We start from the raw sequence: 111711 nt of genomic DNA, 5'->3' as shown, positions 1-111711 counted from the left end.
CTGACGGCAATCTCGCTGGCCGGCTGCGCCACGGGCAAGGGCGACGAGTCCACCGGTGGCGGTGGCGACGCAGGTGGCGACAAGCAGCTGACCATCGACCTCGTCTCGAAGGGCTTCCAGCACCAGTTCTGGCAGGCCGTGAAGACCGGTGCTGAGCAGAAGGGCGAAGAGCTCGGCGTCACGATCAACTTCGAGGGTCCTGGCTCGGAGACCGAGATCGAGAAGCAGCTGCAGATGCTGCAGTCGTCGATCGCCCGTCAGCCCGACGCCATCGCCTACGCGGCCCTCGACCCCGAGGCGTGCATCCCGGCCCTGGACTCGGCCGACGCGGCCGGCATCCCGGTGGCGTACTTCGACGCCCCCTGCAACAGCGAGGTCGGCAAGACGCTCGCCGCCACCGACAGCAAGGTCGCCGGCGCCCTCGCCGCCGACCACATGGCCGAGCTGATCGGCGGCGCCGGCAAGGTCGGCATCGTCGCGCACTCGCAGATCAACTCGACGGGTGTCGAGCGTCGCGACGGATTCGTCGAGAAGATCGAGGCCGACTACCCCGACATCGAGATCGTCGACATCCAGTACGGCGACGGCGACCACCTGAAGTCGGCCGACATCACCAAGTCGATGCTCAACGCACACCCCGACATGAAGGGCATCTACGCCACCAACGAGGGTTCGGCCGTGGGCGTCGCCAACGCGCTGACCGAGCTCGGCAAGGACAGCAGCGACATCGTCGCGATCGGCTTCGACTCGGGCGCCGCGCAGATCGACGCGATCAAGGACGGCGTGCTGGCCGGCGCGATCACGCAGGACCCGATCGGCATCGGCTCGACCGTCGTGCAGGCGGCGTACGATCTGGCCAACGGCGAGGAGGTCGAGGAGTTCTACGACACCGGCTCGTACTGGTACGACGCGAACAACCTCGAAGACCCCGAGATCGCCGCGGTGCTCTACGAGTGATCTGATCCCCACTCCGTCGAGGCCCCCTCGCAGAGTCGACGCCCCCTCCCAGACACGCGTCTGGGAGGGGGCGTCGACGTTCAGAGGGGGCCTCGACGGGAAGATCAGAGCGTCAGGAACCGCGCGGGATTGGTGACCAGCATCCGGTCGAGCGCGGGGGCGCCGATCAGGGCGCGCAGCCGGGGGAGGTAGCGCTCGCCCAGGTAGGCGAGCCCGGGCATCCCGCCATAGGCGATGTAGCGCGTGCTGCGGGCGACGTCGCCCCCGAGCAGCACCCGGTCGCCCCCGCCGCCGGCGACGACCGCCTCGGTGAGGGTCAGCAGTTCAGCATCCGAGCGCGTGCGCGGCCTCGCGAAGCCGTCGTAGCCGAGGTGGGCACCGCGTTCGGCGAGCGAGAGGTGGAGCCCTGCGTCCGGGTCGCGGTCGGCGTGCGCGAGCACGACGCGGTCGGATGCCACGCCTTCGCCATCCAGCAGATCGAGCACCTCGTGCGCTCCGGTGCAGAACTCCAGGTGCACCATGATCGGCGCTCCGGTGGCGCGGTGCGCAGCGCCGAGTGCCTCCAGGGTGGTCCGCTCGAACGGACTGATCCTCCAGTAGTCGATGCCGCCCTTCAGCATCCCGGCGCGCACCGGCCGGCCGGACGGCCCGAGCGCACGGGGACCGTCGGGATCAGCATCCGACGCCGCCATCCCGTCGCGCACCTCGGCGGTGAACAGGGCGGCTAGCCGGTCGGCACCCCACGCCCTCGTCGGGTGGTCGGCGCCGTAGTGCGCCTCGCGATGACGGCCGGTGGTGGCCACGACGCCGAGCCCGGTCGTGGCGCTGATCCGCGCCAGGGCCGCGGGATCGCGTCCGAGGCCGAAGGGCGTGGCATCCACCATCGTCTCGAAACCGCTCTGCTTCAACAGCCCGGCCTCGGCGGACGACGCCGCTTCGTCGTCGAGTTCGTCGCCGGGCAGCAGGGGAGAGACCTGGAAGAGGTGCTCGTGGTAGTTGACCCGACCCAGTGCGTCGGTCGGGACGTCGCCGAGCACCGTCCGCACAGTACCTTCCACCGTGCCGGCGGTCGACATCAGCGTACCGACTCGGCCGCGGCGGCGAGCCGCTCGACGATGTCGGGGGTGAGCGTGATCTCGAAGACGTCGGCGACGACCTGCGACCAGCCGTGGATGAAGTAGCGCCAGCCGTCGACGACGTGCAGCGAACGCTCCTGCTGCTGGGCGAGCGCCTGGTGCATGAACTCCAGCGAGCCGCGGTAGTTGAACTCCCACACCCACGCGTCCTCGGGGAACACCACCGCATCGCCCAGCGGCGAGCCGGGGCGGTCCTTTCCGAGACCGGTCGCGTTGGCGATGACCGATCCTGCAGGGGCCGCGGCGACGATGGCATCCGCGTCCGCCGCATCGGGCGTGACGACGTAGCGGATGAGTCCTTCTGCGGTCCCGTGCTGACGGTGCACTTCGCGCAGGTGATCGAGCTTGTCCTGGGTGCGGGCGGTGACCGTCACCCGCGCAGGCGCGTCGGCGCGCTCGGCGAGCGCCCAGCTGAGCGCCGTGCCCGAGCCGCCGGCGCCGAGGATGATGACCTCGGCGCCCGTGCGGGCGAAGTGGTCGGCGGGCAGGAAGTCGTTCAGCGCCAGATCGACCGTGATCGGGTCCTTCGCGCGTCCGATGAGCGCGTCGCCGCGCTTGGAGATGCTCGAGATCTCGGAACACGAGGCCGCGAACGGATCGAGTTCGTCGAAGAGATCGGATGCTGCCGCGAACACGTTCATCTTGTGGGTGGTGACCAGAGCGCCGCGGTGGTGCTCGTCGTCGCGGATCCGCTCGACCATCGACCGGTACACGGCCGGATCGGTGTCCATCGGCAGGTCGTGCCCGATCAGGGTGCGGGTCGGCAGGCCGAGGATGTCGGCCCACAGCGGGAACACCTTCATGATCGACGACGACCCGGTGGTCACGCCGACGAAGCCCATGTAGTCGTCGGCGGGGGAGGTGGTGGTCACGAGGATCTCCTAGCGGGTGACGGGGTGTGTCGGTTCGTCGCCGCGCAGCACGGCGATCACGTCGTCGAGCGACATGCGGCCCATGTTGTCGACGGCCTGCGTGGTCTGGGCGGCGAGGTGCGGGGTGACGATCACCCGGGCGGCGAGCTCGGCGTCCAGCAGAGGACTCGCGCTGGCGGCCGTGTCGCCGTCGAGGGTGTCCGCGGCGTAACCGGTGAGCGTGCCGTCGCGCAGCGCGGCCGCCAGAGCCGCCTCGTCGACGAGGTCGGGGCGGGCGGTGTTCACCAGCAGCGTGCCGGGGCGGATGCCCGTGAGTCGCTCCTCGTCGACCAGGCGCTGCCCGCCCGGAGCGTGCAGCGTGATCACGTCGGCGAGGCGGAACAGGTCGTCGAGGTCGGTCGGCTCGGCTCCGGCATCCCGCACCGCCTGCTCTGCGACGAAGGGGTCGGATGCCAGTACACGCGCTCCGAACCCGCTCAGGCGCCGGGCGACGCCGTGGCCGATGCGTCCGAAGCCGACGATCCCGACCGTGGCAGCCCCCAGCTCGCGGCCGCGGCGGACGCTCCAGTCGCCCTCGCGCACGCGGCGGTCGCCGTCGGGGATGGTGCGCAGGGCTGCGAGCATGAGGCCGATCGTGTGATCCGCGACGGCGTCGGCGTTCGCGCCGGGGGTGTTGGTGACGCGGATGCCGCGAGTGGCCGCCGCGGTCAGGTCGACCGACTCGTAGCCGACGCCGTAGCGGGCGATGACCTTCAGCTTCGGGGCGGCGGCCAGGTGCTCGGCGGTGACCGGTCCGGTGCCGGCGATCCAGGCGTCGGTGCCGTGCAGCAGCGGGCGCAGCTCGGCGAGGTCGTGGTGGGCGGGGCCGCGCATGATGCGGTGTCCGGCCGCGGCGGCGCGCTCGACCAGGTCGAGGTCGCCGTCCGAGAACGAGCGGCTGGTGACGAGGATCACGGCCATCAGCGGGAGCCCTTCTTCTGCGCGGGTGCGCCGGCGTCAGGGGCTGCCGCGAACCACGGCGCGAGCGCGGTGTAGGCGTCGGCGAACCGGGCGTGCCGCTCGGCGTAGACCGTGTGCCTGCCGGCATCCGGGGTGAACTCCGCGGTCACCTCGCTGAGCGCGCGGGCCGCCGAGAACTCGGCAAGGCCGAGCCCGACCGCCGCCGTCACGGCGGCGCCGAGGCTGTTCGCCTCCTCGACGATCGTGCGACGCCGCACCGGCACTCCCCACACATCGGCGAGCACCGAGAGATAGGCGTCGCTCTGCGCGCCGCCGCCGACCGCGTCGATGCGGTCGATCGCGGCACCCGATGAGCGGAACGCCTGGATGCACGTGAGCAGGTTGAACGCGGTGCCCTCGAGCACGGACCGCACGAGGTGCGCGCGGGTGTGGTGGCGGCCCAGGCCGATGAACGCGCCGCGGGCATGTGGATCCCAGATGGGCGAGCGCTCACCGAGAAGATACGGCAGGAAGTACAGGTCGTCGGTGTCGATGCCCTCTGCGGCCTCGGCGGTCAGCCTGCCGGTCTCGGGGTGTGCCGGGTCGGGCGAGAGGGCCTCGGCGATCCACTGCACCGAGGCACCGCCGGCCTGCATGGTGGCCGTGGGCACGAAGCTTTTCGGCACGACGTTGTCGAAGGTGAAGGTGCGCATCGCGGGGTCGAGCAGCGGGGCATCCGCCGCGAATGAGATCCACGAGCTGGTGCCGAGGCACACGTACGCGCCGTCTTCGGGGGCGACGATCCCAGAGCCCACGGCCGCCATCGGGCCGTCACCGCCGCCCATCACCACCTGCACGCCGGTGTGCAGGCCGAGCTCTGCCGCGGCCTCGGCGGTGAGCGTGCCGGCGACGTCGGTCGACTCGAGGATCTCGGGGAACAGCGCGGGGTCGAGGCGCGCGGCAGTGAGCACCTCGTCCGACCAGGTGCCGCTCTGCTGGTCGTAGGCGTTGGTGCCCGAGGCGTCGGAGCGGTCGGTGGCCAGGCGGCCGGTGAGGCGCAGCACGATGAAGTCCTTCGCGACGCACGTGCGCCGCACCTGCGACCAGACGTCGGGTTCGTTGTCGCGCACCCACATGATCTTCGAGACCGAGTAGGTGGGGTTCAGGCGGTGGCCGAGCAGGCGGTACGCGTGCTCGGCGCCGAGTGCCGCCTCGAGTTCGCGCTGCTGCGCGCCTGCGCGGGTGTCGGCCCAGATGATGGCGGGGCGCACGGGGCGTCCGTCGGCGTCGAGCAGCACGGCGCCCATCATCTGCCCGCTGACGACGAGCCCGGCGACCTCGGCCGGTGCGGTGCCGGTGCGGTCGAGCAGCTCACGGGTGGCGGCCACCGTGGCATCCCACCAGTCCTGCGGGTTCTGCTCGGCGATGCCTCCGGCGGCGAAGTGGGCGGGGTACCCGACGGTGACCGACGCCACCAGTCGGCCGTCGTCGTGGTGCAGGGAGGCCTTGTCACCGGTGGTGCCGAGGTCGTGCGCGATGATCACGGTTCGTCCTGTCTTGCTGGTGAAAGGGGGATGCCGAATTCCGATTCCGGAGTAGTTGGAGTATACCTGTAATTACAAGTTTCTGTAATGACAAGTGAGCAAGAGGTCACCGTGAGCGTCCACCCCGCCGTCGATTTCCCCGTCCCACTCGACATCTCGCCCTCCGGCGGCGTTGAAGGGCGCTCGCGCCGCTACGAGAAGTTCCTCGGCGACATGGCCGGGGTCTACCGCGACGAGGCCGCGTGGCAGACATCCGTCGACGAGCGCGGGGCCGACGAGCTCATCTACTGGGTCGACGACCACCGCTACCAGGAGGGACCCGGCGCGCTGATCGTCGGCACCAGCACGCTGCTGCCGGGCCGCGTCGGCGACGAGTTCGCCGTCACACGTGGACACCTGCATGCGATCGCCGACCGGGCCGAGCTGTACCACTGCCTGAGCGGGCACGGCGTCATGCTGCTGGAGACGGTCGACGGACAGTCCACGGCGATCGAGCTCACCCCTGGCAAGGCCGTGAACGTGCCCGGCCACTGGATCCACCGCAGCGTGAACGTCGGCGACGAGCCGTTCGTCACTCTGTTCTGCTACGCGGCGGACGCCGGACAGGACTATGAGCTCATCGCGGAGGCCGGCGGCATGAAGAGCCTCGTCGTCGCCGACGGGCAGGGGTGGAAGCTCGTGCCGAACCCGGATCACACCGGGTACCGGAGCCGCTGACTCACCGCCGACCAGACCGGGATCACGGTCTGCGGATCAGCTGCGCCTCGGCGTCGGCGGGGAACGGCTCGGACAGCGACCAGCGGAAGACCAGGCGCGCCGCGTCGACGGTGAGTGCGACGTGGTCGTCATGCACGGTCAGGTCGCGCACCTCGATGGGCGGGATGGCTGCCGGCGCCAGACCCGTCCACCAGATCAGGAGTACGTCGGCGGGCAGAGACCCGAGGCGCACGGCCGGGCAGAGCAGCACGTCGTCGCCGTCGACGACACGGTCGGCGATGCCCTCGCTCTGCAGTGACAGCGGCTCCGGCGCGTCGGCAGGCAGCGCGGACCACCCGCCGACGAGGTGCACCGAACTCGTGAGCCCGCCGGCCCGCACGGCCGAGCTGTGCGGGCCCGCATCGGTCACCGGCTCTTCCGCTGAGGTCACCAGCGCCGACCCGCTCACCCGCCCGGGCAACCCGACACCCCCGGTGAGTCGCGCGACGTGCAGCGTCGCCGGTCCGATGATCTTCGACGACACGAGCGACGAGATGTGCCGCCCACCGGCATCCAGCGCCCTCGTCACCGCGCCCCCACGCGCGCCGACCGTGGCACGGATGGCGGGGCGGTGCACGGCGCCTTCGATCGTCAGATCGCTGTCGCGCACGACGCCACCCGACACCGGACGCGTCGCCGAGGTGAACATCAGCCGCCGGTACAGCGGGTCGTCCTTGGTGGGATGCCCGTCGCTGCCGAAATTGTGGAGCCGCACGATGCCGTCGTCCGCCCGGCCGTCGACGAGCCAGCGCGGCCCGGCGAGCACGCGCCGCACATCCCGCTGCTCGATCTCGGTGGGCGTCTCGACCTGCGTCCACACCGGGTCGGATGCCGGCAGTGCGAGCCCCAGAAAGCCCTTCGCTGCCCAGTAGGGGGAGCCGGCACCGCTGTACGACTGCACCATGCTCGGGTTCGGCGTGCGCTGCCAGCCGAGCGACAGCACGCCGGTGTCGAGGCTGCCGCCGTCGACGAAGTGCTTCAGGATGCCGGCGGTCAACCTCCGGGTGCGCGATAGGGTCAGCGCCTCGACCCCTTCCATCCGCGCCATCCAGAACGGTGCGGCCACCGCCCACCGGTAGATCAGCGAGCGTCCCTGGAACACCGGCGCGCAGCGGGCGTCGAACAGGTGCTGGTAGCCGTCGAGGAACGCGGCGAGCCGTTCGCGGTGCACGGTGCGGCGGTCGTCGAGATCTGGGCCCATCATCCGGTCGATGAAGAACGGGTACCAGTGGAATGCGTAGGCGTTGTAATGGTCGAAGCGGCGCCCGTCACCGTCGGTGTACCAGCCGTCGCCCCGATACCAGTCATCCATCCGGTCCAGCGCGTTCTCGACCGTGTCTCGCCCGTCGGCGTGTCCGTGGGCGTGGTTGAACGCCGCCAACGTCGCCCCCAGCAGCACATGGTTGTTGTCGGCGCACCAGGTGCCGCGGGCCTGGGCGAACCAGGTGTGCACGCCGCGGCGCGTGTCGTCGTCGAGCGCCGCCCACACCGTGTCACGGGTGAGGTGCAGCCCGATCGCGACGGAGGCCGCCTCTACGGTGGCCTGGCTGTGATCGGTCAGGGCGGGCCAGATGCCGCGCGCCACCGCATGGCCGAACGCGGTCGCATACCGCTCGATGAGGTGCCGGGTGCCCTCCGGGTCGCCGGCGATGCGCAGCGCGGCGAGCAGGAACGTGCGCGCGAACCCCTCGAGGCGGTCCATCCGCGAGGCGTCGGCGGCGTAGGTGACCATCGCCCCGTGCTCGTCGGCGCGTGCCCAGGCGGCGTCGAGGATGCGGTCCGCGGCGGCGGTCCAGTGAGCCCGGGTGTACCCGGTGTGCGGGGCCGAGACGGTGTCGGCGGGTGGCATCCACGAAGGGGTGATCAGAGGCATGCTCCTGATGCTTCCCGGTGTGCGGGGGATGATTCAAGACGAAAGGAGGAAAGGGTGTTGAATCCTCCTGCCGACGGTGGATTGACTGGCCGCGACCCTGAATCAGCGACCCGAATCCAGGAGGCCGCGATGTCGCACCGCCCGAACATCCTCGTCGTGATGGCCGATCAGTTCCGCGCCGCCTCGCTCGGCATCCTGGGCGAGGACCCTGTGAGCACATCGCACCTCGATCGGCTCGCCGCGGACGGATGCCTGGTGCGGCAGGCGGTCAGTTCCTATCCGGTGTGCAGCCCGCACCGGGCGATGTTCCTCACGGGCATGCGGCCCGACGTCAACGGCGTCACGCTCAACGTGAACTCCGAGACGGCCGAGGATGGCGTGGGACTGCGCGACGGTCTGCCCACCTGGGCCAGCGCACTGCGCGATCACGGCTGGCGCACCGGCTACATCGGCAAGTGGCATCTCGAGCCGCCCGTCCCCGACGATGAGCAGTTCGGTGAGGGACGCCGCGAAGACGGCAAGGTGTGGGATGCCTGGTCACCGCCCAGTCGCCGGTTCGGCTTCGAGTTCTGGTACTCCTACGGGGCCGCCGACCGCCACCTGGCCCCGCACTACTGGACGACGGATGCGGGCCGCGACGAACGCGTCGACGTGGCCCAGTGGTCGGCCGAGCACGAGACCGACGTCGCGATCGGCTTCATGCAGGATGCCGGCGACGAGCCGTTCGCCCTGATGCTGTCACTGAACCCGCCGCATCAGCCCTTCGACCAGGTGCCCGACCGCTATCGGGCACAGTACGCCGACCTCGACGAGCGGATGCTGCTGAACCGGCCGAACGTGCCGCACGACACCGACGTCGCCGCCGAGGCGGGCGCGATCGCCAGGGACTACTTCGCCGCTATCACCGGGATCGACGAGCAGATCGGCAGGCTGACCGCGGCGGTCGAGCAGCTGGACGGCGACCGGCCGACGGTGGTCCTGTTCACGAGCGATCACGGCATGCAGCTGGGCAGTCATGGCCTGCTGTACAAGAACGTGGCCTACGAGGAGTCGATGCGCCTGCCGCTGATCGTGCACGCACCCGGCCGCGTACCCGCCGGCGCGAGCGACGTCGTGATCGACTCGCTCGACTTCGCCCCGACCATCCTCGGGCTCGCGGGGATTCAGCAGACCGACGATCGGATCGCGGGACGCGACCGCTCAGGTGTGCTGAGAGGAGCCGAGGCCGATGAGGCGGCGCAGGATGACGCGACGCTGTACTGGCGATACGCCTCACGCTCGGATCCGAGCAGCGTACGCGGCCTGCGCACGGTCACCGAGAAGATCGTCGCGACCTGGCATCCGGCATCCGGTCTGGAGATGCGCTTCTCCGATCTCGTGACGGATCCGTTCGAGCTGACCAGCAGACCGTCCGACCCGCGGGCAGCGCAGCTGGTCGCGCGCCTGCTGCGCGAACTCGACGACGCCGCTGACGACTGGGAGGGCGCGGCCGCGCTCGAGGCCCGCTATCCGTCGCAGTTCAGCTGAGCGCAGGGCCGGCGGGCAGCCCGACCTCATCCCGCCACCGGAAATGGGCTCGGGTCAGCTGTTCGACCAGTCGCGGGCGGCGCGCGGCGAGATTGTCGCGCTCGCCGGGGTCGCCGGCGAGGTCGGTGAGGATCATGCCGTCACCGGTCGCCGTGTGCTCCACGTCGCGCACGTAGGCCGCCGTGGGATCGTCGCCGTCGACGCAGAGAAGCTTCCAGTCGCCGCGGCGCACCGCCCACTGCCACCCACAGTCCCAATGGAGCTCGCGGGGTGCGTGCGACGTGCGTTCGGCCGACACCGTCGCCTCACTACTGAGCAGTTCGCGCAGGTCGATGCCGTCGTGCGCGGCGTCCGGGACCTCTGCGACGGCCGCGAAGGTGGTGGCGAGGTCGAGCGCGCTGACCGGCTCCGCGATAGTGCTGCCGGCGGTCGTCACGCCCGGCCAGCGCACCAGGAAGGGCACCCGGATGCCTCCCTCCCACAGCGTGTACTTGGTGCCGCGCAGAGCGCCGTTGTCGCCGTAGTTGCACTGCGAGCCGCCGTTGTCCGTGAGGTAGACGACGATCGTGTCGGATGCTGCGCCGCCGGCCTCCACCGTGTCGAGCAGGCGGCCGATCGCGCGGTCCATCAGCTCGAGTTGGGCCAGGTAATACGCGCGCCCGTCGGGCAGGTTCGGACTGATCGCGCCGTCGTACCAGTCGAGGTACTCCGACGCGCCCGGATGCCAGTCCTCGAACGACGGCAGACCCCGGGCCTCGCGTTCATCGTCCGGCAGCTGCCAGGCGAAGTTGTGCACGGCGTTGAAGGCGACCATCGCGAAGAAGGGCTGCTCGCCCTGCTTCTCGGCGACGTCGTGCCGCCGCATGAAGTCGATCGCACGGTCGGCGATCTCGTCGGTGGTGAAGCCGTCGAACTCGGCCGGCTCCTCGCCGTCCCAGAACGGCTGCACGCCCATCGCCTCGGCGGCATCGCCGTACTCGGCGACGGCATCCGACGTGTGGTGCAGGTAGTGCAGCCGTCCCATCGACTGCCCGGCCAGGCCGTAGAACGACTCCTCGAACCCGTGATGCGGCGGGGCGCCGCGGTCGGCGGAGGTCTCGTCGCCGTAGTGCACCTTGCCGAAGTATCCGGTGGCGTAGCCGGCCTCGCGCAGCTGCTCGGCGATCGTCGGCGCGGTGCCGATTTGCGCCGAGTCGAACCACAGCCCGCCCCAGCGCTGCTGGTACTGCCCGGTGATGAGGCCCGCACGCGAGGGCGAGCAGATCGGTGCGGTCACGTATGCGTCGGTGCACGTGGCGCCCTCGGCGGCGAGACGGTCGAGAGCCGGTGTGCGCACGTCGGCGGTGCCCAGGGCCGACCTGTCGGCGTAACCGTGGTCGTCCGAGACGATGAGCAGGATGTTGGGGCGGTTCATGGCAGCTCCAGGGTCAAGGCAGGGAAGAGGTGGACGCGCCGTCCCAGACGGGCGCGCCGAAGGCGCCGAGCGGATCGCCGGCGAGCGGGCGGATCTGTCCTGAGCCTTTGACCGGAAGGGCCGCGCCGTCGGCACCCGGTCGGGCATGTTCGGCGAACCACTCGGTCAGCATCCGCCGCATGCGCGCCACCTCGTCGGCGCGGGAGGGATCGTCGATGAGGTTCGTCCGCTCCCGCGGGTCGGCGGCGAGATCGTAGAGCTCGTGCGGCCCGTACGGGAAACGGTGCACGTACTTGCGGTCGGCGGTGCGGATCATCCGCACCGGGCCGTACTCGCTGTGCACCACGACGGCGCGGTCGGCGGGTTCCGTCCCGGCCGGGGCGTCGCCGCGCAGCATGCCGGCGAAGCTGCGGCCGGGGCCGGTCTCGAATCCCTCGTGCGGGAGTCTGAGCAGCTCGAGGAGAGTGGCGGGCAGGTCGTAGGCGCTGAGCAGCTCGTCGCGCACCTCACCAGCCGGCAGCATCCGCGGCGCTGACACGATGAACGGCACCATCACCGACTCGTCGTACATGTTCATCGGGAAGGTGCCGTTGCCCTTTCCCCAGAACCCGTGCTGACCGCAGCTGAAGCCGTTGTCGCTGAGGAACACCACGATGGTGTTGTCCTCGATGCCGTGCACGCGGAGCCGGTCGAGCACGCGGCCGATCGCGGCATCCATCGCGGTCACGGCGGCGAAATAGCCGATGAGCGCCTCGCGGGTGTCGGCCTCGCCGCCGATCGGGGCGGCGTCGAGTGTCTGCAGCCACGGGTGCGCCTGCTCCTGCGGGCACGTCTCGAAGGCGCAGTCCCGGTACAGCGCGGTGTACTCCTCGGGATGCTGGCCGGCGAACGGCTTGTGCGGGGCCGTGAAGTTCAGCGCGAGGAAGAACGGCGCCTCGTGCTGCTGCTCGGCGTCGATGAACGAGATCGCATCGTCTGCGATGACGTCTGTGAGGTAATCGGTCACGTGCTCCGGGGCACCCCCGCGGTACATCACAGCATCCCGATACGGACTGCCGCCGCCCTCCAGTGCGTACCAGTGCACGAAGCCGGGGCGCGGCACGTCGCTGGCGCCGAGGTGCCACTTGCCCGACAGGCCGAGCCGATAGCCGGCATCCGCCAGCGCATCGGTCAGCGTCGGCTGATCGGCCAGATGATCGCGACTGGCTGTGCCGACGTGCGCGCCGTCGAGGTAGTCGTGCACGCCGTGCGAGGAGGGGATCCGGCCGGTCAGCATGCTCGCGCGGGCGGGCGAGCACACCGGGGAGGCGCAGAAGAAGCGCTCGAGCCGCACACCGCGAGCGGCGAGATCGTCGAGCACCGGTGTGCGGATCTCATGATTGCCCGCCGCGCCCAGCGCCCAGGGGCCCTGATCGTCGCTGACGATGAGCACGACATTCGGCCGGCGGGTCATGCGATCGCATCCGCGTGCGCATGCGCATGCGCGTTCGCCAGCGACACGGCACCGCCCTCCGCCGCGGAGCGGTACGCGGCGTGCACTAGCTCGACGACGTGGCGGGCATGCGCGAGCGGCACGGTGGGCTCGGCGCCGCCGACGACAGCGGCGAAGTCGGCCAGCTGCGCCGTGAACGCGCGCTGGATGTCATCGGCTCGCGTCCTGTGCACGAGTCGCGAACGCCCATCGGCATGCACGGTCGTCCCATGACGAGGGTCGACCTCGATCACCCCGCCGTCGCAGACGACGGTCATCTGGTCTGCGCGCGTGGCCGGATCGCTGACCACGGCGATGCTCACGCCCGCACCGCTGTCGAGGCGCAGGAGCATCGCCCCGTCGGTCTCGACGGCCGAGCCGAACCGGTTCACGGTCGTCGCGAGCATCTCGACGGCCCGGCCGCCGCCGAACCAGAGCGATCGGTCCAGACAGTGCCCGCCGATGTTCATCAGCGCGCCCCCGCCGGCGATCGCGGGGGAGAAGAACCAGGGCGAGCGCGTTCCCGGTCGGTAGTCGGTGCTGCGGTTGTCGCGGATCATCTGCACCGCTCCGAGCTCTCCGCCGGCCAGCACCTGCTGCGCGGCGATCTTCTCGGGCAGGTAGTGCTGAATGTGCCCCACGGCCAGCGCGACGCCGCCTTCGCGGCATGCGGCGATGAGCCGGTCGCAGTCCTCGGGACTGTTGGCCATCGGCTTCTCCACGAGCACATGGACCCCGGCAGAGGCGGCGTCGGTCCCGATCGGCAGGTGAGTGGAATGGGGCGTGTTCACGATGACGGCATCCACGATTCCGGCATCCAGCATCGCGCGGTGATCGGTGAAGACGGCGGGATTCCCGCCCTGCGCCGCTGCGCGGGCGCCCGCGTCCGCATCGGTGTCGCAGACGGCTGTGAGATGCAGGCCTTCGTTCTCGGCAGCCGCCGCGATGTGGAACGGCGCGACGGCGCCCGCTCCGATCAATCCGATGCGCACGTGTTCTCCTCTTCGACGGATGCTGGTGGTGAGTGCTCGCAGGCGTCTGCGCCTACGGCCGGCGTCTCATGCCGGTTCGAACGCTGTCGCTCCGCACGAGCGGCGAACCACGATGCGCGGGCGCAGCCGGATCTGATGCAGAGGACACTCATCGCCTTCGATCAGTCGGCGGAGCATGACATCGGCCGCCATCCGGCCGATCCGGTACTTCGGGGGTGCGACCGCCGTGAGGGGCACCTCTGCGAGATCGGCGAACTCGTCGTCGTACGAGACCAGTGCGATGTCATCCGGCACGCGGACGCCATTGCGTCGGGCAGCGCCCTCGAGCATCGCCGCCTCGCGGTCACCGAAGACCAGCGCCGCAGTCGCCTGGAAGTCGCGGAGCCGCCGGTAGGCCGATTCGGCCGAATCGGCCTCCCACTCGCTCTTGGCCTGCGAGAACCGCAGATCGTCGGGCAGACCGAGATCGGCGACCGCCTGCTGGTAACCGTGCACGACGCCGTACTCGGTGACCGTGCGGGAGCGGGTCAGCAGCGCGATGCGGCGATGCCCGAGACGGGCGAGGTGCGCGACCGCGTCGTAGGCGCCGCCGGCGTGGTCGGAGCAGACGTGTTCGGTGACGTCGGCCGGGCCCGTGCCGTGCAGGCTGCGCTCTACGAGGACGACGGGGACGGGCAGTGCCATCAGCTGCTGCACACGAGCGGTCGGATCGGCGACGCCGGTGAGCGTGGGAGCGAGCAGAAGTCCATCGACGCCGGCGTCGAGAAGCGATGCGATCGCCTCGTCCTCGCGTTCGGGCTGATACCTGTACGTGGCTAGCTGCAGCGAAGCGCCGGCCGCTGAGAGCGACTCGTCGATCCCCTGCAGCACGCGCGGGTAGTACAGCTGGGTGTCGGGGAGCAGGACGCCGATGCGACGTCGCGCGCGCTCCTCGCGGGGACGGTCGTGTGCGACGAAGCTGCCTGCGCCCTGCCGCCGCACGACGATGCGCTCGGCGACGAGTTCGTCGAACGCGCGGCGCACCGTGGTCAGCGATAGGCCGGTCTCCTTCGACAGCTCCTGTTCGGTGGGCAGCTTCTGCCCTGCGGTCCAGGTGCCGGCCAGAATGCCCCTGCGCAGCTGATCCGCCAGGACCTCGAACTTCAGTCCGCGTGCCTCCGCATCGCGCACGGCTGCGCTGCGCTGTGACGCCATGACCCACCTCCGTCGTACTTCCTTTGATTCTGCTGTCTTGAAAGAGAGGAATAAAGACGTATTCGTCGATTCATCTCCTGGAATTGCCAAAGTTATCTCTTCATGTCCTCGACGCGGGAACTCGAAGAGGTAACGAATTTAGGATTACTCCTTGAATGCTCTGGTCGCTGGGGGTGAGAGTCGTCCGACGAAGGCGAAGACGCCTCACAGATGGAAGGAAATCCCGATGGCGAAGATCCGCACCCTGTCCGCCGCCGCACTCGTCGGCGCGCTCGCTCTCACCGGCTGTGCGTCGGCATCGGGCGATGCCGGCGACTCGAAGGAGCTCACGTACTGGTCGATGTGGAAGGAGGGCGAGGCGCAGCAGAAGGTCGTCGCTGACGCCATCGCAGACTTCGAGGAGCAGACCGGCATCGAGGTGAACGTGCAGTGGCAGGGCCGCGACAACATCAAGAAGACGGTCCCCACGCTGAACACCAACAAGGTGCCCGACATCGTCGACGGCTCCTTCGCCAAGCTCGCGCCGATCCTCGCCGAGACCGGCCAGGCGAAGCCGCTCGCCGAGGCCTACGCCGCGGACGTCGCCGGAGAGAAGGTGTCGTCGCTCGTCCCGGAGGCCTATCTGCGCGACGACGTGCTCACCGTCGAGGGCGACGATGCGCCGTGGATGCTGCCGTACTCGCTCACCGGCGATGCGGTCTGGTTCAACGCCGCCGAGCATCCCGAGCTCGTCGAGAGCCCACCGCAGGACTGGGATCAGTTCCTCGCGGCCATGGATGAGATGAAGGCCGCCGGTGACACGCCCATCGCGATCGACGGCGATGTCGCCGGATACAACGCGTACTGGTACACCTCGGCGATGGTGGGTCTGGCGGGACCCGGCTCGCTGCGCGAGATGGCCGCGGACAAGTCCGGCGAGGCCTGGGATGGGCCCGAGGCGCTCGAGGCCGCGCAGATGATCGAGGAACTCGTCGAGGGCGACTACTTCATCGACGGCTACAACGCCAGCAAGTGGCCGGCGCAGCAGCAGGCGTGGGCCGACAACCAGGCGGTGATGCTGTTCAACGGCACCTGGATCCCGACCGAGACCGGGCCGTACGCCGCCGACGGGTTCGAGTACTCGTCCTTCCCGCTCCCGGGGCTCGGCGACAGCGCTCGCGCCGACTTCGTCGGGTTCGCGGTCCCCGCCCGCGCGAAGAACTCCGACAACGCGCAGAAGTTCGCCTCGTTCTTCCTGGAGAAGGAGTACCAGGACGCGCTCGGCACCGAGGCGAAGATCATCCCCATCCGCGCCGATGCCGCCGTCAGCGAGGAGATGTCGACGATCAAGGATGCACTGGACGCCGCTGACTCCTACTACATGCAGAACGACGGCATCAGCTTCCCCGGGTACAACGAGAAGCTGCTCTGGCCCTCGCTCAGCGACCTGGTGCTCGGCAAGACCGACGCGCAGACCTTCGTCGACACGATGAAGTCGGGACAGATCGACTACTGGGAGCAGAACTCGTGACCGACGTCGCCCTGGCGCCCGCCTCGTCCCGCCCCGCCGCCGCTCGTCGGCGGCGGGGCGGGGGCAGCACGATCGATCGGGCGCGTCGCCGCCTGTTCGTGCCATTCGTCGGACCGGCGTTCGTGCTGTACTCGATCCTGTTCGTCGTGCCGTCGGTCTACGCCATCTGGATCAGCTTCAACAAGTGGGCCGGCGCCGGCCCGATGGAGTTCGTCGGCTTCGGGAACTACGTACGACTGTTCTCCGACAAGCTGTTCCTGCGCTCGTTCGGCAACACCCTGCTGCTGCTGTTCGTCGTGGGGCTGGCGATCTTCGTGATCGCGTTCGCGCTGACTCTGGTGCTGCGCGACATGGCCGGAAAGAAGATCGCCCGCTCGGTGATCTTCTTCCCCCACCTGGTGAATGCCATGATCTTCGGCGTCCTCGCCGGTTTCATCTTCAACCCGGGCGGCCTCGTCAACACGCTGCTCGGCGCATTCGGCGTCACCGATCCGCCCGCCTGGCTCGCTCAGGACAACCTGTTTCCGCTGATCATGGTCATGATGACCTGGATCACCACCGGGTACTTCACCACCATCCTCATGGCCGGCGTCGACCGCATCCCGCCGTACTACTACGAGGACTGCGCGCTCGCCGGCGCGAACGCCTGGCAGCGCCTGCGCTACGTCATCCTTCCACTCACCTGGGACGTGTTCGGCACGTGCGCGGTGCTGTGGACCATCTCGTCGGTGAAGATCTTCGAGATCATCTGGATCTTCGGCGGGTCGAGCGGCGCGGGGATGCCGCCCACGCAGACCTGGACCACCGCGGTGTACACCTACGTCACCGCGTTCTCGGGCGAATCCGTGCCGGCTTATGGCGCAGCGTCCGCATCCGCCGTGCTGTCGCTCGCACTCGTCTCCGTGCTGGTGCTGCTGCCGCGCCGCGTGATGAAGCGCGAAGCGATCGAGTTCTAGGAGAAGACCGTGACCATGACCGATCTGCCACCCGTCACCGACGTCACCACCCGCACGATGGTCGTCCCGCCCCAGCGGCGCCCGCGCCCTCGCCGGGCGGCGATCGGTCGCGACCGCAGCGTCGTCCGCGGCATCGGCCTCGTGCTGCTGTGGGCGTTCGTCGTGCTCAACGTGGCGTGGATGGTGTGGATGGTCATCCAGGCCTTCCGCGACACCCGCTCGATCCTCGCCGACCCGTGGGGGCTGCCGACCTCGCTCGACCCGGTCAACTTCGTCACGGCGTGGACCGTCGGCGATTTCGCGACCGCGACGATGAACAGCGTCGTCACCACCGTGGTGTCGTCCTTCCTCACCGTGGCGCTCGCAGCGCCGGCGGCGTACTACCTCAGTCGTGTGGAGAACCGTCTGACGAGCTCGCTGACGATGTACTTCGTGCTCGGCCTCGGCATACCGGCGCAGGTGATCGTCATCCCGCTGTTCGTGATGCTCAACGAGGTGTACCTCACCGACAGCCTGATCGGACTGAACCTCGTGTACATCGGCGTCTCCATGCCGTTCACGGTGTTCCTGCTGACGGCGTTCTTCCGGTCCCTGCCGCTGGAGATGGAAGAGGCGGCTGCGCTCGACGGCACGACCGCATTCGGGACTTTCTGGCGCATCACCCTTCCGCTGGCCAAGGGCGGCATTCTCACCGCGTTCGTGCTCCAGGTCATCTCGCACTGGAACGAGACACTGCTCGCGCTGACGCTTCTGCAGTCCACCGAGAAGTACACCCTTCCTGTCGCGCTGATCTCGTTCATCCAGCAGCAGACCTACTCGGGAGCCGATTGGGGCGGTCTGTTCGCCGGCCTGTGCATCGTGGTGCTGCCGATGCTCGCAATCTATCTGTGGCTGGGACGCCGCCTCACCGAGGGGCTCACGCTGGGGATGGGCAAGTAGTGCCGGGCGCGGGGGAGCAACCCAACCTGCTCGTGGTGATGGCCGATCAACTCGGCGCGCACGTCATCGATCGCGACGAGGACTGGGTCGAGACCCCGCACCTCGACAGGCTGCGTCGCGAAGGCGCCGAGTTCGCCCGCGCGTACGTCACATTTCCGCTGTGCGTGCCCTCGCGCGCCTCGATGCTGACCGGGCGGATGCCCCACGAGGTCGGCATCGGCGGCAACCGACCCGGCGGGGCCGCGTTGCCCGAACCGGGAACCAGAGCCGACAGCCTCGGCCACCTGCTGACTACGGCCGGCTACGACTGCGCGTACGCCGGCAAGTGGCATGCCACACAGGCGAGCGCACCCCCGGATGCCGGGTTCGACGTGCTGCGTCCGTTCGGCGATCGAGGGCTCGCCGATGCCTGTGCCGAGTGGCTGCACGCACGCACGGCCGCGGATCGGCCGTTCCTGCTGGTGGCCTCGTTCGACGACCCGCACACCATCTGCGAGTATGCGCGCCGTCAGCCGATGCCGTACGGAGACGTCGACCCCGGTGACCCGCGTGACGCTCCACCGCTGCCGGCGAACTTCGAGCCTGCGCCATTCGAGGCCGAGGCGGTGCGGTTCGAGAAGCACGCCGCGCAGCAGGTGTACGGCACTGCGGAGTACACCGCCGACGACTGGCGCTCGTATCGTGCCGCCTATCGTCGGCTGGTCGACCGCGCGGACGCCTACCTCGGGCGGCTTCTGGACGCTCTCGACGAGGCGGGCCTGACGGAATCGACGCTCGTGGTCTTCACCAGCGATCACGGCGACGGGGACACCGCCCACCGATGGAACCAGAAGACCGCGCTGTTCGAGGAGTGCGTGCGCGTGCCGTTGATCGCCCGGGGGCCGGGAGTGGTCCCCGGTGCACGTCATGAACTGGCATCCATCGGCCTCGACCTGCTCCCCACCCTGTTGGCCGCCGCCGGCGCACCCACACCGGACGATCTCCGAGGGGCACGCCTGCCTCTGGGCACCGGTGAGTCATCGGCGTCCGACCGCGTGATCGCCGTCGAGACCCGCTTCGAGCGCGCCGACCCGCCCCTCACACGCGGCCGCGCCCTGTACCGCGGCCGGTACAAGTACACCGTGTACAGCTGGGGTCGCCACCGTGAGCAGCTGCACGACCTGCAGGCTGATCCGGGCGAGCAGCGCAATCTCGCCGTCGAGTCGGCCTTCGACGGCGTGCGCGACGAGATGCGCGCCGCGCTGCTGCGCTGGTGTCGCGACACCGACGATCACGACTTCCTCAAGCTCGTGCCGTTGCCGGCAGGTACGCCGATGGCGGTGCACGACGAGATCTTCGCCGTCCCGTACTGACATCGCCGTGTCGTGCCGAGATCGCAGTGGCTCTTGCCCTCGGCCGGTTCGGGGCGCAGACTTGCCGCGTCGGCGCGAGAGAGGACACGACATGGCACACGGCGACATCACGCACATCGACATCCCGGTGGGCGACATGCAGCGGGCGACCGGATTCTACAGCACGCTGTTCGGCTGGCAGATCGCGGAGATGCCCGGTTTCGAGGGCTACCCGATGTGGCAGGCGCCCAACGGCATCTCCGGAGGCGGGCTCGCTCCGCGGGGCGACGGCTTCACTCAGCCGCGCTCGTACGTCGAGGTCGACTCGATCGACGACACCATCGCCGCGGCGAAGGCGGCCGGTGGCTCGGTGGCGATGGAGCGCTCACCGATCACCGATACCAGCGCCTGGGCTGTCATCGTCGATCCCGACGGCAACCACATCGGCCTGTTCGAGGGCGTCGTCGGCTGACAGCATCCGATGCACTTCGGGGTGTCAGAGCGCGCGTCGTGCGCGTGTGATCCCCTGCAGATCGGTTGGCACGTCATCGAGGAGAGTGGCCCAAATGACGTCCCAGTCGATGCTGTCGCCGTACAAGTGCCCGACCTTGTCGCGCGTGCGCGTGAGGGCACGCCAGCCGACCTCGGGGTGCGCAGTGCGGAATTGCTCAGGCAGATCCTTCGCCGCGTTGCCGATCTGGATGAGCGCCGCGTATGCGGCATAGCGATTCACGAAGTCGGTACCGAAGAATGCTGCTTCTCCACGCCCCGCGAGGTCGGCGCAATCCCGTAGCCGTGCTTCGATGACGGCGAGGTTCCGCGGGATTCGCGCTTCGCGTTCTGCGGCACGTGAATCCGCCTCGTCCGTCACGCGGCCCTCGTCGGCATCGGCAGGTCGAATGCGGTGCGGATCATCTCTGGCGCAGCCGTTCGAGCGGAGACGACCTCGACGTCAACGCCCAGAAGCGCGGCGAGTTCGTCTTCCATCGCGACGAGGGTGGACAGCGGTGTTCGTGGCGCGAGGTCGACCATCAGATCGAGGTCGGATCCAGCACGGTCGCGCCCCTTGGCGGTGGATCCGAAGACCCGCACCCGCGAGCCACCATAGGCTGCCACGATGCGCGCGACTTCGGACTCATTGCCGGCGAGCGCCTGCGAGGGTCGGGGCTGCATGGCCACGACCAACCGCTCACGCAGCGCCGGGGACGGTGACTTGGCGCCTGACTCGTAGGCGGCTATGTTCGGGCGCGCCGTCCCGGCGCGGTCGGCGAGCTCCGACTGCGTCAGCCCGGCGGCGATCCGCATCGCTCGAAGATCACTCATGTATATCAATATACACTGCGGGTCCTGGTCGCGGACAGAGCCCAGAAGGTGTCAGACCGACGCGGTTGCGCGCTCACGGTGAGTTAGGCGCGCGTGGTGGGCACCGATCACGACGCCTCCCGTGCCTGCCGCGCGCGATACGCCGCGACGGCGTTGCGGTTGGCGCAGGCCGTCGAGCAGTACTTCTTCGAGCGGTTGCGGGAGAGATCGAGCGCGATCGCCTGGCATTCCGCATCGGCGCAGGCACTGAGGCGACTGCCCTCGTCGGCGCGGATGACGTCGATGAGGGCCATCGCGGTCTCGACCAGGATGCGCTCGGCGAGGGGTCTGTCGTCGGCCACGGCATGCAGGTGCCAGTCGGCGCCGTCGTGCCGGGCGAGGCGCGGCGCGAGTGAGACGTCGGCGAGTGCGTCATTGACCCGCGCAGCCATCTCGTCGCGGGGAGCGAGCAGCATCGCGCGCAGACGCGGACGCAGCGCGCGGAGATCGCCCAGTTCGGCGTCGTCGCGGTCGATGCGCCCGGTGTATGGATGCTCGGCCAGAAACGCCTCCAGATCGAGCGACTCCGGCGGCTCGGCGGAGTTCACCAGGGTGACGGCGGCGCGCAGCGCCTCGTCCGCGTCATCGGTGAACCTCATGTTGACATCTTACAACGCGAGGCGTAGCGTCACTTGCCATGACAGCTTTGACCCATGACATGCGTCGTTCGGGTGTGCGCACCGGACTGCTCGTCGCCGTCGGCGCGGCGCTGGCGTTTGGCATGTCGGGAGCATGGGCGCGCGGGCTGATCGATGCCGGATGGACGCCGGGTGCCGCGGTCACCGCGCGCATCTGGGTGGCCGCTCTCGTGCTGCTCGTGCCGACGATCCTGGCGCTGCGCGGTCGGTGGGGTCTGGTCAGGAAGAACGCCGGCATGATCCTCGCCTACGGCCTGCTCGCGGTCACCGCCACGCAGCTGTTCTACTTCCAGGCCGTCGCGGTGATGGATGTCGGCATCGCCCTGCTGATCGAGTACACCGCGCCGGTCGCCGTCGTGCTGTGGTTCTGGGTGCGCCGGGGCGAACGGCCCAGCCGTCGCAGCATCCTCGGTGCCGTCGTGGCGTTCGTGGGTCTCGTGCTCATGCTCGACGTCCTCACCGGCGCGCGCATCGATGGCGGCGGGATCCTCTGGGCGCTGGGAGCCATGGTGGGAGCTGCGACCTACTTCGTGCTCTCGGGTCGGAGCGACACGGGCCTGCCGCCCATCGCCCTCGCCGGGCTCGGTCTGCTCCTCGGTGCCGTAGGCCTGAGTATTGCGGGCCTGATCGGTGTGCTGCCGATGACATGGAACACCGACGACGTCGCCTACCGGTTCGGCAGCGTGCCGTGGTTCGTGCCGGTGCTGGCGATCGGCGTGCTCGCGACCGCGCTCGCGTACGTGCTCGGCATCGCCTCGACGCGGATGCTCGGCTCACGCCTGGCGTCGTTCGTCGCGCTCGCCGAGGTCGTCGCCGCGCTGCTGTTCGGGTGGATGCTGCTGGGCCAGCTTCCGGGAGCAGTGCAGCTCATCGGGGGAGTGCTCGTGCTCGCCGGCGTGGTACTGGTCAAGCTCGGCGAACCGGCTACCCAGGAGCTCGTCGAGCCGCTTCCCGAGCCGGTCACCTGAGCTGACCGCCTGAGCCGTTCGTGTCTGCCCGCGAGTCACGCCACAATGGCGTGATGAGCAATCCGGTTCATGACCTCCGCAAGGGGCGCGTCGCGCGGCGGGCGCGATGCAGAGCGATCATGATGGTCGCTGCCGCGCTCGTGCTCCCACTCGGGCTCAGCGCCTGCACCCCGCCCGTGGTCGCCTGTCCCGCGATCGGGTGGATCAACGAACTGGCGATCGCGCTCGAAGGGGATGTCTCCGACGTCGCGGACGTGCTGCTGTGCGTCGACGGCATCTGCGTGCCCGCAGACGACGGAGTCGTGCCGGATGAGCTGGCGCAGGTCGCACCGATGTCGCAGAGCAGCACCGGGAACAGGTGGGTCTTCAGCACAGGCATGAGCACCCCGGATGCGTTCACGGTGCGTGTGCTGTCGACGGACGGGGCGATCCGGACCGAGGTCGAGGCTGCACCGGACTGGGCCCGCGTCGGCGGGAGCGAGCAGTGCGGTGGTCCGGGCGAGGCGACCGTGATCGTCCAGGTGTGACCGTTGCATCACCCCGCCGTGGCGCGTCACCCGATCCGGCGGCGGTAGACGCGCATCGCGAGCAGATACGCGATGACGAGGATGCCGACGCACCAGGCCAGCGCGACCCAGATCTCGCTGCCGACGGGCTGCCCGGCGAACAGTGCCTGGATCGAGTTCACGATCGACGTGACGGGCTGATTGTCGGCGAACCAGCGCACGGGTCCGGGCATCGTCTCGGTCGGCACGAACGCCGAGCTGATGAACGGCAGGAAGATCAGCGGGTACGAGAACGCCGTCGCCCCGTCGACGCTCTTGCCCGACAGGCCCGCGATGGCCGCGAGCCACGTGAGCGCGAGGGTGAACAGCGTCAGGATGCCGATCACCGCGAGCCAGGCCAGTGGGCCCGCCCCGGTGCGGAAGCCCATCGCGAACCCGACGGCGAAGATGATCGCCACTGTCAGGCCGTTCGCGACCAGCGACGTCAGCACGTGCGCCCACAGCACGCTCGACCGTGTGATCGGCATGGAGTGGAAGCGCTCGAAGATGCCGCCCTGCAGGTCGGTGAAGAGGCGCAGGGCCGTGTACGCGGTGCCCGACGCGATCGCGATGAGCAGGATGCCCGGAAGCAGGTAGTTCACGTAGTTCTCGGTGCCGATGCTCTGGCGCAGCGCCCCGCCGAAGACGAAGACGAACAGCAGCAGCAGCGCGATCGGCGTGATCGCCGTCGTGATGATCGTGTCCGCGCTGCGGAAGACGTGCCGCAGCGACCGCCCGGTCAGCGTGGCGGTGTCCGCCACCAGATGCGTGCTCATGCCGCTTCCTCTCTGGTGATGGCGAGGAAGATCTCCTCGAGGGTCGGCTGCTTCTCGACGTACTCGACGGTCGCCGCCGGCAGCAGGCGCTTCAGCTCGGCGAGCGTGCCGTTCGCGATGATGCGTCCCTGGTGGAGGATGGCGATGCGATCGGCCAGCTGCTCGGCCTCCTCCAGATACTGCGTCGTGAGCAGCACGGTGGTGCCGCCCGCGACGAGCCCTTTCACGACCTCCCACACTTCGATGCGCGCCTCGGGATCGAGGCCCGTGGTGGGCTCGTCGAGATAGATCACGTCGGGGTCGCCGACCAGGCTCATCGCGATGTCGAGCCGCCGCCTCATCCCGCCCGAGTAGGTGCCGGTCGTGCGCCCGCCGGCCTCGGTGAGGCGGAAGCGCGACAGCAGGTCGTCGGCCACGCGGCCGGGTTCGGCAAGGTGTCGCAGCTTCGCGACGAGCATGAGGTTCTCGCGACCCGTGAGCACCTCATCCACTGCGGCGAACTGCCCGGTCAGGCTGATCGATTCGCGCACTCTCACGGCGTCGGATGCCACGTCGAAGCCGTTCACGGCGGCCATGCCGGCATCCGCTTTCAGCAGTGTCGCGAGAATCCGCACCATCGTCGTCTTGCCGGCGCCGTTCGAGCCGAGCAGGGCGAAGACGCTGCCGCGTTCGACATCGAAGTCGACACCGGAGAGCACCTCGATGTTCTTGAACGACTTGCGGATGCCGCGCACGCTGACGGCAGGAGCGGTGGTGGTCATGATCCCTGCTCCTCACCGTGTTCCGCGGCGTCGATGGCGCGGGTGAATCGTGCGCGCTCCTTGTCGAGCCATTCGCGTCCGGCGTACGCCTTGGCGAAGGTCTCGGCGAAGTCGACGGGATCGGCGCCGACGATCTCTCGCACGGCGGTGCGGTCGATGGATGCCTGCTCCCACAGGTCGACCATGTCGGTGAACATCCGCATCAGGGTGTCGCCGTCGGTGATGCCGCCCGCGTACATCAGGTAGCGGTGCATCGCCTTGGCCGAGGTGACGTACGGCTCGGGCAGCGCCTCCATGCGGGCCTTGTCGTGCTTGTACTGCTTCTTCTGCTCGAGCGGTCCGGTGAGCATCTCGATCCATTTCGCGGCCATGTCAGTGTCCTCTCTTGCGGAGCTCTTCGATCCGATCGGAGATGAAACCCCAAGTGGTCCAGAATTCGTCCAGTTCTGCGGTGCCCCTCGTGTTCAGGGTGAACACCTTGCGTGGCGGGCCCTTCTCGCTCGGCACCTTCTCGACATCGACGAGCCCCTTCTGCTCGATGCGCACGAGCAGGGCGTACACGGTGCCCTCGGCGATGTCGGTGAAACCGCGCTCGCGCAGCTCGGCGGTGATCTCGTAGCCGTAGGCGGGGCGGCGCGTCAGCAGCGCCAGCACGATGCCCTCGAGCGTGCCCTTGAGCATCTCCGTCATCTGTCGGCGCATGGGCCCTCCTGAGCTACTCAGTGTTGCTGACTACTGCTACATGGTAGCACTGAGTACCGCGAGCGCAAGCCTGGGTTGAGATAGTCGGGTTGTATACGCAAGTTGCAGTGTCGATGAGATCGGATGCCCTTGGCGCGGCTTTATGTATACACTGAGGTCATGTCCGTCGCCGTCGAACGCATCCGCGCCAGCGATCGCGCCTACGCGATCCTGCTCGACGAGATCCAAGAGGGCACGCTCGCGCCCGGAACCGTGCTCGGCGAGGTCGAGCAGGCGGCCCGACTGGGAGTCAGTCGCACTCCGCTGCGCGAGGCGCTCCGCCGGCTCGGCGCCGACGGGCTGGTCGCCCAGGCCTCGCCGCGCGTCACGGTCGTGACGGCCATCGAAGCCGACGACATCCGCGCACTGTTCGAGATCCGCCGTGCGCTCGAGGAGACCTCCGCCCGCCTCGCGGCCGTGCGCGGTGATGCCGCGCTGTTCCAGGAGCTCGCCGACCAGTTCGCGCACGTGGATCTCGACCGCGATGAGGGACGGGACGCCTACTACCGGCTGATCGCGCGCCTGGATGCCGCCATCGACACCGCGGTCGCCAACGACTACATCACCTCGGCGCTGCGCACCGTGCGCACCCACCTCGTGCGCGTGCGTCGCATGGCGAGGGACAAGCCCGAGCGCCTGGCGGCATCCGCCGCCGAACACCACCTGATCGCCCGCGCCCTGGCATCCCACGACGCTGACCTGGCCGCCCACGCCACGCACGTGCACCTGCACAACGCCCTCGACAGCATCCTCGAATCCCTGGAAGGAACACCATGACCGTCAACCACCCCGTTCGCGTCTACCGCTCCGAGGAAGACCTGCCCCGCGAGGAGCAGCTGGCCTGGAAGATCGCCGAGGTCGCCACCGACGCTGTCGAGGTCGACGCCGAGGTCGTCGACATGATCATCAACCGCATCATCGACAATGCTTCGGTGGCTGCGGCATCACTCACCCGTGCGCCCATCAACGCCGCCCGTGCCCAGGCCTTCGCCCACCCCGTCCCAACCGGTGGAAAGGGCGCCACCGTCTTCGGCGCCGAGCTCGACCACCGCACCAGCCCCGAGTGGGCGGCGTGGGCCAACGGCGTCGCCGTGCGCGAGCTCGACTACCACGACACCTTCCTCGCCGCCGATTACTCGCACCCTGGCGACAACATCCCGCCGATCCTCGCGGTCGCCCAGCACGTCGGCGCAGACGGCATGGCACTGGTGCGCGGCATCGCCACCGGGTACGAGATCCAGGTCGACCTGGTGAAGGCGATCTGCCTGCACAAGCACAAGATCGACCACGTCGCCCACCTCGGCCCGTCGGCCGCCGCCGGCATCGGCACCCTGCTCGGCCTCGACGCCGAGACCATCTACCAGGCCGTTTCGCAGGCCCTGCACACCACGACCGCCACCCGTCAGAGCCGCAAGGGCGAGATCTCGACGTGGAAGGCACACGCCCCCGCGTTCGCCGGCAAGATGGCCGTCGAGGCCGTCGACCGCGCCATGCGCGGCCAGACCTCGCCGTCGCCCATCTACGAAGGCGAGGACGGCGTCATCGCGTGGATGCTGGACGGCCCCGACGCTGCGTACGAGGTGCCGCTGCCGGCGGCCGGCGAGGCCAAGCGGGCCATCCTCGACACCTACACCAAGGAGCACTCGGCCGAGTACCAGGCGCAGGCGTGGATCGACCTGGCGCGCAAGCTGCACGGCGAGCGCCCCGAGCTGGGCGACCCGGCGAAGATCGAGAGCATTGTGCTGCACACCTCGCACCACACGCACTACGTGATCGGCTCCGGCGCGAACGACCCGCAGAAGTACGACCCGACCGCTTCGCGGGAGACGCTCGACCACTCGATCCCGTACATCTTCGCGGTCGCCCTGCAGGACGGCACCTGGCACCACGTCGACTCGTACGCCCCCGAGCGTGCCGCCCGCGAGGACACCGTCGCGCTGTGGCACAAGATCACCACGCTCGAGGACGCCGAGTGGACTCGCCGCTACCACTCCCTCGACATCAGCGAGAAGGCCTTCGGCGGTCGTGTGGAGATCACGCTGACCGACGGCACGAAGGTGATCGACGAGATCGCCGTCGCCGACGCCCACCCGCTGGGGGCGCGCCCGTTCGCCCGCGAGAACTACATCAACAAGTTCCGCATCCTCGCCGAGCCCGTCCTGGAGCCGGCCGAGATCGACCGCTTCCTCGAGCTGGTGCAGCGCCTGCCGGAGCTGACCGCCGACGAGGTCGCCGAGCTGTCGATCATCGCGAAGCCCGGCCTGCTGGCATCCGCCCCCGCCCCGAAGGGACTGTTCTGATGCTGTACTCCACCGTCCCCGCCTACGAGAAGCGCCGCACGTTCCGCGAGCGGCTGCGCAGCGGCGAGCTGCTGCGCTTCCCCGGTGCGTTCAACCCGCTCTCCGCCCGCCTCATCGAGCAGAAGGGCTTCGAGGGCGTCTACATCTCGGGTGCCGTGCTCTCGGCCGATCTCGGACTGCCCGACATCGGCCTGACCACGCTCACCGAGGTGGCAACGCGCGGTCAGCAGATCGCCCGCATGACCGACCTGCCCGCGATCATCGACGCCGACACCGGCTTCGGTGAGCCGATGAACGTCGCGCGCACGATCCAGACGCTCGAGGATGCCGGTCTCGCCGGCGCCCACATCGAGGACCAGATCAACCCGAAGCGGTGCGGTCATCTCGACGGCAAGGCCGTCGTCGACTCCGGAACGGCGGTCAAGCGCATCCGTGCCGCCGTCGATGCGCGACGTGACGAGAACTTCCTGATCATGGCGCGCACTGACATCGCCGCCGTGGACGGTCTCGAGGCAGCCAAGGACCGCGCGAAGGCACTGGTGGATGCCGGTGCCGATGCGATCTTCCCGGAGGCGATGCGGTCGCTGGAGGAGTTCGCGGCGATCCGCGAGGCGGTCGACGTGCCGATCCTCGCCAACATGACCGAGTTCGGAAAGAGCGACCTGTTCTCGGTGGATGAGCTTCGCGGCGTCGGAGTGAACATCGTCATCTGGCCGGTGTCGCTCTTGCGTCTGGCGATGGGCGCTGCAGGGCGCGCACTGGATACGCTGAGCGACGAGGGGCACCTCACGAGCAGGCTCGGCGAGATGCAGCACCGCGCCGACCTCTACGAACTGATCGACTACGAGTCGTACAACCACTTCGACTCGGGCGTCTTCAACTTCACCGTCGCCCGCTGACCCACCGGCCGCCGAGCGCATTGCAAAGGAGCACAGCATGACCGAAGAGATCAAGAAGGGCCTGGCCGGGGTCGTCGCCGATGTGACGGCGATCAGCAAGGTCAACCCCGAGACGAACAGTCTGCTCTACCGCGGGTATCCCGTGCAGGAGCTGGCGGCCACTCAGTCGTTCGAGGCCGTCGCCTACCTGCTGTGGCACGGCGAGCTGCCCACCGCCGCCGAGCTGGCCGAGTTCCGCGCGACCGAGCGCGCGAACCGCGCCATGGCGCCCGAGGTCAAGGCGGCGATCGACGCGCTGCCGCTGGACTCGCACCCGATGGACGAGGTGCGCACGGCCGTCAGCGTGATCGGCGCGATCGAGACGGCCGGCACCGGCAACGTGCTGGATGCCGTCGGGACGCCCGAGCAGAACCTCGAGCGCAGCCTGAAGCTGTTCGCGGTGCTGCCGGCGATCGTCTCATACGGTCAGCGCCGCCGGCGGGGACAGGCGCTGGTCGAGTCGCGTGACGACCTCGACTACGCCGCGAACTTCCTCTGGCTCACGTTCGGCGAGGAGCCGTCTGCGGTGGTCGTCGATGCGTTCAACCGCTCGATGATCCTGTACGCGGAGCACTCGTTCAATGCATCCACGTTCACCGCTCGCGTGATCACCTCCACGCTTTCGGATCTCTACTCAGCGGTGGTCGGCGCGATCGGCGCACTGAAGGGGCCGCTGCACGGCGGCGCCAACGAGGCCGTCATGCACATCTTCGACGAGATCGGCTCGGCCGACCGCGTCGTGCCGTGGCTCGATGAGGCGCTCGCCGAGAAGCGCAAGATCATGGGCTTCGGCCACCGGGTCTACAAGCGCGGCGACTCGCGCGTGCCGACCATGAAGGCGGCTCTCGACACGCTGGTCGAGCACTACGATCGCCCCGACGTCGCTGAGCTGTACGCGACGCTGGAGCGCGAGTTCGTCGAGCGCAAGGGCATCTACCCGAACCTCGACTACCCCTCGGGCCCGGCGTACAACCTCATCGGGTACGACACGCTCACCTTCACCCCGCTGTTCATCGCCTCGCGCATCACCGGGTGGACCGCCCACGTCCTCGAGCAGCAGGCGTCCAACGCGCTGATCCGCCCGCTGTCGGCATACAACGGCGTCGATGAGCGGCACATCGAGGAGTACGAGCCCGACACCGCGGCGATCGAAGTGCAGGAGCGTCCGGAGGAGGCGGCGGGATGATGACTTCGGCGGCCGGCTCGCGCGAAAAGGTCGCGATCGTCTCCGGAGCCCGCACCCCGATCGGACGCTTCGGCGGAGGCTTCAAGGACACCGACGCGTACGAGCTCGGTGCCGTCGCCGTCACCGAGGCCCTGCGGCGCTCCGGCGTCGCACCCGAGCGTGTCGGTGAGGTCGTCATCGGCACGATCGGCCAGGTCGCGGGCGACGCGTACATCTCGCGCCGCATCGCGCTCGCCGCGGGACTGGACGTGAACACCCCCGCGTTCACCGTCAACCGGCTGTGCGGCTCTGGTCTGCAGGCGATCTGGTCGGGCGCACAGGAGCTGCTCTGGGGCAGCACCGACGTCGTCGTCGCCGGCGGCGCCGAGAGCATGACTCGGATGCCCTTCTACGACTTCAACGCGCGGTACAACGACCGGCTCGGGCACCGACAGCTGCTCGACGGCACGATCGCGATGCTCACCGATCCGTTCACGAACAAGCACATGGGCACCACCGCGGAGAACGTCGCGGAGCGCTTCGGCGTGACCCGCGAGGACCAGGATGCCTTCGCCCTCGAGTCGCAGCGCCGCGCCGCGACGGACGAGGCACAGGCCGCCTTTGCCGAGGAGATCGTCGCCGTCACGACCTCGGGCCGCAAGCCCATCGAGGTGGCTCGCGACGAGCATCCGCGCCCCGACACCACGCTGGAGGGTCTGGCGTCGCTGCGCGCCGCCTTCGCCAAGGACGGCACCGTCACGGCCGGCAACGCCTCGGGCATCAACGATGGCGGGGCCGCGACCGTGCTGATGCGGGAGTCGGATGCCCGCGCCGAGGGCGCTCCGGTGCTCGCGACTCTCGAGGCCGTCACCACGGCTGCGCTCGAGCCGGAGATCATGGGCTACGCCCCGACGCTGGCGCTGAAGAAGCTGTTCGTGCAGACCGGGCTCACGCCGGACGACGTGTCGACGGTCGAGCTGAACGAGGCCTTCGCCTCGCAGGCACTGGCCGTGATCCGCGACGCGGAGCTCGATCCCGTTCGCACGAACCCGTACGGCGGGGCGATCGCCCTCGGGCATCCCGTCGGAGCGACCGGTGCGATCCTCACCGTACGCGCGGCGCTGACGCTGCAGCGGACCGGCGGAGAGTACGCGATCGTCACGATGTGCATCGGCGGCGGGCAGGCGCTCGCGGCACTGCTGAAGCGGGGCTGAACGGCCGCGCTCCGCCGACACCCCTACCTGCCGCCGACACCCCCACGTGTGGAACTCCACACGTGGGGGGTGTCGGTGAGAACTGGGGGTCTCGGCGCCGTTTCGCGACGCCGAGACCCTGGCGATCAGGTCGCGTCGACGACCCCGCGGCGGCGGGTGGCGAACAGCAGCACGCCGGCCGCGATCAGCGTCGCGGCGCCCAGGGCGATGCCCCACGGCAGCTCCGACCCGGTGAGCGCCAGCGCGCCCGGTTCGACGACGGTCACGGCCACCTCGATCGGCTCGAGATCACCCGAGGTGATGACGAGCCGGTGAGCACCGAGCTCGAGGTCCGCGGGGATCGCGACTGTGAAGCTGACCGTGCCGTCAGCATCCGCCGCGGGGATTCCCTGCACGATGATCGGGTCACTGTGCAGCGTCGCCGCGATCTGCTGGCCGGGCTCGAGGCCCCGCACCGTGACCTCGAGCGTCCCGCCCTGCTCGACGCGCGACGAGCCGAGTTCGACCGTCGCCCAGTCGCCACCCGTGCCGGGCTGCTCCTCCCCGGAGCCGTCGCCATCGCCGGAGCCGTCACCATCACCGGGTCCCGACCCGTCCGCGACGATCGCACGTCCCATCTCGGAGGGCGCGACCGGGCTGTTCGCGGCGAAGTACGCGACGGTCGCCGTGAGGTCAACCTGACCGGTGTCGGTGCTGTTGACCCCCTCGGTGAACACGCTGAACGCGTCGCCGCCGGCGGCGAGGAACGAGTTCGTCGCAACCGTGTACACATCCTCCGGCTGCACAGGTGCACCCTGGAAGCTCATCGACACGATGCGCTCATCCTGCGCGGCGGCGGGGTCGTACTCGTACGAGAAGCCCTCCGACACACCCAGGTGCAGCTTCGTCGTGGACTCTCCGTCCAGCCGCCACTGCTGCTCCAATAGCGTCTTCAGCTGAGCCCCGGTGAGGTCGACCGTGACGAGTGTGTTGGCGAACGGCTGCACGTTCGCGACGTCCCGGTAGGTCAACGAGCCGTCCTCGCCGTACAGCAGGTCGGTGCGCAGACCGCCGGGATTCATGACCGCGATGTCGGCCGGCGTGCCCGCGTAGTCCTCGTTCGAGGTCGTCCACAGGTACACGTCCGCGATCGTGTTGCCCAGCGTCGACTCCACGCCGCGGTCCGATCCCGCCGGCGTGCCGCCGCGAAGGATGTCGGCAGTGATCGATCCGACGTTCACCGAGCCCTTCTCGTCGGCGACATCGACAGCATCCGCCACGATCTGGGCGACGGCAGGGTCGGCGGGGAACGCCGCGGCGCCGTCGACGACGAGCGGCACGAGCTCGCTCGAGATCGAGCGCAGCTGCTTCGTCTCCGCGTCGACCGAGATATCGATCTTGCCGAGCGTCGTGCCGTACTGGTGCGCCTGCACGACAGGACGCTCTACGCCCGTGGGACCTTCGATCATGCACGCGTACGACTGGTGCGTGTGCGCCGAGACGATGGCGTCGATCTCTTCGGATGCCCGGGAGACCAGCGCACCGAAGCTGCTCTCATCAGCCTGCACGGCCTCACAGCCCGACTGCGCGGTGCCGGAGTGGGTGAGCAGAACGATCACATCGGCAGCATCCGACTCGGTCAGCTCGGTCGCGACGCGGTTCGCCGCCTGCAGCTGGTCACCGAAGTCGAGGTCGGCGATGCCGGTCGGGGTGACCATGCTGGCGGTGTCGGGCGTGACGACGCCGATGAAACCGACCCGCACGCCGTCGACCGTCGTGATCGCGTACTCGTCGAGCGCCGGTGTCTGCGAGCCCTTCTCGTAGACGTTCGCCCCGAGGCCGAACTCCGGGCCTCCGAAGCGGGGAAGCACCCGGTCGGTGAGGTCGGCGAAGCCCTGGTCGAACTCGTGGTTGCCGACCGCACTCACATCGAGTCCGGCCGCGACGAGCGCGTCGATCGTCGGGTTGTCGTCATCGATGAACGACGTGAAGATCGAGGCGCCGATGTTGTCGCCGGCCGAGACCAGCAGCGTGTTCGGGTTCTCCGCCTCGAAGGCGTCGACGGCCCCCGCGAGTACAGCCGCTCCCGCGACACCGCCCCGCAGGTCCTGCTCGATGCGCCCGTGGAAGTCGTTGATGGTGAGCACCTGGATATCGGTGGTCTCCTCGGCCGCTCCGGTTCCGATCTCGAACAGCGTCGTCGTTCCCGACACCTCGTTCGCGACGGCGAGCAGCGGCTCGCCGGTGGCCGATTCGGATGCCGGGATGAACGTCAGGCCCTCCGGGCCCAGGTCCCCGGCCGCGGAGAGCACGCTCGCCGGGTCATCCGCCTCTTCCACCGAGACCGCGAAGTCGCGGTTGTTGATGTAGCTGACATAGGAGGCGGATGCCGGATCGGTGATGTCGAACACCATCACGCCGCCGACACGCTCGAAGCCGATGAAGGCGTAGGTCTGTCCGTCGATCTCGCCGATCGTGAGACTCTCGGGCTCGGGGCCCTTGTCGTCGCTGCGGCCCTCGAGGTTCGACTCGCTGTGGTTGGAGTTGAAGAACTCCGGCGCGGCCTCCGCCGTGATCTGCTCGAACGCGTCGCCCGAGTCGAACACCTGCGCGCCGTCGGTCGTCCAGATCGAGAACGAGCGGGCGCCGAAGGCGTACAGCTCGTCGTAGCATCCGGCGTCGGCGTCGAAGCCGTTCTCGATCGAGACGTTCAGGCGGCCGAGCTGCGCATCGCCGGTCAGGTCGGCGAGGTTCTCGCAGACGGGCCCGTAGCCGTCCTCAGCGAGGTTCTTGACCCGGCTCGCCTCGACATAGTCGCCCCACTCGCGGGCATCGCCCTCGTTGGCCGTGACCAGGTAGGTGCGATCCCCGGCGGAGTACGAGGTGATGCCGTCGGGCATGTAGACGCCCTTGAGGCCCTCAACGGTGCGGATGTCGATGCCGCCGTCGCGGTCGCTGGGATCGAGGCCGTTGCCCTCGGTCGAGTGGTCCTTGAAGCCGAGCGCCCAGATGTCGGTGACGGATGCCGACGCCAGGTCGACCACGGCGACGGCGTTGGCCTCTTGCAGAGCCGCGTACGCTGTACCGCCGTCGATGGCGATGTACTCCGGCTCGAGGTTGCGGCTGACAGGCAGGTCATCGCCGTGCGGCGTCGGTCCGAAGATGCGCACGTCGGCAGGAAGGGTCTTGCCGCCGCCGACCTCGAAGGCGTTGAAGCCCGCAGTGCGCACAGCATCCTGCGCCGGAGCCGCGACGCCGCCGGGCAGAGCGACGACACCCACCGATCCCTCAGGGTCGGTGCTGAAGTCGTCGGCGGGCTCGCCCTCGTTCGCGACGACGGCGTAGCGGCCGTCCTCAGAGATCGTCACCATGTCGGGCAGGGCGCCGACGGTGACCTGACCGAGCACGGCGGATGCCGCATCCTCGGCGTTCGCGTCGAAGAACAGCAGGTGTCCGGGGCCGGTCTTCACCGGTGCCTCGAAGGCGATCACGCCGAGCCCGTCGGGGCGGATGGCGACCGAATTGGCGATGCCCTCCGACGCGATGGCGAACAGCGGGGCGATCGCGGTCGGGTCGGAGTAGTCGAGCACGTCGACCGAGCCGGCCTGCGCGTTCACGACGAACAGCCGGTCACCGTGCGCGTGCACGATCTCGGCCGCAGACGCGTCGAACACGCCGGTCTCGTACGAGCCCAGCGGGCTGAGGGTGAGCGGGGCGTCTGCCGCGGCGTGGCGGATCGGCTCGTCGACGAGCGCCGCCTGCGCGGACGAGACGGCGATGAGCGGTGTCAGCGCGAGTGCGCAGGTGAGGGTGGTGGCGGAAGCAGCGCGGAATGTGCGCCGGCGTCGATGGGTGGGCATCTGATTCCTCGGGATCGAGTCTGATTGAGGGGCGGCGGTGCGCTCCGCGAAGGACTCTCCAGAACTATCGAGTGCTGGTGGCGAACAGGTGAACGCGCAGGGAACATCACCAGCGACACGGTCTGGCTAGACTGCCGCCCATGCGATTCGGTCTCTTCATTCCCCAGGGTTGGCGTTTCGATCTGGTGGGCATCGAGCCCGCCGAGCACTGGCAGGTGATGAGCGGGCTGGCCCAGGCGGCGGATGCCGGGCCGTGGGAGTCGCTGTGGGTCTACGACCACTTCCACACCACCCCGGTGCACAGTGACGAAGCCACCCACGAGGCGTGGACGCTGATGTCGGCGTTCGCCGCGTCGACCAGCCGCATCCGCCTCGGGCAGATGTGCACCTGCATGGGCTACCGCAACCCGGCGTACCTGGCGAAGGTCGCCGCGACGGTCGACATCGTCTCGGGCGGACGCACCGAGATGGGCATCGGCGGCGGCTGGTACGAGCACGAGTGGCGCGCGTACGGGTACGGCTTCCCCGCGGCCGGGGACCGGCTTCGGATGCTGGATGAGGGCGTGCAGATCATGCGGCAGGCCTGGAGCACCGGCCACGCGACCCTCGACGGGCGGTACTACCAGGTGGATGACGCGATCGTGCAGCCGACGCCGCTGCAGCACGGCGGCATCCCGCTGTGGATCGCCGGCGGCGGCGAGAAGGTCACGCTGAAGATCGCCGCGAAGTACGCCCGGTACACCAACTACGCCGGCGGCAACCCCGAGGAGTTCACGCACAAGAGCGAGATCCTGCGTGCACACGCCGAGAAGGTCGGCACCGAATTCGACGCGATCGTGCGCTCCACGAACTTCAACACCGTCATCGGCGCCACCGAGGATGAGGTCGAAGAGCGCCTCGCCGTGATCGAGCAGCGTCTGGCACCGCACCTCGGCGACCGACTCGAAGGCGTGATGGCCAACTACCGTGGTCCGAAGGCCTACGGCGTCGGAACACCCGAGCAGATCATCGAGCGGCTGCGCGAGCTGCAGGGCCGGGGCCTCGGCTATGCGATCCACTACTTCCCGGAGGCGGCCTACGACCGCTCCGGCATCGACCTGTTCGAGCGCGAGGTCATCCCCGCGCTCAGCTGAGATCTTCGCATCCCGTAAGAAGGACGAATCCTTCTGGATCATTTGGTCATAAGGGGGTTTGTTCCTTCCATAACGTGAGAGCGTGACCCTTCCCGCTCCCGTGACCTCTGCGTCCACCCGCGCCGCGTACTTCGTGTCCGACAGCACGGGGGTCACCGCCGAAACGCTGGGAAACGCGCTGCTGGCGAACTTTCCTGGCATCCGATTCCTGAAGCACACGATCCCGTTCGTGATCACCGACACCGAGGCGCAGTCGGTCGTCGCGAGCATCGACGCGGATGCTGAAGCAGGACGCGATCCGCTCCTGTTCATCACCGTCAAGAACGCCGCGCTGCGCGGCATCCTCAGCGCCTCCCGCGCGACCGTCATCGACCTGCTCGCCGGCCACCTCACCGAGCTCGAGAGGGCGCTCGGCGTCACAGCATCCGAACAGCTCGGCAACTACCACGGCCTCGGCGACACCGACCGCTACTTCGCGCGCATGCGCGCCGTGGAATACGCCATCGAGCATGACGACGGGCAGAGCTCGCGCGCCCTCGACCAGGCCGACGTCGTGATCATCGCGCCGTCGCGCTGCGGCAAGACGCCGACGACGATGTACCTCGCGCTGCAGCACGGACTCCGGGTCGCGAACTACCCGCTCACCGACGACGACTTCCCGACCGAGGCGCTGCCGCGCTCGGTCGCGAAGTACGGCGCACGCTGCTTCGGGCTGACCACGACGCCGCTGCGCCTGAGTCAGGTGCGCCATGAGCGCCGGCCGAGCTCGCGCTACTCCAGCCTCGAGCAGTGCACGATCGAGCTGCGCCGCGCCGAAGACCTCTACCGACGAAACCGTGTCCCGTTCCTGAACTCCTCGACCAAGAGCGTCGAGGAGATGTCCGCGGTCATCATGCAGACCATGAACCTGCGTGCCTGACCGACCTTTCCCCACCCCAGCGAAAGAAGCAGCGCAATGAGCAACGTCCTCTGGTTCCACGAGGTCGGAATCGCCGACCTTCCGCAGGTCGGCGGCAAGAACGCCTCCCTCGGTGAGATGGTCTCCAACCTCGCCGACCTCGGCGTGCGCGTCCCCGGCGGATTCGCCACTACCGCCGACGCGTATCGCGCCTTCCTCGCCGCCGATGGCCTCGACACCCGCATCCGAGAAGCCGTCGAGGCGATCGACGTCGACGACGTCACCCAGCTCTCCCGCGTCGGCGCGGCGGTGCGCGAGTGGATCGAGCAGCAGCCGCTCCCGGCAGACATCGAAAACGACATCCGGGCCGCGTACGCGCACCTCGTCGAGAACGACCCGACCCCGGATGCCGTCTCGTGGGCCGTCCGATCGTCGGCGACCGCCGAGGACCTGCCGGACGCCTCATTCGCCGGTCAGCAGGAGACGTTCCTGAACATCTCCGGCATCGAGAACATCCTGCAGGCGGTCAAGCAGGTCTTCTCCTCCCTCTACAACGATCGCGCGATCGCCTACCGGGTGCACAACGGCTTCGACCACCACGACGTCGCCCTCTCGGTCGGCGTGCAGCGCATGGTGCGCTCCGACATCGGGGCATCCGGGGTCATGTTCACCGTCGACACCGAGTCGGGCTTCGAGGACGCCGTCTTCATCACCAGCTCGTACGGGCTCGGCGAGGCGGTCGTGCAGGGTGCCGTGAACCCCGACGAGTTCTATGTCTACAAGCCCGCGCTCGCCGCGTCCCGGCCCGCGATCCTGAAGCGGTCGGTGGGCGAGAAGGCGATCGCGATGCGTTACACGGCCAGTCGGCAGGTCGGCGGGACGACGGTCTTCGAAGACGTGCCGGCCGAGGACCGCCGGCTGTTCAGCATCTCGGATGCCGAGGTGGAGGAGCTCGCCCGCCACGCGGTCACGATCGAGCGGCACTACGGCCGTCCGATGGACATCGAGTGGGCGCGTGACGGCGTCGACGGAAAGCTGTACATCCTGCAGGCCCGCCCCGAGACGGTCGTCTCCCGCGCGGATGCCAACGTCATGCGGCGCTTCGTGCTCGCCGAGCGCAGTGACGTGCTCGCCACCGGTCGCGCCATCGGGCAGAAGATCGGCTCGGGTGCGGTCAGCGTGCTGCGCTCCATCGACGACATGGCGCGCTTCCGCGCGGGCGACGTGCTGGTGGCCGACATGACCGACCCCGACTGGGAGCCGATCATGAAGAAGGCCTCGGCGATCGTCACCAACCGCGGCGGGCGCACCTGCCACGCGGCGATCATCGCCCGCGAGCTCGGCATCCCCGCGGTCGTCGGCACGGGGGACGCGACCCGCGTGCTGCCCGACGGCCTCGATGTGACCGTCTCGTGCGCCGAGGGCGACGACGGCTTCGTCTACCAGGGGCTGCTCGAGTACCGCGAAGAGGAGACGCACCTCGATCGGATGCCCGAGGTGCCGGTCAAGATCATGATGAACGTCGGCACCCCCGACCAGGCCTTCTCCTTCTCGCGGCTGCCCAACCGCGGCGTCGGTCTCGCCAGGCTGGAGTTCATCATCAACCGGCAGATCGGCATCCACCCGCGGGCGCTGCTCGAGCTCGATCAGCTGCCCGCCGAGATGCGCAGCGAGATCGACGAGCGCATCGCCGCGTACCCGTCGCCGCGTGAGTTCTTCGTGCAGCGGGTCGCCGAGGGCATCGGGATGCTGGCGGCGGCGTTCGCGCCCGAGCCGGTGATCGTGCGGATGAGCGACTTCAAGTCGAACGAGTACGCCAACCTGCTCGGCGGCGACCGGTACGAGCCGCACGAGGAGAACCCGATGATCGGGTACCGCGGCGCGTCGCGCTACATCTCGGCGGAGTTCCGCGAGTGCTTCGACATGGAGTGCGAAGCGATTCGCCGTGTGCGGGATGACATGGGACTGACCAACGTGAAGATCATGATCCCGTTCGTGCGCACGGTTGCCGAGGGTGCAGCCGTGGTCGAGCTGCTCGCCGAGAACAGGCTGCGCCGGGGTGAGAACGGGCTCGAGGTGGTGATGATGTGCGAGGTGCCCTCGAACGCGCTGCTGGCCGACGAGTTCCTGGAACACTTCGACGGGTTCTCGATCGGCTCGAACGACATGACCCAGCTCACGCTCGGCCTCGACCGCGACTCGGCGCTCGTCGCATCGACCTTCGACGAGCGCGATCCGGCGGTGAAGAAGATGCTCGCGATGGCCATCGAGGCGTGCCTGCGCCGCGGCAAGTACGTCGGCATCTGCGGGCAGGGTCCATCGGATCACCCCGATCTCGCCGACTGGCTGCTCGATCAGGGCATCGAGTCGATTTCGCTGAACCCCGACACGGTCGTGGAGACGTGGATGCGGCTGGCGGAGCGGACGGCGGTGGCAGTGCCCCTGCCCGCTTAGGCCCTCGTCAACTCCGGACCCCGAGCGCTTCCGCCAGAGCCCCCAGGGTCCGATCGGACGATCCGCCGGTCGTCGCAGTCGTCATGTCAGCGTCCGATGACCTTGTCGATCGACATCACCAGGATGACGCGCTTGTCAGCATCCGCCGGCGCCGCCGGGTCGGCCTGGCCGTAGCGACGCGCGAGACGCTGGTAGAAGCCCCCGGTCGGATCGGGAGTGGCCTCGACGAGCCGGCCGCGCACCTCGATGTAGCGGTACGGGTTCTCGGGGTCGTAGACCGCCAGGCTCATCGACGGGTTGCGCAGCAGATTGCGGTACTTCGCGCGGGTGTTCGTGTGCGTGAAGCGGATCGTGCCGTCCACCAGCTCGAACCACATCGGGCTGACCTGGGCGGTGTCGTCGCGCCCCACGGTGGCCAGCGCGCCGTACACGGGGCGCTCGAGAAGGTCGATCAGCTCGGTCGGGATCTCTGTGGTGCTCATGCGACCGAGCCTACCCAGGCGCTTGTGCCCGGGGGTGAAGCCTCCACGGACGCCGGCGCCCAGAGGTGGCGACGCAGGACGGGGCCCCGCCGGCGCCCCCGGTCGCGTCAGGGCATCCGCTCCCGCCACTGCGTCACGATCTCCGGCATCGTTTTGCGGTCGGTCACCGGCGCAGCGTGCGCGCCCCACGTCGGCCGCGAACCGGTCAGCACCCACGCCGCCTGCGCTGCCGCACCGAGCGCGACGTACTCCCGCGGCTCGGGCACGCTGACGGGCACATCGAACACCTCCGCCGCGATCGCGCGCACGGCGGGACTCTGCGCGGCACCACCGATCAGCAGCACCCGCGTGGCCTCGACACCCTGCGCCCGGATCGCATCCAGACCGAAAGCCAGTCCGCAGAGCACGCCCTCGATCGCGGCACGGGCGAGGTTCTCGCGCGTGGTGCCGGCCAGGGTCATGCCGAACAGGGTCGCGGTGGCATCCGGGCGGTTCGGGGTGCGCTCACCCTCGAACCACGGCTGCAGCACGAGCCCGCCCGCGCCGGGTGCGGCGGCCAGCGCGAGCGCGCTCAAGCCCTCGTGGTCGACGCCGAGCAGGTCCGCGGTGGCATCCAGCACCCGCGCGGCGTTGAGCGTCGCGATCAGCGGCAGCCAGCCGCCCGCCGCGTCGGCGAAGCCGGCCACCGTGCCGCTGGCGTCGCGCACCGGGGCATCCGTCACCGCGAACACCGTGCCGGACGTGCCGATCGACACCACCGCATCGCCGATGCGGGCACCGAGCCCGAGCGCCGCGCCGGCATTGTCGCCGGCCCCCGGCGCGACGCGCCGGACCACAGCGCCCGACCCCACAGCATCCGACGCCGCAGCGCCCGACGCCGCAGCATCCGAGACGTGCTCGTGCGGCGACAGCACGCGCGGCAGCACCACATCCGCCGCGTCGCGGCGCAGCGCACGCGAGAGGATCTTGCGGTCGTAGCCGGTCGCTCCCCAGTAGCCGGTGCCGCTGGCATCCGATCGATCCGTCACCAGCTCATCGAGCCGCGGCCGATCCGGTCCGTACCCGCGCAGCCGCCACGTCAGCCAGTCGTGCGGCAGCGCGACGGCGGCCACGCGTGCGGCGTTCACCGGCTCGTGGTCGGCGAGCCAACGCAGCTTCGTGACGGTGAAGGATGCCACCGGCACCAACCCGGTGCGCTCGGCCAGCGCGGATGCGCCGAGCTCCGCGGTCAGATCGGCGGCGGCCTCGGCCGACCGCGTGTCATTCCACAGCAGCGCGTCGCGCACCACGCGCCCGGCGTCGTCGAGCGCGACCATCCCGTGCTGCTGGCCCGCGATCGACCAGGCCTCCACATCGGCCAGACCACCGGCATCCGCTATCGCCGCCCGCAGGGCATCCCACCACGCTGACGGATCAACCTCGGTGCCGTCGGGGTGGGCGGCGCGTCCCGTGCGCACCACCTCACCCGTTGCAGCGTCGGCGATGACGACCTTGCAGGACTGCGTCGACGAGTCGACGCCCATCACGAGTGCCATATCGGCATCCTTCCTCACAGTGACACTGCCGCGCCGCCCCCGCTGGTCGTCCTCGCCCCGTCGCATTTACGCAGCTGAACAGGGGCGGCGACGATGAACAGGGGCGGCGACGATGAACAGGGGCGGCGGTGGCCTCAGCGCGCACCCATCAGGTGCTCGGTGGCCAGCTGCTGCAACCGCACGAAGCCGAAGCCGTGGCCGCCGAGGTAGGCGGCGGCGTCGAAGTCCTCGAATGCGCTGCGGTCGGCCAGCAGATCGTCATAGCTCTCGCCCTCGCCGAGTGTGGGCTGTGACAGCTCCGCCACGCGAGCGGCCGCCAGTGCCTCCTGCACCTCGGGATCGGCGCGGAACGCCTCGGCGCGCTCCTTCAGCAGCAGGTACACGAGATCGACGACCGGCTCGACGCCCTCGAGAGGCGCCTCGCACCGCACCTGGGCGACCGTCTCAAGGGCGTGATGGCGAACTATCGCGGTCCGCATGCTTATGGCGTGGGCACCGTGGCGCAGATCATCCACCGGCTGACGGACATGCGCGAGCGCGGGCTCGGCTATGCGATCAACTACTTCCCCGAGGCGGCCTACGACCGCTCCGGCATCGAGCTCTTCCAGCGTGAGGTCATCCCGGCGCTGAGCTGAGATCTTCACATTCCACACTGTGAGAGGTGACCCACCCCGCTCTCGCGGTGAAGTGCGCGCCCATCTCCTCAGCAACACGGCAGGCAGTGAAAGCGCTTGCGTAACGGCGGCATCGCGCAATCTCGGGCTCACGCGAGTTTGCGGATTATCACGGATCAAGTCCTGTAAGCGCTTGCAGATGTTCCGCGAATCCTGCTAGCTTCTCACGCACAGCCCGGGCACCCAGCGGTGCCCGCCGTCCCCGATGGAGCCCCCGTGTCGAAGAAGACCGTCCTGTCGAACGCCCGCGCACCTCGCCGCACCCGTCACCTCGCGCTGCTCACTGCAGGCATCGTGGTGGTGTCCGGCTTCTCGGCGCTGGGGGCGTTAGCAGCCCCCGCCATCGCAGCCGAACGCACGGTGGCGCTGGTCGGTGATCTGCAGTCCGAACTCGGCTGCGCTGCCGACTGGGCACCGGACTGCGGCGCCACCGAGCTCGCACCGACGGGGGCTGAGGGCATCTACTCGGCCGAGTTCGAGGTGCCGGCCGGCAGCTACGAGTACAAGGTCGCCCTCGATGACGGCTGGGATGAGGCGTACGGGCTCGACGGCGGAGGCGACAACATCCCACTGACGGTCGAGGGGCCGAGCACACTGCGCTTCACGTTCGATGACGTGCTGAAGCGCGTCGGTGTCGAGGTCGCCGATCTGCGGGGGAGCTACGCGGCCGCTGATGACGCACTGATCGCAGAGCCGGTGCGCCAGGCCGGAGCCGACGAACAGTTCTACTTCGTGATGACAGACCGGTTCGCCAACGGCGATACATCGAATGACACCGGCGGCCTCACCGGCGACCGACTGGCCACAGGCTTCGACCCGAGTGACAAGGGGTTCTACCAGGGCGGTGACCTCGCGGGTCTGCACGAGCGGCTCGACTACATCGAGGGCCTGGGTACGACGGCCATCTGGCTGACACCCAGCTTCGCCAACAAGCCGGTGCAGGGCGAGGGGGCGAACGCGAGCGCCGGCTACCACGGCTACTGGGTCACCGACTTCACCCGCATCGACCCGCACTTGGGCACCAACGCCGAGCTGGAGGCGCTGATCGATGACGCACACCAGCGCGGGATCAGGGTGTACTTCGACATCATCACCAACCACACCGCCGACGTCATCGACTACACCGAGAAGCAGTATTCGTACATCGACCAGCAGACCAGCCCGTACACCGACGCCGACGGCACAGCCTTCGACCCCGCCGACTACGCGGGCACCGATCGGTTCCCCGCGCTCGATCCCACCACGAGCTTTCCGTACACGCCGGCCATCGCCGAATCCGAGAAGAACGTCAAGACGCCCGACTGGCTGAACGACCCCACGCTTTACCACAACCGCGGCAACTCGACGTGGACGGGCGAGTCGGTCACCTACGGTGACTTCGACGGACTCGATGACCTGATGACCGAGAACCCCACCGTCGTGGACGGCTTCGTGAAGGTCTACCAGGACTGGATCGACCTCGGCATCGATGGGTTCCGCATCGACACGGTCAAGCACGTGAACTTCGAGTTCTGGCAGCAGTGGACCACTGATGTGCTCGACTACGCGCACGCCAACGGCAAGGACGACTTCTTCATGTTCGGCGAGGTGTACGACGCCGACCCGGCCAAGCTCGCGCCGTACGTGCGCGACACCGACATGAACTCGGTGCTCGACTTCACCTTCCAGTCCTCGGCCATCAGCTTCGCCTCCGGCAACTCGGCCAAGGGCCTGCAGTCGCTGTTCGCGGGTGATGACCGCTACACCACATCTCACTCGTCGGCATCGGCCCTGCCCACCTTCCTCGGCAACCACGACATGGGTCGCGTCGGCTCCTTTCTGCAGCGCACCGACGCTCCGCTGCAGCGCGTCGAACTCGCCAACGAGCTGATGTTCCTCACTCGCGGGCAGCCCGTCGTCTACTACGGCGATGAGCAGGGCTTCGCCGGCGCCGGCGGTGACAAGGACGCCCGCCAGACGCTGTTCGCGACCCAGGTCGACGAGTACGCCGACCAGCAGCTGGTCACCGGCGAGCGGGCCGGATCGGTCGACAGGTACAGCACCGAAGTGCCGTTGTACGAGCAGATCTCCGCACTGTCGGCACTGCGCCGCGACAACGCCGCTCTGCGCGACGGCGCCCAGATCGAGCGGTACACGGCGTCCGGTCCCGGCATCTACGCCTTCTCGCGGGTCGACGCCGATGAGCGCGTCGAACACCTCGTCGCGGTCAACAACGACACCCGTGCGCAGACGGTGGAACTGACCACACTCACCTCAGATGCCACTTACCGGGTGCTGCACGGCGATGCCGAGCAGATCTCGACCGACTCAGGAGCATCGACGACGATCACCGTGCCTGCGCTGTCCGCCGTCGTCTGGAAGGCGGATGCCACCGTCACCGCTCCGGCAGAACCGGCGCCCCTGACAGTCACCGTCCCCGCCGCCGGTGCGGGAATCACCGGTGAGACCGCGGTGCAGGCCGACATAGCCGACCAGTGGGCGCAGACCAGCTTCTCGTGGCGGGTCGTCGGCTCTGACGACTGGCACGCGCTGGGCACCGCAGAAGACACCGAACCGCGCGTCTTCCATGACGTCCGCGGACTGAAGAACGGCACGCTCATCGAGTACCGCGCGGTGACCACGGACGCCGCGGGGCGTCATGCCGCAGCATCCACCTACGCGTCCGTCGGCAACGGCGTCTCGCTGGCACCCGACGAGGAGCAGCCGCCCGCGGCGGCGGAGATGGTCACCGTGCCGGGCAGCCTGAACTCGGAGATGGGCTGTGCGGCCGACTGGGATCCGGCGTGCGAGAAGGCAGGGCTCACGCTGCGTCCAGACGGCGTATGGGCGGGCACGTTCGATCTGCCGGCAGGTGACTACGAGTACAAAGCGGCCATAGACGGCAGCTGGACGGTCAACTACGGCGCGAACGGCGTGCCGGACGGTTCGAACATCGTCATCACGCACGCCGGCGGGCCGGTCACGTTCTACTTCGACCCGCGCAGCAACATCATCCAGTCCACTGCCGAGGGCCCGATCGTCACCCTGCCCGGATCGCTGCAGGACGAGCTCGGCTGCTCTGCCGACTGGATGCCGGACTGCCTGGCCACTCTCATGGCCGACGGAGATCGCGACGGTGTGTACGAGTTCTCGACCTCGCAGCTGCCCACAGGTGCGTATGAGCTCAAGGCCGTGCACGGTCTCAGCTGGGATGAGAACTACGGCGCAGACGGCGTGCGTGACGGTGCGAACATCTCGTTCAGCGCCACCGATGGCAAGGTCACGACCTTCCGCTACACGCTCGCCACGCACGTGCTCGAGATCGCCAGCGACGACCCGCCGCTGCCGGGCACCGGTGAACAGCGCGCGCAGTGGATCGACAAGCGCACCATCGCGTGGCCGGCCGCACTCGGCGAGCCGAGCCGTGCCGCATACCGCCTGCTGTCAGCATCCGACGCCTCACTGGCTGCGACCGACGACGAAGCCGGCGCCGACGATCTGATCGAGCTCGCCGTCGTCGACGGCGGCCTCACCGACGCGCAGAAGCAGCGCTTCCCCGCGCTGGCCGGCTACCTCGCGCTGCAGGTGCCGGCCGATGCCGACGTGCCGACGCTGCTGCGCACCCAGCTCGCCGTTGCCCAGAGCGACACCGCCGGTGCCGTCACGGCGTTCACCGGGGTGCAGATCCCTGGCGTGCTCGACGACCTGTATGCGGCACAGCTGTCGGATGCTGATCTCGGCGTCACTTTCCGAGGAGGGTCCCCGACGTTCCGCCTGTGGGCGCCGACAGCGCAGCAGGCGACCCTGCTCACCTGGGATCCGCAATCGGCCGGCGCCGAGGAGCCCACCCGATACGAGGCCGCGTACGACGAGGCCTCGGGGGTGTGGAGCGTGAAGGGTGCGAAGGCACTGAACGGTGACGAGTACCTGTGGGAGGTCAGCGTCTACGCTCCCACCACCGGTCGGATCGAGACCAACCGTGTCACCGACCCGTATTCGGTCGCTCTCACGGTCAACTCCACCCGCTCGGTTGCTGTCGACCTCGCCGACAGGGCCCTCCAGCCAGAGCAGTGGGTGAGTGCAGACAGTCCTGTGATCGGCAAACCCGTCGATCGTGCGATCTACGAGCTGCACATCCGCGACTTCTCGATCGGCGACGAGACCGTCCCCGAGGCGGAGCGCGGCACCTACCTGGCCTTCACCCGCGACAGCGCGGGCACCGACCAGCTGCGTCAGCTCGCCGATGCCGGCATCAACACCGTGCATCTGCTGCCCTCGTTCGACATCGCCACCATCGAAGAGGATCGCGATGCGCAGGCCGTGCCGGAGTGCGACCTGGCCTCGTACGGTGCGGCCGGCACCGAGCAGCAGGCGTGCATCGCGGCGATCGCCGATGAAGACGGCTTCAACTGGGGTTACGACCCGTACCACTACACGACCCCTGAGGGCTCGTACGCAGTGAACCCCGACGGCGGCGACCGCATCGCAGAGTTCCGCTCGATGGTCGGTGCACTGCACGACATGGGCCTGCAGGTCGTACTCGACCAGGTGTTCAACCACACCGCGGCCTCGGGTCAGGCAGAGCGCAGCGTGCTCGATCGAGTCGTGCCCGGCTACTACCACCGCCTCAACGCGGCCGGCGCCGTCGAGACCTCGACGTGCTGTCAGAACGTGGCCACCGAGCACCAGGTGGCGCAGAAGCTGATGGTCGACTCGGTGGTCACCTGGGCTCGTGCGTACAAGGTCGACGGGTTCCGCTTCGATCTGATGGGACACCACTCTGCCGAGAACCTGAAGCAGGTGCGCAAGGCGCTCGACCAGCTGACGCTTCAGAAGGACGGCGTCGACGGCAAGGCTATCTACCTGTACGGCGAGGGCTGGAACTTCGGCGAGGTCGCCGACAACGCGCTGTTCGAACAGGCCGTGCAGGGCCAGCTCGGCGGCACCGGCATCGGCACCTTCAACGACCGGCTGCGCGACGCTGTGCACGGCGGCAGCCCGGTAGATGGCTCATCGACGTTCCGGCAGGGATTCGGCACCGGCTTGGGCACCGACCCCAACGGCGATCCGATCAACGGCAGCACAGAGCAGGCCCTCGCCGATCTCGGCCACGAGACCGACCTGGTCAAGCTGGGCCTGGCGGGCAACCTGCGCGACTACACCTTCACGACAAGCGACGGTGAGCTCACCGCTGGTGAGGACATCGACTACCGCGGCGCGAAGGCCGGCTATGCCGATCAGCCCGACGAGGTGATCAACTACGTCGACGCGCACGACAACGAGACGCTGTACGACCTGTCGGTGCTCAAGCTGCCGGTGGACACGTCGATGGCTGATCGGGTGCGCATGAACACGCTCGAGCTGGCCACGGTCACGTTCTCGCAGTCGCCGTCGTTCTGGCACGCCGGCACCGAGCTGCTGCGTTCGAAGTCGCTGGATCGCAACAGCTACAACTCCGGCGACTGGTTCAACCGCATCGATTGGACCGGTCAGGAGTCGACCTTCGGCTCTGGTCTGCCGATGGCGGCCGACAACGAGGGCAAGTGGGCGCTGATGGCGCCGCTGCTCTCGAATCCCGAGCTCAAGCCCACGGCCGCCGATATCGCCGCGGCCGAGGCGTCTGCGCTCGATCTGCTGCGCGTGCGCAGTGAGGTCGGACTGCTGCGGCTGGGGTCGGCGCAGGCGATCACGCAGAAACTCACCTTCCCGAATGGGGGTGCTGACGCCGCCCCCGGCGTGATCGTGATGCAGATCGACGACACCGTCGGCACCGATCTCGACCCCGAGCTCGATCGCGCGCTGGTCGTGTTCAACGCGTCGCCCGAGGTCGTCACGCAGACCGTCGACGCCCTCGCCGGCCACGACCTGGCACTGACGCCGGCGCAGGCGAAGGGGGCGGATGCCGTCGTGCAGACCACCACGTGGGAATCGGCGACCGGCACGGTCACCGTCCCCGCGCGCACCGTCGCGGTGCTGGTGGAAGCGCAGGAGGGCACCGGACCCGGCGGCGGAGAGGGCGAGCCCGGTGGCACTGAAGAGCCCGAGCCCGGCCAGGCAGAGATCGCGCTTTCGGCCGACACGGTCGAGCAGGGCGGCACGGTGACGGTGACGGTGCGCGGACTGCAGGCCGGTGAGAAGCTCACGGCTGCAGTGCACAGCGACCCGATGGTCGTGACGGGTGTTCCCGCGGCAGATCGCGATGGCATCGTGCGCTTCGAGGTCACGATACCTGTCGACTTCGCCATCGGCACGCACACCGTGGTAGTGCTCAGCGATGCACGCGCGCCGCTGCGTGCCTCGCTGACCGTGGTGGCAGAGGGCGACCTCGCGACGACGGGTGCGACAGTGCCGTGGGGTCTGCTGCTCGGTGCCGCGCTGCTGCTGTTCGCGGGCGTACTGCTGGTCGTGTTGCGCAGACGGCGGGTGGCGCGGGACTGAACGACCGACGGGCATGCGCGAGCACGGCGCGCGTGCCGTTCCAGAACGCTCTTGCATGCATCCGTGCTCGGGTGGATAATCCCGTGCAGGACCGGTCACTGGGGCGGTCCATGGCATCCGGACGTCTGGGACTCCGCCCGGTTGAGCACGGCCGGGCGAGGAAGCCCGGTCGGGATCAGGAGGCATCATGCGCCGTTCTCGTGCGCTCTTCGCCGCCGGGGCCGTAGCGACCCTGGCCATCATGCTCCCGATGTCCGCGTCGGCAGCATCCGACCCGCCACCGCCGCAGCAGTGGACCGACCAGCTGGCCGCGCCGTTCAGCCTCGCCGCCGACGGGCACCGTGTGCTCATCGCCGACGGCGGAACGGGCGTCATCGGGCAGCTGCAGCCCGACGGCAGCGTGGTGCCCGTCATCGACGGGATCCCGGGGCTCACCGGTGTCGCGACCCGCGGCGCCTGGATGGCCTACGGCTCGACGATCAGCGAGGATCCCACGCAGGAGGAGTCGCCGATCCTGGAGAGCGGTCTGAACATCCGCACCCCGCAGGGAGACACGATCTACGCCGATCTGCACGCGTACGAGGAGCAGCACAACGCCGACGGCGCGCTGCGCTACGGCATCACCGACCCGGAGTCCTGTGTGGCCTCCGACCCCCGGGCGACGTACACCGGCCTGATCGATGCGCACGTCTACAACGTGACGGCGTACCGTGGCGCGTGGCTGGTGGCCGACGCCGGGGCGAACACGGTCATGAAGGTCACCGACGAGGGGGAGATCAGCACGGTCGCCGTACTCGACCCGGTGCCGGTGGAGATCACCGGGATGATCGCCGGCGCGATGGGGTTGCCCCCGTGCGCCGTGGGTGACACCTACTACGCCGAAGCGGTGCCCACCGGCATCGCGATCGGACCGGGCGGAGCAATCTACGTCAGCACGCTTCCCGGTTTCCCGGGGATGATCACCACGGCCGGTGCGGTGTGGCAGATCGACCCGAGGAGCGGGGATGCCACGCAGCTGGCGTCGGGGCTGTCGCAGCCGACCAGCCTTGCGGTCTCCGGCAAGAGCATCTACATCGCCGAACTGGAGGGCGCCGGCGTCTCGGTGCTGAAGGGCGGAGAGGTATCGCCGTATGCGGCGCTGCCCGGTGCGCTGTCGGTGGCCACGGCGACCAACGGCACGGTGTGGGCAGCCACGATGGCATCCGATGCCGGACCCGGTGCGCTCTACAGCATGTGGAAGGGCAAGGTGAAGGTGCAGGGGCACGTGATCCGCTGAGTCTCGAGCTCCCGAGACAGAGGAGACCCCCGCCGACCCGATCCGGCGGGGGTCTCGCGGTCTGTGACCGCGGCGGGAGGCAGAGATCGCACTCACCGCGACGCGGAGTCCGACGACACCCGATTCCGATCAGCCTTCATCCGCGCAGGAACATTTCTAAGCGCCCCAGGTGGCCACTCGGTGAACGATCGGAGAACGCCCCTCTGAGTCTTCCTGCACAGTCGTGGAATCCCGCCTCCGAGAAGCGGGTGACGGACCCGCCGAGGCCGATACTAGGGCTCCCTAGTAAATCGTCTGTGGGCCGAGTACCATGGGCACTGTGCCAACGACGGCACAGAGGAGCGTCACACAATGACTCGTTTTGTCCCCCATTACGTAGGCGGAAAGCCGCTGGAGTCGACCGGAGGCCGCGTGGCCGACGTGTTCGATCCGAGCACGGGAGCCGTGCAGGCGCGCGTTCCGCTCGCCACCGCCGATGAGGTGCGCGCGGCGATCGACGACGCCGCCGCGGCACAGCCGGCCTGGGCGGCCACCAGTCCGCAGAAGCGCGCCCGCGTGATGATGCGCTTCGTCGAGCTCGCGCATCAGAACATGGACGAGCTGGCACGCCTGCTCTCGAGCGAGCACGGCAAGACCTTCGAGGATGCCAAGGGCGATGTCATCCGCGGGCTCGATGTGATCGAGTTCTGCATCGGCGCCCCGCACCTGCTCAAGGGCGAGTACTCCGCCGAGGTCGGCACGGGCATCGACGTGTACTCGATGCGTCAGCCGCTGGGCGTGGTGGCCGGCATCACGCCGTTCAACTTCCCCGCCATGATCCCGCTGTGGAAGGCCGGCCCGGCGCTCGCCAGCGGCAACGCCTTCGTGCTCAAGCCCTCCGAGCGTGACCCCTCGGTGCCGGTGCGGCTGGCCGAGCTGTTCCGCGAGGCGGGTCTGCCCGCCGGCGTGCTGAACGTGGTGCACGGCGACAAGGAGGCGGTCGACACGATCCTCACCGACCCGCGCATCCAGGCGGTCGGCTTCGTCGGATCCACGCCGATCGCCGAGTACATCTACGCCACGGCCACGGCCAACGGCAAGCGCGCCCAGTGCTTCGGCGGTGCGAAGAACCACCTCGTGATCATGCCCGACGCCGACCTCGACCAGGCCGCAGACGCGCTCATCGGCGCGGGCTTCGGCTCGGCGGGCGAACGCTGCATGGCCATCTCGGTCGCCGTGCCGGTCGGCCAGGAGACCGCCGATGCGCTCGTCGCCAAGCTCACCGAGCGCATCGGCCGGCTGCGGGTCGGACCCGGCTCGCAGGACGACGTCGACTACGGTCCGCTGGTGACGGCGGCCGCCAAGGCCCGCGTCGAGGGACTCATCCAGGAGGGGGTGGATGCCGGGGCGAGCCTCGTGACCGACGGACGTGGACTGGTCGTGTCGGGCCACGAGTCCGGCTTCTACCTCGGACCGACGCTGTTCGATCACGTCACCACCGACATGTCGATCTACCGCGAGGAGATCTTCGGTCCGGTGCTGTCGGTCGTGCGCGCCGCCGACTACGAGGAGGCGCTCGCGCTGGCATCCGACAACCCCTACGGCAACGGCGTCGGCATCTTCACCCGCGACGGCGACGCCGCGCGCGACTTCGCCGCGCGCGTGAACGTCGGCATGGTCGGGGTGAACGTGCCCATCCCTGTGCCGATCGCGCACTTCACGTTCGGCGGCTGGAAGGCGTCCGGCTTCGGCGATCTCAATCAGCACGGCGCCGACGGCTTCCGCTTCTACACGAAGACCAAGACGGTCACGAGCCGCTGGCCCTCCGGCATCCGCGAGGGCGCGAGCTTCGTGATGCCGTCGACGACGGGGGAGGGGCACTGATGACCATGATCGATCCCGACACCACGACGGTCACGGCCGAGGAGCGCGAGGCCATCCTCGGCGCCGTGCGGGAGTTCGCCGAGACCGAGCTCGCCCCGCACGCCGCCGAGCGCGACGAGAAGCACCTGTTCCCGCGTGAGACCCTGCGCCGGGCCGGTCAGCTGGGTCTGGGCGGCATCTACATCCGCGAGGAGTTCGGCGGCACCGGTCTCGGACGTGTCGATACCGTCGCGATCTTCGAGGAGCTCGCCAAGGGCGACCCCACGATCGCCGCGTACATCTCGATCCACAACATGGTCGTGTGGATGATCGACAGCTACGGCGACGACGCGCAGCGTGGTCAGTGGCTGCCGCCCCTGACCGCGATGGAGCAGTTCGGCGGGTACTGCCTGACCGAGCCCGGCGCCGGATCGGATGCTGCGAACATCGCCACCAGCGCCGTGCGCGACGGCGATGACTACGTGCTCACGGGTGTCAAGCAGTTCATCTCGGGCGCCGGCGAGGCGGGTGTCTACGTGGTCATGGCGCGCACCGGCGCCGCAGATTCGGGGGCGAAGGGCATCAGCGCGTTCCTGGTGCCGGGTGACGCGGAGGGCCTCAGCTTCGGAGCCCCTGAGAAGAAGATGGGCTGGCACGCACAGCCCACGCGTCAGGTGATCCTCGACGGTGTGCGCGTTCCGGCGTCCGCCCTGCTCGGCGACGAGGGCCGTGGCTTCGCGATCGCGATGTCAGCCCTCAACGGCGGCCGACTCAACATCGCCGCCTGCTCGCTCGGCGGCGCGCAGTGGGCGCTCGAGCGGGCCCTGCAGTACGTGCACGAGCGAGTCGCCTTCGACGAGCCGCTCGCCGAGAAGCAGTCGATCCTGTTCACGATCGCCGACATGCGCACCGACCTGCAGGCCGCGCGGCTGATGGTGCGCGACGGTGCACAGGCCGTCGACGAGAAGGCGCCGGATGCCACGATGCGCTGCGCCATGGCCAAGCGCTTCGCGACGGATGCCGGATTCGACGTCGCCAACCGTGCCCTTCAGCTGCACGGCGGCTACGGGTACCTTCAGGACTACGGGATCGAGAAGGTCGTCCGTGATCTGCGGGTGCATCAGATCCTGGAGGGGACGAACGAGATCATGCGACTCATCGTCGGACGCGAGATGCTGCGTCCCGCCGGCTCCGCCTCGATGCGGAGCGCATCATGACCCGCATCGCCTTCCTCGGCCTGGGGCACATGGGCCTGCCGATGGCGAAGAACCTCGTCACCGCGGGGCATGAGGTGCACGGCTTCGACCTGGTGCCCGCGGCGATCGACGCTGCGCGCACCGCGGGCATCCCGGTCGCCGCGAGCGGGGCGGAGGCCGTCGCAGACGCCGAGGTCGTGATCACGATGTTCCCCGCCGGCAGGCACGTGATCGCCGCCTACCAGGACGAGCTGCTCGCCGCGGCCGCACCCGGCACGCTGTTCATCGAATCGTCGACGATCGCGGTCGACGAGGCGCGCGCCGCGCACGAGCTCGCGCTCGCCGCGAGCCACCGCAACATCGACGCCCCCGTCTCGGGAGGCGTGGTGGGTGCCGAGAACGGCACCCTCGCGTTCATGGTGGGCGGATCGGATGCTGACTTCGCCGATGCCCTGCCGCTGCTGGAGGTCATGGGCAAGCGCATCGTGCACTGCGGCGGACCTGGTCTCGGCCAGGCCGCGAAGGTATGCAACAACATGGTGCTGGCGGTCTCGCAGATCGCCGTCGCCGAGGCCTTCGTGCTCGGCGAGCGCCTCGGACTCGAGCATCAGGCGCTGTTCGATGTGGTCTCCCAGGCGTCCGGTCAGTGCTGGTCGATCACGACCAACTGCCCCGTGCCAGGACCGGTGCCGACGAGCCCCGCGAACCGCGACTACCAGCCTGGTTTCGCGGGTTCGCTGATGGCCAAGGACCTGGGACTCGCCCTGCAGGCGATCGAGCAGACCTCGACGGATGCCAGGATGGGCCGGCTCGCGCAGCAGATCTACGCGGCGTTCGCCGACGGCGATGGTGCGACCCGGGACTTCTCGGGCATCATCACCGACATCCGTGCCGGCGAGGGGTGAGGCACGGCTCGCAGCTGCCCGCTCGCATCAGAGGCCGCGCGCCTCAGAACTTGCTGAGCCGCACGGCGCGACGGCGTCCGACCAGCATCCGCACCAGGTAGTGCCCGCAGATGGAGCCGGATGCCAGCGCGGCGGCGATCGCCGCCGCGGCGAAGGTGTCGAACAGTCCCGCGACCGAAGACGCGGTGAGCTGCATCAGCCCGTTGAAGAGCACCAGGCCGGGCAGCATCGGCACGATGCCCGCGACCATGAGCGGCAGCGCAGGAGTGCGGGTCGCCCGGGTGATCAGCGACGCCCCGGCGCCGACGGCGATCGCGGCGAGGGCGGCCGTCCAGACGGCGTCGAGCCCGGCGCGCGCGCAGATCACGGCAATGCCCTCGCCGGCGGCCGTGACCACGACGACGCCCCAGAACGCCCGCCACGGCGTGGCGGTGCCCAGGGCGAAGCCGAGTGCCATCACGATCGCGGCGATCAGCGCGACGAGCGGTGTCTGCTCGGGGCGCGCCTCGGTCACGCTGATCGCCACCGGGGCACCGAGCACCTCCAGCAGCAGAGAGGACGCGATCACCCCCGCGGCGATGCCGGTCGTGGCGATGACGGCCTCCATCAGGCGGGCGAGTCCGGTGATGTAGTACGCGGTGAGGATGTCCTGCACCCCGCCGAGCACGGTGACGCCGGCGAGCATCACGATGACGGTCGAGACGACGACGAGGGTGGCCGAGGCCTCCGGATCGATGATCCCCACGAGGACGGCGGCGAGCGGACCGATCGTGCCGCCGATGAAGGTGCAGAACATCAGCGGCACACGTCGGCGCTGCAGCGTGGCCAGCAGGGTGTCGATCAGCAGTGCGGCGAGGAAGGCCACGCCGGCGACGAGCGGTCCGCCGCCGAGCAGCACGGTCGCGCCGCCGCCGAGCACGGCCCAGCCGATGCGGCGGACGGCTGCGGGGACCGGAGGTCGGGCGACGCGGATCCGGGAGAGCTGCTTCGCCGCCTCTTCGAGTTCCACGCGGCGACCGACGATTCGACCGTGCAGCGCGGCCGCGGCGGTGAGGCGGGTGTAGTCGAGGCGACGGGCCGGCAGGTTGTGGCGCCGCGAGATCGACTCGTCGGTGCTCGTGTTGGTCCAGGTGAGGGCCACCGAGCCGGGGCTGACATCCGCGTCGATGTTGCGCAGGCCGTAGGCCCGGGTGACCGCGCTCATCGCCTCGGTCGTCTCCTGCGCGCCCGAGCCGGAGCCCCACATGACCATGGCCAGGCGGATGGCGAGATCGAGGATCGCGCGGATTCGCGCCGAGGTATCCGGAGCACTCCGTGAGAATCGCATCGCAACCATTCTGTGTCGGTGTCTCCGGTCGGACAATGCCCACCGCCCTGGCGTCATGTGACCGGTGGCGGAGCCCGGTGCCGCCCGCACCTGGAATACTGGAGGTGCCGCAGCGTCGCGGCGGAGGGAGCGGATATGCCTGAACAGAACGTCACCGAGTACGAGACGATCCTTGTCGAACAGCGAGGGCGAGTGGGCTGGATCACCCTCAACAGGCCGCAGGCCCTCAACGCCCTGAACGGCCGGGTCTCGGAAGAGGTCGCGGTGGCGGCCGAGGCGTTCGACGCCGACTCCGGTATCGGCGCGATCGTCGTGACGGGCTCCGAGAAGGCCTTCGCCGCCGGTGCCGACATCAAGGAGATGGAGTCGAAGACAGCATCCGAGATGCTCGAGACCGACCACTTCGGCGCATGGACCCGGTTCGCCGCGGTGCGCACCCCGGTCATCGCCGCCGTGTCGGGCTACGCACTGGGCGGCGGCTGCGAACTCGCGATGATGTGCGACATCATCCTCGCCGCTGATTCGGCCCGCTTCGGTCAGCCCGAGATCAACCTCGGCGTCGTGCCGGGCATGGGCGGCACGCAGCGTCTCATCCGCGCGGTCGGCTACTACAAGGCGGCCGAGCTCATCCTGTCGGGCCGCATGATCGATGCGGCCGAGGCCGAGCGCATCGGCCTCGTCTCGCGCGTGGTGGCGGCGACCGAGCTGCTCGCCGAGGCGACGACGCTCGCCGACACGATCGCGTCGAAGTCGCTGCCCTCGCTGTACGCGGCGAAGGCGACGCTGGATGCCGCCATGGAGACGTCGCTCGAAGACGGCCTCGCCGTCGAGAAGCAGCAGTTCGCCGCCCTGTTCGACACCGCCGACCAGAAGGAGGGGATGGCCGCCTTCCGCGAGAAGCGCCCCCCTCACTTCGCACACCGATGAGCATCATCGTGAGCACGCAGCCCGACGACGCAGACCTGAGGCTCCCCGAGGCCGACCGCCGCGAACTCGTGGAATGGACGGTCGCGTGCGCGGAGCGGCTGCTGCCGCTGTTCGTGGCGGAGCGTCCCGACGACTCCCGGCCCCGAGAGGCGCTCGATGCCGCACAGGCGTTCCTGCGCGGCGAACTCGAGATCGAAGAGGTGCGCGAGCGTTCATTCGGCAGCCATGCGGCCGCACGAGAGGCCGCCGACGCGGCTGCCGTCGCCGCGGCGCGGGTGTGCGGGCAGGCCGCTGCCGTCGCCCACATGGCCGGCCACGCCCGGCAGGTGCCGAGATACACGGCGAAGGCGTTCCCCGGCGACCGGTCGCGCCGCGACGAGGAGCTCGCGTGGCAGCGCATGCGCGTGCCCGCGCGTTTCGACCGGTACGTGTACGACGGCGACTGAGCCGGCCTGGTTCCTGAGTCAACCCGGTTCCTGAGCGAGCGCCGATTGGGTTGTTCCGGTTCCTGAGCGAGCGTCAGCGAGACGAAGGACGCCTCCTACGACGCCGATCCGCGCCGGCGCAAGGGGGTGCCCCTGAGTCGTGGAGCGAAGTAGCGTCGCTGCCATGAGCGACGTGACGATCTTCGCCCCCTCGCCGACCCTCACCGTGACAGTCGAGAGCGCCGGCGGCGACGACCAGATCCATATCCATGCCGGCGGTCAGGGTGTGTGGCAGGCGCGGATGCTGCGGAGACTCGGCATCTCGGTGACGATGTGCTGCACCCTCGCGGGGGAGGCCGGGGAGGTCATCCGGCATCTGCTCGAGGATGACGGCATCCGCGTCGTCGCGATCGAACGGCAGGGGCGCGGATCCGCCTACGTGCAGGACCGCCGCGACGGAGAGCGCGTCACGGTCGGCGAGGAGAGCGGCGACCCCCTCGAACGGCACGACCTGGACGAGCTCTACACCGCGGTCATCCGCGAGGGGATGCGGTCCGAGATCGTGATCCTCAGCGGTCCCGCCGACGACGACGTGCTGCCGGCCGACACCTATCGACGACTGGCGGCGGACCTGCGCCCGGCCGGCTGCACGGTGGTCGTCGACCTCGCCGGCGAGCGGCTCGACGCTTCGCTGGAGGGCGGCGTCGACGTGCTGAAGATCAGCGATGAAGAGCTGCGTGAACACGGTCTGCAGGACGAGTCCGTCGCCGGTGTGGTCGACGCCATGCATCGTTTCCGTGAGCGCGGTGCCCGCACCGTGATCGTCACCCGCGCGGGAGACCCGCTGCTGCTGCTCGATGACGAGGGCGTGCTCGAGATCACACCGCCCAAGCTGGAGGTCGCCGACAGTCGCGGGGCCGGTGACTCGCTCACGGCGGGAGTCGTCGCCGGGATGGTGCGCGGCGAGCCGCCGCGGGCGGCGGTCACGCTGGGGGCTGCCGCGGGCGCCATGAACGTCACCCGACACGGGCTGGGTACTGGCGACGCCGAGACGATCGCGGGACTGCGCGAGCGCGTGGGCACCCGAACCGTGCACGAGGAGGATGCCGGCACCAGCGCGCGGGTGAGCCCCGACGGGCTGGCGGCCCTGGCCGGTCAGGAGGACGACTCATGACCCGGGTGCTGGTCACGAACGACGACGGCATCGAGTCGCCGGGCCTGCATGTGCTGGCATCCGCGCTGCTGGAGCACGGCATGGACGTCGTCATCGCCGCGCCCGTCACCCAGTCGAGTGGATCGAGTGCGTCGATCATGGCAGCCGATGACGGCGGCCGCATCGCCGTGGACCGGCGCACGCTCGAGGGGCTCGAGACGGTGCCGACCTTCGCGGTGCACGGCGGACCAGGACTGATCGCGCTGATCGCCGCCCGGGGTGCATTCGGCGAACCGACCGACGTGGTGGCGTCCGGCATCAACCACGGGGCGAACGTCGGCCGGGCCATCCTGCACTCCGGCACAGTCGGTGCCGCGCTCACCGGCGGACTCAACGGGGCATGGGGCATCGCCGTCTCACTCGATGTCGGCATGTCGCCGACCGAGTTCCGGTGGGAGTCCGCGGCACGCGCGGTCACCGGACTCATGCCCGAGCTGCTCGAACGGCCGCGGGGGACCGTCATCAACGTGAACGTGCCCAACACCGCCGAGCCGCGCGGCGTCGTCGAGGCATCGCTGGCGCCGTTCGGAATCGTGCAGACCACGCTGACCCAGCAGGGTGAGCACGACATCCGCCTCGCCGTGGAGGACCTGCCCAACGCGCCCGAACCGGGGACGGATGCCGCCTACCTCGCCGACGGCTGGGTCACGGTGAGTGGCCTGGATGCCGTCTCCGACGTACGGCTCGACCTGCTCCAGTAACCGTCCGGGGTTGTCAGACCCGCAGGTCGGCGATGGCCTTCGCGATGCGGCGCTCGCGCGTGGCATCCTGCTTCGCCTCGGCGACCGAGCGCGCGATCTCCTTGCGACGCGAGTACGAGAGCGCGTCGAACGCCGCTCTCGCGGCGGGATCGGATGCCAGCGCCGCGGCGAGCCCGTCGGGGATCTCCACTGTCCGCTCAGCGCTGTCGAGCGTGATCGCCGCGTCGATCTCGTCGCCCAGCTCCACGCCCATCTCGGCGCGGACGGCCTTGCTGAAGCCGATGAGGTTCTTTCCGCCCATGCGCGCCAGTCGCAGTCGTGCAGTGCGCTCGCCGATCGTCACGACGACGGGGAACGTCTTGGCGGTGCTCAGGCTCGCGACCTGATCGTCGTCGAGGACGATCGCGCCGGCGGGCCCCATCGGCTCGAGGACGGTGTGCAGGTGCAGTTCGGTCATGCGGTGATCCTATGTGCGGAGCGCGGCGAAGTGGCTGCTGATGCCGTCATTGCGCTCGGTGATGACGCGGATGAGGTGACGGCGCATCACGACTTTGTCGACGAGTGCGCCGATCGATCCGAGGGGCGAGTGGAACTCGATCGTGTCGCGCATGAGGGTTCCGCCATCGGCGGCGGCGAACTCGTGCGTGTGCAGGAACGAGCCGAAGGGGCCCTTCGTCTGCCGGTCTCGGAACCGGTGGGGTCGCTCGACGTCGAACACCATCGAGGTCATCTGGAAGCGCAGCCCGAAGTGGCGTGCACTCCAGGTGATCTGCTCGCCTTCCTCGAGCCTGCCCGTGGTGCGCCCTGCGGCGACGCGCTCGCGGTGGCGGCGCTGGGATGCCAGATGCAGGCCGACATCGAGCGACAGGTCGAACACCGCCTCGGGTGGTGCGGGGATGAACCGCTCGAGGACGAACTGCGGCATCAGAGCGGCTCGGGCAGCGGGCGAGGGTCGGTGAAGTCGCCGGCGTTCTTGCGCAGCCGGGCGACGATGCCGACCAGCTCCTTGGCGTCACCGGCATCGAGCCCGGGGGAGGAGAACACCTCGGTGTTCAGCGCAGCAGTGGCGCGTTCGACGAGGTCGCGGCCGGCATCGGTCAGCGACAGCAGCGCGGCGCGGCCGTCGTGCGGGTGCGGGTCGCGGCGCACCAGGCCGTCGCGCACCAGGCGCTCGGCCGTGCTGGTCAGACTCGTGGCGTGCACCTGCAGACGGGCCACCACACTCGACAGCGGCAGCGTGCCGGAGCGGCTGAAGGCCAGCAGCCGCAGCACCTCGTAGCGCGCGAAGGTCACACCGAACGGCTTCAGTGCAGCATCCACTCTCGCCAGCAGCAGCTGCTGGGCCCGCATGATCGATGTGACCACGGCCATGCCCTCGGCGGCATCCGTCCAGCCGTGCGCGAGCCACTGCCGCTTCGCCTCGGCGAGCGGGTCGATGGGAAGGGGGCGAGGGCGAGCCATGAGGCCACGCTATCGGCTCGGATATCGGATGCCCGCAATGTATACATTCCATGCAATATTTCCCATTCGAGGGGGCTTCTGTTGGCGCATTGGCTACATAGCCGTCGTGCAATGGGATTGGGTGCGTGGAAAATGGCCGGATAGACTCGAATCCGGCGTGAGGAGGCTCGATGAAGATCTACGTCCTGGTGAAGGAAGTCCCAGACACCTACGGTGACCGAAAGCTCGACCTGGAGACAGGGCTCGCAGATCGTGGGGCCGGTGACGTCGTGCTCGACGAGATCACCGAACGCGCGCTCGAAGTCGCACTGTCCTACGCCGACAAGAACGCAGGTACCGAGGTGGTCGCGCTGTCGATGTCGCCCGAGTCGGCCACTGCATCGGTGCGTCGCGCACTCGCGATCGGCGCAGCCTCGGCGGTGCACATCGTGGATGAGGAGCTGCGTGGCGCCGACCTCACACTGACGGCCGAGGCCCTCGCCGCAGCGATTCGCCGCGGCGAACCCGACCTGGTGATCACGGGCAACCTGTCGACCGACGGGTCGGGCGGCGTGATCCCCGCCATGCTCGCCGAGCACCTCGGCTTCGCGCAGGCGACCGCGCTCAGCGCCGTCGAGATCTCCGACGGCCAGGTCACGGGCACCCGCACCGGAGACGACGGCACGCAGCAGGTCACCGCCCCGCTGCCCGCGGTCATCTCGATCACCGAGGCGCTGCCCGACGCCCGCTTCCCGAACTTCAAGGGCATCATGGCGGCGAAGAAGAAGCCCCTCGAGGTGCTCTCGCTCGCCGACCTCGAGGTGTCGGCCGATCCGGCCCTCGCCCCCCGCTCGATCATGACGACCGTCTCGGAGAAGCCCCCGCGGGCGGCCGGTGTCAAGATCACCGACGAGGGCGATGCCGCCGCTCAGCTCGTCGAGTTCCTCGCGCAGAACAGGCTGGTGTGACATGGCGTACCCCGCGAACCCGATCCTCGTCCTCGTCGACGTCGACCCCGCAGGCGCCGCAGCCAGCAGCACCGCGGCGCTCATCGGCGCGGCCTCGACCATCGGCGCGCCGGTCGCGCTGATCGTCGGTGGCAGTCCGGCGGCCTCGGACGCTGCGGCCGCCGCCGGTGCGCAGGTCGTGCTCACCGCCGCCGGTGATGCGTCGGCGCTCACGGTGCCCGTCGTGGACGCGCTGCAGGCCGCTTACGCGCAGGTGCAGCCAGATGCCGTGCTGATCTCGAACTCGATCGCCGGTCGCGATGTCGCCGGTCGATTCGCCGTGCGCGAGAAGCTCGCGCTGTCGGTGGATGCCATCGGCGTGGCCCGCGATGACGAGGGCGTGACCGCTCAGCACTCCGTCTACGGGGGTTCGTTCCTCACCGACTCGGCGCCCACGTTCGGCGTCCCGGTCGTCACGGTCCGTCAGGGCGCCGTGGATGCCCGTGCCGAGGCTGCGACGCCCAACGTCGAGGAACTCTCGGTCACAGCATCCGATGCCGTCGCCGCGACCGCCGGCGAGATCGCCGCCGAGGAGAAGACCTCCTCGCGTCCCGAGCTGCGCGGCGCGACCCGCGTCGTCTCCGGCGGGCGCGGTCTGGGCTCGAAGGAGAAGTTCGTGCTCGTCGAGCAGCTGGCTGACGCGCTCGGTGCGGCCGTCGGCGCCTCGCGTGCCGCGGTGGATGCCGGATACATCCCCTACGCGCACCAGGTCGGCCAGACCGGCGTCTCGGTGTCGCCGCAGCTGTACATCGCGCTCGGCATCTCCGGTGCGATTCAGCACCGCGCGGGAATGCAGACCGCCAAGACGATCATCGCGATCAACAAGGACGGCGAGGCGCCGATCTTCGACGTCGCCGACTTCGGGATCGTCGGTGACGTCTTCACGGTCGTGCCGCAGCTGATCGAGGCACTCGAAGCGCGGAAGAAGTAACCATGGCGGTTCCGGAGCCTGTCGCTCGTACTGAGCGAGCGTCAGCGAGTCGAAGTGAAGGGCGGATGCTGCGCCGTGGCCTGCCGCGGGTGAAGGGCGGCGAGGCCTGGCCTCCCGCCACGACGGTGGAGGGCGCAGCACCCATGCAGGACCGGTTCCTGAGCGAGCGCAGCGAGACGAAGGGCGCCGAGAGCACGGGATCTTCGCGTGAAGAGCCCGTGCAGTCGGCAGCAGGCGGTGCACCCGCCGCGCCTGTCGCCGCGGATAGTGCTGCGCCCGTGGCTGCTGCCCCCGCGCCGGTGGCTGCAGCGTCTGCGCCCCTGGCTGCTGCTCCCGCGAGCTCGGGCGGAGCCCTGCGTCGCGGCCTTCCCCGCGTCGCAGGTGGCGATCCCTGGCCTCCGGCGGGTGCCGCCGCTGCAGCCGGTGCGGCGACCGCTGCATCGAATGCGCGGGATCTCGCCGAGAGCACCGGAACGCCGGGTGAACAGCCCGTGCAGTCGACAGCATCCGGTGCTGTCGCCCCGCAGGCGGGTGCCGCCCAGCCGAGCGCCGTGCAGTCGGATGCTGTCGCGCAGACCACCGAGGGTGCTGCGCTCCGTCGTGGTCTGCCGCGCGTCGCCGGTGGCGACCCGTGGCCGCCCGCGGGTGCGGCGCGCATCCGCGACACTTCCTCGCAACCGCTGCACCCATCGGTGGCGCAGACGCAGGAAACTGCAGCGGATGCTGTCGTGACGCCTGCTGCTTCGGCTGGTGTCGTGGCTCCTTCGGCCGGCTCCGGAGTCGAGGAGACCGATGTCTCCACGCCGTTGCCGTTCACCCGGACGGTCTGGCAGGGTCGGGCGCCGCGGCATGCGGCTGAGCCGCTGCCTGAGCCGTCGAAGCTGCGTCCGGCGTGGCCGCAGGCCATCGGCGGTCTCATCGGTCTGGCGTCGTTGGGCCTGCTCGCCGTGGCAGCCGTGTTCTTCGTGCGGACCTTCCTCAGCCTCCCGTTCATGCAGGACTTCCTCGCGGCCTACCCGGGCGAGTATCACCCCGCGATCGAGGTCGAGCCCGGTTTCGCACCGTGGGCCAACTGGGCGCACTTCTTCAACATGTTCCTGATGGTGCTGATCATCCGCTCCGGCCTGCGCGTGCGCAGCGAGAAGCGCCCGACGGCGTTCTGGACACCTCGCGGCAACGGCAAGGGCAAGATCAGCCTCACGCTCTGGTTCCACCAGGCGCTCGACATCCTGTGGCTCGTGAACGGCGTCGTCTTCGTCGTGCTGCTCATCGTGACCGGGCACTGGGCGAGGATCGTGCCCACCAGCTGGGAGGTGTTCCCCAACGCGCTGTCGGCTGGGCTCCAGTACGTCTCGTTCGACTGGCCGACCGACAACGGCTGGGTCAACTACAACAGCCTGCAGCAGCTGGCGTACTTCGCGACCGTGTTCATCGCCGCGCCGCTGGCCGCGATCACCGGGTTCCGCATGTCGGGCCTGTGGCCGAAGAAGGCCGAGAAGCTCTCGAAGGCGTACCCGGTCGAGTGGGCGCGTGCGCTGCACTTCCCGGTCATGCTGTACTTCGTCGCGTTCATCATCGTGCACGTCGCGCTCGTGTTCCTCACCGGAGCGCTGCGCAACCTCAACCACATGTTCGCCGCGCAGGGCTCGGTCGACGGCACAGCCTACGCGAGCGTCTGGACCGGCTTCTGGGTGTTCGTCGCAGCCATGGTCGTCATCGCGGCCGGCTGGTTCGCCGCACGTCCGCTGGTGCTCGCCCCGATCGCGAAGCTGTTCGGGCAGGTGTCCGGGCGCTGAGGCGAGCCTCGAAGACGCAGAACGGCGCCCCCGGACCGGGGGCGCCGTTCTGGCGTCTGCGAACGGCACCGGACTCTTGACTTTTGGCCAAGCAAGCGCTTGACTGGCGACGTGTTCGCGCCACTCGCCTTCTTCTCTCTCGTCAGCCTGGATGACCGTGCTCTGCACGGCGAGTACAACCGCTGGCATCAGCTCGATCATCGGCCAGAGAACCTCGCGTTGCCCGGGGTAGCGTGGGGGGACCGGTGGGAGCTGCGTCCTGAGACGACCGCGCTGCGCGCGGGCACGCTCGCCGGAGAGGTCGACTTCGTCGCGATGTACTGGTTCCGCGAGCCGGTCGAGCAGTCGGTGGCGGAATGGGATGCCCTCGGCGAGGCGTCGTTCCAATGGGGTCGCGGGCCGCTCATTCCCGGCATCCGACGTCCTATGCTCGCGTTCTTCAAGCCGGTCAAGAGTTACGCCGCACCCCGAGCGCTCGTCGCGCCCGAGGTGCTGCCGTACCGACCGAACCGCGGCGTACACATCACGCTGACACGGTTCGAGGACCCGCACGCCGCGGACGTGCACGAGGCGCACCGCCGCGAAGATCAGCAGGTGATCCCCGCGCTCCTCGACGTCGCCGGCGTCGCGGGCGTCTGGACGTTCTCGTACAGTCATCCGCAGCGGCACTCGTCGCTGCCGTTCGAATCGTCTGCAGCGGATGCCCCCGGAAGTCACCGCATCCGCCTGATCTATCTCGAGGACGATCCGGTTGCGGTGACTCCGCAGCTGCACGCGGTCGAGGAGCGATTCCCGACCGGGCCCGGAGAGGTCGTGCTCTCGGCTCCTGTGTCGACCATCATCCCCTGGCAGGACTGGTGAGCGCCGCGCTGGAGCGCCGCCTGCGCGCGCTCGAGGATCGCATCGAGATCGCCGACCTGATCGCTCGCTACGGACCTGCTGTCGACTCCGGCGACGGCGAGGCGGTCGCTGAGCTCTGGGCGGAAGATGGGACGTACCAGTTCGACGAGACCGTGCTGGATGCAGACGGCATCCGAGGTCTCACCGGGCTCGCGTCGCACGTCGAGTACATGCGTCGTGGCTGCGCACACGTGCTCTCGGCGCCGAGGATCGAGATCAGCGACGACGAGGCTGTGGCGATCACCCACTCGCTCGTCATGCTGCACGACGGCGAGCGGTGGATCGGCGAGCGCGTGAGTGCGAACCGGTGGGAGCTCGTGCGCGCGACCGAGGGGTGGCGCGTGCGGCGCCGCATCAACCGTCTGCTGGACGGCGCTGCGGCCGCGCGTGAGCTGCTCAGTTCGTGAAGCGGCGGGGTGTCCCGACTTTCGCAGCCTCTGTGCGATACCGCCTCCCGGGCTCACTCCAACGTGGGCACGGCTGAGGTCGCACTGGGGTCCGCCACGCGATGTTTCAGCTTCCAGCGTGTTCCGACGCGCACGAAGGTGTCGCTATACGTGCCCATGATCGGGATCACAGCTGGCGATTGATTCCCGTCCACGTAGAGAAAGTACGAAGTCGCCTCAGCGGAATCGGGGCCGGTCAGGCGAACGGCGAGTGTCGTGTTCAGATGGAAGGTTCGCGTTCCGGGACCTTGGAAGCCGACCGCGCGCAGTCGACGCCGGTCTCTCTCTATCGCGTCGCGTCCCACCAGGCGATGGGCCTCGCGCTCAGGAACCTCGTCAGCTTGCGGCGGCGCTGAATATTCCCAGATCGCGTCCTCGGTGAACAGGTCGAGGTAATCCTCGATATTCTTCGATCCATCAGCATATTGTGCGAGCAGTGCCACGAGATTTCGGATCTCAAGATCGTCCGCGATTGCGCGGAATGCTTCTTCCATAGACAGATTTCCATTCAACAGGCCAGTTGTGACACTTTCGGGCGTCAGGAGTCACGTGCTTCCAGCAGAGGTTCGAGAAAGGTCGCGAGATCACGGAGGGAGTTGCAGAACATGAGAGGATGCACGATCACCGTGTCGGCGCCCGCCTCCCACAGGGCGAGCGCCTCATCCAGCGGATGAGAAATGCCCTGGGCGCGCGGCGAAGAGCTATCCAAAGGCAATGTGACCGCAGCCGTGACCTTCAAGCGCTCACGCTCGGTGTTCGCGGCGTTCAGCTTCGCGACCGAATCTGAGAACTCCTGCATGGGCATGGGTGGTGCTGCCCACCCTTGTGCGAGGTCTCCGATCCGTCTGATACCTCGTTCGGTGAGTTTCAGACCCAGCAGAATTGGAAGATCGATGCCTTGCGGCGGCAGGGGATAGCTGTGCAGCTCATCGAAATCGACTCGCGGGCCGTGGTGGGAGGCGGGGCCGCCAGCCCACAGGGCGCGACATACTTCGATCTGCTCCTCAAGCACGCCGAATCGTCCATCGAATACGCGCTCGGTTGCTTCGAACTCCTCTCTCTGCCAGCCCGCGCCGAGCGCAACCTCAACGCGACCGTAGGAAATCGCGTCGAGAGTCGCGATCTGCTTAGCGAGCAGCACCGCCGGACGGAGGGGTGCGACGAGCACATTCATGCTGAGTCGCGCGTGCACCGTGACGGCGGCGATTGCGGCCAAAGACGTGAGCGGCTCGAACCACTGGGCGTCCAATGAGTGCGGAAATCCCTCGCGATCAGACCGTGCGGTCTCGTGTATGGCGACGTGATCAGGCAGCACGAGGACGTCCACGCCAAGGGCATCGGCAAGCTTGGCGTTGTCGAGGATGGCTGCGAAAGTTCCGTCACCGAATCGCTCTGTGGACATGAGGTTCAGCGCGAGGCGCCGTTTCGTTCGATTGCTCATCGCAGTGGACTCGTTTCTTGGTGACTCAAGCGCTTGCTTGTTCGAAGCCAAAGGCCGATGCCCGTTTAGCCCTCGAAGCGACTGAGCGGTGTCTCTCCAGCCTCCGCCAGCCGCCCGAGCGTGCGGTGACGCGGCCCCAGGGCGCTGCCGAACCGGACATCCCAGGACGCGTGTGAGTCGTCGCCCAGCGCCAGGCGCGCGCGGTGCGCCCAGTTCGGGTCGTCGAGCATCTCCCGCCCGAGCAGCACCAGATCGGCGTCGCCGTGCTCGAGGAGCAGGTTCGCCTGCACCGGGTCGACCACGAAGCCGACGGTGGCGGTGAGCACGTCGACCTCGCGGCGGATGTGTCGCGAGAAGTCGGCGTGGAACGCGAATCCGCGGCGCACCCGGGTGTCGGAGGAACGGTCGGTGATGATGCCGCCCGAGGACGTGTCGATGATGTCGACGCCGGCAGCCGCGAGGCGGCGCGCGACCTCGACGAGGTCGTCGAGTTCCAGGCCACCCTCGGCGCCGTCGACGGACGAGATCCGGTAAGACAGCGGGATGCCGTCGCCGATCGCCTCGCGCACCGCCGCGACCACCTCAAGCGGGTACCGAAGTCGGTTCTCGGCACTGCCGCCATAGGCATCGGTGCGGCGGTTCGACACCGGGGAGAGGAAGGAGTGCAACAGGTAGCCATGGGCGCCATGCAGCTCGACGAAACGGAAGCCCGCCCGCATCGCCCTTGCGGCGCCGTCGTGCCAGTCCTGCACCGAGCGGGCGATCTCGGCGACCGTCATCTCGGCGGGCACCTGGTGACCCGGTCCGGCGGGGATTTCCGAGGGTCCGACGAGCGGCCAGGCGCCGAAACCGGCGGTCGCATCCGCGTCGTCCAGCGGAGCGCCCGCCCGCCACGGCTCGCGCACGGCGGCGCGCCGCCCGGCGTGGCCGAGTTGGATGCCTGGCACCGAGCCCGCCCTGCTCACCAGGTCGGCGACACGACGCCATCCGGGGATGTGCGCGTCGTCCCAGATGCCGGCATCGAACGGCGAGATCCGCCCGACCGGGTGGACCGCTGTGGCCTCGGCGATGACGAGTCCGGCGCCGCCGAGGGCGAACCGGCCGAGATGGGCGACGTGGAAGTCGTCGGGAAACCCGTCGGTCGAGGAGTACATGCACATCGGCGAGACACCGACGCGGTTGGGCAGGGTCGCGTCGCGGACCGTGAGCGGGCTGAAGAGGGTCATGCGTGCTCCTTGTTCTCGGGCAGACGGAGGAAGGCGGCGATCACTACGGTGATGATGCCGCACGCTGCGGCTGTCCCGAAGGACAGCACCAGCGCGAAGTGCGAGAGGTAGGCATCATCGACCGGTGACGGGAGGGTGGCGATGACGAAGGCGAACAAGGCGGCGGCGACGGCACCCGACAGGGTGCGCACAACGGAGTTCACGCCGTTGGCGGCGGCGATCTGGTCGGATGGCACGGAGGCCGTGATGAGTGAGGGCATTGCGGCGAAAGCGAAGGCCACGCCCACGCCGACCAGTCCGGAGCCGATCATCACCGCGATCGGGTCGGAATGCACCAGCATCCGGAAGACGAAGGCGCCTGCCATGATGCCCGCGCCGAGCATCAGCGCGACGCGGCCCCCGAAGCGCGAGATGACGCGCGCCGCGATCGGCGAGAGCAGCACCATCACGACGGCAGACGGCAGCAGATAGGCGCCGGCGGTGGCGGTGGCCGCAGCCAGGCCGTATCCGGTGGCCGAGGGGGAGAGGGCCTCCTGCGTGGTGAGCAGGTGGTTGGCGTACATGCCGAAGGTGGCGACGAACGAGGCGAGATTGATTGGCAGCACGGGGGACGTCATCGCGATTCGCACGTCGATCATCGGATGCGGGTGACGCCGCTCCCACAGCAGCCAGAGCGGCAGCACCGCCGCGGCGGTGGCGATCAGACCCAGGGTGATCGGGCTCGTCCACTGCCACGCCTGCCCGCGCGAGATCGCGAGCAGAAGAGCGGTCAGTCCGATGGCCAGCAGCACGGCGCCGAGATGGTCGAACCGCCCCGACGAAGCGGCCGGGGTCTCGCGGATCCGCAGCAGCACCAGCACGAGGAAGATAGCCCCGATGGCGCCGGACACCCAGAAGATGGTCGACAGTCCACCCCAGGCGACGAGTGGGCCTGCAACGGCGAGTCCGAGGGCGGAGCCGATCCCCAGGGTGCCGCTCATCAGCGCGATGCCCAGAGTGGCGCGGTCACGCGAGACGGTTGCGCTCATCAGGGCGATCCCGATGGGAACCACGGCGGTGCCGAATCCCTGCAGCGCACGCCCGATCATCACCGCCGCGAATCCGGGGACGACGGCCGCGAAGAAGGAGCCGCCGACGAGCAGCCCCAGTGCGGTCAGCAGCATCCGCCGCCTTCCGTGCATGTCGGCGAGTCGCGTGATCACCGGCGTGCCGACGACCCCGATGAGCAGAGTGATCGTCATCAGCCACGAGGCGTCGGCCGCACTCGTGCCCAGCAGTTCGGGGATGCGCGGCAGGACCGGCACCACGAGGGTGAACTGCAGCGAGCTGAGCATGCCGCAGCCTGCGAGCAGCGCGATCACAACACGCTCATGCCGCTCCCGACCCTCCGTCACGTCCCCTCGCCGACGATCAGCTGCGCGTGATGACGCGCTGGCGGAGCTGCCAGCCATCTGCGCCTCTGACGAACGCGTCGCTGTACATGCCCAGTGCGACGATCGCAGGGACGGCGTCGGTGCCGGTGTAGTAGCGGAAGTAAGAGCGCGAGCGGGCGATGTCGCCCTCCACGTCCACGACGATGCTCGAGACGTCGTGCCGGGTGTGGGATCCGGGACCCTGGATGCCGTCGGCGCGTCGCGAATGGACGCCGGCGAGGATCTCGTCGCGTCCCTCGACCCTTCCGCCGGACATCGGCAGGCCGCCGGAATCGGCGAGCTCCCACATGGCATCCTCGGTGAAGCACGCGATGTACTCCTCCGGAGTGCCGAAGTCGGCGTGCTGGGCGATGCGCGCGATGAGCATCGCGATCTCGACGCGGTCGGCGGCTGCTCGCAGGCCCGCGTCGGCGCTCACTGGGTCACCGTCCAGCCGCCGTCGACCGGCAGATAGACGCCGTTGATGTAGCAGGCGAGCGGGGAGAGCAGGAAAAGGGTCGCCCAGGCGATGTCGTCGGGTGTCGCCATGCGCTTGAGGGGGATGCGCTGAAGCACCCGCTGCCCGGTCTCACTGGCCGCGAAGCCGGCAAGGCGCGGCGTGTCTGTCATGCCGGGAGCGACGCCGTTGGAGCGGAACTCGCCTGCGCGGTACGACGCCAGGTGTCGGACGTATCCCATCACCGCAGCCTTGGAGGCCGAATACCATGCGTTGTCGGTACCGAGCAGATTCCCTGCGATGGAGGTCGTCGCGACCATCGCCGCGCCCTCGCCAGGACCGGCCGCGGCCCAGGCGTCGGTCACGCGGCGGACGCTGCCCACGCTGATCTCCACGGCACGGTCGAACGGGATGGCGGATGCCGAGGCCGGGCCTGCGTTGTTGTGCAGGTAGCGGATGCTGCCGAGTGCGGCGACCGCGTCGGCCATGCCGGTCTGCACCGCGTCGTCGTCGGAGACGTCGGCCACCCAGGTGTGCACGCGCGGGGCATGGGAGCCCACCAGTTCCGCCGTCGTCTCGAGTCCGGTCGGGTCCAGGTCCCAGAGGCTCAGCGACAGGCCGAGCTCTGCGGCGCGCAACGCCGTCGCCCGTCCGATGCCGCTGCCGGCGCCCGTGATGAGCACCGCCTCACCCGCGGGGAATCCGAAGTCTCTGCTCACCGCTGCTCCTTTGCACAAGCGTTTGCTTGTTTGGACTCTAGTCCGGTCCGGTCGGCGAGGGCAACCCGGCGACCGGACCTCGCTTTCGTCAGCGACTGGTCATGACGAAGCCCGGGTAATCGGCCTCCGCCACCTTGTCGCAATGATCGATGTATGTGCGGAAGCCCCCGATGTACGGCAGGAAGCCACGTGCCTTGCCGGCGATGTTCGCCCCGGTGTACCAGGAGCGCGCCGAGCCGAACAGAGTCTTCTCGGCGAGTTCGAGCCCGTGCGCGGTCCATTCGCGAGCCGCATCCGCCATCGCCTCGGCGGAACTGTACCCCTTGCGCCGGCAGTGGTCGATGAGGCGCAGCGCGTAATCGCCCTGCTGCTCGGAGGTGAGCGCCATGTTCGACAGCACACTGGGCGAGCCGGGACCGTTGAGCACCAGCAGGTTGGGGTATCCGGGCAATGCGACTCCGAGATACGTCGACGGGAATCCTCTCCACTCCTCGCGCAGCGAGCGGTCGCCTCGCCCGCGGATGTCGATCGCGGTGAGTGCGCCGGTCATCGCATCGAATCCGGTCGCGTAGATGATGACATCGTGTTCGCGCAGGCGCGCGGAAGTGCGGATGCCATCCGCAGTGATCTGCTCGATCGGCTCGCGACGCAGGTCGATCAGCGAGACGTGATCGAGATTGTAGGCCTCGTAGTAGCCGCTGTCGGTGCAGATCCGCTTGGTGCCCACGGCGTGGTCGCGCGGCGTCAGTGCGGCGCGCACTTCCGGGTCGGACACCTTCTCGGCGAGTTTGCGCTCGAAGAACGCGCGCGCCGCATCATTGATCATGGGATCGACAGTCAGCCCGTTGAACGCCTTGGCGAACAGCACACCGCCGCGGGTCCAGCTCTCTTCGAAGATCGCCGCGCGCTCCGCGTCGTCCGCCTCGGCGTACGGGACCGGCTGAGTCGTCCAGGGGGAGCCGGCGGCGCCGTTCCATGACAGCTCGCGCCGATGCCGGAGGTTCTGCTGCTGGAGGGCCCACTCGGCGTCGTCGATCGGGCGGTTGAATGCCGGGACGCTGTAGTTCGCACTGCGCTGGTAGACGGTGACCTCGGATGCCGCATCGGTGATCGTCGGGATGAGCTGTACGCCCGAAGACCCGGTCCCGATCACGGCGACCCGCTTGCCGCGCAGGTCGACCGGGGCATCCGGCCAGGCGGAGGTCTGCAGCACCTCGCCGGCGAAGTCATCGCGTCCGGGGATATCCGGCAGCTGCGGCTGCGACAGTCCGCCGGTCGCCATGACGAGCCAGCGCGCGGAGGTCTCGAGACCCGACTCGGTCTGCACGTTCCACATCTGCCCCGACTCATCCCACACGGCCGAGGAGACGCGCTCGCTGAAGCGGTAGTGCGGTCGCACTTCGAAGCGGTCGGCGACGTGGTTCAGATACCGCAGGATCTCGGGCTGGGTCGCGTAGCGCTCGGTCCACCGCCACTCGCGCTGCAGGTCGTCGTCGAATGAGAACGAGTAGTCGATGCTCTCCACGTCGCAGCGCGCACCGGGGTAGCGATTCCAGTACCAGGTGCCTCCGACGTCGGATGCCGCCTCAAGGCCGAGCACGTCGAGCCCCGAACGCACGGCGTGGACGGTCGTGTACATGCCGGCGAAGCCGGCGCCGACGATGATGAGGTCGTGGGCGGGAGCGGTCATCGTGACTCCTTCGTCAGGGTGTGGGAGAGGTGGCGCAGGTCGGCCCACAGCACCTCGGAGGCGCTGGAGGCCGGCCCGTAGTCCGGAATGGTGAGGAACCCGTGGAACTGGCCAGGGTAGTGGCGCTCCACGACCGGCACGCCCGCGGCGCGGAGACGGCTCGCGTACTGAATGCCCTCGTCGCAGAGCGGGTCGAGGCCCGCGGTGACGACGACGGCGGGAGGGAGTCCGGTCAGATCGGCGATGGCGAGCGGAGTGACGTCGGCGTCGGCTGCGGCGTCGGCGGGTTCGCGACCCGCGCCGACATACACCTGCCAGTAGTAAGAGAGCAGTGCGTCGGTCACGAAGTATCCGGTGGCGCGGGTGCGGTGGCTCTCGGTGGACATCGTCGGGTCCAGAAACGGGTACAGCAGCGCCTGGCCGACGACCGGGGTCTCGCCCAGGTCGCGCAGCACGATCGCCGCCCCCGCGGCGAGATTGCCGCCGGAGCTGTCGCCGGCGAGGATGACGCCGTTGTCGGCGAGTGCGGCCTGCTGCGCCCAGCGCACTGCAGTGACGAGGTCGTCGCGAGCCGCGGGAGGGGGAGCCTGTGTCGAGACCCGGTATTCCACCGACACGACGGTGCCGCCGGTGCTCTGCGCCCAGCGGCGGCAGAATCCATCGTGCCCGATGATCGATCCGTGCAGGAAGCCGCCGCCGTGCGCGTACACGGTGACGGGTGCGTCCGGAGCCGTCACGTGCGGACGGTACACCCGAACCTCAAGACGATGGGTGCCGGCATCCACCGTCACATCCTCGGCGTTGACCGCCTTATCGGCGGCGGCGGGGCGGATGCGGGCATCGGCCGCCCGGCGGGCGTCCTCCGGGGCCATCCGCGTCAGGTCGGGGAACGTCTCGTTCAGCAGCGCCAGCATGCGGGCGGTCTCGGACACCGGATCTCCTTCGATCAAAGAATATGACTAACAGTCATAGTATGATCAGGAATATGCCATGCTCTTCCATGGAGGTCAAGTGAGCGCCGATGAGGTCACATCCGAGCTGCCCGAGCTGCCGGCCACGAGCTGGGCGGTGCTCGGCATCCTCTCGTTCGACAGTGAGCTCTCGGGGTACGACGTCAAGCGGTGGGCGGACCAGAGCCTGGCGTTCTTCTACTGGGCCCCCTCGCAGAGCCAGATCTACACCGAGTTGCGTCGGCTCGAGAGGTTGGGGCTGGCGACGTCCCGAGTCGAGCAGACACACGCGGCCAAGAGCCGTCGCCTCTACTCGATCACTTCACTCGGGCGCCGGGTCATCCGCCGCTGGGCTGATGAGGTGCCGCCAGAGCCCGTCGTGCTCAAGCACTCGCACATCCTGCGCCTGTGGGCCGCCCACAATGGGGACCTCGACCGGCTGCGTGCGAGCCTTCGCGCCTACCGCGATCAGGCGCTGCGCACCGCAGATGCGGCAGAAGCGCATGCCCGCGGTGCCCAGCGCGAGTCCGCCTGGCGCTTCTCCGGCATAGCGCTGGAGTGGTCGGAGAGGTTCTCGCGAGATGAGGCCGCGCGCATCGACTGGCTGCTGGAGCGCCTGGACGCGTGAGCGCTGTCGGGGTCCGCGACGTCCGGGGGCACCGGATCCTGCGCGGGCGGCCCGGGTCAGACTCCGAAACCGCCGTCGACGTCGAGCTTCTGCCCGGTGATGAACCCGGCCTGCGGGGAGGCCAGGAAACTGACTGCGGCCGCGATGTCATCGGCGGTGCCGAAGCGGCGCAGCGGGATGTTGCTCATCGCGGCGTCGAGCGCGCGCTGATCGAGGTCGCCGGATGCCATCAGGCGTGCCGACATGCCGTCCCACAGCATCCCCGGACCCACGGAGTTCACGCGCACGCCGAAGCGGCCCTCTTCAGCAGCCAGCCCCCTGGCCAGCGCCTCGACTCCGCCCTTGGGGGCGGCCGAAAGGCCATCGCGCAGCGGGTAGCGCCGCGTCGCGGCGCTCGTCACGACTGTCAGAGAGCCGGACGACTCGCGCAGCGCGGGGAGAAAAGCCGTCGCGACCGCGAAGAAGCCGACGAGATCTTCATCGACCTGTCGCGCGAACTGGGCGACGGGCACCTTCGAGAGGTGCACCATCGGCACATGTGGACCGGCCGAATGCACGACGGTGTGCACACCGCCGTGTCGGGAACTGAGATCGTCGGCCAGGGCGCGCGCAGTGCTGTCGTCGCGCACGTCGAGGTGGTGGGCCTCGACGCCGGACCCGAGTTCGTCCAGAAGGTCGTCCGGCCGGGTGGACCGGTAGGTGACTGCCACTTTGACGCCCTCGGCGACCAGCCGGCGCGCGACGGCGGCTCCGATGCCACCGCTGCCGCCTGTCACGACGGCGATGCCGGGTAGAGTGCGAAATTCCGGGGCTTGAGGGCTGCGAGTCGTGTCCATGACTCGGAATGTAACAGCTTGTCCGAACCGTTACCAAGCAATTGACCGGTTGGGCATTGCCCGAGTGCTCTCGGGTGTGATTTACTAAGCAAGCGTTTGGTCGCTCTACTCAACGATGAGAGGTACGGATATGCGAATCGGCAGACTCGCGGCAGCCGCCGCAGGGCTCGTGGTGTCGACGGTTGTGCTGGCTGGCTGCTCCGGCGGTGCGGGTGGCGACGAAGGTTCCGGCGGCGGTGAGAACGATCCGATCCAGGTGGTGGTCCTGGGTGGCCTGGGGGCAGAGGGCATCCTCGGCGACAACGCCACGACGGCGGTCACCGCTGCGCTGGCTTCGGTCGACGCCGTGAACGACATGGGCGGCATCCTCGACCGCGAGGTCGAGATCACCCACCTCGAAGACAACGCCGATCCGACGGTCGCTGTCACGAAGCTGCGCGAGTACATCGCCACCGAGGGGAAGCCCGATCTCGTCATGAACTCCGGACCCTCGACCATCACCGAGGCGATGCTGCCGATCCTCACGCAGAACAAGGTGTTCTCGTTCAACATCGGTCCGACCGCCACTTCCGGCGACCCGAAGGTCAACCCGTACAGCTTCGACCTGAGCGCCTCTGTTCCCGACTACCTGGGATCGTTCGTCGATGAGGTCGGTGCGCGCGGCTATGAGAAGGTCGCCGTGCTGCACGGATCCAGCGCCTACGGAGAGCTCTTCGGACAGCAGGCCGAGGAGATGCTGTCCGAGGAGGGCTTCGAGGTCACGGGCAACCAGGGCTTCGACAACGCCGCGCTGGACATGACTGCGCAGCTGTCCGCACTGAAGTCCGGTGATCCTGAGGTGCTCGTGCTCGACGCATACGGCGCTCCGCTCGGCTATGTGCTGCAGAGCCTCGAGAAGCTCGGCTGGGACATCCCCGTGATGGGGAACACCTCGGTCTCCGCGACGGGCCTCATCGCGCGTCCGGCACCGGACGGAGTGCTGGGAACCGACCAGGTGAAGAACCTGACGATGCAGGTGTACACCAGCACGCAGTACAACCCCGACGACACGGTCGTCAATGAAGCGGTCGAGCGCATGGTCGCCGCCGGGGACATCCGCTCCTCGCTCATCACTGCCTACAACTACGACTCGGTGCTGCTGTTCAAGGCCGCGGCGGAGAAGGCCGGTGGCGTCGACGACATCGATGCGCTCGTCACTGCGATGATCGATCCTGAGGTGCAGAAGTCCGCGGGCACCGCGATCCTCGGCAACTACGCCTTCACCGCCGATCTGCACAGTCCGCACGTCACACCCGACCAGTTCGCCTTCATCCCACCGGGCGAGCTCGTCAACGGCCAGTTCCAGCCCTGATGACAGCGGATTGACCGCTGTCGCCGACGGCTCGGATCTCGATTCGGATCCGAGCCGTCGGCACACCAAGCCCTAGATGTGATGGAAGGAACCCGACCGCAATGACCATCATCTGGTCCGGTCTCGCCCTGGGAGCGATCTACGCGCTCGTGGCGATCGGATACAACATCGTCTTCCTCTCTCAGAAGACCTTCAACTTCGCACAGGCCGCGCTGATGATGCTCGGTGCCTTCATGGCATACATGGGCATCGCGGTCATGGGCCTGCCCTGGTGGCTGGTGGCGCTCGTCTCCGCCGTCGTCATCGGTGCGATCGCGGCGCTCGAGGAGCGCATCGCCATCCGCCCCGTCAAGGATCCGCACAACCTGCTGGTCACGACTCTCGGCGCGTCCATCATCATGGAGGGCGTCGCTCAGGTGATCTGGGGCGGCGAGCCGAAGCGAGTCCCCTTCTTCATGGGGGACGAGGTCCTCACCTTCCTCGGCGGACGCGTGTATCCGGTCGAGCTGGCCCTGATCGTGCTGGTCATCGTGCTCGTGGTCGTGCTCACGCAGTACGCCAAGCGCAGCATGACGGGTATCGCGATGCTCGGCATGAGCGAGGATCGCGAGGCCGCCCAGCTCCGGGGTGTGAACGTGCGCCGCTTCGCGCTGATGGCCTTCATCTTCACCGGTGTGCTCGCAGGATTCCTCGGCGTCTTCATCGGCCCGAAGACCTATGCGGTCGCCACCTTGGGTGCATCACTCGCGCTCAAGGGTTTCGTCGTCCTCGCCATCGGCGGGTTCGGCTCGCTCGGGGGGACTCTGGTGGGAGGGTTGATCGTCGGGCTTGCCGAAGCTCTCGCGACGCGGTACATCGGTGCCGACTTCGCCGGGATCACGATCTTCCTCATCCTCATCGTGATTCTCATGGTCAAGCCGACGGGGCTGTTCACCCGTCGCGTGGAACGGACGGTGTGAAAATGTCGAAACTCTGGCTTCGGCTGCGTGCCGTCCCGGGCTGGATCTGGCCGCTGGCGTGCGGTGTGCTCCTGTTGCTGCTCCCGACGCTCGGGATGAACTACGCGGTCACTCGGCAGATCGAACTGACGCTGATCCTGGCGCTCATCGTCGTGGGGCTGAACCTGTCACTCGGATACGCCGGCGAGCTCGCCATGGGGCAGACCGCGATGTACGCGGCCGGCGCCTATGCGGCGGGCCTCTCCAACAAGGCCGGGGTCACCGACATCTGGCTGCAGATCCTGATCGGGGCGGGCGCGGCGCTCATCATCGGCCTCATCTCGGGCATCCCGGGACTGCGTCTGGGCAGCTGGTCGCTGGCGATGACCTCGTTCTTCCTCATCCTGATCGTCCCGGACGTCCTCTCGATCTTCAAGACCGACACCGGTGGCCGCAACGGTCTGGCCGGCATCATGCCGGCGACGTCTTTCGGTCAGATGATCGACGGGCAGACCTATTACCTCATCATCGTCAGCGTCACGATCGTGGTCTTCGCGCTCATGCGCAACCTGATCATGTCGGAGCACGGTACGGCGCTTCGGGTGCTGAAGCAGAGCCCGGTGCTCGCCTCAGCGATGGGCATATCGGTGTTCCGCGCCAAGCTCACCGCCTACGCGATCGGCGCACTTCCCGCGGGCGTCGCCGGTGCGCTGTTCGCCAACCTCGACCTGTTCATCTCGCCAGAGGCCTTCGCCTTCTCATTCGCGATGACCGTGCTCGCAGCCTCGATCTTCGGCGGCTCGGCGAGCATCTACGGCGCGCTGATCGGTGCCACCGTGCTGCAGTTCGGCATGAACCAGTCGACCAATTTCCAGCAGTACGGACTGATCATCTCCGGTGCTTTCCTGCTGATCGGCGGCGTCGCCTTCACGGGCGGCCTGGCCGGCCTCATCCGCAAGCTGGTCCGCAAGGCCGATATCGCAGCGAAGAAGAAGCAGCGCATCTCCGTCGAGCAGGCCGCCGCCGCGGAGGTGGAGCCGCTCCAGGGAGCGCACCTGCGCACAGCCGGGGTCTCGAAGGCGTTCGGCGGCAATCAGGCGCTCGCCGAAGTCTCGATCGATGCGGAGCCTGGACAGATCACGGCGATCATCGGTCCGAACGGTTCCGGCAAGACGACGCTGCTCAACATGATCTCCGGCTTCTACCGCACGGACGCGGGCGTCATCTCGCTCGATGACGCGGAGATCCAGGGGCTGCCTTCCTATCAGGTTGCGCGCGCGGGAGTCTCCCGCACCTTCCAGACGCCGAACGTGCCCGAGAAGCTGACGGTATTCGAGGCCGTCGAGGCTGGTCGCTACGCCGCGGGCAGGGCAGGCGTGCTGCCGTCGGTGCTGCGCCTGCCGTCGTACTGGCGCGAGCGTCGTGCCGACCGGCACGAGGCGGAGCGTGCACTCGCCCTCGTGGGTCTGAGCGAACATCGTGATGAGATGGCCGATTCGCTTCCCTTGGGCAACCGTCGCCTCCTCGAGGTGGCGCGCAGTCTGGTCAGCTCGCCGAAGGTGCTGCTGCTGGACGAGGTCGCGTCCGGACTGGACGAGGACGAGCTCGAAGTTCTCGAGCAGCTCGTCCGGCGTCTGCGCGATGCCGGGATGACGGTCATCCTGGTGGAGCACAATTTCCAGCTCGTGCTGCGCGTGGCGGATGACATCTACGTGCTCGCGCAGGGATCGGTGATGGCACACGGCACATCGGATGAGATCGAGAGCAATCCGCGTGTCATGGAGGAGTACCTCGGCGTGGCTGTCGAGGCGAGCGCGGCAGGAGGCGGCGACCATGAGTGAAGTGCTGCTGGAGGTGGCGAGCCTGAAGACCGGCTACGGAGATCTGACGGTCGTGCGGGACGTATCTCTCACCGTCCGCGCGGGTGAGATCACCGTGCTGCTGGGGCGCAACGGTGCGGGAAAGACCACCACGCTGCGCGCGATCACCGGGCTGAACAGGATGTCAGGGGGAAGTGTCTCTTACCTCGGTGAACCCCTGGCGGACGCGCCGCACAAACGCGTCGCGAAGGGTATCTCATACGTTCAGGAGGGCAAGAAGGTCTTCCGTGAGCTGACCATCGAGCAGAACCTCCTGCTGGGCGGGTTCTCGCGCAAGATGAGCAAGCGCGCCCTCGCGGATTCGGTCGAGGAGATCTACCAGCTGTTCCCGATCCTGGGCAGCAAGCGGGCGCTGCCGGCGGCGAGCATGTCGGGCGGACAGCAGCAGATGCTGGCGATCGGGCAGGCGCTGATGGCGAAGCCGAAGCTGCTCATCCTCGACGAGCCGAGTCAGGGACTCGCCCCCGTGATCGTCAAGGAGGTCATGGAGCGGGTCCACGAGCTGAAGAACACCGGGCTCGGGATCCTGCTCGTCGAGCAGGCCGTCCAGGAGTCGGTGGCCATCGCGGACGAGGTGTCGGTGATCGAGATGGGGCGCACGACGCTGCACGGTGCGGCCGCTGACATCACGATCGAGGATCTGCAGAACGCGTACTTCGGGGCCGCCGCCTGACGGCATCCCCGTGATCGCGCGAAGGGGAGGGGAGGAGCCGCGGCTCCTCCCCTCCCCTTCGCCTCGCGCAGATCAGGGCGTCGGCAGACCGGGCCGCGGCGGGTAGCCGATGACAGTGCGCTGCTCACGGCTGAACGCCGTCGTCACGCGGTGGCGGATGCGCCAGCGGCCGTCGACCCGTCGGTATGCGACGTCGTAATACCCCTGCATCGCGAGTCGCGGTGCGCCTGCGTCGGCGCCCCACGAACCGTGGAACTCGAGGTGGATGCGCGCCGTCGCGGTGTCGCCGTCGAAGGAGAGCTGCGGCAGGTGCAGGAAGTGGATGCCGTCGAACGGCGCCGTGCGGCAGTACTCAGCCAGCGCAGCCCTGCCCTGCACGAAGGTCACCGGGGGAGCGTCGTCCACCGGACGCGACTGGTAGATCCCGTCGTCGGTGAACAGCCCGCTCCACGTCGTGCCGTCGTGTTCGTCGAAGGACCGGGCGTACGTCGCTTCGAGCTCGATGATCTCGAGCCGGTCCTCCAGCGCCCGCAGACGCTCCTCGATGGTTGCGGTCATCGTGTCCTCTCCTCGGCGGCGATGCGTCGCACGCGGTCGCGTGCGCCATCGAACGGATCATCCGGTCCGCGGCTGCCCCGTGGGCCGTCGCCCTCCGGGTCGCGCAGACGGCCGGCATCCGATCTCGTCCACTGCCTGACCGCGATGCGCTCGACGATTCGCCAGCCCTCCGGATCGCGGCGCAGATGATCGAGATATTGGAAGCCGCTGGTGAAGTTCAGCGACTCATCGTCGCGAGGCGTTCCCCAGTGCACCGCGGTGCCGTAGGTCTCGGCGAAGGCGCGGTCACCGAGGAGCTCCACGAGGTGGTTGCCGACCAGGTGCATGCTGCCGTCGAACCCGGCTGTGCGCACGCGCAGCCAGGCGACATATTCGTCAGCCGGGCCGGAGAAGCCGGTGTGGTGGTCGACGCCGTCCCGGGCGTAGACGGCTCGGACGCCGTCGTAGTCGGCACGATCGACGGCCGAGCAGTAGCGCAGCACCAGATCGTGGATCTGCTGGCGGTCGGTGAGCTCCCCGAGCGCAGCGGCGTCGTCGGGCGCGCTCACGCCTGATCCGGCATGTTGGTCCAGCCCCGGCCGGCCGCCTTGCCGTACCACCCGGATGCCGCGAGCGTGCCCCCGTCGACCGGCACGGTGTGGCCGGTGATGAACGCCGCATCGTCAGAGGCGAGGAAAGCCACGACCCCCGCGAAGTCCTCAGGCCGGCCGAATCGGCCGAGCGGCAGCCAGGAGCGCAGCAGCGCCGGGTCGCGCCCGGCGAGCATCAGCTCCGCAGTGGTCTGCGGAGTGTCGGCGAGATCGGGAGCGATCGCGTTGACCCGGATGCCCGATGGTCCGAGTTCCACAGCGAGGCTCTTCGTGAACGCGGACACCCCCGCGTTGTACGCCGAGTACACGGCGTTGCCGGGAATGCCGCGGAACGCCTCGACGGTCGACACGTTGATGATGCTGCCCGCGCCGGCGGCGAGCATGCCGGGGAGCAGAGCGTGGGTGACCGTCAGCACGTGCCAGAGATTGATCTCATGCAGCCGGCGCCACTGTTCGGGCGGACTCTTCGCGAAGAACGACTTCGCGGGACGGAAGTCGCCGACGTTGTTGACCAGCACGTCGGCGTGACCGTGCTCCGCCTGCACATGCTGGGCGAGGCGCGTGACGGTCTCATCGGCGATGATGTCGCCGACCAGGACGGTGACGCTGCCTCCCGCCGCCTCGATCTCGGCCGCCGTGGCGGTCGCGGCCTCGCCGTCGACGTCGAGGAGGATGACATGGTCGCCATCGCCGGCGAATCGCCGGCTGATGCCGCCGCCGATGCCGAGTGCGCCGCCGGTCACCACGACCGTGCGCGGGTGCCGCTGAGGAACATCATTGTGACCCATGCGACAAACCTAGCATTTGGTTGGTACGATTGACAGGTCGCGCATCGAGGCGCCACGATCAAGGGAGACGGATGTGAGTCTGGCCATCGATTTCGCGGGTAGAGTCGTCGCGGTCACCGGCGGCGGCCGCGGAGTGGGCCGCGGCGTCGTGGAGGCGTTCCTCGCCGCCGGCGCCGATGTCGAGTTCTGCGGACGCACCGAACCGGAGCAGCTTCCGCAGCGCGGTGGGCGAGCCGCGCGGTTCACAGCCGTCGACGTCCGCAACGCTGCCCAGAACCAGGCATGGATCGCCGACATCGCAGCACGCCATGGACGCCTCGACGTGCTCGTCAACAATGTCGGAGGCTCGCCGTTCGGCCGCTTCGAGGCCGGATCGCCCCGGTACTTCCAGGCCATCACCGAGATCAACTTCCTCTCGGCGGCCGTTGCAACCAGTGCCGCCTTCGAGCACCTGCTCGCTACCGGCGGCAGCGTCATCAACATCACATCCATCAGCGCCAGACGCCCCAGCCCCGGCACCGCCATGTATGGCGCGGCCAAGGCGGCGCTGGAGAGCCTGACGCGCAGCCTCGCCGTCGAGTGGGCCCCTGAAGTCCGCGTGAACGCGGTCAGCAGCGGGCTCGTGGCCACCGAGAGCGCGGTGGATCACTACGGCACCGCCGAGCAGTACGCGCAGGTGGCGCGCACCATCCCGCGAGGGCGCATGGCTTCGCCCGATGAGCTCGGCAACGTCTGCGTCATGCTCGCCTCGCCGCTGTCGGCGCACGTCACCGGTGCGGTGATCCCTGTCGACGGCGGCGGCGAATGGCCGGCGTTCTTGAGCCACACCCCCAACGCGGACATCGTGCAGCAGGCCGACCGCGTGACCGACACCGGAGGAACCACAACATGACCGACGCCGTCATCGTCTCGGCCGCGCGCTCGCCCATCGGCCGCGCATTCAAGGGCTCGCTCAAGGACATGCGAGGCGACGACCTCGTCGTCCAGATGATCCAGGCGGCCATGGACGCGGTTCCAGGGCTGCACCACAACGAGATCGTCGACCTCATGCTCGGCTGTGCGCAGCCGGCGGGGCAGCAGGGATACAACATCGGCCGCATGGCTGCGCTGCAGCTCGGCTGGGACGACGTGCCCGGCACCACTGTCAATCGCTATTGCGCCTCGTCGCTGCAGACCACTCGCATGGCTTTCCACGCCATCAAGGCGGGAGAGGGCGATGTCTTCATCTCGGCCGGCGTTGAGACCGTCTCGCAGTTCGGCTCCGGCAAGTCCGACGGGATGCCGGACACGAAGAACCCGCGCTGGGCGGAGGGAGCCGCGCGCACCGCGCGCGACGCCGAGGACCCCTCATTCGTCTGGTCGGATCCGCGCGAGCGGGGCGAGCTGGCCGACATCTACATCTCAATGGGTGAGACCGCCGAGAACGTCGCCTCGTACCGCGGTGTCTCGCGGCGGGCCCAGGACGAGTGGGCGGTGCTCAGCCAGAACAGGGCGGAAGCGGCCATTGCCCGCGGATTCTTCGAAAAGGACATCACCCCGGTGCGCCTGACCGACGGCACCCTCGTCTCCCGTGACGACGGGCCTCGCGCCGGCGTCACCCTGGAGGGTGTCAGCACCATGCAGCCGGTGTTCCGTCCGCATGGCACGGTCACCGCAGCCAACTGCTGCCCCCTCAACGACGGCGCTGCAGCGCTCGTCATCATGAGCGACACCCGTGCCGCCGAACTCGGTCTCACCCCGCTCGCGCGCATCGTGTCGACCGGAGTCTCAGCGCTGTCGGCCGAGATCATGGGCCTCGGTCCCGTGCAGGCTGTCGAGCGTGCGCTGGCGAACGCCCGCATGTCCATCGGCGACATCGATATCCTCGAGATCAACGAGGCCTTCGCGGCCCAGGTCGTCCCGTCGATCGATGACATCGGCATCGACCCTGAGAAGGTCAATGTCAACGGTGGCGCGATCGCGCTCGGCCACCCGTACGGCATGACCGGTGCCCGCATCACCACCACGGCTATCAACGCACTGCGCGAGCGCGACGAGCAGTTCGCGGTCGAGACGATGTGCACGGCCGGCGGTCAGGGCATGGCGATGGTGCTCGAGCGCCTCAGCTGACGCTCCACGTCGCAGGAGAACGGCGGCGCCTCCTCGGAGGCACCGCCGTTTCTCCTGCTGTCGCGGGTGTCAGGCCTGCGCGCGCAGTTCCGACTTCAGGATCTTGCCCGGCGCATTGCGCGGGAAGTCCGAGACCAGGATGTACTCGCGGGGCACCTTGAAGTTCGCCAGATGCCGACGGCAGAACTCCTCCAGCTCTGCGGCGTCCGGGCGCGGTTCGGCGTTCTGCAGCAGCAGCACGTAGGCGCGGCCGACCGTTCCCAGCCGTGCGTCCTCTACCCCGATCACCGCGGACTCATTGACCGCAGGGTGCTTGCGCAGGACGTTCTCGATCTCGGCCGGGTAGACGTTGAAACCGCCCACGATGTACATGTCCTTCAGGCGATCGGTGACCTTGAGGCAGCCGTGCTCGTCGAGCTGGCCGACGTCGCCGGTGTGGAACCAGCCGTCGGAGTCGATCACGGCATCGGTCGACTCCTGATCCTCGAAGTAACCGAGCATGACGCTGTCGCCGCGCAGCAGGATCTCGCCGTCGGAGTCGATGCCCGCATCCTCGCCATTCTCGTCGACGACGCGGATCTCCATCCCCTCGACAGCGGGGCCGGTGGTCTGCGCCGCGTGCTCGAGCGACTCGCCGTAGCGCGACATCGTCGCCACGACGCACTCGGTGAGGCCGTACGCTTGCGCGACGGTCTTGAATCCGAGGATGTTCACCATGTCGTGGAAGAGGGTCGCGGGCGCCGCCGTCGCGCCGGCGATCGAGAACCGCAGCGAGGAAAGGTCGTATTCCGCCAGCCGGGGGTGGTCCAGCAGCGAAGTGAAGATCGTGGGCACGCCGGGCAGCACGCTGATGCGGGCACGCTGGATGAGCTCCAGCAGCACATCGGCGTCGAAGACGGCGAGAGGGTAGATCGTCGCTCCCGCCATCAGCGCCGAGATCATGCCGGCCTTGTATCCGAAACCGTGGAAGAACGGATTGACGATGGCGTAGCGGTCGTCGGCGACCAGCTCTGCACCCAGCGCCCAGGCGCGCGACACTGCCAGCGTTTGCCGGTGTGCGGTGAGCACGCCCTTGGGAACGCCGGTCGTGCCCGACGTGAACAGCACGTCCATGATGTCATCCGGGCGCACCGCCGCAGCGGCCTCGGTCACCGCCTGCTCGTCGACCTCGGCGCCCACTGCGAGGAAGTCGGCCCATGCGATGAGGTGCGCCTCACTGGAGCCGTCGAGTGTGACGACGGCGCGCAGGTGCGGCAGTCCGGGCATGCTCGCGCCCTCGTCGCCGCGCTCGGCCGCGGCGCTGCGCAGCGCATCGCTGTACGACTTGCCGAGGAATCCGTCGGCGAGCACCAGCCCGGAGGCCCGCGACCGCGCCAGGATCTCGGCGGCCTCGTGCCCCGTGTAGCGGGTGTTCAGCGGCACGACGGCGATGCCGACGTACTGTGCGCCGAGCATGGCGAGGATGAACTCGTAGCGGTTGGGCGCCCATAGCCCGATGCGGTCACCCGGCACGATCCCCTGCGCCAGATATGCGCGGGCCACCGAGCGCACACGGTGATGCAGATCGGCGTAGCCGATCGTCACCTCGCCGTCGACGATCGCCAGGTGGTCGCCGAGCGCGGCCTTGTCTTCGAGAAGCGCGGGCACTGTCTTGGCTGAAGAGATGGCCATAGGGGTCCTTTCCACTATCATGCGTACACTCCGACGCGTCGTTTCGGTAACCGGCGCCGGTCGTGCAAGATTGATCGAGCGCCCGAAGCGGCGCGTCGGTCGACTAAGGAGCAGCAATGGCACCAACCGTCCGCGGCGACCGGAACGAGCACTCCGACAGACGCGACCAGATCCTCACGATCGCCGCGCACCTCATCGCCAAGCAGGGCTACTCCGGCACGACGGTCCGCGACATCGCCGACGAGGCCGGCATCCTGTCTGGCAGTCTGTATCATCATTTCCCCTCCAAGGAGGCGATCCTGCAGGAGATCCTGCGCGGATTCCTTGAGCGACTCCTGGAGCGATTCGAGGGGATCGTCGCCGAGGGGCGCAGCCCGAGGGAGACCGTCGACAGCCTCGTTCAGCATGCCTTCGTCATCATCACGAGCCAGCCCGATGCGGTCGGCCTCTACCAGAACGAGCTGTCGTTCCTCACCGGTCAGGCCGGCTTCGAGTTCCTCGGTGAGAAGCGAGAACTCATCGAGGCGCTCTGGATCGATCAGCTGCGAGAGGGGCAGAAGGTGGGCGACTTCCGCGAGTCCCTCGATGTCGCGGTCGCCTACCGCTTCCTGCGCGACGCCATGTGGTCGACGGTCGGCTGGTATCGGCCGGGGCGCGGGCACTCCGTGGAGAGCCTCACGGCCACGTTCCTCGATCTTCTCCATCACGGCCTTCTCGCGGACTGATCCCGGTCAGTTCGCGACTTCCCGCGTGCGGGTGCCGCGAGGGTCGAGCACGTCTCGAATGAGGCGAAGCTCCTCGGCGTCGGGGGTGCGCGTGGGCGGAGCATCCTGGACGTCGAGGGCGAACCCGGTGGATTCGGCCAGCTCCTGCGGATCCACGCCTGGGTGGATCGAGCGCACCTTGACGGTGCCGTCGGCTGCGTAGTCGAGAACGGCCAGGTTCGTCACGATGACGCCGAGGTGGTGGTACTTCATGCCGGCGGCGCGCGCGCGGTCGTTGCCGACGCCGGATGCCATGTCGACCGACTCGACGAAGATGCGCGCACTGTGGCGCGCGACCCAGTAGTCGACCCGGTGATTGGCGGTGTTGCCCGGCACGCCCCGCACGCCGATCAGCTGCCGGGTCGGGCGCGACCAGTCGCCGATCAGCGAGATGTTCTGGTTGCCATGGCGGTCGATCTGGCTGGCCCCCATCATGCTCTGTCGTCGGCCGGAGGCGAGGATGTCGAACACACGCCGGAAGGGCGTCCATCCCTCGATGGAGGCTTCCTCCCGCTCGGGGTCGCCCGGCATCGGCGGGCCGCTGAGGAAGAAGGCCTCACCGTCGCTGAGCACCAGGTCGGGAGCCGAGGTGAGCTTGGCGAGGCGAGCGCCGAGCGCGGGGATGATTCCGACGGCGTGTGCGAGCACCTCACCGGATTCCAGGTAGGTGTCCGCGCAGGCCGCGATGCAGACCTCGGCGATGGTGGCATCGATGCTCATGACTCTCCTCGGTCGGCGTGGAACTGTGCGACGGCGGCGTGGTAGCCGTCTTCGTCCGTGCGCAGGAACGTCTGCTCGAAGTCCGCCCAGGCCTGCGGATCCTTGGCTGCGGTGGCGTAGTGGCGCTGGAAGGCCTCGTCGCGGTCGTAGTCCGGGACGCACGTGGTGAAGTGGGCGCCGCGCGGCGCCTCGACCACGGCCGAGGCGTACATGCGGCTGAACAGCAGAGTGTGGAAGCTCCCCTCGGAGAGCAGGTCCGAGGTGGGGACGATCTTCTCTGCGGAGACGATCGTGCGCTTGGCGGCCATGGCGAACAGGTCATCGAAGTAGGGATCGGGTCCGAGGTACTGCGCATTGCACTGCTCGTCCGAGCGGTTCATGTGCACCAGGGCGACGTCGATGTCGAACGCGGGCATGGCCACGTACTCCTCGGTGGAGTAGGGGGAGCGAACGGTGCGCAGATGCGGGTTCGCGGCCATGACGTCCGATCCGATGCCAGCACGGATCGGCAGGAAGTCGAGCCGTGCGCATGCCGCGCGCAGGCCTGCGACGAACATGCCCTCGTCGTACTCCTCGACCTCGATGACGCCCTTCTCACGCGCCTGAGTGAAGTTCGGGTCGAGTGGGATGCTGTCCAGCGAGACGAACCCGTAGATGAGGCGTCGCACCCGCCCCGCGGCTGCGAGCAGCCCGACGTCGGGGCCGCCGAAGGCGACCACGGTGAGGTCGGTGAGGTCGTCCCGGCGCAGGATCTCGCGCACCAGCGCCATGGGCTTGCGCCGCGACCCCCACCCGCCGATGCCGATGGTCATGCCGCTTTCCAGCCCGGCCACGGCCTCCTGCAGCGTCGTCCGCTTGTCCGTCATCGTCGCCCCTTCGCGCGAAACGCTAACCTAGCGCTTGTTTGGGAATCACAGTAGCATGTCGGGAAGTGACGACGGCAAGGGAGCTGTGATGGCTGAACAGGTGATGACGGATCATGTGATCGTGACCGGCGGCGCGAGCGGCATCGGCGACGCCGTCGCAGCCAGGCTGCTGGAGCGCGGGCTGCAGGTCACGGTCTTCGATCTCACGCCGAGCACCCGCGACGGCGTGCACTCCATCGCGGTCGACCTGTGCGACGAGCAGGCCGTCGAGGCGGCTGTCGCCGAGGCCTGGCAACGCGGTGCGGTCGGCGGGCTGGTCGCCTGCCACGGCATCCGGGGCGCATTCGTGCCGGCGCTGGAGATGGAGGTGGAGAGTCTGCGTCGCCAGTTCGACGTCCATGTCATCGGAACTTTCGCCGTCTCCCGCGCGCTGGTGCGCCGCATCGAGGGCGCGCCCGCATCGATCGTGCTCATCTCGTCCACCACCGCCTACCGCGGCTGGGCATCGCAGACCGACTACGGCACCGCCAAAGCGGCCGAGCGCCAGCTGATGGAGAACCTGGCCGTCGAATGGGCGCCACTCGGCGTGCGCGTCAACGCCGTCGCGCCCGGGCACACGCTCACTCCGATGGTGGAGAGCCTCGTCGCCGGCGGATACGACCTCTCCGCCGCCGTCGAGCGCACCCCGCGCGGGCAGCTGGCCGCGCCCGACGAGATCGCGGAGGCGGTGGTCTGGATGCTGCGCGACGCGACTCATGTGGTCGGGCAGTGCCTGGCCGTCGACGGCGGCTGGACGGTGGTGGGGAAGTGATCGCCACGCGCGCACTCGGAGACCTGCGCGTCTCGGCCATCGGCCTCGGCGCGATGACCATCACGCAGAGACCCGACGCCGACACCGAGCAGGGTGTGCGCACTGTCCATGCCGCCGTGGATGCTGGCATCACTCTGTTCGACACCGCTGACGCCTACGGACCGTCCAGCGAGATGGGGGTCAACGAGCGCGCACTGATCTCGGCGCTGCGCAGCCACCCCGATGCCCTCGATCGTGTCGTGATCATCACCAAGGGCGGGCACACGCGCGGTCCGGAGAGCACCTGGTGGGTGGATGGGACTCCGGAACATCTCGCCCGTGCGGCGCGCGACTCCGCGCACCGGCTCGGTCTCGACGCCCTGCCGCTGTTCCAGCATCACCGCCCCGATCCGACCGTGCCCTATGCCGAGTCGATGGGCGCCCTGCGTCAGCTGGTCGATGACGGCGTCGCTGCACGCGTCGGGGTGTCCAATGTGAACACGCAGCAGCTGCAGACCGCCATCGACATCCTCGGTGATGACCTGGTCAGCGTGCAGAACGAGTACTCCGTGACGCAGCGCGAGAACGATCCGGTGCTGCGCATGTGCGAGCGGAGCGGACTGGCGTTCTTCGCCTGGGGTCCCCTGGGCGGGCGTGCCGCGGCCAAGGGTGTGGGCGACACGGCGGACGCCGTCGCGCGGGTGGCGCAGCGGCACGATGTGAGTCCCCAGCGCGTCGCGCTGGCGTGGCTGCTGGAGCTCAGCCCGGCGATGATCCCCATCCCCGGCGCCAGCAGGCCCGAGAGCGTGCGCGATTCGGCCCGCGCGCCCGAGATCGTCTTCGACGACCTGGACCGCCGTCTTCTGGCATCCGTCGGCGATCAGCCGGAGGCGACGTCTGCGGTCGTCGTGCCGTGAGGGGCTTCGAGCAGCTCGACTCTGACGTCATCGGGACCGAGCACGTACACGTAGCGGAAGCCCTCCATCGGGCCCGAGGTCGCGGTCATCACCTCGGACAGCGCCCGATGACCGAGGTGTGCGGCCCTCGCCACGCCGGCCTCGATGTCGTCGACCACGATCGCCGGGTGCGCCGCCCCCGCATGACCGGTGTCCGGGTCGATCCGCCGCTCGCCGATGCCGCGGTACTCCGCGAGCTCCAGCATCACGCCGTCCGCGAGTCGGACGAAGCTGAGCAGGATCTCCGCCCCGGCGTGGCCGGTCGCGGCCTCGACCGCAGGGCCGCTCTTCACCAGCGGGCCTGTGACCGCGCCGCCCGTCACCCCCGCGTAGAACGCCAGGGCCCGTTCGGTGTCGCTCACAGTGATGCCGATGTGGTGGAAGGCTGTCATCAGAACTCCAAACAAGCGCTTGTCTAGTAGCCGACTATCCCGGAGGAATCCCATGAACGCAACACCCATCATCGACCTGACCGGAGTGGTCGCCGTCATCACCGGCGCGGCGGGCGGACAGGGCCGCTCGCACGCCGAGCTGTTCCACGCGCTCGGCGCCGACCTCGTGCTCACCGATCTCGACGGCGATGCTGTGGTCGCGTTCGCCGCGGAGTTCGGCGACCGCGCCGTCGGCATCGCACACGACGTGTCGTCCGCCGCGGCCTGGGCCGAAGTCGCCGAGGTCTCCTGCGCGCGCTTCGGTCGGGTCGACGTGCTCGTGAACAACGCCGGCTTCTGCCCCGAGGGGCCGCTGGCCGAGACTTCGGAGCAGGTCATCCGTCTCACGATCGACGTCAACCTCGTCGGGCCGATCCTCGGCGTGCAGGCGATGCAGCCCCTCATGGGAGAGGGAGCGTCGATCATCAACATCGCCTCGACCGCGGGTGTCGCCGGCTACGCCAACCGGGTGCCCTATTCGGCCTCGAAGTGGGGGCTGCGGGGGGTCTCGAAGTCGCTCGCTCGCGAGTTCACCGGCACGGGCATCCGCGTCAACACGATCTGCCCCGGCGCGATCGACACCCCGATGATGTCGGATGAGGCCCGCGCCGGCGTCGGGTTCATCTCGCGCATCCCGATCCCGCGCGCCGGGCGTCCCGAGGAGGTCTCGCGACTGGTCGCGTTCCTCGCGAGCGACGCGAGCAGCTACTGCACCGGCCAGGACTTCGTCATCGACGGCGGCCAGGTGGCATGATGCCCGCGTACGAGTTCGACGGCGTCACGCCGGTGGTCGATCCGACCGCGTTCGTCCACGAGACGGCGAGCCTCATCGGCGACGTGATCATCGGCCCCGGCTGCTACATCGGGCCGTTCGCGAGCCTGCGCGGTGACTTCGGGCGCATCATCGTCGGCGAGGGCTCGAACGTGCAGGACTCCTGCGTGATCCACGCGTTCCCCGGCGCGGACGCCGTGCTCGAGCCGAACAGTCACATCGGACACGCCGTCGTGCTGCACGGATGCCGCATCGGCTCCTACGCGCTGATCGGCATCGGATCGACCATCCTCGACGGTGCCGAGATCGGGGCGGATTCGCTGGTCGGCGCAGGTGCGGTCGTCACGGCCGGCACGGTCGTGCCGCCGGGATCGAAGGTGCTCGGAGCTCCGGCGAAGGTCCTCGGACCGCTCGACGACGAGGCGCTCGCCTGGAAGCGCAACGGCGTTCACCTCTACCAGCAGCTCGCCCAGCGCAGCCGCGAGACGCTGCGGCCGGCGACCCCGCTCACCCAGCCGGAGGAGCACCGTCGCCGCACGAGCTGGCATGAGGGCGCCGCGATCCCGTTGCACCAGCGGCGGGCGGCGGCAGGGCGATGACTTCACCCGATCACGACGACTGGTGGGCGATCACGCGCGTGATCGCCCACTACGCGCGGTTCGCCGACGAGCGGCGATTCGACGAGATGGTCGGGCTGTTCGTGCCGGATGGTCGCATGCTGCTGTTCCGGCCGCGCGCGCAGGATCCCGCCGAGGCCCCGCAGGGACGCGACGAGTTGATCGCCGCCTTCGGCGCGCTCACCGACTTCGAGACCACCGGGCACGTGCTCGCTCCCAGCCTCGTCGAGGTCGACGGTGACGTCGCCCACGCCTACACGCGCTGCATGGCTCACCACATCAGCGAGACGCCTGAGGGGCGGGTGCGCTTCACGCTCGCGGATCGCTACGACGATGACCTCGTCCGCACGGACGACGGCTGGATGTTCCGGGAGCGGCGCAAGTACACGGACTGGACCGAGACCACACCGCTCCGGCGGTGACACGCTCGCTCAGAGCCGCGCGAGCGCCCACTCCTCGGCGCGCTCGCGCTGCTCGCGGGCGGTCCCCAGCAGCTGCCCCAGCGCATGTGCGCGCTTGAAGATCAGGTGCGCGTCGTGCTCCCAGGTGATGGCGATGCCGCCGTGCAGCTGGATGGTCTCCGATGCGATGTGCGCCAGCGATTCGGAGCAGGTCGCCTTCGCGATCGCCGCGAGGCGGAGCCGGTCGTCCGCGCCGGACGCGAGGGCGTCGGATGCTGCGCGTGAGGCGGTGCGGGCGATCTCGGCCTGCACGTGCATGTCGGCCAGACGGTGCTTGATCGCCTGGAACGAGCCGATCTGGCGGCCGAACTGTACGCGCTGCAGCGAGTACTCGACGGTCATCTCGAGGCCACGTGCGGCGGTTCCCGCCTGCACGGCGCTGATCGCCGCGAGCGCCAGGGCGCGCACGGTCTCGATGACCTCAGCATCCGCGGCACCCAGCGGTCGTGCCGCGACGCCGTCGAAGCGCAGCGTGACCAGACGCAGCGTCAGATCCAGCGTCGGCACGTCCTCGCGGACCACCGCATCCGCATCGACGACCTCGAACAGGCGAGGGCCCGCGGCGGTCTCGGCGATCACCAGCAGCAGGTCGGCGGTCGCGCCGTCGAGCACGAAGCCGCTGGCGCCGGTGAGGGTCCAGCCGCCGTCGTCCGCGGCGGTCACGCCGGCGGCGAATCGGCCGTTCTCGTCGGCCCAGGCGAGTGCGGCCGACGACGTGCCCTCGGCGATGCCGGGCAGCAGCCGGGCGCAGGCGTCGTCGTCACCAGAGGCGAGGATCGCCTGCGCGGCGATCGCCACCGAGCCGAGGTAGGGGGAGGGAGCCAGCGCTCGGCCGATCTCCTCGAGCACCAGCTGCTGCTCGCGCACCGTGAACCCGGCTCCGCCGTACTCCTCCGGGATGGCCATGCCGGCGATCCCGACCTCTTCGCACAGCAGGCGCCACAGGTCGACGTCGAAGCGCTCGGCGCTCGCGATCGCGCGGCGCGTGGCCGCGCCGTCGGCACGCTGCTGCAGGATGTCGCGGACGAGCGCCACGAGCTCCTGCTGATCCTCATCGGGTTCGAACGACATCACTGCTCCTTCGACAGCAGATCGGCGGCGATCCGCGCGCGGTGCGCGGCCGGCGTGCCCCACACGCCCGACAGCGCGGGGGCGAGACCGAGCCAGATGCGCAGGGTGTGCTCGGCGGTGTAGCCGATGGCCCCGTGCACCTGCAGCGAGACGCGGGCGGCCAGCACCGCCGCCTCGGAGGCCGAGATCTTGGCGGCGGAGACCGCGCGGTCGGCGTCTGCCTCCGAGGCGCGCAGCGCGGCGTTCCACACCAGCGGGCGAGCGAAGCTCAGCGCCACGCGCACGTCCGCGAGCTGGTGCTTGAGCGCCTGGAACTCGCCGATCGGGCGACCGAACTGCTCGCGGACCTTCGCGTACGAGACGGCCTCCTCCAGCATCCGCTCTCCGGCGCCGACGAGCATCGCGGCGGCGGCGAGGGAAGCTTCGTTGAGTGCCGTTGCGAGCGCGGCGGGGTCGAGCGGCGTGCCGTCGCCCTCGGGCGACAGGCGGGCCGGGCGGCGGGTCGGCGCGACCGATTCGAGCTCCTCCGTGACCGAGCCCTGGTGCAGGGCGCCGTCGCGGACGAGGTAGCACTGCGCGGCGACGCCGGCGTCGAGGGCCGCGGGTGCGACGCCGTCGACGGATGCCGTCGCGATGGCGCCGGCTGCCAGTTCGCCGCGCGTGTCGGCGTCGACGAGTCCGGGCAGCAGCGCGACCGACTCGAGGTAGGGGCCGGGGACGCCGTGGTAACCGAGTCGCTCGAACACGACGACGAGGTCGCTCAGGCTGCCGCCGAATCCGCCCTCGTCCTCGGGGATGCGCAGTCCGAGCAGTCCGAGCTCGGCGAACTGCTCCCAGAGTGCGAGACCCGGTGCGGTGTCGCCGTCGGCCCAGGCGCGTGCGACGTCCGCACCGCCGGCACCCTCGACGATGTCATCGATCGCCTCGGCGAACGCGATCTGTTCTTCTGTGGGCAGGAACCTCATCAGGCGCGCCTTCCGTCTCCGCCGCGGGGGAGCCCGAGGATCCGCTCCGCGATGATGTTTCGCTGTACCTCGTTCGTGCCCGCGTAGATCGGGCCGGCGAGGGAGAACTGGTAGTCGTCCACCCAGCGTCCGCCGTCCACGGCGGACGCGCCGCGCAGCTCGCCTTCAGGACCGAGGATGCGCAAGGCCGCCTCGTGGATGCGCACGTCGAGCTCCGACCAGAACACCTTGTTGATGCTGCCCTCGGCGCCGACGGAGCCGCCCTCGAGCAGGGTGCTGACGGTCTGCCAGGTGAACAGGCGGTACGCCTCGGCGCCGATCCAGGCGTCGACGACCGCGTCGTCCTCGTGGCGCTGCTGCTGCGTGTTCTGCAGGTCGATGAGTCGCTCGGCGGCGGCCATGAACCGTCCCGGCGCGCGCAGCGAGAGGCCGCGCTCGTTGCCCGCGGTGCTCATCGCCACACGCCACCCGTCTCCGGGGGCGCCGAGCACGTCCTCATCGGGCACGAACACGTCGTCGAAGAAGATCTCGGCGAATCCGGTGGTGCCGTCCAGCTGAGCGATCGCGCGGACGGTGATGCCCTCCGCGTCCATCGGGAAGAGGAAGTAGGTGAGACCGCGGTGACGCTGCGCGTCGGGGTCCGAGCGGAACAGCCCGAAGCCGCGATCGGCCCAGACGGCCCGCGAGCTCCAGATCTTCTGCCCGTTGAGCACCCAGCCGCCGCGCTCGTCGTCGCGCCGAGCCGTGCTCCGGATCGCCGCCAGGTCGCTGCCGGCCCCCGGCTCCGACCAGGCCTGCGCCCAGATCAGCGAGCCGTCGGTCATCGGGCTCAGGTAGCGCTCGTGCTGTTCCGGCGTGCCGTGCTCGAACAGGATCGGGGCGAGCAGCGAGATGCCGTTCTGTGCGACGCGCGTGGGGGCGCCGGCGAGGTAGTACTCCTGCTCGAAGAGCACCCACTCGGTGATGCCGACGTCGCGCCCGCCGTACTGCTCGGGCCACGACACGACCGACCAGCGGCCCTCCGCCAGCTTCGCCTCCCACTCGCGGTGGGCTGCGAAGCCCGCCTCGGTGTCCATCGAGGGCAGCGGGGTCTTCGGGGTGTTCTCGGCGAGCCAGGCGCGCGCCTCGGCGGCGAACGCCTCCTGCTCGGGGGTGAGATCGAGATTCATCGTGCGGCTCCGTCCGACGTGTCTGCCTTGATCGACTTCACGTCGACGCCGCCGAGCGAGTCGCCGCCGACCTCGGCGTTGTGGGCGTGGGCGGCGTGGTGCAGCCCGAACACCGAGTCCATGCCGGCACGCATGCCCTGCAGGTCCTCGGCCTGGTTGACGGCCTTCTTGGCGAGTGCGAGGCCCAGCCGCGGCATCCGGGAGATGCGCTCGGCGAGTTCCAGCGTGCGCTGCTCCAGCTCATCGAGCGGGACGACGTGGTTGACCATGCCCAGCTCGTGGGCGCGCGCAGCGGGCATCCGATCGCCGGTGTAGAGCATCTCCTTCGCCGCCCGCGGGTTGGTGACCCACGGGTGTGCGAAGTACTCCACGCCGGGGATGCCCATCGACACCACCGGGTCCTGGAAGAACGCGTCGTCGGCGGCGACGATGAAGTCGCACGACCACGCGAGCATCAGGCCGCCGGCGATGCAGGCGCCCTGCACCATCGCGATGACGGGCTTCGGGATCTCGCGCCACCGTCGGCACATGCCGAGGTAGACCTCAGACTCGCGGGCGAAGCGCGAGTCGACGCCCTGGGCGCCGACGTGGTCCCACCAGATCACGGCCTTGCGCTCGAAGGTCTGGTCGATGTCGCGCTCAGGAGTGCCGATGTCGTGGCCGGCACAGAAGTGCTTGCCGTTGCCGCCCAGCACGATCACCTTCACCGCGTCATCGTCGACGGCGCGCGTGAAGGCGGCGTCGAGCGCGTAGGTGACTTTGGAGTTCTGGGCGTTGCGATACTGGGGGCGGTTCAACCGGATGATCGCGGTCGATCCGCTCACCTCGTAGGTGACCACGGCGTCGTCGGTCTCGACGGTCATGACGTGTTCCTCTCTGAACTGCAGCCAACCAAACAATCGCTTGGTTTAGTTGATACTATACGTGAACGGGATGCCGAAGACCACGACTCGATGAGGAGCACGAATGGAAGCGATGCAGCACGAGGCCGACGAGCGCTTCCGCGCTGAGATCCGCGGCTGGCTGAAGGAGAACCTCGCCGGGCGCTTCGCCGACCTGCGCGGCAGAGGCGGGTCCGGTCGCGAGCACGAGGACTTCGAGGCGCGCCTGGAGTGGAACCGTCACATGGCCGCGGCCGGGTGGAGCTGCGTCGCGTGGCCGGTCGAGTACGGCGGGCGCGGCCTGAGCATCGCCCAGCAGGTCATCTTCCATGAGGAGTACGCCAGAGCCGATGCGCCCGCGCGCGTCAACCACCTGGGTGAGGAGCTCGTCGGGCCGACGCTGATCGCACACGGCACCGACGAGCAGAAGGCGCGCTTCCTGCCGAAGATCGCCGCCGTCGAGGAGCTGTGGTGCCAGGGGTACTCCGAGCCCGGCGCGGGCTCCGACCTCGCCGCGGTCTCCACGCGCGCCGTGCGTGACGGCGATGACTGGGTGATCAACGGCCAGAAGGTGTGGACCTCGCTCGCCCAGGACGCGCAGTGGTGCTTCGTGATCGCCCGCACCGAGGCGGGATCCACCCGCCACAAGGGCCTCTCCTACCTGCTTGTGCCGATGGACCAGCCCGGCGTCGAGGTGCGGCCGATCCTGCAGCTCACCAACACCAGCGAGTTCAACGAGGTGTTCTTCGACGACGCGCGCACCGACGCCTCACTGGTCGTCGGCGGCGAGGGCAACGGCTTCAAGATGGCCATGGCCACGCTTGGGTTCGAGCGCGGCGTGTCGACGCTCGCGCAGCAGATCGCGTTCCGCCGCGAGCTCGACGCCGTCGTCGCGACGGCCGAGCGCACCGGCGCGATCGAGGATGCTGTCATCCGCGATCGACTCGTGAAGGCGCGCATGGACCTCGAGGTCATCCGCCAGCACGCTCTGCGCACGCTCGGCGGCGAGCAGGGCGACGCAGCCTCGGTCGCGAAGCTGCTGTGGTCGAACTGGCACCGATCGCTCGGCGAGCTGGCGATGGACGTCGCCGGCCCCGCCGCCCTGCAGGTCGGCGCGGACTACGCCCTCGACGACCTGCAGACCCTGTTCCTCTTCAGTCGGGCCGACACCATCTACGGCGGCTCCGACGAGATCCAGCGAAATGTCATCGCCGAGCGCGTGCTCGGCCTGCCCAGAGAGGCCCGCCCATGAGCTCCACCACCCCCGAATACGTCGACGGCCACGGCCTGCTGACCGGCAAGCGCATCGTCATCACGGCCGCCGCCGGCGCCGGCATCGGCCAGGCCGCCGCGATCCGCTGCCTCGAGGAGGGTGCCGCCCTCGTGGTGCTCGGCGACACGCACGCCGGGCGCCTCGCCGAGGCCCAGCAGGAGCTCGGCGACCGCTTCGGACAGGAGCGCGTGCGCACCGCCGTGTGCGACGTCACCGACGAGGCGCAGGTGCAGGCCTTCCTCGACCTCGCCGAAGAGCGCGGTCCGATCGACGTCATGATCAACAACGCCGGCCTCGGCGGCTCGGTCTCGATCCTCGAGATGACCGACGAGCAGTGGGGCAAGGTTCTCGACGTGACGCTCACCGGAACCTTCCGGTGCATCCGCGCCGTCGGCCGTCGCATGGTCGCCGCCGGCACCGCGGGCGTCATCGTGAACAACGCCTCCGTCATCGGATGGCGGGCACAGGTGGAGCAGGCCCACTACGCGGCCGCGAAGGCGGGCGTCATGGCCCTCACGCGCAGCGCCGCGATGGACCTCGCCGAGCACGGCATCCGGGTCAATGCGGTCTCGCCGAGCCTGGCGATGCACCCGTTCCTCGAGAAGGTCACCTCGCCGGAGCTGCTCGAACAGCTCAAGGCGCGCGAGGCCTTCGGCCGGGCAGCGCAGCCGTGGGAGGTCGCCAACGTCATGGTGTTCCTCGCCAGCGGCTACTCCTCATACATGACCGGCGAAGTCGTCTCGGTCAGCAGTCAGCACGCGTGAGCACAGTGAGTCGTGAGCACAGAGAGTAAGGAAGAACATGGCTGAGGCATACATCATCGACGCCGTCCGCTCGCCGGTCGGCAGGCGGGGCGGCTCGCTCTCCGGCATCCACCCTGCCGATCTCGGCGCGCACAGCCTGCGCGCCCTCGTCGACCGCGTCGGCATCGACCCCGGCGCGATCGACGACGTCATCATCGGCGCCACCGACACCATCGGCGGACAGGCCGGCAACGTCGGTCGCTCCGCGCTGCTCGTCGCCGGCTACCCGGAGCACGTTCCCGGCGTCACGATCGACCGCCAGTGCGGCTCCAGCCAGCAGGCGGTCCACTTCGCGGCCCAGGCCGTGATGAGCGGCACGAACGACCTCGTCGTCGCAGGCGGCCTGCAGAACATGTCGCAGCTGCCGATCTCGTCGGCCATGTCCGCCGGTGAGGCCTACGGCTTCACCACGCCGTTCGCCGAGTCGCCCGGGTGGCAGGCGCGGTACCCGAACCAGGAGATCTCGCAGTTCGTCGGCGCCGAGATGATCGCCGAGAAGTGGAACCTCAGCCGCGAGGAGATGGAGCAGTTCGCGCTGCAGAGCCATCAGCGCGCCGCGGTCGCGCAGGACGAGGGGCGCTTCGACAACGAGATCGTCCCGCTGAACGGACTCACCCAGGATGAGGGCGTGCGACGGGACACCTCCCTGGAGCGCATGGCCGGTCTGCAGACGCTGAGCCCCGGGGGGCGGCTCACGGCGGCGGTGGCCTCGCAGATCAGCGACGCGTCCAGCGCCATGCTGATCGCAGGCGAGCGCGCTGTTAAGGAGCACGGTCTCACCCCGCGCGCCCGCATCCACCACATCTCGGTGCGCGGCGACAGCCCGGTGATGATGCTCAGCGCCCCGATCCCCGCCACGAAGTACGCGCTCGAGCGGACCGGAATGAGCATCGACGACATCGACCTGTTCGAGGTCAACGAGGCGTTCGCGCCCGTCGTGATGGCGTGGATGAAGGAGACCGGCGCCCCGAGCGAGAAGGTCAACGTGAACGGCGGCGGCATCGCCCTCGGGCATCCGATCGGCGCGACCGGCACACGACTGATGGCGACCCTGCTCAACGAGCTGGAGCGCACCGGCGGCCGCTACGGCCTGCAGACGATGTGCGAGGGCGGCGGACTCGCCAACGTCACGATCATCGAGCGTCTCTGACGCGCGACGCGAACAGCGACGCGGAGAGCGAGAAGGAGGCCTCCCGGCAACGGGAGGCCTCCTTCTCGCTGTTCCATTCGTCGGTCCGACGTCACCCGATCAGCTGGGCGGCCGCGCGACGAAGCTGATCCGCGGCGTCGCGCACGATGCGGTCGACGAGGTCCTCGCAGCTGGGCAGGTCGTCGATCATGCCGACGACCTGGCCCGCGGCCAGCATCCCCGCCTCGGTGTCGCCGTCGACGAGTCCCGCCTTCAGCAGCATCGGGGTGTTGGCGGCGAGGCTCATCTGCGCCCAGGACCGACCGGTGGCCTTCTTCATCGACAGGCCGTCCTTGAGGAAGGCGGGCCAGCTCAGACCCGAGAACTTCTTGAACTCCAGCGAGCGGCGCATCGTCGGCACCAGACGCGACAGCCCGCTGCTGCCCTCGAGCCCCTCGACGAACTCGGTGCGCAGCAGGCGGTGCGGCATGCCGTCGGCCTTCGTGGTGACGACGGTGCCGTCGAGTCCGAAGCCCAGGTAGCGCTGCTTGATCTCCTCGGGCACAGCGCTGTCGCTGGTGAGCAGGAAGCGCGTGCCCATGCCGACACCCGCGGCGCCGTAGGCGAGAGCCGCCGCGAGTCCGCGGCCGTCGTGGAAGCCGCCGGCGGCGATCACCGGGATGTCGACGGCGGAGACGACCGACGGCAGCAGGATCGAGGTCGGTACGGCACCGGTGTGTCCGCCGCCCTCGCCGCCCTGCACCATCACCGCGTCCACGCCCCAAGCCGCGACCTTCTCGGCATGACGGACGGCGCCGATCGAGGGGATCACGACGATGTCGTTCTCCTTCAGGCGGTCGATGAGCTCGCGGCGCGGTGCGAGGGCGAAGCTGGCGACCTTCACGCCGTGGCGGATGAGCAGCTCGACGCGCTCCGCGGCATCCCCGGCGTCGGCGCGCAGGTTGACGCCGAACGGGCGGTCGGTGCGCTCCTTCACCTTGATGATCTGCTGTTCCAGCTCGTCGAAGGTCATCGTGGCGGAGGCGAGGATGCCGAGGGCGCCCGCCTGCGCCGTGGCCGTGACCAGCCGCGAGCCCGCGACCCAGCCCATGCCGGTCTGCACGATCGGGTGCTCGACGCCGGTGAGCTGCGTCAGCGCGGTGGAGATCATCGGGGGAGTGGTCATGGTGTCACCTCTCGTCTCCGGAATCGTACCGCATTTGCCCTAGCGTTTGCTTGGTTGTATGCTGACGAGCGTTTCGTCCGCGCCGTGCGCTGTCTCAAAGGAGAGCCGAACATGTCAGGAATTCTTGAAGGTCGAGTCGCCATCGTCACCGGTGCCGGTCGCGGTCTGGGGCGTGAGCACGCGCTGGAGCTCGCGCGACAGGGGGCGAAGGTCGTCGTCAACGACCTCGGCACGACGCTCGACGGAGCAGGGAACTCGGTGGGCCCCGCGCAGGAGGTCGTCGACCTCATCCGCGCAGCAGGCGGCGAAGCCGTCGCGAACGGCGCCGACATCGCAGACTTCGCCCAGGCGGGCGAGCTGGTCGCGCAGGCTGTCTCGGAGTTCGGTCGGCTCGACATCCTCGTCAACAACGCCGGCTTCGTGCGCGACCGCATGCTGGTCAACGCCGAGGAGAGCGAATGGGATGCCGTGATCCGCGTGCACCTCAAGGGGCACTTCGCGCCACTGCGGCACGCGAGCGCCTACTGGCGCAACGAGGCGAAGGAGGGCCGCATGCCGGTCGCCCGCGTCATCAACACGTCATCCGGTGCGGGCCTGCAGGGCAGCGTCGGTCAGGCGGCCTACGCCGCGGCCAAGGGCGGCATCGCCTCGCTCACCCTCGTCGCCGCGCAGGAGCTCGGCCGCTACGGCGTCGCGGTCAACGCGATCGCACCGTCAGCGCGCACGCGCATGACCGAGGGGCCGTTCGCCGACGCGATGGCGGCACCCGAAGAGGGCTTCGACCGGATGAACCCGGCCAACGTCTCGCCGATCGTCGCGTGGCTCGCGAGCCCCGACTGCTCGGTCACGGGCCGTGTGCTCGAGATCGAAGGCGGACGCCTCTGCCTCGAGGAGGGGTGGAATCACGGGCCCGTCCGCGAGCTCGACCGCCGCTGGGAGGCCGCCGAGGTCGGCGACGCGGTGCGCGAGATGGAAGCCGAGGGCGCACGCCCCGAGCCGGTGTACGGCGCATGACCCCCGGGGACTGGGCCGGTCGGCTGCTCGGCGAGCGAACGGTCTCGTACACCGAGTCGGATGCGATCCTCTACGCCCTCTCGGTCGGCGCCCGTGCCGACGATCTCGACCTCGTGTTCGAGGACCGCCTGCGCGTCCTCCCGTCGTTCGGGCTGACGCTGTGCCAGTGGGCTCCGGACATCCTCGCGAACGCCGGGGCGTTCGACAACCGCGCGGTGCAGGGCGCTCAGACCCTCGAGGTGCACCGTCCTCTGCCGCGATCGGGCGAGCTGACGCTGTCGGCCCGCGTCGGCAACGTGTGGGACAAGGGCTCGGCGGCGATCTTCGAGGTCATCGTCGAGTGCGACGAGTTCACGGGGCTGTGGTCGCTGTTCGCGCCCGGTTTCGGCGGTTTCGGCGGGGAGCGCGGTCCGGGACGCGCCGTCGACGAGCAGCGTCCCGCCGGGACGCCGGCCACCGTGTCCACCTTCCCCACGCAGGCCGCGCTGTACCGGCTCACCGGTGACCGGCATCACATCCACATCGACCCCGAGGCGTCGGCCCGCATCGGACAGCCGGTGCCGATCCTGCAGGGCCTGTGCACTCTCGCCGCCACCACGCTCGTGCTGGCGGAGCAGCAGGGCGCGTCGGCCGCCGACCTCACGCGGCTGCAGGGTCGCTTCAGCGGCTACGTCGTACCGGGCGATGACCTCGAGCTCGAGTCCTGGCCGGACGGCGCGTTCGAGCTGCGACGCGACGGCGCGCCGGTGATCTCCGACGGCATCGCGGTGTTCGCATGAGCCGCGTCCTCGTCGTCGGCGCCACCGGCATGATCGGCAGCCACCTGACCGCCGACCTCGTCGCGCGCGGCGACGAAGTGACCGTGATGTCGCGTCGCGGTCCGTCGGATCGCGACCCGGCGGCCGTCGCCGACCTGCCTCGGCTGATCGCCGACTACACGGATGCGGAGGCGTCGCCTCGTGAGCTCGAGGGCTTCGACGCCGTGGTGTTCGCGGCGGGCAACGACATCCGTCATGTCTCGGCGGGAGAAGAGGATGCCGAGTTCTGGGAGCGCACGCAGAGCGGGGGAGTGCCGCGCTTCGCGGCGCGCGCCAAGGCCGCGGGCGTCGCCCGCTTCGTGCAGCTGGGCAGCTACTATCATCAGCTGAATCCGGAGTGGGCCGAGCGGATCCCCTACGTCGGGGCCCGCCGCGACGCGGACGACCGGACGCGCGCGCTGAGTGACGACGGATTCGCCGCGATGACCTTGAACCCGCCGTCGATCGTCGGTGCGGACGGGCGGGGACTGCGTCGCTTCGCCCACATGATCGCGTGGACGCGAGGCGAGCTCGACGAGCCCGACCTGTTCGCCCCACCCGGCGGCACCAACTACATGTCGGTCCGCTCGCTGTCGCAGGCCGTGCTCGGCGCGCTGGACCGGGGTGAGGGCGGGCGGGCCTACCTGGTCGGCGACCAGAACCTCACGTACACCGAGTACTTCCAGATGCTCGCCGATGCCGCGGGCAGCGGCGCCGTGATCGAGGAGCGCGACGAGGAGCACCCGTTCCAGCCGGATCGGTTCATCGTGCAGGGTCGTGGCGCGGTCATCTCGTTCGAACCGGACGCCGAGGAACAGGCCCGGCTCGGATATCAGCGCGGCGACGTGGCCCGGGCCCTGGCCGAGATCGTGGCCGCGGTCGACGGGGCGCGCTGACATGATCCCGCCGAATCCCGTCTGCGTCAGCGGCATGGCCACGCTGAGCTGGGCGCTGCCCGACGAGATCGCGATGCACGCGCGCATCGGCACCGACCTCGTGGGACTGCCGATCCACAAGGTCGTGGCGTTCGGCACCCCCGCGCTGCAGGATCTGCTCGCCCTGCACGGCATGCGCGTCGGCTATCTCGTGCAGGCGTTCACGGCCCAGCCCGATGACGACGCCGAGTGGGAACGCCAGATGGCGTCGCTGATCGAGGGCGTGCGCGCGGCGCACCGGCTCGGTGCGGCCGTCGTCTACCTGACCTGCGGTCCTTCCGGGCACCTGAGGTGGCAGGAGGCTGCTGATCGCTTCGCGGCCCGGATGACCCCGGCCGTCGAGGAGGCGCGCAGCCTCGGCGTCCGTCTCGCCGTCGAGAACACGCTCCCCGTACGTGCGGACCTCAGTTTCACGCACAGCGCATCCGACGCGTTCGCGCTCGCGGAGCAGGTCGGCGTCGGTGTGTGCCTCGATCTCTACTGCTGCTGGCAGGAGCGCGGGCTGGAGCAGCTGATCGCCGACCAGCTCGAGCGGATCGAGATCCTGCAGGTCTCGGACCTCGTCGTCGGCACCTCCGTCTTCCCGAACCGCTGGGTGCCCGGCGATGCCGACCTGCCGCTGGAGCGGCTGCTCGCATCGGCGCTGGATGCCGGGTATCGGGGCATCATCGACGTCGAGCTCATCGGCCCGGCGATCGAGCTCGAAGGGGCGGAGTCCGCACTGACGCGGTCCGTCTCGTGGCTGCGGGACCGTCTCGCAGCATCCGTCGTACAAGAAGAAGGGTGAGGTCGTAACCATGGCTCTGGAGATCTCGATGCAGGACAAGGGCGTTCGCGTCGTCACGATGAACTACCCGCCGGTCAATGCGCTGCCGGTTCAGGGCTGGTTCGACGTGGCGACGGCGATGCGTGAGGCGGGCGCCGACCCCGAGACGCGGGTGGTCGTGCTGCGCGCGGAAGGCCGCGGGTTCAACGCCGGGGTCGACATCAAGGAGATGCAGCGCATCGAGGGATTCAGCGGGCTCCTCGGCGCGAACCGCGGATGCTACGAGGCCTTCAAGGCGATCTACGAGTGCCCCGTGCCAGTGATCTCCGTCGTGAACGGCTTCTGCCTGGGCGGCGGGGTCGGCCTCGTCGGCAACTCCGACGCGATCATCGCCTCCGACGACGCCTACTTCGGGGTGCCCGAGGTCGACCGCGGCGCCCTGGGCGCCGCGACGCACCTCGCCCGGCTGGTGCCCCCGCACATGCTGCGGGCCATGTACTTCTCGGCGCGCACGGTCACGGCGCAGCGCCTGCACGAGTTCGGCTCGGTCGACCAGGTCGTCCCGCGCGATCGCCTCGACGAGACGGCGTTCGAGTTCGCCGCCCAGATCGCCGCGAAGGACCCGCGGGTCATCCGTGCCGCGAAGGAGGCGCTGAACGGCATCGACCCGATCGACGTCAATCGCAGCTACCGCTTCGAGCAGGGCTTCACGTTCGAGCTGAACCTGGCGGGAGTCGCCGATGAGCATCGCGACGAGTTCGTCGCGACCGGACGCACCCTCGACACCTGATGGCGCGCCAGATGAGTCGCGGAGAGCTCGGGGGACTCTTCCGCGACGGGATGACTGTCGGGATCGGCGGCTGGGGCTCGCGGCGCAAGCCGATGGCGCTGGTCCGCGAGCTCGTGCGCTCGGGCGTGCGTGACCTCACCGTGGTCAGCTTCGGCGGGCCCGACGTCGGCATCCTGTGCGCGACCGGGCAGGCCGCGCACGTCGTGCACGGCTTCGTGTCGCTCGACTCGATCCCGATCGATCCGCACTTCGCCGCCGCCCGCCGCGCGGGCGCGGTCACGACGACCGAGCTCGACGAGGCGATGCTCGTCGCCGGTCTCCGCGCGGCGTCGCGACGCCTGCCGTTCGAAGTGCTGCGCAACGGCATCGGCTCCGACGCCGTGACCTTCAACCCCGGCATCCACACCATCGTCTCCCCGTACGACGACGGCGAGACGCTGGTCGCTATGCCCTCGATCCCGTTGGATCTCGCGCTGCTGCACGTCGAGCGGGCGGATGCCGGGGGCAACGCGCAATGCCTCGGACCGGATCCGTTCTTCGATGAGCTGATGGCTCGCGCGGCGACGACGACCGTCGTCTCGGCCGAGCGGATCGTGAGCACGGAAGAGCTCGCGCAGCAGCATCCGTCGACTCTGATCCTGAACCGCTCCGAGACCGATCACGTCGTCGAGGCGCCCGGAGGCGCCGGCTTCACCGCATTCGTGCCCGAGTACCCGCGTGACGACGTGGCGCAGCGCGCCTATGCCGACGCGGCCAGGTCGCCGGAGGCCTGGGAGACGTTCCTCGCCGGCTTCCTCGGAGAGGAGACACCCGCATGATCACCCGTGCCGAGGTCGCAGCGACCGCCTGCAGCGATCTGTTCCGAGGGTCCGGAGCCGTGCTGGCCAGCTCCTTCGGCGTCATCCCGACGATCGGGGCGCGTCTGGCGCGGCTCACGCACTCGCCCGACCTGCTCCTCAGCGACGGTGATGCGACGCTGTTCGCCGACACTCCTGCGGTCGACCGGCCGTTCACTCAGCCCGAGGGCCACCTCCCGTACGCAAAACTGTTCGAGCTGATCGCGACGGGGCGACGCCACGTCATCATGGGTGCGCCGCAGCTCGATCGGTTCGGCAACCAGAACCTGTCGGCGATCGGAGACCGCGACCGGCCCACCCACCAGCTGGTCGGACCTCGCGGTGCGGCGACGAACACGAGCAACCACGCGACGAGCTACTTCGTCCCACGGCACGCGCCCCGTGTGTTCGTACCTGCGGTCGACATCGTCACCGGAGTCGGCACGGACAACGCGGCACGGGAGGGCATGCGCTTCCACGACATCCGAGCCGTCGTGACGAACCTCGCCGTGCTCGATCTCTCCGGGCCGGGCGGCACGATGGCCCTGGTCAGCGTGCATCCCGGTGTCGACGTGGCGCAGGTCGCCGAGGCGACCGGCTTCGCCCTGCACGTCCCGGATGATGTTCCGTTCACTCGCGAGCCTGACGCCGTCGAGCTGCAGCTGATCCGGGGCACCCTCGACCCGCGCAATCTTCGGGATGGCGAGCTTCCGCCGGCCTGACGCGACGGGAGTCAGGAGTTTCCGTCCGTTGACGGAAAGGCGGCGCGTGTATATACTTTCGTCAACCAAGCATTTGTTTGGCAACACACCCGAACGATCCAACGAAGAAACCAATGGAGGTTTCCGTGAAGTCACAGCGACTGCTCGCCCTCTTCGGGGCGGCCACACTTGCCATCACGCTCGCTGGCTGCTCCGCAGCTGATGAAGCACCCGACGCAGGTTCGGGCGGAGATCCCGCCGGTGAGATCGTCTTCGGCCTCGATGAGGACAGCACCGGCCCCGGTGCTTCCTACGCCGTCATCGCGGGCAAGACGATCCGCATGGCGGTCGACGAGATCAACGCCGCCGGAGGCATCGACGGCAAGAAGATCCGCATCGTCGTCGGCAACGACGAATCCGACCCGACCAAGACCCCGACCGTCGTCCGCAAGCTTGTCGACGAAGGCGCACAGGTGCTGCTGCTCGACACCGGCAGTGGTGCGGTCCTGCAGGGCAAGTCCGTCGTGAAGCAGGCAGGCATCCCGGCGATCGCCCCGACTGCCGTCACCACGTCGGTCGCGCTGCCGCCCGACAACGAGTTCACCTACATGCTCGCGAACGGCGTCGACCAGTTCGCCGAGGCGTACTGCGGCGCGATCGAGAAGAAGGGCTTCGAGTCGATTGCGATCCTGTCCGACGCCTCGCCCGCGATCGACAACATCAACAAGCTGATCGTGCCGATCCTCGAGGACTGCGCGGACGTCGTCGCTGAGGAGACCGCGCCGGTCGATGCCGCTGACCTGACCGCACAGGTTGCGCGCATCAAGCAGCAGGAGCCCGACGTCATCCTCGTCTCGAGCCTCGGCGGCAACTTCGAGGTGCTCGCGCACAACACGCTCTTCCAGCAGCTTCCCGGTGTCCTGCGCTTCTCGCTGGCCTCCATCGGCAACCAGCCGGACTCCTGGAAGCGCACCACGCCTGGTGCCCTTGCCGACGTCGTCTACATGGGCGCGCTGAACATGGATAACCCGAAGACGGTGGAGCTCGAGAAGAAGCTCAAGGAGATCAACGGCGACGACTACCGCCTGACGGCATACGACGCGCAGGCGTACGACTCCGTCTACCTGCTGAAGACGGCCATCGAGGCGGCCGGCGGCGCTGACGACCCCAAGGCCGTCCGCGACGAGCTCGACAAGATCAGCGGCTTCCCGGCGTCGTTCGGACAGGCCGGCTTCACGCTGTCGTTCACTCCGGAGAAGCACATGGGTGCCGACGGCCTCTGCGGTCTGGTGCTCTCGGGCTTCGATGAGAACAACGAGCCGACCGGCGCTTGGGAAGACTTCCAGGTTCCGTGCGAGCTGAAGTGAAATGACTGATCCTCAGCTGTGGCTCTCCGTCCTGGAGATCGGGAGCTTCTTCGGACTCATCGCGCTCGCCTATCAGCTCACGCTGATCGGCGCGGGATTCTTCAACTTCGCCATCGGGCCGTACGCCATGGTGGCCGCGCTCGGAGCCTCGTGGCTCGCGATCGAGATGCAGATCCCCGTGTTCATCAGCCTGGTGCTGGGCGTCCTGATCGCCGTGGTGGTCAGCGGGCTCACCGAGCTGCTCGTCGTCCGCCAGGTGCAGAAGCGTTCCGGCTCGGGTGAGCTGCCCGCGCTGGTCGCGGTCACAGCTGTGCTGTTCATCGTCCAGCAGGGCGCGGGTACCCTCTTCGGGCGCCCCGCCCTGCCTGGGCAGGTGCTCTTCACGTTCGGACCCTGGCAGTTCGGTGACGTGTACGTGTCGGGCACCACCGTGGTGCTCGTGGCATCGACGGCGATCATCTTCATCGCGGTGTCGCTCTGGATGAGCCTCAGTCGGACGGGGCGCCTGCTGCGTGCCGTCGGTGACAACCGATCGGCGGCGGCACTCCTCGGTCTGCCCGTCGGGCGCATCCGCCTCATCGCGTTCCTGCTCTCCGGCCTGATCGCCGGTCTGGCCGGCCTCCTGTACGCGCCGAAGACCGGAGTCGCCTTCACCAGCGGCCTGGCCTGGACCCTCGTGGGATTCCTCGCTCTGGTCATCGGCGGCACGGGGCGGACCTGGGCGCCGCTGATCGGCGGCCTCGTGCTCGGGGCGATCCAGGTGTTCGCGCCGTTCTACTTCGGCAGCATGGGCCCGACCACCATGGTCCTGCTCATCGCCCTGCTGTTCTTCGCCTTCCGCCCACAGGGCCTGTTCTCGACACGGGTGCGGATATGACGACGAGAGAGAGCATCGTGACGACGACGTCTGACATGACTCCCACGTTCCAGGTCGCGCGCCAGCCGCGCTGGCGACAGCTGATCGTTCCCGCGGTCGCCGTCGGAATCGGCGCGCTCGCGCTGGTCTGGGCGGGCGGCAGCGGGTTCCGTCAGGACCTGCTGGTGATGGTCGCGGTCTACGCGCTGATCGCGCTGGGCATGTACATCCCGTTCGTCATGGCGGGGTCCATGTCGATGGCCTACGCGGCCTATGCGGCCATCGGAGCGTACAGCGTCGCCATCGTGACGACGGAGACCAGCCTTCCGCCCCTTCTCGGCTGGTTGATCGGTCCGCTGATCTCCGCCACGGTGGCGGTGATCCTCGGACTTCTGACGCGCAGGCTCAGCGGCTTCTACCTGGCCGCCGTGACGCTGCTGTTCAGCATGGCCTTCGAGCCGTGGGTGATCGCCCTCGAGCCGATCACCGGAGGATCCGCCGGCATCGGCGGCATCCCCATCCCCACCCTCTTCGGCTGGGAGGCGCCGCGCCTCGTGATGATCGCGATCGCGCTCATGCTGGTCATCGTCGTCGCAGCACTCGTCGACCGGATCCGTACCGGCGCCTGGGGCGTCACCGTGCGGACGATGCGCGACGTGCCGTCTGCGGTCGAGGCGATGGGCACGCGCACGACCACCCTGACCACGGTCACGCTCGCCGTCGGCGCCGCGGTGGCGTCGCTCGCGGGGGCGCTGTTCGTGTCGTTCATGCTGAGCATCACACCCGAGACGTTCACCCTCTCCATCGTGTTCATGGCGCTCTTCGTGCCGCTCATCGGTGGTCAGGCCAGCGCGTGGGGCTGCGTGATCGGCGCGATCGTCGTCATCCAGCTCACCGCGAACATGCCCGCGAGCTTCGAGGGTTCGGGGCAGCTCGTGCTCGCGATCGGCGTGCTGCTCATCCTTCTCGTGGCACCCGCGGGACTGATCGGCTACGCGCAGGCACTCATCGCCTGGGTGCGGCGTCGCTTCGGAAAGGAGCGTCCATGACCAATCAGGACATCGGAGATGTCGTCCTGCGCGGCGAGAACCTCCGCAAGGCCTACGGCGGACTCGTCGCGGTCGACGACGTCTCGTTCCACGTCGCCCGCGGTGAGATCCTCGGTCTGGTGGGACCGAACGGTGCCGGCAAGACGACGCTCGTCGACCTCATCACGGGCATCCAGCGCTCCGACTCCGGCGAACTCACGCTGAACGGCGAGAAGCTGGCCGGGCCCACCGCCGCGCGTGCGCGGCGCGGGCTCTCCCGCACATTCCAGCATCCTCATCTCGCTCTGGAGCTGACCGTTCGCGAGAACCTCCTCGTCGGCGCATCCGCGAGCCGCTTCCCGTCGTGGTGGCGCATGACCGCCGGCGTCATCACCGACGGAATCCGCCACCGCCCGCAAGAGCAGGAGCGCGTCGTCCGCATCGCCGAGGAGCTCGGCGTCCCGCGCCTCGACGAACCGTGCACGAACCTCTCGCTGGGTGAACAGCGCCTGGTCGAGGTCGCGCGCGCGCTGACGCAGGACCCGCTGGTCATGCTGCTCGACGAACCGTTCGCCGGCGCGGACGCCGACTCGGTCGCCGGCATCATCGATGCGATCCGGCAGGTGCAGGCACGTGGGCACGCGGTCATCCTCGTCGATCACAACGTCGACCTGCTGACATCGCTCGCAGATCGAGTGATGCTGCTGTCGCAGGGGCGGATGGTCTTCGAAGGCGCTCCGCAGGACTGCCTGGCGAGCCCCGAGATGCAGCGCGTCTACTTCGGAACGAGCGAGGAGGAAGCGGCATGAGCGCCGATCTCACCCTGGCGGACCTCACGGTGCGCTACGGCACAGCCACAGCCGTCGAGAAGGCGTCGCTCACCGCTCCCGCGGGGCAGATCACTGCCGTCGTCGGACCGAACGGCGCCGGCAAGTCGAGCCTCGCGCTGGGCGTCTACGGAGCGGTCGCCGCGACCGGGAAGGTCCGACTGGGCGACACCGACCTGTCGTCGATGCCATCCATCGAACGAGCCAGGTCCGGACTCGCTATCGTCCCGCAGGGGCGTCAGCTCTTTCCCAAGCTCACCGTTCGCGACAACCTCCAGGTGATGGCGGAGCTGCTCAAGCTCAAGCGCAGTGCCGTGGAGCACGCGCTGGATCGCTTTCCGGTGCTGCGCGAGCGGGAGGGACGCCTGGCGGGTGTGCTGTCCGGCGGTGAGCAGCAGATGCTCGTCGTCAGCCGCGCGCTGATGGGGGAGCCGCATTGCCTGGTGCTCGACGAGATGATGACGGGACTCGCTCCGAAGATCGTGAACGGCCTCGCCGACGCGATTCGCGAGATCGCTGACAGCGGAGCCTCCGTGCTGATCGTCGACCCGGCGATCGGACCCCTCCGACGCGTCATCGATCGGGGCTATGTGCTGCTGCGCGCCCAGCTGAGCGACGCGCACGAAGACGTCGACTCGCTCGATGACGGATATCAGAAGGTCATGGGGATCATCCACCATGAGATGGGAGCAGAATGAACGTCCCCGCACTCGATCCGGCCACTGCGGCTGACTACGTCGCACAGGGCTGGTGGGGCGAACTCACGATCGCGGACTACGTGGCGCGGAACGCCGAGACCATTCCCGAGCGAATCGCGTACGTCGCCGACGGCGCACGCCTGACGTGGCGGGAGTACGACCGGCAGGTCGACGTCCTCGCCTGCGCACTCGCTGCGCTGCTGCCGCGCGGCGCGCGGTTCGGGATGCTGCTGCCCGACTCCGGCGAGTTCCACGTGGCCCTGTGTGCGGCGGAGCGCAGCGGAACGGTCGCCGTCGGAATGGGTGCTCGATCGGGACGCGATGAGATCCGGCACCTGATGTCGCAATCCGGCGCCGAGGTGCTCGTGATGCGCGAATCCCACCGTGACCGCCCCGCACTCGACTACGTCGCCGATCTCCGGGCCGACGGATGGCTGGTGTCGGAACTCGTGATCGTCGATCCACGTGGACCGGTGCGCATGCATCGCTTCGCGGACGGCGTCGTGTCCACGCACGACGTGCCCAGCGTGCCGATCGAGGAGACGCGCTCGCGGGCTGCCGGCCCGAACGAACTGAGCATGCTGAACTCGACGTCCGGAACGACGGGGCGCCCGAAGCTCGTGACCCAGTTCGCCAACCGGCTGATCGCCTTCTCGAAGATGGCGTTCGAGGCGGCCGACTTCACTCCCGACGACGTGATGATGGGAGCTGTGCCCGGTCCGTTCGGCTTCGGGCTGTGGACGGCGCACTACGCCACCGCGATGCTGGGCATGAAGACCGTGCTCATGGAGCGATTCGACGTCGACGAGATGATCCGCCTGATCGGCGAGGAAGAGGCGACGATCCTGGCCTGCGTGAGCACGCAGTTCAAGATGATGCTGGACACTCCGAGTCTGGAGGGGGCGTCCCTCGACACGCTGCGCGCGATGTTCACCGGCGGTGAGGCGGTTCCCTACGAACGGGCGCTGCAGTTCGAGGAGCGCGTGGGGGCGAAGGTGCTGCAGTTCTACGGCTCGAACGAGTCGGGCGCCATCAGCAACACGAGCCTGCGAGACACCGCCGAGCAGCGGCTGCGTACGGCCGGCCGCGTCATCGATGTGATGAACATGCGCCTGTACGACGCCGAGGGGAACGACATCACCGAGACAGGCGGGCCCGGTCGGCCCGGTGTGTCCGGCCCGACGATCTGCATGGGCTACTACGGTGACCCGGCCGCGAATGAGGAGCTGTTCCACGACGGGCGTCTGATGATGCCCGACCTGGTCACGGTGGACGCCGACGGCTATCTGCGCGTCGTCGGCCGCACCAGTGACCTCATCATCCGCGGCGGCAAGAACATCTCCGCGATCGAGGTCGAGGAGCTCGTCGAAGCGCATCCCGGTGTCGTCATGGCATCGGCGGTGCCCGTACCCGACGAGCTGTTCGGCGAGCGGATCGGTGTCGCCGTCACCGTGCACGACGCGCCCGTGACGGTCGCCGAACTGACGGCGTATCTTGCTGATCGAGGAATCTCGAAGCACCTGTATCCCGAGCGGGTGGTCGTCGTGGACGAGCTGCCGCGCGCCGCGGGCGGCAAGGTGGCCAAGGGGGCTGTACGGGCTCTCGTGGCCGCTCAGGCACAGGAGGATGTCGACCTGCGCGAGTCCGTCTCGGCCTGATCCGCACGCAGAGAGGGGGGGGGGGGGGGGATGGGGGTGGGGGCCCCCCCCCCGGCGGGGGGGGGGGGCGGGGGCGGGCCGCCC

Annotated in this window: 106 protein-coding genes and 1 pseudogene (1 of these 107 only partly in view); 62 read left to right on the top strand and 45 right to left on the bottom strand. The window is 69.0% G+C overall.

From position 1 onward, the window contains the following. Positions 1–957: the 3' portion of an ABC transporter substrate-binding protein gene (locus tag WDU99_RS06010; protein ID WP_337331537.1), read on the top strand. The gene continues 42 nt to the left of window position 1, outside the view; the window shows 957 of its 999 coding nt (coding positions 43–999); the start codon falls outside the window, past its left edge; the stop codon is at positions 955–957. A 104-nt stretch (positions 958–1061) separates the two neighbouring features. Here WDU99_RS06010 and WDU99_RS06005 read toward each other — a convergent pair whose 3' ends face one another. Genes WDU99_RS06005 through xylB (WDU99_RS05990) form a run of 4 tightly spaced genes read right to left on the bottom strand, consistent with a single transcriptional unit; the run spans position 1062 to position 5448 of the window. After that, positions 1062–2033, bottom strand: coding sequence for a phosphotriesterase family protein (locus tag WDU99_RS06005; RefSeq protein ID WP_337331536.1), 972 nt, complete (start codon positions 2031–2033; stop codon positions 1062–1064). Then, positions 2033–2965, bottom strand: coding sequence for a shikimate dehydrogenase family protein (locus WDU99_RS06000; RefSeq protein WP_337331535.1), 933 nt, complete (start codon positions 2963–2965; stop codon positions 2033–2035). Before WDU99_RS06000 ends, WDU99_RS06005 begins: the two co-directional genes overlap by 1 nt. A 9-nt stretch (positions 2966–2974) precedes the next feature. Further along, the gene (locus WDU99_RS05995; RefSeq protein WP_337331534.1) at positions 2975–3925 is read right to left on the bottom strand and encodes a phosphoglycerate dehydrogenase; all 951 of its coding nucleotides are present in this window, start codon (positions 3923–3925) and stop codon (positions 2975–2977) included. After that, positions 3925–5448, bottom strand: a complete 1524-nt coding sequence (gene xylB / locus WDU99_RS05990; protein WP_337331533.1) for a xylulokinase — start codon at positions 5446–5448, stop codon at positions 3925–3927. Before xylB (WDU99_RS05990) ends, WDU99_RS05995 begins: the two co-directional genes overlap by 1 nt. Positions 5449–5559: 111 nt before the next feature. On the opposite strand from xylB (WDU99_RS05990), the gene WDU99_RS05985 reads away from it, so the two are divergent. After that, positions 5560–6165 carry a glucose-6-phosphate isomerase family protein gene (locus WDU99_RS05985; protein WP_337331532.1) on the top strand — a complete coding sequence of 202 codons (606 nt, stop codon included), beginning with the start codon at positions 5560–5562 and terminating at the stop codon, positions 6163–6165. A gap of 22 nt (positions 6166–6187) precedes the next feature. Here the strand turns inward: WDU99_RS05985 and WDU99_RS05980 are convergent, their stop codons facing one another. Beyond that, positions 6188–8077 (bottom strand): DUF2264 domain-containing protein, encoded by a 1890-nt coding sequence (locus tag WDU99_RS05980; RefSeq protein ID WP_337331531.1) that lies wholly within the window; start codon positions 8075–8077, stop codon positions 6188–6190. A gap of 129 nt (positions 8078–8206) precedes the next feature. On the opposite strand from WDU99_RS05980, the gene WDU99_RS05975 reads away from it, so the two are divergent. Next, a complete protein-coding gene (locus WDU99_RS05975) occupies positions 8207–9604 on the top strand; it encodes a sulfatase family protein (RefSeq protein WP_337331530.1) in 1398 nt (465 codons plus the stop codon). Here the strand turns inward: WDU99_RS05975 and WDU99_RS05970 are convergent. The 4 genes from WDU99_RS05970 to WDU99_RS05955 all read right to left on the bottom strand — a co-directional run bounded on the left by WDU99_RS05970 (position 9597) and on the right by WDU99_RS05955 (position 14675). Beyond that, positions 9597–11018: a sulfatase family protein gene (locus tag WDU99_RS05970; protein WP_337331529.1), complete on the bottom strand. Its 1422-nt coding sequence runs from the start codon at positions 11016–11018 to the stop codon at positions 9597–9599. The genes WDU99_RS05975 and WDU99_RS05970 overlap by 8 nt on opposite strands. Before the next feature lie 13 nt (positions 11019–11031). After that, positions 11032–12471 carry a sulfatase family protein gene (locus WDU99_RS05965; protein ID WP_337331528.1) on the bottom strand — a complete coding sequence of 480 codons (1440 nt, stop codon included), beginning with the start codon at positions 12469–12471 and terminating at the stop codon, positions 11032–11034. Beyond that, on the bottom strand, positions 12468–13481 hold the full coding sequence (locus tag WDU99_RS05960) for a Gfo/Idh/MocA family protein (RefSeq protein ID WP_337331527.1): 1014 nt from the start codon (positions 13479–13481) through the stop codon (positions 12468–12470). The genes WDU99_RS05965 and WDU99_RS05960 overlap by 4 nt, the downstream gene beginning before the upstream one ends. A gap of 66 nt (positions 13482–13547) precedes the next feature. After that, entirely contained in the window at positions 13548–14675 is a 1128-nt protein-coding gene (locus tag WDU99_RS05955; RefSeq protein ID WP_337331526.1) for a GntR family transcriptional regulator, read from the bottom strand. A 226-nt stretch (positions 14676–14901) separates the two neighbouring features. On the opposite strand from WDU99_RS05955, the gene WDU99_RS05950 reads away from it, so the two are divergent. The 5 genes from WDU99_RS05950 (at position 14902) to WDU99_RS05930 (ending at position 19883) form a co-directional block, all read left to right on the top strand. After that, on the top strand, positions 14902–16185 hold the full coding sequence (locus WDU99_RS05950) for an ABC transporter substrate-binding protein (RefSeq protein ID WP_337331525.1): 1284 nt from the start codon (positions 14902–14904) through the stop codon (positions 16183–16185). After that, positions 16182–17141: a carbohydrate ABC transporter permease gene (locus WDU99_RS05945; protein ID WP_337331524.1), complete on the top strand. Its 960-nt coding sequence runs from the start codon at positions 16182–16184 to the stop codon at positions 17139–17141. The genes WDU99_RS05950 and WDU99_RS05945 overlap by 4 nt, the downstream gene beginning before the upstream one ends. Before the next feature lie 15 nt (positions 17142–17156). Then, positions 17157–18080 carry a carbohydrate ABC transporter permease gene (locus WDU99_RS05940; RefSeq protein WP_337331682.1) on the top strand — a complete coding sequence of 308 codons (924 nt, stop codon included), beginning with the start codon at positions 17157–17159 and terminating at the stop codon, positions 18078–18080. Next, complete coding sequence (locus WDU99_RS05935; RefSeq protein WP_337331523.1) at positions 17993–19432, top strand: sulfatase family protein; 1440 nt, start codon at positions 17993–17995, stop codon at positions 19430–19432. The genes WDU99_RS05940 and WDU99_RS05935 overlap by 88 nt, the downstream gene beginning before the upstream one ends. Before the next feature lie 91 nt (positions 19433–19523). Further along, entirely contained in the window at positions 19524–19883 is a 360-nt protein-coding gene (locus WDU99_RS05930; protein WP_337331522.1) for a VOC family protein, read from the top strand. A gap of 24 nt (positions 19884–19907) precedes the next feature. On the opposite strand, the gene WDU99_RS05925 is transcribed toward WDU99_RS05930, so the two are convergent. The 3 genes from WDU99_RS05925 to WDU99_RS05915 form a co-directional block, all read right to left on the bottom strand. Continuing rightward, positions 19908–20282: a HepT-like ribonuclease domain-containing protein gene (locus WDU99_RS05925; RefSeq protein WP_337331521.1), complete on the bottom strand. Its 375-nt coding sequence runs from the start codon at positions 20280–20282 to the stop codon at positions 19908–19910. Beyond that, positions 20279–20734, bottom strand: coding sequence for a helix-turn-helix domain-containing protein (locus WDU99_RS05920; protein WP_337331520.1), 456 nt, complete (start codon positions 20732–20734; stop codon positions 20279–20281). The genes WDU99_RS05925 and WDU99_RS05920 overlap by 4 nt, the downstream gene beginning before the upstream one ends. A 107-nt stretch (positions 20735–20841) precedes the next feature. Continuing rightward, on the bottom strand, positions 20842–21372 hold the full coding sequence (locus WDU99_RS05915) for a CGNR zinc finger domain-containing protein (protein WP_337331519.1): 531 nt from the start codon (positions 21370–21372) through the stop codon (positions 20842–20844). Positions 21373–21410: 38 nt separating this feature from the next. Here WDU99_RS05915 and WDU99_RS05910 point away from each other — a divergent pair, with 38 nt between their 5' ends. Together WDU99_RS05910 and WDU99_RS05905 are read left to right on the top strand one after the other, a co-directional pair. Continuing rightward, entirely contained in the window at positions 21411–22379 is a 969-nt protein-coding gene (locus WDU99_RS05910; RefSeq protein WP_337331518.1) for an EamA family transporter, read from the top strand. Between the two features lie 53 nt (positions 22380–22432). Further along, positions 22433–22906, top strand: coding sequence for a hypothetical protein (locus WDU99_RS05905; RefSeq protein ID WP_337331517.1), 474 nt, complete (start codon positions 22433–22435; stop codon positions 22904–22906). Positions 22907–22932: 26 nt separating this feature from the next. Here WDU99_RS05905 and WDU99_RS05900 read toward each other — a convergent pair whose 3' ends face one another. Genes WDU99_RS05900 through WDU99_RS05885 form a run of 4 tightly spaced genes read right to left on the bottom strand, consistent with a single transcriptional unit; the run spans position 22933 to position 25163 of the window. Continuing rightward, on the bottom strand, positions 22933–23700 hold the full coding sequence (locus tag WDU99_RS05900) for an ABC transporter permease (protein WP_337331516.1): 768 nt from the start codon (positions 23698–23700) through the stop codon (positions 22933–22935). Then, positions 23697–24461, bottom strand: a complete 765-nt coding sequence (locus WDU99_RS05895; protein WP_337331515.1) for an ABC transporter ATP-binding protein — start codon at positions 24459–24461, stop codon at positions 23697–23699. Before WDU99_RS05895 ends, WDU99_RS05900 begins: the two co-directional genes overlap by 4 nt. Next, on the bottom strand, positions 24458–24832 hold the full coding sequence (locus WDU99_RS05890) for a DUF1048 domain-containing protein (RefSeq protein ID WP_337331514.1): 375 nt from the start codon (positions 24830–24832) through the stop codon (positions 24458–24460). Before WDU99_RS05890 ends, WDU99_RS05895 begins: the two co-directional genes overlap by 4 nt. A gap of 1 nt (position 24833) precedes the next feature. Further along, a complete protein-coding gene (locus WDU99_RS05885; RefSeq protein WP_337331513.1) occupies positions 24834–25163 on the bottom strand; it encodes a PadR family transcriptional regulator in 330 nt (109 codons plus the stop codon). A gap of 159 nt (positions 25164–25322) precedes the next feature. Between WDU99_RS05885 and WDU99_RS05880 the strand changes: the two genes are divergently transcribed. Genes WDU99_RS05880 through WDU99_RS05860 form a run of 5 tightly spaced genes read left to right on the top strand, consistent with a single transcriptional unit; the run spans position 25323 to position 30819 of the window. Beyond that, positions 25323–25979 carry a GntR family transcriptional regulator gene (locus WDU99_RS05880; protein WP_337331512.1) on the top strand — a complete coding sequence of 219 codons (657 nt, stop codon included), beginning with the start codon at positions 25323–25325 and terminating at the stop codon, positions 25977–25979. Further along, a complete protein-coding gene (locus WDU99_RS05875) occupies positions 25976–27502 on the top strand; it encodes an MmgE/PrpD family protein (protein ID WP_337331511.1) in 1527 nt (508 codons plus the stop codon). The genes WDU99_RS05880 and WDU99_RS05875 overlap by 4 nt, the downstream gene beginning before the upstream one ends. Further along, positions 27502–28401: a methylisocitrate lyase gene (gene prpB / locus WDU99_RS05870; protein ID WP_337331510.1), complete on the top strand. Its 900-nt coding sequence runs from the start codon at positions 27502–27504 to the stop codon at positions 28399–28401. The genes WDU99_RS05875 and prpB overlap by 1 nt, the downstream gene beginning before the upstream one ends. Before the next feature lie 37 nt (positions 28402–28438). Next, entirely contained in the window at positions 28439–29626 is a 1188-nt protein-coding gene (locus WDU99_RS05865) for a bifunctional 2-methylcitrate synthase/citrate synthase (protein WP_337331509.1), read from the top strand. Beyond that, positions 29623–30819 carry a thiolase family protein gene (locus WDU99_RS05860; protein WP_337331508.1) on the top strand — a complete coding sequence of 399 codons (1197 nt, stop codon included), beginning with the start codon at positions 29623–29625 and terminating at the stop codon, positions 30817–30819. Before WDU99_RS05865 ends, WDU99_RS05860 begins: the two co-directional genes overlap by 4 nt. 125 nt (positions 30820–30944) lie before the next feature. On the opposite strand, the gene WDU99_RS05855 is transcribed toward WDU99_RS05860, so the two are convergent. Beyond that, on the bottom strand, positions 30945–34658 hold the full coding sequence (locus tag WDU99_RS05855) for a choice-of-anchor I family protein (RefSeq protein WP_337331507.1): 3714 nt from the start codon (positions 34656–34658) through the stop codon (positions 30945–30947). A gap of 140 nt (positions 34659–34798) precedes the next feature. On the opposite strand from WDU99_RS05855, the gene WDU99_RS05850 reads away from it, so the two are divergent. The 3 genes from WDU99_RS05850 to ppsA all read left to right on the top strand — a co-directional run bounded on the left by WDU99_RS05850 (position 34799) and on the right by ppsA (position 39143). After that, positions 34799–35791: an LLM class F420-dependent oxidoreductase gene (locus WDU99_RS05850; protein ID WP_337331506.1), complete on the top strand. Its 993-nt coding sequence runs from the start codon at positions 34799–34801 to the stop codon at positions 35789–35791. Positions 35792–35873: 82 nt separating this feature from the next. Continuing rightward, positions 35874–36710, top strand: coding sequence for a pyruvate, water dikinase regulatory protein (locus WDU99_RS05845; protein WP_337331505.1), 837 nt, complete (start codon positions 35874–35876; stop codon positions 36708–36710). 36 nt (positions 36711–36746) lie between these two features. Then, complete coding sequence (ppsA, locus tag WDU99_RS05840; protein ID WP_337331504.1) at positions 36747–39143, top strand: phosphoenolpyruvate synthase; 2397 nt, start codon at positions 36747–36749, stop codon at positions 39141–39143. 86 nt (positions 39144–39229) lie between these two features. Here ppsA and WDU99_RS05835 read toward each other — a convergent pair whose 3' ends face one another. From WDU99_RS05835 to WDU99_RS05825, 3 genes and pseudogenes are all read right to left on the bottom strand, one after another. After that, positions 39230–39625, bottom strand: coding sequence for a PPOX class F420-dependent oxidoreductase (locus WDU99_RS05835; protein WP_337331503.1), 396 nt, complete (start codon positions 39623–39625; stop codon positions 39230–39232). Between the two features lie 107 nt (positions 39626–39732). Continuing rightward, positions 39733–41160 carry a xylulokinase gene (gene xylB / locus WDU99_RS05830; RefSeq protein WP_337331502.1) on the bottom strand — a complete coding sequence of 476 codons (1428 nt, stop codon included), beginning with the start codon at positions 41158–41160 and terminating at the stop codon, positions 39733–39735. A 134-nt stretch (positions 41161–41294) separates the two neighbouring features. Beyond that, positions 41295–41540, bottom strand: a pseudogene (locus WDU99_RS05825) (xylose isomerase); the annotation flags it as partial. A 108-nt stretch (positions 41541–41648) separates the two neighbouring features. Here WDU99_RS05825 and WDU99_RS05820 point away from each other — a divergent pair. From WDU99_RS05820 to mmsB, 6 genes are all read left to right on the top strand, one after another. Beyond that, entirely contained in the window at positions 41649–41795 is a 147-nt protein-coding gene (locus WDU99_RS05820; RefSeq protein ID WP_337331501.1) for a hypothetical protein, read from the top strand. A gap of 255 nt (positions 41796–42050) precedes the next feature. Then, positions 42051–48251, top strand: a complete 6201-nt coding sequence (gene pulA / locus WDU99_RS05815; RefSeq protein ID WP_337331500.1) for a pullulanase-type alpha-1,6-glucosidase — start codon at positions 42051–42053, stop codon at positions 48249–48251. Positions 48252–48438: 187 nt separating this feature from the next. Next, positions 48439–49527: a ScyD/ScyE family protein gene (locus WDU99_RS05810; protein WP_337331499.1), complete on the top strand. Its 1089-nt coding sequence runs from the start codon at positions 48439–48441 to the stop codon at positions 49525–49527. Between the two features lie 351 nt (positions 49528–49878). After that, positions 49879–51390, top strand: a complete 1512-nt coding sequence (locus tag WDU99_RS05805) for a CoA-acylating methylmalonate-semialdehyde dehydrogenase (RefSeq protein ID WP_337331498.1) — start codon at positions 49879–49881, stop codon at positions 51388–51390. Continuing rightward, complete coding sequence (locus tag WDU99_RS05800) at positions 51390–52586, top strand: acyl-CoA dehydrogenase family protein (RefSeq protein ID WP_337331497.1); 1197 nt, start codon at positions 51390–51392, stop codon at positions 52584–52586. The genes WDU99_RS05805 and WDU99_RS05800 overlap by 1 nt, the downstream gene beginning before the upstream one ends. Further along, positions 52583–53470 carry a 3-hydroxyisobutyrate dehydrogenase gene (gene mmsB / locus WDU99_RS05795; protein WP_337331496.1) on the top strand — a complete coding sequence of 296 codons (888 nt, stop codon included), beginning with the start codon at positions 52583–52585 and terminating at the stop codon, positions 53468–53470. Before WDU99_RS05800 ends, mmsB begins: the two co-directional genes overlap by 4 nt. A gap of 43 nt (positions 53471–53513) precedes the next feature. Here the strand turns inward: mmsB and WDU99_RS05790 are convergent, their stop codons facing one another. Next, positions 53514–54797, bottom strand: a complete 1284-nt coding sequence (locus tag WDU99_RS05790) for a threonine/serine exporter family protein (RefSeq protein ID WP_337331495.1) — start codon at positions 54795–54797, stop codon at positions 53514–53516. A gap of 135 nt (positions 54798–54932) precedes the next feature. Between WDU99_RS05790 and WDU99_RS05785 the strand changes: the two genes are divergently transcribed. The 4 genes from WDU99_RS05785 to surE all read left to right on the top strand — a co-directional run bounded on the left by WDU99_RS05785 (position 54933) and on the right by surE (position 58063). After that, entirely contained in the window at positions 54933–55724 is a 792-nt protein-coding gene (locus tag WDU99_RS05785; protein ID WP_337331494.1) for an enoyl-CoA hydratase-related protein, read from the top strand. Positions 55725–55732: 8 nt separating this feature from the next. After that, on the top strand, positions 55733–56170 hold the full coding sequence (locus tag WDU99_RS05780) for a putative immunity protein (protein WP_337331493.1): 438 nt from the start codon (positions 55733–55735) through the stop codon (positions 56168–56170). Between the two features lie 163 nt (positions 56171–56333). Next, positions 56334–57323: a 1-phosphofructokinase family hexose kinase gene (locus WDU99_RS05775; RefSeq protein WP_337331492.1), complete on the top strand. Its 990-nt coding sequence runs from the start codon at positions 56334–56336 to the stop codon at positions 57321–57323. Next, complete coding sequence (gene surE / locus WDU99_RS05770) at positions 57320–58063, top strand: 5'/3'-nucleotidase SurE (RefSeq protein ID WP_337331491.1); 744 nt, start codon at positions 57320–57322, stop codon at positions 58061–58063. Before WDU99_RS05775 ends, surE begins: the two co-directional genes overlap by 4 nt. Positions 58064–58076: 13 nt before the next feature. Here surE and WDU99_RS05765 read toward each other — a convergent pair whose 3' ends face one another. The 3 genes from WDU99_RS05765 to WDU99_RS05755 are packed head-to-tail and all read right to left on the bottom strand — an operon-like array spanning position 58077 to position 59524. Further along, a complete protein-coding gene (locus WDU99_RS05765; protein ID WP_337331490.1) occupies positions 58077–58520 on the bottom strand; it encodes a YdeI/OmpD-associated family protein in 444 nt (147 codons plus the stop codon). 9 nt (positions 58521–58529) lie between these two features. After that, positions 58530–58988, bottom strand: coding sequence for an SRPBCC family protein (locus tag WDU99_RS05760; protein WP_337331489.1), 459 nt, complete (start codon positions 58986–58988; stop codon positions 58530–58532). After that, positions 58988–59524, bottom strand: a complete 537-nt coding sequence (locus WDU99_RS05755; protein WP_337331488.1) for a MarR family winged helix-turn-helix transcriptional regulator — start codon at positions 59522–59524, stop codon at positions 58988–58990. Before WDU99_RS05755 ends, WDU99_RS05760 begins: the two co-directional genes overlap by 1 nt. 170 nt (positions 59525–59694) lie before the next feature. Between WDU99_RS05755 and WDU99_RS05750 the strand changes: the two genes are divergently transcribed. The 5 genes from WDU99_RS05750 to WDU99_RS05730 all read left to right on the top strand — a co-directional run bounded on the left by WDU99_RS05750 (position 59695) and on the right by WDU99_RS05730 (position 64544). Further along, on the top strand, positions 59695–60471 hold the full coding sequence (locus WDU99_RS05750) for an electron transfer flavoprotein subunit beta/FixA family protein (RefSeq protein ID WP_337331487.1): 777 nt from the start codon (positions 59695–59697) through the stop codon (positions 60469–60471). Between the two features lies 1 nt (position 60472). Further along, positions 60473–61441, top strand: coding sequence for an electron transfer flavoprotein subunit alpha/FixB family protein (locus tag WDU99_RS05745; RefSeq protein WP_337331486.1), 969 nt, complete (start codon positions 60473–60475; stop codon positions 61439–61441). 65 nt (positions 61442–61506) lie between these two features. After that, positions 61507–63237 carry a cytochrome b/b6 domain-containing protein gene (locus tag WDU99_RS05740; protein WP_337331485.1) on the top strand — a complete coding sequence of 577 codons (1731 nt, stop codon included), beginning with the start codon at positions 61507–61509 and terminating at the stop codon, positions 63235–63237. 111 nt (positions 63238–63348) lie between these two features. Continuing rightward, complete coding sequence (locus WDU99_RS05735; RefSeq protein ID WP_337331484.1) at positions 63349–64098, top strand: hypothetical protein; 750 nt, start codon at positions 63349–63351, stop codon at positions 64096–64098. Continuing rightward, positions 64095–64544 carry a nuclear transport factor 2 family protein gene (locus WDU99_RS05730; protein WP_337331483.1) on the top strand — a complete coding sequence of 150 codons (450 nt, stop codon included), beginning with the start codon at positions 64095–64097 and terminating at the stop codon, positions 64542–64544. Before WDU99_RS05735 ends, WDU99_RS05730 begins: the two co-directional genes overlap by 4 nt. A gap of 53 nt (positions 64545–64597) precedes the next feature. On the opposite strand, the gene WDU99_RS05725 is transcribed toward WDU99_RS05730, so the two are convergent. From WDU99_RS05725 to WDU99_RS05690, 8 genes are all read right to left on the bottom strand, one after another. Continuing rightward, positions 64598–65077 (bottom strand): nuclear transport factor 2 family protein, encoded by a 480-nt coding sequence (locus tag WDU99_RS05725; protein WP_337331482.1) that lies wholly within the window; start codon positions 65075–65077, stop codon positions 64598–64600. Between the two features lie 44 nt (positions 65078–65121). Further along, positions 65122–66024: a TIGR03619 family F420-dependent LLM class oxidoreductase gene (locus tag WDU99_RS05720; RefSeq protein ID WP_337331481.1), complete on the bottom strand. Its 903-nt coding sequence runs from the start codon at positions 66022–66024 to the stop codon at positions 65122–65124. 65 nt (positions 66025–66089) lie between these two features. After that, positions 66090–67250 carry an NADH:flavin oxidoreductase/NADH oxidase gene (locus WDU99_RS05715; protein WP_337331480.1) on the bottom strand — a complete coding sequence of 387 codons (1161 nt, stop codon included), beginning with the start codon at positions 67248–67250 and terminating at the stop codon, positions 66090–66092. Next, the gene (locus WDU99_RS05710; RefSeq protein ID WP_337331479.1) at positions 67247–68584 is read right to left on the bottom strand and encodes an MFS transporter; all 1338 of its coding nucleotides are present in this window, start codon (positions 68582–68584) and stop codon (positions 67247–67249) included. Before WDU99_RS05710 ends, WDU99_RS05715 begins: the two co-directional genes overlap by 4 nt. Positions 68585–68660: 76 nt before the next feature. Further along, the gene (locus WDU99_RS05705) at positions 68661–69101 is read right to left on the bottom strand and encodes a nuclear transport factor 2 family protein (protein ID WP_337331478.1); all 441 of its coding nucleotides are present in this window, start codon (positions 69099–69101) and stop codon (positions 68661–68663) included. Next, complete coding sequence (locus WDU99_RS05700) at positions 69098–69838, bottom strand: SDR family NAD(P)-dependent oxidoreductase (RefSeq protein WP_337331477.1); 741 nt, start codon at positions 69836–69838, stop codon at positions 69098–69100. Before WDU99_RS05700 ends, WDU99_RS05705 begins: the two co-directional genes overlap by 4 nt. Before the next feature lie 88 nt (positions 69839–69926). Continuing rightward, entirely contained in the window at positions 69927–71528 is a 1602-nt protein-coding gene (locus WDU99_RS05695; RefSeq protein ID WP_337331476.1) for a flavin-containing monooxygenase, read from the bottom strand. Beyond that, positions 71525–72460 carry an alpha/beta hydrolase gene (locus tag WDU99_RS05690; RefSeq protein ID WP_337331475.1) on the bottom strand — a complete coding sequence of 312 codons (936 nt, stop codon included), beginning with the start codon at positions 72458–72460 and terminating at the stop codon, positions 71525–71527. The genes WDU99_RS05695 and WDU99_RS05690 overlap by 4 nt, the downstream gene beginning before the upstream one ends. Before the next feature lie 58 nt (positions 72461–72518). Here WDU99_RS05690 and WDU99_RS05685 point away from each other — a divergent pair, with 58 nt between their 5' ends. Beyond that, positions 72519–73106, top strand: coding sequence for a PadR family transcriptional regulator (locus WDU99_RS05685; protein ID WP_337331474.1), 588 nt, complete (start codon positions 72519–72521; stop codon positions 73104–73106). A 56-nt stretch (positions 73107–73162) separates the two neighbouring features. Here WDU99_RS05685 and WDU99_RS05680 read toward each other — a convergent pair whose 3' ends face one another. Next, positions 73163–73942 (bottom strand): SDR family NAD(P)-dependent oxidoreductase, encoded by a 780-nt coding sequence (locus WDU99_RS05680; RefSeq protein ID WP_337331473.1) that lies wholly within the window; start codon positions 73940–73942, stop codon positions 73163–73165. A gap of 130 nt (positions 73943–74072) precedes the next feature. Here WDU99_RS05680 and WDU99_RS05675 point away from each other — a divergent pair, with 130 nt between their 5' ends. The 4 genes from WDU99_RS05675 to WDU99_RS05660 all read left to right on the top strand — a co-directional run bounded on the left by WDU99_RS05675 (position 74073) and on the right by WDU99_RS05660 (position 78784). Beyond that, on the top strand, positions 74073–75293 hold the full coding sequence (locus WDU99_RS05675) for an ABC transporter substrate-binding protein (protein WP_337331472.1): 1221 nt from the start codon (positions 74073–74075) through the stop codon (positions 75291–75293). A gap of 101 nt (positions 75294–75394) precedes the next feature. Beyond that, positions 75395–76252, top strand: a complete 858-nt coding sequence (locus WDU99_RS05670) for a branched-chain amino acid ABC transporter permease (protein WP_337331471.1) — start codon at positions 75395–75397, stop codon at positions 76250–76252. A 2-nt stretch (positions 76253–76254) separates the two neighbouring features. Then, complete coding sequence (locus WDU99_RS05665; protein WP_337331470.1) at positions 76255–78072, top strand: branched-chain amino acid ABC transporter ATP-binding protein/permease; 1818 nt, start codon at positions 76255–76257, stop codon at positions 78070–78072. Continuing rightward, a complete protein-coding gene (locus WDU99_RS05660) occupies positions 78065–78784 on the top strand; it encodes an ABC transporter ATP-binding protein (protein ID WP_337331469.1) in 720 nt (239 codons plus the stop codon). The genes WDU99_RS05665 and WDU99_RS05660 overlap by 8 nt, the downstream gene beginning before the upstream one ends. A 72-nt stretch (positions 78785–78856) precedes the next feature. Here WDU99_RS05660 and WDU99_RS05655 read toward each other — a convergent pair whose 3' ends face one another. The 3 genes from WDU99_RS05655 to WDU99_RS05645 are packed head-to-tail and all read right to left on the bottom strand — an operon-like array spanning position 78857 to position 80720. After that, complete coding sequence (locus WDU99_RS05655; protein WP_337331468.1) at positions 78857–79342, bottom strand: nuclear transport factor 2 family protein; 486 nt, start codon at positions 79340–79342, stop codon at positions 78857–78859. After that, positions 79339–79890, bottom strand: a complete 552-nt coding sequence (locus WDU99_RS05650; RefSeq protein WP_337331467.1) for a nuclear transport factor 2 family protein — start codon at positions 79888–79890, stop codon at positions 79339–79341. Before WDU99_RS05650 ends, WDU99_RS05655 begins: the two co-directional genes overlap by 4 nt. Next, positions 79887–80720 carry an SDR family NAD(P)-dependent oxidoreductase gene (locus tag WDU99_RS05645; RefSeq protein WP_337331466.1) on the bottom strand — a complete coding sequence of 278 codons (834 nt, stop codon included), beginning with the start codon at positions 80718–80720 and terminating at the stop codon, positions 79887–79889. Before WDU99_RS05645 ends, WDU99_RS05650 begins: the two co-directional genes overlap by 4 nt. Positions 80721–80793: 73 nt before the next feature. On the opposite strand from WDU99_RS05645, the gene WDU99_RS05640 reads away from it, so the two are divergent. Next, a complete protein-coding gene (locus tag WDU99_RS05640; protein ID WP_337331465.1) occupies positions 80794–81612 on the top strand; it encodes an SDR family oxidoreductase in 819 nt (272 codons plus the stop codon). Next, on the top strand, positions 81609–82829 hold the full coding sequence (locus tag WDU99_RS05635) for an acetyl-CoA C-acetyltransferase (RefSeq protein WP_337331464.1): 1221 nt from the start codon (positions 81609–81611) through the stop codon (positions 82827–82829). The genes WDU99_RS05640 and WDU99_RS05635 overlap by 4 nt, the downstream gene beginning before the upstream one ends. 69 nt (positions 82830–82898) lie before the next feature. Here the strand turns inward: WDU99_RS05635 and WDU99_RS05630 are convergent, their stop codons facing one another. Beyond that, a complete protein-coding gene (locus WDU99_RS05630) occupies positions 82899–84500 on the bottom strand; it encodes an AMP-binding protein (RefSeq protein WP_337331463.1) in 1602 nt (533 codons plus the stop codon). Between the two features lie 116 nt (positions 84501–84616). On the opposite strand from WDU99_RS05630, the gene WDU99_RS05625 reads away from it, so the two are divergent. Continuing rightward, positions 84617–85225 carry a TetR/AcrR family transcriptional regulator gene (locus WDU99_RS05625; protein ID WP_337331462.1) on the top strand — a complete coding sequence of 203 codons (609 nt, stop codon included), beginning with the start codon at positions 84617–84619 and terminating at the stop codon, positions 85223–85225. 6 nt (positions 85226–85231) lie between these two features. Here WDU99_RS05625 and WDU99_RS05620 read toward each other — a convergent pair whose 3' ends face one another. Further along, a complete protein-coding gene (locus WDU99_RS05620; RefSeq protein WP_337331461.1) occupies positions 85232–85984 on the bottom strand; it encodes a CoA-transferase subunit beta in 753 nt (250 codons plus the stop codon). Next, on the bottom strand, positions 85981–86850 hold the full coding sequence (locus WDU99_RS05615; protein ID WP_337331460.1) for a CoA transferase subunit A: 870 nt from the start codon (positions 86848–86850) through the stop codon (positions 85981–85983). The genes WDU99_RS05620 and WDU99_RS05615 overlap by 4 nt, the downstream gene beginning before the upstream one ends. An 88-nt stretch (positions 86851–86938) precedes the next feature. Here WDU99_RS05615 and WDU99_RS05610 point away from each other — a divergent pair, with 88 nt between their 5' ends. Then, positions 86939–87661 (top strand): SDR family NAD(P)-dependent oxidoreductase, encoded by a 723-nt coding sequence (locus WDU99_RS05610; RefSeq protein ID WP_337331459.1) that lies wholly within the window; start codon positions 86939–86941, stop codon positions 87659–87661. Beyond that, the gene (locus tag WDU99_RS05605; RefSeq protein WP_337331458.1) at positions 87658–88557 is read left to right on the top strand and encodes an aldo/keto reductase; all 900 of its coding nucleotides are present in this window, start codon (positions 87658–87660) and stop codon (positions 88555–88557) included. The genes WDU99_RS05610 and WDU99_RS05605 overlap by 4 nt, the downstream gene beginning before the upstream one ends. Here WDU99_RS05605 and WDU99_RS05600 read toward each other — a convergent pair. Then, entirely contained in the window at positions 88521–88988 is a 468-nt protein-coding gene (locus WDU99_RS05600) for a VOC family protein (RefSeq protein WP_337331457.1), read from the bottom strand. The genes WDU99_RS05605 and WDU99_RS05600 overlap by 37 nt on opposite strands. A gap of 52 nt (positions 88989–89040) precedes the next feature. Here WDU99_RS05600 and WDU99_RS05595 point away from each other — a divergent pair, with 52 nt between their 5' ends. From WDU99_RS05595 to WDU99_RS05585, 3 genes are read left to right on the top strand one after another with little or no spacing between them, the layout of a single operon-like run. Next, on the top strand, positions 89041–89781 hold the full coding sequence (locus WDU99_RS05595; RefSeq protein WP_337331456.1) for an SDR family NAD(P)-dependent oxidoreductase: 741 nt from the start codon (positions 89041–89043) through the stop codon (positions 89779–89781). Next, positions 89781–90398 (top strand): gamma carbonic anhydrase family protein, encoded by a 618-nt coding sequence (locus WDU99_RS05590; RefSeq protein WP_337331455.1) that lies wholly within the window; start codon positions 89781–89783, stop codon positions 90396–90398. The genes WDU99_RS05595 and WDU99_RS05590 overlap by 1 nt, the downstream gene beginning before the upstream one ends. Then, positions 90395–90838, top strand: a complete 444-nt coding sequence (locus WDU99_RS05585) for a nuclear transport factor 2 family protein (RefSeq protein WP_337331454.1) — start codon at positions 90395–90397, stop codon at positions 90836–90838. Before WDU99_RS05590 ends, WDU99_RS05585 begins: the two co-directional genes overlap by 4 nt. Before the next feature lie 9 nt (positions 90839–90847). Here WDU99_RS05585 and WDU99_RS05580 read toward each other — a convergent pair whose 3' ends face one another. The 4 genes from WDU99_RS05580 to WDU99_RS05565 are packed head-to-tail and all read right to left on the bottom strand — an operon-like array spanning position 90848 to position 94945. Then, positions 90848–91948, bottom strand: coding sequence for an acyl-CoA dehydrogenase family protein (locus WDU99_RS05580; RefSeq protein ID WP_337331453.1), 1101 nt, complete (start codon positions 91946–91948; stop codon positions 90848–90850). After that, positions 91948–92913, bottom strand: a complete 966-nt coding sequence (locus WDU99_RS05575; RefSeq protein WP_337331452.1) for an acyl-CoA dehydrogenase family protein — start codon at positions 92911–92913, stop codon at positions 91948–91950. The genes WDU99_RS05580 and WDU99_RS05575 overlap by 1 nt, the downstream gene beginning before the upstream one ends. Beyond that, on the bottom strand, positions 92913–94082 hold the full coding sequence (locus WDU99_RS05570) for an acyl-CoA dehydrogenase family protein (protein WP_337331451.1): 1170 nt from the start codon (positions 94080–94082) through the stop codon (positions 92913–92915). Before WDU99_RS05570 ends, WDU99_RS05575 begins: the two co-directional genes overlap by 1 nt. Further along, the gene (locus WDU99_RS05565; RefSeq protein WP_337331450.1) at positions 94079–94945 is read right to left on the bottom strand and encodes an enoyl-CoA hydratase; all 867 of its coding nucleotides are present in this window, start codon (positions 94943–94945) and stop codon (positions 94079–94081) included. Before WDU99_RS05565 ends, WDU99_RS05570 begins: the two co-directional genes overlap by 4 nt. A gap of 103 nt (positions 94946–95048) precedes the next feature. On the opposite strand from WDU99_RS05565, the gene WDU99_RS05560 reads away from it, so the two are divergent. The 3 genes from WDU99_RS05560 to WDU99_RS05550 are packed head-to-tail and all read left to right on the top strand — an operon-like array spanning position 95049 to position 98189. Then, positions 95049–96215, top strand: a complete 1167-nt coding sequence (locus WDU99_RS05560; RefSeq protein WP_337331449.1) for an acyl-CoA dehydrogenase family protein — start codon at positions 95049–95051, stop codon at positions 96213–96215. Continuing rightward, positions 96212–97000, top strand: a complete 789-nt coding sequence (locus tag WDU99_RS05555; protein WP_337331448.1) for an SDR family oxidoreductase — start codon at positions 96212–96214, stop codon at positions 96998–97000. The genes WDU99_RS05560 and WDU99_RS05555 overlap by 4 nt, the downstream gene beginning before the upstream one ends. Positions 97001–97037: 37 nt before the next feature. Continuing rightward, positions 97038–98189, top strand: a complete 1152-nt coding sequence (locus WDU99_RS05550; RefSeq protein ID WP_337331447.1) for an acetyl-CoA C-acetyltransferase — start codon at positions 97038–97040, stop codon at positions 98187–98189. 91 nt (positions 98190–98280) lie between these two features. Here the strand turns inward: WDU99_RS05550 and WDU99_RS05545 are convergent, their stop codons facing one another. Beyond that, a complete protein-coding gene (locus WDU99_RS05545) occupies positions 98281–99354 on the bottom strand; it encodes an NAD(P)H-dependent flavin oxidoreductase (RefSeq protein ID WP_337331446.1) in 1074 nt (357 codons plus the stop codon). A 111-nt stretch (positions 99355–99465) separates the two neighbouring features. Between WDU99_RS05545 and WDU99_RS05540 the strand changes: the two genes are divergently transcribed. From WDU99_RS05540 to WDU99_RS05480, 13 genes are all read left to right on the top strand, one after another. Further along, positions 99466–100368 carry an SDR family oxidoreductase gene (locus WDU99_RS05540; RefSeq protein WP_337331445.1) on the top strand — a complete coding sequence of 301 codons (903 nt, stop codon included), beginning with the start codon at positions 99466–99468 and terminating at the stop codon, positions 100366–100368. Next, a complete protein-coding gene (locus WDU99_RS05535; RefSeq protein WP_337331444.1) occupies positions 100365–101147 on the top strand; it encodes a MaoC/PaaZ C-terminal domain-containing protein in 783 nt (260 codons plus the stop codon). Before WDU99_RS05540 ends, WDU99_RS05535 begins: the two co-directional genes overlap by 4 nt. Then, positions 101144–102061, top strand: a complete 918-nt coding sequence (locus WDU99_RS05530) for an NAD-dependent epimerase/dehydratase family protein (protein ID WP_337331443.1) — start codon at positions 101144–101146, stop codon at positions 102059–102061. Before WDU99_RS05535 ends, WDU99_RS05530 begins: the two co-directional genes overlap by 4 nt. A gap of 1 nt (position 102062) precedes the next feature. After that, positions 102063–102887 carry a sugar phosphate isomerase/epimerase family protein gene (locus WDU99_RS05525; RefSeq protein WP_337331442.1) on the top strand — a complete coding sequence of 275 codons (825 nt, stop codon included), beginning with the start codon at positions 102063–102065 and terminating at the stop codon, positions 102885–102887. Positions 102888–102897: 10 nt separating this feature from the next. Further along, a complete protein-coding gene (locus WDU99_RS05520) occupies positions 102898–103656 on the top strand; it encodes an enoyl-CoA hydratase family protein (RefSeq protein WP_337331441.1) in 759 nt (252 codons plus the stop codon). Continuing rightward, positions 103656–104474 carry a CoA transferase subunit A gene (locus WDU99_RS05515; RefSeq protein ID WP_337331440.1) on the top strand — a complete coding sequence of 273 codons (819 nt, stop codon included), beginning with the start codon at positions 103656–103658 and terminating at the stop codon, positions 104472–104474. Before WDU99_RS05520 ends, WDU99_RS05515 begins: the two co-directional genes overlap by 1 nt. After that, entirely contained in the window at positions 104471–105214 is a 744-nt protein-coding gene (locus tag WDU99_RS05510; RefSeq protein WP_337331439.1) for a CoA-transferase subunit beta, read from the top strand. Before WDU99_RS05515 ends, WDU99_RS05510 begins: the two co-directional genes overlap by 4 nt. Before the next feature lie 125 nt (positions 105215–105339). Further along, positions 105340–106560 carry an ABC transporter substrate-binding protein gene (locus tag WDU99_RS05505; protein WP_337331438.1) on the top strand — a complete coding sequence of 407 codons (1221 nt, stop codon included), beginning with the start codon at positions 105340–105342 and terminating at the stop codon, positions 106558–106560. 1 nt (position 106561) lies between these two features. Then, the gene (locus WDU99_RS05500) at positions 106562–107437 is read left to right on the top strand and encodes a branched-chain amino acid ABC transporter permease (protein WP_337331437.1); all 876 of its coding nucleotides are present in this window, start codon (positions 106562–106564) and stop codon (positions 107435–107437) included. Then, positions 107434–108465: a branched-chain amino acid ABC transporter permease gene (locus WDU99_RS05495; RefSeq protein ID WP_337331436.1), complete on the top strand. Its 1032-nt coding sequence runs from the start codon at positions 107434–107436 to the stop codon at positions 108463–108465. Before WDU99_RS05500 ends, WDU99_RS05495 begins: the two co-directional genes overlap by 4 nt. Further along, complete coding sequence (locus WDU99_RS05490) at positions 108462–109253, top strand: ABC transporter ATP-binding protein (protein ID WP_337331435.1); 792 nt, start codon at positions 108462–108464, stop codon at positions 109251–109253. Before WDU99_RS05495 ends, WDU99_RS05490 begins: the two co-directional genes overlap by 4 nt. Beyond that, positions 109250–109969, top strand: coding sequence for an ATP-binding cassette domain-containing protein (locus WDU99_RS05485; protein WP_337331434.1), 720 nt, complete (start codon positions 109250–109252; stop codon positions 109967–109969). Before WDU99_RS05490 ends, WDU99_RS05485 begins: the two co-directional genes overlap by 4 nt. Continuing rightward, positions 109966–111627, top strand: a complete 1662-nt coding sequence (locus WDU99_RS05480; RefSeq protein WP_337331433.1) for a class I adenylate-forming enzyme family protein — start codon at positions 109966–109968, stop codon at positions 111625–111627. Before WDU99_RS05485 ends, WDU99_RS05480 begins: the two co-directional genes overlap by 4 nt. Positions 111628–111711: the final 84 nt, after the last annotated feature.

The organism is Microbacterium bandirmense, from assembly GCF_037204185.1.
In the GTDB taxonomy this organism is placed as follows: Bacteria; Actinomycetota; Actinomycetes; order Actinomycetales; family Microbacteriaceae; genus Microbacterium; species Microbacterium bandirmense.
The sequence above is the reverse complement of the archived record's forward strand: the minus strand, read 5'-3'. Positions and strand labels throughout refer to the sequence as shown.

Bases quoted from the DNA above. Each gene is read 5' to 3' on its own strand.
- WDU99_RS06005 (WP_337331536.1), bottom strand. From the start codon at position 2,033: ATGTCGACCGCCGGCACGGTGGAAGGTACTGTGCGGACGGTGCTCGGC.
- WDU99_RS05995 (WP_337331534.1), bottom strand. From the start codon at position 3,925: ATGGCCGTGATCCTCGTCACCAGCCGCTCGTTCTCGGACGGCGACCTC.
- WDU99_RS05980 (WP_337331531.1), bottom strand. From the start codon at position 8,077: ATGCCTCTGATCACCCCTTCGTGGATGCCACCCGCCGACACCGTCTCG.
- WDU99_RS05975 (WP_337331530.1), top strand. From the start codon at position 8,207: ATGTCGCACCGCCCGAACATCCTCGTCGTGATGGCCGATCAGTTCCGC.
- WDU99_RS05970 (WP_337331529.1), bottom strand. From the start codon at position 11,018: ATGAACCGCCCCAACATCCTGCTCATCGTCTCGGACGACCACGGTTAC.
- WDU99_RS05965 (WP_337331528.1), bottom strand. From the start codon at position 12,471: ATGACCCGCCGGCCGAATGTCGTGCTCATCGTCAGCGACGATCAGGGC.
- WDU99_RS05955 (WP_337331526.1), bottom strand. From the start codon at position 14,675: ATGGCGTCACAGCGCAGCGCAGCCGTGCGCGATGCGGAGGCACGCGGA.
- WDU99_RS05950 (WP_337331525.1), top strand. From the start codon at position 14,902: ATGGCGAAGATCCGCACCCTGTCCGCCGCCGCACTCGTCGGCGCGCTC.
- WDU99_RS05940 (WP_337331682.1), top strand. From the start codon at position 17,157: ATGACCGATCTGCCACCCGTCACCGACGTCACCACCCGCACGATGGTC.
- WDU99_RS05930 (WP_337331522.1), top strand. From the start codon at position 19,524: ATGGCACACGGCGACATCACGCACATCGACATCCCGGTGGGCGACATG.
- WDU99_RS05920 (WP_337331520.1), bottom strand. From the start codon at position 20,734: ATGAGTGATCTTCGAGCGATGCGGATCGCCGCCGGGCTGACGCAGTCG.
- WDU99_RS05915 (WP_337331519.1), bottom strand. From the start codon at position 21,372: ATGAGGTTCACCGATGACGCGGACGAGGCGCTGCGCGCCGCCGTCACC.
- WDU99_RS05910 (WP_337331518.1), top strand. From the start codon at position 21,411: ATGACAGCTTTGACCCATGACATGCGTCGTTCGGGTGTGCGCACCGGA.
- WDU99_RS05905 (WP_337331517.1), top strand. From the start codon at position 22,433: ATGAGCAATCCGGTTCATGACCTCCGCAAGGGGCGCGTCGCGCGGCGG.
- WDU99_RS05900 (WP_337331516.1), bottom strand. From the start codon at position 23,700: ATGAGCACGCATCTGGTGGCGGACACCGCCACGCTGACCGGGCGGTCG.
- WDU99_RS05895 (WP_337331515.1), bottom strand. From the start codon at position 24,461: ATGACCACCACCGCTCCTGCCGTCAGCGTGCGCGGCATCCGCAAGTCG.
- WDU99_RS05890 (WP_337331514.1), bottom strand. From the start codon at position 24,832: ATGGCCGCGAAATGGATCGAGATGCTCACCGGACCGCTCGAGCAGAAG.
- WDU99_RS05885 (WP_337331513.1), bottom strand. From the start codon at position 25,163: ATGCGCCGACAGATGACGGAGATGCTCAAGGGCACGCTCGAGGGCATC.
- WDU99_RS05880 (WP_337331512.1), top strand. From the start codon at position 25,323: ATGTCCGTCGCCGTCGAACGCATCCGCGCCAGCGATCGCGCCTACGCG.
- WDU99_RS05875 (WP_337331511.1), top strand. From the start codon at position 25,976: ATGACCGTCAACCACCCCGTTCGCGTCTACCGCTCCGAGGAAGACCTG.
- prpB (WP_337331510.1), top strand. From the start codon at position 27,502: ATGCTGTACTCCACCGTCCCCGCCTACGAGAAGCGCCGCACGTTCCGC.
- WDU99_RS05865 (WP_337331509.1), top strand. From the start codon at position 28,439: ATGACCGAAGAGATCAAGAAGGGCCTGGCCGGGGTCGTCGCCGATGTG.
- WDU99_RS05860 (WP_337331508.1), top strand. From the start codon at position 29,623: ATGATGACTTCGGCGGCCGGCTCGCGCGAAAAGGTCGCGATCGTCTCC.
- WDU99_RS05855 (WP_337331507.1), bottom strand. From the start codon at position 34,658: ATGCCCACCCATCGACGCCGGCGCACATTCCGCGCTGCTTCCGCCACC.
- WDU99_RS05850 (WP_337331506.1), top strand. From the start codon at position 34,799: ATGCGATTCGGTCTCTTCATTCCCCAGGGTTGGCGTTTCGATCTGGTG.
- ppsA (WP_337331504.1), top strand. From the start codon at position 36,747: ATGAGCAACGTCCTCTGGTTCCACGAGGTCGGAATCGCCGACCTTCCG.
- WDU99_RS05835 (WP_337331503.1), bottom strand. From the start codon at position 39,625: ATGAGCACCACAGAGATCCCGACCGAGCTGATCGACCTTCTCGAGCGC.
- xylB (WP_337331502.1), bottom strand. From the start codon at position 41,160: ATGGCACTCGTGATGGGCGTCGACTCGTCGACGCAGTCCTGCAAGGTC.
- WDU99_RS05810 (WP_337331499.1), top strand. From the start codon at position 48,439: ATGCGCCGTTCTCGTGCGCTCTTCGCCGCCGGGGCCGTAGCGACCCTG.
- WDU99_RS05805 (WP_337331498.1), top strand. From the start codon at position 49,879: ATGACTCGTTTTGTCCCCCATTACGTAGGCGGAAAGCCGCTGGAGTCG.
- WDU99_RS05800 (WP_337331497.1), top strand. From the start codon at position 51,390: ATGACCATGATCGATCCCGACACCACGACGGTCACGGCCGAGGAGCGC.
- mmsB (WP_337331496.1), top strand. From the start codon at position 52,583: ATGACCCGCATCGCCTTCCTCGGCCTGGGGCACATGGGCCTGCCGATG.
- WDU99_RS05790 (WP_337331495.1), bottom strand. From the start codon at position 54,797: ATGCGATTCTCACGGAGTGCTCCGGATACCTCGGCGCGAATCCGCGCG.
- WDU99_RS05785 (WP_337331494.1), top strand. From the start codon at position 54,933: ATGCCTGAACAGAACGTCACCGAGTACGAGACGATCCTTGTCGAACAG.
- WDU99_RS05775 (WP_337331492.1), top strand. From the start codon at position 56,334: ATGAGCGACGTGACGATCTTCGCCCCCTCGCCGACCCTCACCGTGACA.
- surE (WP_337331491.1), top strand. From the start codon at position 57,320: ATGACCCGGGTGCTGGTCACGAACGACGACGGCATCGAGTCGCCGGGC.
- WDU99_RS05765 (WP_337331490.1), bottom strand. From the start codon at position 58,520: ATGACCGAACTGCACCTGCACACCGTCCTCGAGCCGATGGGGCCCGCC.
- WDU99_RS05760 (WP_337331489.1), bottom strand. From the start codon at position 58,988: ATGCCGCAGTTCGTCCTCGAGCGGTTCATCCCCGCACCACCCGAGGCG.
- WDU99_RS05755 (WP_337331488.1), bottom strand. From the start codon at position 59,524: ATGGCTCGCCCTCGCCCCCTTCCCATCGACCCGCTCGCCGAGGCGAAG.
- WDU99_RS05750 (WP_337331487.1), top strand. From the start codon at position 59,695: ATGAAGATCTACGTCCTGGTGAAGGAAGTCCCAGACACCTACGGTGAC.
- WDU99_RS05745 (WP_337331486.1), top strand. From the start codon at position 60,473: ATGGCGTACCCCGCGAACCCGATCCTCGTCCTCGTCGACGTCGACCCC.
- WDU99_RS05740 (WP_337331485.1), top strand. From the start codon at position 61,507: ATGCTGCGCCGTGGCCTGCCGCGGGTGAAGGGCGGCGAGGCCTGGCCT.
- WDU99_RS05725 (WP_337331482.1), bottom strand. From the start codon at position 65,077: ATGGAAGAAGCATTCCGCGCAATCGCGGACGATCTTGAGATCCGAAAT.
- WDU99_RS05720 (WP_337331481.1), bottom strand. From the start codon at position 66,024: ATGAGCAATCGAACGAAACGGCGCCTCGCGCTGAACCTCATGTCCACA.
- WDU99_RS05715 (WP_337331480.1), bottom strand. From the start codon at position 67,250: ATGACCCTCTTCAGCCCGCTCACGGTCCGCGACGCGACCCTGCCCAAC.
- WDU99_RS05710 (WP_337331479.1), bottom strand. From the start codon at position 68,584: ATGCTCAGCTCGCTGCAGTTCACCCTCGTGGTGCCGGTCCTGCCGCGC.
- WDU99_RS05695 (WP_337331476.1), bottom strand. From the start codon at position 71,528: ATGACCGCTCCCGCCCACGACCTCATCATCGTCGGCGCCGGCTTCGCC.
- WDU99_RS05685 (WP_337331474.1), top strand. From the start codon at position 72,519: ATGCTCTTCCATGGAGGTCAAGTGAGCGCCGATGAGGTCACATCCGAG.
- WDU99_RS05680 (WP_337331473.1), bottom strand. From the start codon at position 73,942: ATGGACACGACTCGCAGCCCTCAAGCCCCGGAATTTCGCACTCTACCC.
- WDU99_RS05675 (WP_337331472.1), top strand. From the start codon at position 74,073: ATGCGAATCGGCAGACTCGCGGCAGCCGCCGCAGGGCTCGTGGTGTCG.
- WDU99_RS05670 (WP_337331471.1), top strand. From the start codon at position 75,395: ATGACCATCATCTGGTCCGGTCTCGCCCTGGGAGCGATCTACGCGCTC.
- WDU99_RS05665 (WP_337331470.1), top strand. From the start codon at position 76,255: ATGTCGAAACTCTGGCTTCGGCTGCGTGCCGTCCCGGGCTGGATCTGG.
- WDU99_RS05660 (WP_337331469.1), top strand. From the start codon at position 78,065: ATGAGTGAAGTGCTGCTGGAGGTGGCGAGCCTGAAGACCGGCTACGGA.
- WDU99_RS05655 (WP_337331468.1), bottom strand. From the start codon at position 79,342: ATGACCGCAACCATCGAGGAGCGTCTGCGGGCGCTGGAGGACCGGCTC.
- WDU99_RS05645 (WP_337331466.1), bottom strand. From the start codon at position 80,720: ATGGGTCACAATGATGTTCCTCAGCGGCACCCGCGCACGGTCGTGGTG.
- WDU99_RS05635 (WP_337331464.1), top strand. From the start codon at position 81,609: ATGACCGACGCCGTCATCGTCTCGGCCGCGCGCTCGCCCATCGGCCGC.
- WDU99_RS05630 (WP_337331463.1), bottom strand. From the start codon at position 84,500: ATGGCCATCTCTTCAGCCAAGACAGTGCCCGCGCTTCTCGAAGACAAG.
- WDU99_RS05625 (WP_337331462.1), top strand. From the start codon at position 84,617: ATGGCACCAACCGTCCGCGGCGACCGGAACGAGCACTCCGACAGACGC.
- WDU99_RS05620 (WP_337331461.1), bottom strand. From the start codon at position 85,984: ATGAGCATCGATGCCACCATCGCCGAGGTCTGCATCGCGGCCTGCGCG.
- WDU99_RS05615 (WP_337331460.1), bottom strand. From the start codon at position 86,850: ATGACGGACAAGCGGACGACGCTGCAGGAGGCCGTGGCCGGGCTGGAA.
- WDU99_RS05610 (WP_337331459.1), top strand. From the start codon at position 86,939: ATGGCTGAACAGGTGATGACGGATCATGTGATCGTGACCGGCGGCGCG.
- WDU99_RS05600 (WP_337331457.1), bottom strand. From the start codon at position 88,988: ATGACAGCCTTCCACCACATCGGCATCACTGTGAGCGACACCGAACGG.
- WDU99_RS05595 (WP_337331456.1), top strand. From the start codon at position 89,041: ATGAACGCAACACCCATCATCGACCTGACCGGAGTGGTCGCCGTCATC.
- WDU99_RS05590 (WP_337331455.1), top strand. From the start codon at position 89,781: ATGCCCGCGTACGAGTTCGACGGCGTCACGCCGGTGGTCGATCCGACC.
- WDU99_RS05585 (WP_337331454.1), top strand. From the start codon at position 90,395: ATGACTTCACCCGATCACGACGACTGGTGGGCGATCACGCGCGTGATC.
- WDU99_RS05580 (WP_337331453.1), bottom strand. From the start codon at position 91,948: ATGTCGTTCGAACCCGATGAGGATCAGCAGGAGCTCGTGGCGCTCGTC.
- WDU99_RS05575 (WP_337331452.1), bottom strand. From the start codon at position 92,913: ATGAGGTTCCTGCCCACAGAAGAACAGATCGCGTTCGCCGAGGCGATC.
- WDU99_RS05570 (WP_337331451.1), bottom strand. From the start codon at position 94,082: ATGAATCTCGATCTCACCCCCGAGCAGGAGGCGTTCGCCGCCGAGGCG.
- WDU99_RS05565 (WP_337331450.1), bottom strand. From the start codon at position 94,945: ATGACCGTCGAGACCGACGACGCCGTGGTCACCTACGAGGTGAGCGGA.
- WDU99_RS05560 (WP_337331449.1), top strand. From the start codon at position 95,049: ATGGAAGCGATGCAGCACGAGGCCGACGAGCGCTTCCGCGCTGAGATC.
- WDU99_RS05555 (WP_337331448.1), top strand. From the start codon at position 96,212: ATGAGCTCCACCACCCCCGAATACGTCGACGGCCACGGCCTGCTGACC.
- WDU99_RS05550 (WP_337331447.1), top strand. From the start codon at position 97,038: ATGGCTGAGGCATACATCATCGACGCCGTCCGCTCGCCGGTCGGCAGG.
- WDU99_RS05545 (WP_337331446.1), bottom strand. From the start codon at position 99,354: ATGACCACTCCCCCGATGATCTCCACCGCGCTGACGCAGCTCACCGGC.
- WDU99_RS05540 (WP_337331445.1), top strand. From the start codon at position 99,466: ATGTCAGGAATTCTTGAAGGTCGAGTCGCCATCGTCACCGGTGCCGGT.
- WDU99_RS05535 (WP_337331444.1), top strand. From the start codon at position 100,365: ATGACCCCCGGGGACTGGGCCGGTCGGCTGCTCGGCGAGCGAACGGTC.
- WDU99_RS05530 (WP_337331443.1), top strand. From the start codon at position 101,144: ATGAGCCGCGTCCTCGTCGTCGGCGCCACCGGCATGATCGGCAGCCAC.
- WDU99_RS05525 (WP_337331442.1), top strand. From the start codon at position 102,063: ATGATCCCGCCGAATCCCGTCTGCGTCAGCGGCATGGCCACGCTGAGC.
- WDU99_RS05520 (WP_337331441.1), top strand. From the start codon at position 102,898: ATGGCTCTGGAGATCTCGATGCAGGACAAGGGCGTTCGCGTCGTCACG.
- WDU99_RS05515 (WP_337331440.1), top strand. From the start codon at position 103,656: ATGGCGCGCCAGATGAGTCGCGGAGAGCTCGGGGGACTCTTCCGCGAC.
- WDU99_RS05510 (WP_337331439.1), top strand. From the start codon at position 104,471: ATGATCACCCGTGCCGAGGTCGCAGCGACCGCCTGCAGCGATCTGTTC.
- WDU99_RS05500 (WP_337331437.1), top strand. From the start codon at position 106,562: ATGACTGATCCTCAGCTGTGGCTCTCCGTCCTGGAGATCGGGAGCTTC.
- WDU99_RS05495 (WP_337331436.1), top strand. From the start codon at position 107,434: ATGACGACGAGAGAGAGCATCGTGACGACGACGTCTGACATGACTCCC.
- WDU99_RS05490 (WP_337331435.1), top strand. From the start codon at position 108,462: ATGACCAATCAGGACATCGGAGATGTCGTCCTGCGCGGCGAGAACCTC.
- WDU99_RS05485 (WP_337331434.1), top strand. From the start codon at position 109,250: ATGAGCGCCGATCTCACCCTGGCGGACCTCACGGTGCGCTACGGCACA.
- WDU99_RS05480 (WP_337331433.1), top strand. From the start codon at position 109,966: ATGAACGTCCCCGCACTCGATCCGGCCACTGCGGCTGACTACGTCGCA.